The sequence below is a fragment of the Roseateles sp. P2_H4 genome (assembly GCF_056403315.1).
The window spans coordinates 1-111,936 of record NZ_JBFUFR010000010.1 but is presented as its reverse complement, the minus strand read 5'-3'; the positions used below and the strand labels follow the sequence as shown (position 1 = coordinate 111,936).

The following is a 111,936-nucleotide window of genomic DNA, read 5'->3' as shown; positions in this document are numbered from 1 at the left end:
GGGCGGCCAGCGGTTCGATGTCCTTGAGGTCGCTGGTGGCCAGCACCTGCAGCGTAGAGCTGGCCTGCGCTGTCGGGGCAGGTGCGGCGGGGGCATCAGGCTCCGGCTTCTTGCCGCAGGCGGCCAGCAGCGTGAAGCTCAACAGCAGTAGGGCACGGCGCATCACTGGTTCATCTCCCGGCTGACGATGTCGATCATTTCAAACATCAGGTCGAAGCCCGGCGGGTCGATGACCTGGTTCATCTTCACGTCCACGGCCAGGCCGGCCTTTTGCGTGGCGGCGGCAAACGCGGCCGTGTCGCCGGTGCGGAAACCCTGCTCCAGCGCCACGGCCTGCAGCGTCTTGTTCGTCGCCAGCAGTTCGGCCAGTTGCTTGCCGCGCTCGTTCAGCGCCACCAGCACCCATTTGTTGACGATGGTGGGCTGCGGGTACATCAGCACCATCTCGGGCCGCACGCCGCCCTTTTGCGCCTGGGCCACCATCTGGGCCTCGTAGATGAAGGTCAGCGGCGTCTTGCCCATGCCAATGGACAGATAGTCGTCGAAGGCGCCGTTGACGTAGTTCTCCTGGAAGCCCTGGCGCTTGAAGAGCTCGGCCAGCTGCGTCGCGTACTTCTGCGCTGCCGTGCGGTCGGCCACCACGTCGCCGTTCAGCGCCGCCGAAGTCAGCGCCAGATACATGGCGGCCGAGTTGCTGCGGCGGATGTCGGTCGTGCTCACCAGCACGCTGCGCGACACCGCGTAGTCGCCGCTGCCCTTCAGGTCGCGCCAGCGCTGCTTGGCCAGCATGGCCTGGGTCAGCTTCTCCATGTCCAGGCTGTAGACCTTGGGTGCCATGGCCTTGGCCATGCCATTGGTCGCCAGGATCTTGGCGACGGGCTCCCAGGAAGCGACGACCAGCGGCGTGTGGAAGGGTGAGGTCTGCGTGGCCGTCTTGCCGGCCTTGCGGGCGGCGTCGGCAATCATGTTGGCGGCCACCACGCCGCTGGCGATGAAGAAGTCGGGCTGGTCGGCAGCGCCTATCTTGGCCGCCATGTCGCGGCTGCCCACGCGGGCCACCTGCACCGGCAGCTTGCCCTGGTTCAGGACCTTGCTGACCCTCTCATCCTTGAAGAACGCCTCCACGTCGACGGCGATCAGCCCCTTGAGCGGCTCGGCGCTCGCGACGGCCGCCTGCTCCTGTGCGATCTGCTTGGTTTCGTCATTGGCGCGCAGCGCAAAAAACAGCGCGCCGCCAAACAGGGCCAACAGGACCAGGGTGCCGGCCAGTCGTTTCGGGGTGTTCATGGGGGGAAGCAAGCTCCTTGCAATGGCGAGATGCGCAGTGTGCCTGCACCGCGGCGCGGCGCGGCGACGACAATGCGGTTTTATGACCCAAGCTCCCATACAGCTCACCCTCACCCGGCCTGACGACTGGCACTTGCATCTGCGCGACGAGGTGGCGCTCGCCAGCGTGCTGCCCTACACGGCACGCCAGTTCGCCCGCGCCATCGTCATGCCCAATCTGCGCCCGCCGGTCACGACGGCCGCCCAGGCGGTGGCCTACCGCGAGCGCATCCTGGCCGCCCTGCCGGAAGGCTCGGCCTTCCAGCCGCTGATGACGATGTACCTGACGGACAACACGCCGCCGGACGAGATCAAGCGCGCCAAGGACGCCGGCGTCGTCGCGCTCAAGCTCTACCCGGCCGGCGCCACCACCAACAGCGATGCCGGCGTGACCGACATCCGCAAGACCTACAAGACGCTGGAAGCCATGCAGCGCGAGGGCCTGCTGTTCCTCGTGCACGGCGAGGTGACCGACGCCGACATCGACGTCTTCGACCGCGAGGCCGTCTTCGTCGACCGCGTCATGATGCCGCTGCGTGCCGCCATGCCCGAGCTCAAGGTGGTGTTCGAGCACATCACGACCAAGGAAGCCGCCGAGTACGTGACCGCGTCCGACCGCTTCACGGCTGCGACCATCACGCCTCAGCATCTGCTCTACAACCGCAACGCCATCTTCACCGGCGGCCTGCGCCCGCACTACTACTGCCTGCCGGTGCTCAAGCGCGAGGAGCATCGCCAGGCGCTGTTGAAGGCCGCGGCCTCGGGCCTGCCCAAATTCTTCCTCGGCACCGACAGCGCCCCGCATGCCGCCCAGCTGAAGGAGAGCTCGGTCTGCGGTGCGGGCTGCTTCACGGCCATCTCGGCGCTGGAGCTGTATGCCGAAGCCTTCGAGGGCATTGGCGCGCTGGACAAGCTCGACGCCTTCGCCGGCCACCACGGCCCCGATTTCTACGGCCTGCCGCGCAACACCGGCACCGTCACGCTGAAGCGCGAACCCTGGACTCTGCCCAGCGCCGTGCCCTTCGGCGAAGCCCAGCTGAAGCCCCTGCGCGGCGGCGAAACCCTGAACTGGAAATTGATCTGATGAAGAAAGTTGCCTTCCTCGTCGACTTCGACAACGTCGCTACCGACGTCATCGAGCAGGCCCTGCAGATGTGCTTCAAGGACTACGACGCCGTCCACATTCGCCGCGCCTACTGCAATGCCGAGCAGGCCCACCACCAGCAGGCCTTCATGAAACGCCTGGGCCTGCGTGCCATCGTCAACCTGGCCATCGGCAAGAACTCCACCGACATCGCACTGGCGGTCGACGCGATGGACATCGCCATCACGGAGAAGCCCGACGTCATCGTGCTGGTGTCGTCCGACAGCGACTTCGCGCCGCTGGTGCTGAGGCTGCGTGAGAAGGGCGCCTGGCTGCGCGGCTTCGGCCAGTACGGTAAGACGGGCGACGGCGTGATCCAGATCTACGACCAGTTCAACGAGCTGGCCCACGACAGCGGCCGGTCCGCTCCGAAGCCCTCGGCCAAGCGTGAACGGCCGGCTCGCAAGGCCGCCACGCCCAAGCCGGCCGCAAAGAAGGCGGCTGAGCCCAAGGCTGCTGCGCCCACGCCCAAGCCGACGCCCGCGCCGGCCCTCACCGCGGCCGCGAAGCCCGCGCCCGCGCCGACCGCCGCGGCCAAGCCCGCGCCTAAGGCCGAGCCCAAGCCGGTGGACGCCAACGTCGCTGCCGCCAAGGAGATCAACGCCGTGCTGGCCCTGCTGCCCAGRCTGGCCGACGGCCAGTGGCATGACCTCGGGGCCGCCGCCAAGGCGCTGAAGGACGCCGGCCTGCTGGCCAAGTCCGCACCGGCCACCAAGCTGTTCCGCAAGCACCCGCAGGCCTTCCAGCTGCAACCGGCCAAACAGCCCAACCAGGTCCGCTTCGGCCACGGATGATCCTGAAAGCTTCACGGGCCTTGCACCCTGACGAGAGGCCGCCGCGCTCAAAGCGGCTAGCATCGGCGGCCTCCACCGGAGGTCTTGTTTGCTGAAGTCCTGTCTGAAGTCCCTGCTGGGCGCGGCGCTTGCCGGCCTGGCCCTCGTCGCCGGCGCGCAATCGCCGCCGCCCGCGCCTGTCGCAGCCCCCAACCCGCAGCAGCCGCAAGCCCAGCAGCCGCCCACGGTGTCGGCCAGTGCGCGGCGCCTGTACGAGCGCAGCAAGGGCCAGCTGCTGCAGATCCGCACGCTGCTGAAGACCCAGGACAGCCAGGCCTCGGTCGGTTCGGGCTTTCTCGTCAGCAACGACGGCCACATCGTCACCAACTATCACGTCATCAGCCAGTTCGCGCTGGAGCCCGACAGCTACCGGCTGCGCTATGCCACGACCGACGGCCAGGGCGGGGCGCTGGAACTGCTGGATTTCGATGCCCGCCGCGACCTGGCGCTGCTGCGTGCCGTCGATGACGGCAAGGGCGGAGGGCTGAAGGGCCGTGGCGCTTTGGGCTTCAGGCCGCAGAGCCAGCCGCTGGCCAAGGGCGAGCGCATCTACTCCATGGGCAACCCGCACGACGTCGCCTTTGCCGTCGTCGAGGGCAACTACAACGGCCTGGTCGAGCGCAGCTTCGACCCGCTGATCTATTACGCCGGCGGCATCAACCCCGGCATGAGCGGCGGCCCGGTGCTGGACGAGGACGGCCTCGTCGTCGGCGTCAATGTGTCGACGCTGCTGTTCGCCCAGCAGGTCAGCTTCCTGGTGCCGGGCGAGTTCGCCGAGGGGCTGGTCAAGCGCAGCCTGGCCGCCAAGCCCATCCGCAGTGCGGCCTGGGGCCGGTTGCGCGACCAACTGACGCGCTACCAGGACGAACTTGTCACCCGCTTCCTCGCCGCCCCCTGGGAGAGCGCCAACCACGACCGCTACCGCCTGCCGGTGCCCAAGCAGGACTTCATGCGCTGCTGGGGGCGCGGCACCTCGGCCGACACCAAGGGCCTGGACTTCGAGCGCTCGCAATGCCGCATGGACCATGCCCTCTTCGTCAGCGGCAATCTGCAGACCGGCTGGCTGGACATGTCCCACGAGGCCTATGACGGGACCAAGCTCGGCGCGCTGCGCTTTGCGCGCCAGTACTCGGGGAGCTTTCGCAACGAGCGCCTGGGCGCGGCGGACAAGTCCCGCACCGCGCCCTATTGCAAAGAACAATTCGTAGGGATGCCGCCCCCAGATGCGGGCGAGCCCGCATCACCCCCCGGGGGGGCTCCGGTAGCCCGGCAGAGCCGGAGCGGCCCGGGCGACGTCCTGCCGCTGCGCGCCGTCGTCTGCCTGCGCGCCTACCGCAAGCTGGACGGCCTGCACGACCTCAGCGTCCTCGTGACGACGGTGGACTCGCCCACCGAAGGCGCCCTGGGCCGCTTCGACGCCCGTGGCGTCAGCTTCGACAACGCGCTCAAGCTGGCTGCGCATTACCTGGAGGGCTTCGCGTGGACCAAGAGCAGCAAGACCAAGTGACGCCGGCCGCCGTGGCGCTCGCCACGCCTGCTGCTGCCGTCGTCGAGCTGCTGGGCCGCGACGGCCGCGCCGCCCTGGTGCAGCGCGTGACGCACTGGCCGGTGCGCATCGGCCGCTCGCCGGCCTGCGACATCGTGCTGGACGACGGCCATCTGGCCGCCGAGCATGCCGAGCTGCAACTCGCGCCCGGCGGTGGCGTCAGCCTCAGGTTGCTGGACAGCCGCAACGGCGGCAGCGTCGCCGGAAAGCGCCTGGCCGCGGGCGAGCAGGCCACCCTGCCCGAGGGCGGCGCCTTCCAGCTCGCCGGCTGCTCGCTGCGCCTGCGCACCAGTGCCGACGTGCTGGCCCCGGAGCAGGCGATGGTCATCCATCCGGTACGCCATTGGACCCTGCTGCCGCTGCTGCTGCTGTCCATGGTGTTCTTCCAGTGGCTGGACCGTTGGAGCGCCGTCGATCCCGACGCGCGCTGGATCGACTACGCCTCGCCGCTGCTGGGCCCGCTGGCCTTCGTGCTTGGCTGGGCCGGCCTGTGGTCGCTGGCCAGCCAGCTCTTCCATCACCGCTTCCCGTTCACGACGCATCTGCGCCGCGCCCTCGTCGTCATCGTCGCGCTGCAGCTGCTGGAGTGGCTGCTGCCGGCGCTGGCCTATGCCTTCTCCTGGCCGCGGTTGATGGTGCTGGAGTCATTGGCGACACCGGTGGCCGTCGCGACGCTGATCGCCTGGCATGCCGGCCTCGTCTGGCCTGGCGCACGGCGCATCCTGAACGGCGGCATCGCGGTCCTGCTGCTGCTGGGCCTGGGCCTGCAGGTTGGCGGCCGCCAGGAGCAGCAGTACGTCTTCGGCCCGCCCTATCTGGCCAGCCTGCCGCCGCCGGCGCTGCGTCTGGTGTCGCCGCAGTCGCCGGAGACGCTGATCGAGTCCCTGAAGCCGCTGAAGGCCGAACTGGCCAAGCAGGCGCGCAAGGACAACGAAGGTGCCGTCGACGACGACAGCGGCAGCGAGTGATGCCGCGGCGCGCTCAGGTCTGCGGCAGGAAGCCGTCGACCGACAGATAGCGCTCGCCGGTGTCGTAGTTGAAGCCCAGCACTCGCGCATTCGCGGGCAGCTCGGGCAGCTTCTGCGCGATGGCGGCCAGCGTGGCGCCGCTGGAGATGCCGACGAGCAGGCCCTCCTCGCGGGCACAGCGCCGCGCATATTCGCGCGCCGCCTCGGCCTCGACCTGGATGACGCCGTCCAGCAGGGCGGTGTCCAGCACCGCCGGGATGAAGCCCGCGCCTATGCCCTGGATGGGATGCGGGCTGGGCTGGCCACCGCTGATGACCGGTGAGGCGCTGGGCTCCACCGCGTAGACCTTGAGTTGCGGCCAGGCGGCCTTCAACACCTGGGCGCAGCCGGTGATGTGGCCGCCGGTGCCGACGCCGGTGATCAGTGCGTCCAGGCCTTCGGGAAAGTCCTTCAGGATTTCCTGCGCCGTCGCCTTCACGTGGATGGCCGGGTTGGCCGCGTTCTCGAACTGCTGCGGCATCCAGGAGCCCGGATGCTGCTCGAGCAGCTCGCGGGCGCGCGCGATGGCGCCCTTCATGCCCTTCTCGCGCGGCGTCAGGTCGAAGCTCGCGCCATAGGCCAGCATCAGCCGGCGGCGCTCGACGCTCATGCTGTCGGGCATGACGAGGATGAGCTGGTAGCCTTTCACCGCGGCCACCATGGCCAGGCCGACGCCGGTGTTGCCCGAGGTCGGCTCGATGATGGTGCCGCCGGGCTTCAGCCGGCCCTGCGCCTCGGCGTCCTCGATCATGGACAGCGCGATGCGGTCCTTGATGGAGCCGCCCGGGTTGGCGCGCTCGGACTTGACCCAGACCTCGGCGCCGCTGAACAGGCGCTGCAGGCGGATGTGGGGCGTGTTGCCGATGGTGTCGAGGATGCTGGCGGCTTTCATCGGTGGGCTCCGGTTCTGCGAATCGGAACAGTGTGCCAGCAGTCGTTTCCTACTTCGTGCGGGGCTTGGGCAGGCCCTCATCGCCGTGCTGCATGCGGCGCTCGCGCATCAGGCCGACGCTGAGGGCCACCGCGCGGGCGGCGCGCTTCACTTCCTCCTGCACATCGGTGTCCTTGTCCAGCGCGTCATGGCTGGTCGCATAGGGTCCGTAGTAGCCGATGTAGCGGTCCAGCCGCGCGCCGAAGCCGGCGTCCAGCAGCCCCATCCAGTCCAGCCAGTCCGACAGCGCCCGCCGCGTGCCCTCGATGCCGGCCACGTCGCCGTGCACGACCAGGCCGTAGACGCGGCCGGCGAGGTGCTTGGGATAGTCCCACCCCTTCAACTCCATCTCGCGCGCCAGCTCGGCCTTCTTGCCCTGGGTGGACGTCGGGTCGGGGTTGCCGCCGTCGGCGCAGACGAGCCTGTCCATCATCAGCTTCAGGGGGCTGGGGGCCTGGTACCAATGCACCGGCGTCAGCAGCAGCACGCCGTGGGCGCGCACCCATTGCTCGTAGATCTCGGTCATCCAGTCGTTGGTCTGGCCCGACGCGTGGTTGGGATAGCAGCTGCAGGGCCAGTGGCACAGCGGCATCGCCGTGGACACGCAGCCCTTGCAGGGGTGGATGTGGCGGTCGTAGTCGGAGGTCAGGCGGCTCAGGTCGAGTACGTCCACGGCCATGCCCTCGGCCTCGCAGGCGCTGCGGGCCAGCTGCGTGAGCCGCCAGGTCTTGGACATCTCGCCGGGGCAGCTGCCGTCGTTGCGCGGTGAGGCGTTGATGACGAGGACGCGTGAGGGCGAGGAGACCCAGGCGTCCTGAGCCGCCTTCAGCCGCTGCTGCAGGTCGCGCCACTCGCGCGACAGGTCGTAGTCGGGGTCGGCGAAGCCCGCGCCCGCCTTGACCGTGATCGGCGCCTTGCGGCCTTCGTCGAAAGCTTCCCAGGCGATCTGTTCCAGCCGGGCCAGCGCCTCGCGCTCGGCATCAAACGCCGGGTCGACGAAGCGCCGGCGGAATTGCTCGCCGAATTCCTGGCGGCCCATGATCTGCGCCTGACCGGTTCTCACGGGTGAAGTCATCTGGGCGTCTCCTTGGAGCCGTCACCCGGCAACCCACATGCCTGCGGCGATAATCGCGCCGTGAAGCAAGCCAGACCGCCGCTGGGGCGACCATGGAAACATGGCCCTGGAGGAAGGTCCGGACTGCATAGAGCGGCGTAGCAGCTAACGGCTGCCCGGCGAAAGCCGAGGATCAGAGCAACAGAGACGAGTTCTGCTGGGACACCCCGATGGGTGGTCTATGCGGCGCCAGCGCAAGCTGGCGTGGGGTGGGGCGAAAGCCCCGCACCATGGCGCGAGAGCGCCAACCGAATAGCACCTCTGTCGGGCTCTGCCCGACAGAGGTGAAACGGGCAATCTCTACGCGCAGCAACACCAAGTAGGCCAGCGTTGATGCGGCTCGCAGAGCTGGCGGGTAGGTGGCACCGAGCCGGGCAGTGATGCCCGGCCCAGAGGAATGGCGGTCACGCCGTCCGAACCGCAAGGGGAGGGCGGTGCACAGAATCCGGCCTATCGGCTTGCTTCACTCTTTCTTTCTCATACCTTTCTCCCGTGGAAAAGTGCCGCGGCGATAGCTAGATTTCACGTTGTCACGGCGTTAGGTTTGGCGCAGCATCGCCATGTCGGGCGAAAGCCCCGGCAGGGGAGAAAAACGATGATCCCGGACCACCGAGGATCGAGTCTCGAGTCAGGCCAGAACGGGCGCCAACGGCGGTGCCGGGCCGATTCATGCTTGGCCGGGCGGATCGCGTGCCGGTCAGTTCTTTCTCCTCCCCTTCAGAAATCGCCGGAAGTTCCGGATTGAAGTCGCGGCATCCGATCTGGCCGCAACGGATGCCGACCCCATGACGGGCCATGCCAAAGGGAGTGCTGTGATGAAGCTGAACAACCTGCGCCTGCGTTCCAAGCTGATGCTGGGATTCGCCCTGCTCGCGGCCGTCGTGCTGCTGGTGTCGGGCCTGTCCCTGAACTCCTTGAGCCGCTCGAATGGGCGCTTCACCGGTTACCTGGAGGGCGTGGGCGAGCGCGAGCGCCTGGTCAACGATGTGCGTGACGCCGCGGCGCGGCGGGCCATCGCGGCGCGCAATCTGGTGCTGGTGACGACGCCAGCCGATCGCGACGTCGAGAAGATCGCCGTCACCAAGGCGCATGAGGACATGCAGCAATCCATGGCCAAGCTCAAGCAGGCCTTGGCCAAGGCCGGCGATCTGGGTGATCGCGACAACGCGCTGCTCGGCGAAATGCAGCGCGTTGAAACCTTGTACGGGCCGGTGGCGCTGGCCATCGTCGGCATGGCGCTGGACGGCAAGCGCGATGAGGCCATCGCCAAGATGAACGCCGAATGCCGGCCGTTGCTGGCCGCCCTGTTGAAGGCGACCGATGACTACCTGACCTACGAGAGCCAGCAAGCCGTCCTGCGCGTGCAGCAGGCGGAGGGCGCCTATGGCAACGACCGCATCCTGATGGTGGGCGTCAGCCTGGCCGCCGTGGCCGCCGCCGTGCTGTTGGGCTGGGCGCTGAGCAATGCCATCACGCGGCCGCTGCAGCGCGCCGTGCACCTGGCCGAAGCGGTGGCGTCGGGCGACCTGAGCTCGCACATCGTCATCGACAGCAACGACGAGACCGGCCAGCTGCTGGCGGCCCTCAAGCGCATGAATGACGGCCTGGTCGAGATGGTCGGCCGCGTGCGCCAGTCGGCCGACAGCATCTCGACGGCGTCGCAGGAGATCGCCAGCGGCAACCACGACCTGTCCAGCCGCACCGAGCAGCAGGCCAGCGCCTTGCAGCAGACGGCGGCGTCCATGCAGCAGATGACCTCCACCGTGCAGCAGACGGCCGAGAGTTCGCGCCAGGCCACGCAGCTGGCCAGCGCCGCCACCGAGGTGGCCGGTCGCGGTGGCGATGTCGTGCAGCGCGTCGTCACGACCATGGGTGAGATCAGCGCGTCCAGCCGCAAGATTGCCGACATCATCGGCACCATCGATGGCATCGCCTTCCAGACCAATATCCTGGCGCTGAATGCCGCCGTGGAGGCGGCGCGCGCCGGCGAGCAGGGCCGCGGCTTCGCCGTCGTGGCGGGCGAGGTGCGCTTGCTGGCTCAGCGCAGCGCCCAGGCCGCGCGCGAAATCAAGGGCCTGATCGGCGCCAGCGTAGAGAAGGTCGAGGCGGGCAGCCAGCTCGTCGGCGAGGCCGGCGCCACGATGGGCGACATCGTCGGCCAGGTGCGCCGCATGACCGACCTGATGGCCGAGATCAACGCCTCGGCCAACGAGCAGAGCAGCGGCATCGGCCAGGTCAACCAGTCCGTCGCCTCCATCGACCAGGGCACGCAGCAGAACGCGGCCCTCGTCGAGCAGAGTGCGGCCGCCGCCGAGAGTCTGCAGCACCAGGCGGCCGGCCTGCTGGATGTGATCTCGCAATTCAAGACGGCGCGGCCGGGACGCGGCTTCGCCTGAGCCAGCGTCAACCCCGCGACGCCGAGAGCGGGGATCGGTCGATACACTCGCTGGCAGCCGCAACCCGCGGCTGCCAGCACGTCCACCCGACCGCCCCGATGAATCCTGAAGCCAGCCGCCTCTGGCGCGCGCCTCGCTGGGCCCTGTCCGTGCTGTTGGCCTGTTTGGCCATGGTCGGGCCCTTCTCCATCGACACCTATCTGCCGGCCTTTGCCGGCATCGCCGCGGCGCTGGATGCGACGCCGGTGCAGATGCAGCAGACGCTGTCGGCCTATCTGCTCGGCTTCGCCTTCATGAACCTCTTCCACGGCGCGCTGTCGGACTGCTTCGGCCGCCGGCCGGTCGTGCTGATCGGCCTGGCGGTGTTCACGGGCGCCAGCATCGGCTGCGCGGTGGCCGGCTCGATCGGCCAGCTGGTGTTCTGGCGCACGGTGCAGGGCATGTCGGCCGGCGCCGGCATCGTCGTGTCGCGGGCCATCATTCGCGACATGTTCCCGCCGGCGGACGCGCAGCGCGTGATGTCCCAGGTGACCCTCTTCTTCGGCGTGGCGCCGGCGATCGCGCCCATGGTGGGCGGTTTCCTGTTCGTGCACGCCGACTGGCACTCGATCTTCTGGTTCCTGACCTTTGTCGGTGCGGCGCTGCTGATGTCCAACTGGCGGCTGCTGCCCGAGACGCTGCACCCCGGCCTGGTCCAGCCCTTCCACGTCGGCGCGCTGATGCGCGAGTACTGGCGGCTGTGCAGCAGCCGCAAGTTCATGATGCTGGTGCTGGCCAGCGGCATTCCCTTCAACGGCATGTTCCTCTACGTGCTGGCGACGCCGGTCTTCCTCGGTGAGCACCTGCACTTCGCGCCGCAGCAGTTCTTCTGGTTCTTCCTGTGCTCCATCGGCGGCATCATGGCCGGCGCGGCGGTCAGCGGCCGGCTGGCCGGCAAGATGAGCGCGAAGCGCCAGATCATGCGCGGCTTTCGCATCATGGTGGCTGTGTCGATCACCAATGTGCTGCTCAACCTGTTCGCGCCGCTGAGCGCCTTCTGGGCCTTGCCCATGGTCGGCCTGTTCGCCTTCGGCTGGGCGCTGATGGTGCCCGTCGTCACGCTGCTGGTGCTGGACCAGGTGCCCGAGCGCCGCGGCATGGCCTCGTCGCTGCAGGCCTGCATCGGCTCGGCCGCCAACGGCCTCGTCGCCGGCGTGCTGGTGCCCCTGGTCATGCATTCGACGGTGGCCCTGGCCCTCACATCCGCCGGCTTGATGATGGTGGGCCTGGTGGCCTGGTACGGCGTCAGGCGCTCCGTCGTGACTTAAGCCTGGCGATCACTTGCCGAAATCACCGACATGATGAAAAAGCGCTGGCTGATCACCGCGCTGCTGGCCGCCTGCGCGGCTGCGCAGGCAGATGAACCCAAGGAACCGGTGGAGGTGCTGCGCCAGCGCCTGGCGGAGCGCCTGTCCACCAAGGGCGAGGGCGCGGCCACCGCCAAATCGCCCGCCAAGGCCGGCAAGCCCGCCAAGACCGAGGCGGCCAAGCCTGTGCACTGGGGCTATGCCGGCGACGTCGGCCCCGATCATTGGGCCGAGCTGGCGCCGGACAACAAGCTCTGCGCCGTCGGCACGCGCCAGAGCCCCATCGACATCCGCGAGGGCATTGCGGTCGAGCTGGAGAAGATCAGCTTCGACTACCGCGCCAGCAGCTTCTCGGTGCAGGACAACGGCCACACCATCCAGGTCAACGTCGGCGCCGGCAACGGCCTGACGGTGATGGGTCGGCGCTACGAGCTGGTGCAGTTCCACTTCCACCGGCCCAGCGAAGAGCGCGTTAACGGCAAGCAGTCCGACATGGTGGCCCACCTTGTGCACAAGGATGCGCAGGGCAAGCTCGCCGTCGTCGCCGTGCTGCTGGAGCGCGGGCCCGACAACAAGCCCCAGCCGCTGATCCAGACCGTCTGGGCCAATCTGCCGCTGGAAAAGGGCGAGGCCTTGGCGGCCCAGGTACAGATCGACCTGAACCAGCTGCTGCCCGTCGAGCGCGGCTACTACACCTATATGGGATCGCTGACGACGCCGCCCTGCAGCGAGGGCGTGCTGTGGATGGTGCTGCGCCAGCCCGTCGCCATGACGGCCCAGCAGCTGGGCATCTTCGCCAAGCTCTATCCGATGAATGCGCGGCCGTTGCAGGCCGGCTCGGGGCGCCTCATCAAGGAATCGCTGGGGACGCCTTAGCCTCGGCGGGTTTTGCGGACCCCGGACAGCCAGTCGTGCAGCGTGGCGAACAGCTGCTCGGCGACGACGGGCTTGGCGACGTGGTCGTCCATGCCGGCGTCCAGGCAGCGTTGGCGTTCGTCGTCGAAGGCATTGGCCGTCATGGCCAGGATGGGCAGGTCGGCGCCTTCAGGCAGGCGCCGGATGGCGCGTGTCGCGTCCAGGCCGTCCATGATGGGCATTTGCACGTCCATCAACACCAGGGCGTAGTCGCCGGCCTTGACCATGTCGACGGCCTGCTGGCCGTCCGCGGCGACGTCCACCGTCAGGCCGGCGCTGCCGATGAGGGCGACGGCCACTTCCTGGTTGACCGGGTTGTCCTCGGCCAGCAGCAGGCGGCGGGGCTGGGCGCGCGCCAGCTCGGCCAGACGCTCGCGCGCCGAATGCGGCCGCGGGGCCGCCACCGGCGCCACCGGGGCATGGGCTGCGGCTTGGACGGGCAGCGTGAACCAGAAGGTGCTGCCGCGGCCCAGCGTGCTGTCGACGCCGACGTGGCCGCCCATCAGCTCGGCCAGGCGCCGGCAGATCGCCAGGCCGAGGCCGGTGCCGCCGTAGCGCCGCGTCGTCGAGCTGTCGGCCTGTTCGAAGTCGCGGAACAGCCGCGCCTGCGCGTCTGACGCAATGCCGATGCCGCTGTCCTGCACCTCGAAGCGCAGCGTCAGTGCGGCGCCAGGCCGGGTCTCGTCCAGGCGCGCACCCAGGCGCACGAAGCCGCTGTCGGTGAACTTGACGGCATTGCCGGCGAAGTTCAGCAACACCTCGGAGATGCGCTGCGGGTCGCCGATCAGCGGGCGGCCGCGCAGGGTCGGTGCGACGTCGCTCTCGACGCGCAGCCGCTTGGCTGCGGCCGTCTGGGTCGTCATGTTGGCGATGTTGTCCAGCACCTCGCCGACGGTGAACTCGCGCTGCTCCAGCCCGACCTTGCCGGCCTCGATCTTGGAGAAGTCCAGCACGTTGTTGATGACGCTGAGCAGATGCTCGGCCGCGTTGGCCACCTTCTGCAGGCGTTTTTGCTGCTCGGGCTCGATGGTGTCGCTCTGGGCCAGATAGGTCAGGCCGATGATGGCGTTCATCGGCGTGCGGATCTCGTGGCTCATATTGGCCAGGAAGGCGCTCTTGGCCAGGCTCGCCGCCTGGGCGGCCTGGGTGGCCTCGGCCAGCTCGGCGGTGCGCGCTTCGACCAGCTCCTCGAGGTGGTGGCGGTAGCGCTCCAGCTCCAACGCGTCGCGGCGCTGGCGCGAGATGTCGGTCAGGAAGCCATGCCAGAGCACGCTGCCATCGGCCTCGCGCTGGGCGATGGCATTGCCGTAGATCCAGCGTTCGCTGCCGTCGGCCAGCGGGGTGCGGAACTCCTGCTGCCAGGGGCTGAGGTTGCGTGCGGAGGCCAGCAGGCTCTCGCGCACGGCGGCGCGGTCGTCGGGGTGCACGCGCTCGAACCAGGGCGCCGCGCTGCGGCCGAGTTCGGCACTGCCGAGCAGGAAGTACTCGCGCACCGCTTCGCTGACATAGGCGAAGGAGAACTCGCCGTTGACGGCCAGCCGCAGCTGGTAGACGACGCCGGGCACTGTCTCGGCCATGCCGCGCAGGCGCTCGATGAGGTTGCGCTGGGCATCGAACTGCTGCTGCAGCGCGTCGCGCATGTGTTCGAGGTGGCCGCCGAGCAGGCCGATCTCGTCCTGGCGGGTGTGCTCCAGCTTGGCGTTGAAGCGGCCTTCGGCGAGGTCGTTGGCGAAATCGCCGAGTTCGCGCAGCGGGCGGAACAGGCGCGAGTTCAGCAGCCACAGCACCAGGGCCAGCGAGGCCAGCAACTGGCCGCCGACGGTGGCGCCATAGAGCCAGCGCTGGCGCAGCACGGCCGTCGTGCTGAGATGGTCGTCGATCTCGATCTGGATGTGGCCGATGCGCGTCGCGCCGCGCAGGATGTCGCGCTCGCCGGTCAGCGTCTGGCCCAGGCGGCGCTCGGGCAGGTGGTTCTCGATGAAGGGCAGGCCCTGGGACGCGTCGCTGACGCTGACGCGCACGACCTCGGGCGACTTGACGATGGCCGACACGACCTCGCGCGCGGCGACGGCGTCCAGATTCCACAGCAGCTCGGGCAGGCTGCTGGCCAGCACGTCGAGCTTGGCGTCGAGGTCGCGCTGCAGCGCCTGCTCGGCGACCTTGGATTCGCGCAGGCCGATGAAGAGGCCGCCGACGATCAGCGCCGGAAGCAACAGGCCGATGCTGGCGCCGAGGGCCAGGGCGGCAAAGAGCGAGGACGAGGGCTTGCGGCTCAAGATGCGGTCATGCTGCCATGAGTTGGGCTGCCAGAAAGCGAAACACGCCACGACGCGGTGGCGGCGTGGCGTGTTTCGTGGTGCATGAGCGTCAGCCCTTGCCCAGCAGTTGGGGCTTCAGCGAAGAGTCGACGGGCTTGTCGCCCAGCCAGATCTTCAGCACCGCGTTGTAGAAGGCGATGTCCTTCATCGGCTCGCCGATGGGCTTGCCGTTGAGGAACATCACGGTGCCGGTGTCGGGCACCCAGTCCACCGTGATGACGTCGCCCTTCTTGCCTTGAGGAATGTTGACGAAGGTCTCGCCGAACTGGGCGAGCTGGTTGACGAACTTGGAGCGTTCGGCCTTGTCGGTGTTGGCCGTGATGCCGGCCATGAAGGCCTGGCCCAGCTCGTCACCGGTCACCTCGCGCAGCAAACCGAGGCTGAAGCGGCGCGGGCCGGTGGTTTCCAGCACGCCGGCCGTGGTGTCCTTCTTTTCGGGCAGATAGAGCACCAGGGAATAGACCTTGACGACGATGCGCACGCGCACACCGGCGCCGTTGACCTTCAGTTCCTTGCCGCCGACCTTGACCGTGTCATCGAACTTGAGGCCGCCCACTTCGATGGCCTGGGCGGCACCGCCCAGACCCAGGGCGAGGACCAGGCCGGTCATCCAGCGGGTCGCTTTCTGCATCTTCATGAAGTCTCCTGATCTTGGGGGGATAGGGATGGCCGCGGCTCAGTGCGCGGCTTCGAGCTTGAACAGACTGACGACCTCTTCGAGGCCATGGGCCTGGGCGCGCAGCGAGTCGGCGGCCGCGGCGGCTTCTTCCACCAGGGCGGCGTTCTGTTGCGTGCTCTTGTCCATGTCGTGGATGGTATGCGTGACGCGCTCGATGCCGGAGCTCTGTTCCGCGCTGGCGTGGGTGATCTCGCCCATGATGTCGGTCATCCGTTGCACGCTCGCCACCACGCCCTGCATGGTGCTGCCGGCCTGGGCCACGAGCTGGCTGCCCTGGGCGACCTTCTCGACCGAGTCGCTGATGAGGCGCTTGATCTCCTTGGCGGCGTCGGCGCTGCGGCCGGCCAGCGAGCGCACCTCGCCGGCGACGACCGCGAAGCCGCGGCCCTGTTCGCCGGCGCGCGCGGCTTCCACCGCGGCGTTCAGCGCCAGGATGTTGGTCTGGAAGGCGATGCCGTCGATGACGCTGATGATGTCGACGATCTTCTTGCTCGAGGCGTCGATGCTGCCCATGGTCGTCACGACCTTGGCCACCACGGCGCCGCCTTCGCCGGCGACCTGGGAGGCCGCCTTGGCCAGTTGGTTGGCCTGCTGGGCGTTCTGCGCGTTCTGCTGCACGGCGTCGGTCAGCGTCTTCATGGCCGACAGCGTCTGCTCCAGCGATGCCGCCTGGGCCTCGGTGCGCACCGACAGATCCATATTGCCGCTGGCGATCTCGCTGGAAGCCGACGAGATCGATTCCGTGCCCTCGCGCACGCGGCCGACGATGCCCTTGAGGCTTTCGTTCATGTCATGCAGGGCCTGCAGCAGCTCACCGGTCTCGTCGCGGCTGCGCACCTCGATCTCGCTGGTCAGGTTGCCCGAGGCCACCTTGCGTGCCACGGCCACCGCGCCGCGCAGCGGGTTGACGATGCCGCGCGTGATCAGCACGCCGGTCAGCGCGCTGGCGATGATGGCGGCGATGGCCAGGCCCAGCAGCAGCAGGGCGGTCTTCTGAGCCACCTGGTTGGATTTCTGGCCGGCCGCGTCCATGCCGGCGTTGCGGGTCTCGACCAGCTTGTCCAGCGCGGCCATGTATTTGCCCTGGGCGGCGCGCACCGAGAACTGGTACTTCAGCGGCGCGCCCTCGGTGTCGCCGGAGGCCACGGTCTTCACGAAGGCCGCCTGGCCGGTCATGAACTTGGCGCGCGCTTCTTCCACCGCCTTGAGCTGCTCCTGGCTGGCCTCGTCGGTCAGCAGGGGCTTGAGCTCGGCCATCGTCTTTTCGTGGGCGGCCATCAGGCTGGCGACGGTGTCCAGCTCCTTCTTGATCTGCTCCTCGCCCGTCATGATCAGCGTCGTCATCATGCTGCGCGAGGCATCACCCAGCTCCGCCTTGGCGCGGTTGGCCAGGGCCACCGTCTTGTAGTCGGTGCTGATCAGCTGGCTGATTTCGCTGTTCAGGGTCTGGATGCCGAAGTAGCCCAGCAGCGTGATGGCGACCAGGGCGACGATCACGACCGTGAAGCCGGCGGTGAGGCGTTGTCCGATGCGCATATGGGACAAGAAATTCATGGGGGGCTGCCTCGGTTTTGATATTTGGTGGGAGCCCCGGTTTGAGTTCTTGGCTGAAGGGGCTGAAACAGCACGAAATTTCAGCAGAAATCACTGGGCCGCATGCATTCTGGGCGGCCAGCCGGCGAGGCTTGCCGTGATTTGTGCGGCAAAACCCTGTCAGACCTGGCGTCGCCTTGGCGACACCGGGCCGCTGAACCGCTTCAAGCATGGGGGCAAACGCGATCCCGTTGCGTGCGCCACTTCAAGCACCACTTCGCAATATCTTGGCAAGTCCTTATTTATTAAAGAGATTTTTTGCCATATCTGTATAAATTTACAGCTGTGGCTAAGTGCTTGATTTCATTGAAAAAACTTGTGCCGAACCTTGACCCGGTGGGGTGCGGGCCTTAAAGTGGGAGGAAGTGTCGTTCAGTGGTGAAAAGTGTCGGAATTCGTCTTTCAGGGTGCCTCCAACTTGGCCTTAGATGCCAAGGGCCGCCTGAGTGTGCCCAGTCGACACCGTGAAGTGCTGCAGTTGCTCTGCCAGGGGCGCCTGACCGTCACCAAGCATCCGGATGGTTGTCTGATGCTGTTTCCGCGGCCCACCTGGGAGGCTTTCCGCGACAAGGTTGCCGGCCTGCCGATGTCCGCCGCCGGCTGGAAGCGTGTTTTCCTTGGTAACGCGATGGACGTCGAGGTCGACTCGGCGGCCCGCGTGCTGATCTCGCCCGAGCTGCGCAAGAGCGCCGGGCTGAAGAACGACGTGATGCTGCTGGGCATGGGGAGCCACTTCGAGCTCTGGGACGTTGATGCCCATGCCGCCCACGAGGCCGAAGTGATGGCCGGCGAACTGCCCGACGCGCTCAAGGACTTCAGCTTCTGATGGGCGCCGAGATGAGCGAAAGCGCCGAGTTCCGCCACACCACCGTGCTGCTGAACGAGGCGGTCGACGGTGTGCTCGCGCGCCCGGACGGCGTCTATGTGGATGGCACCTTCGGCCGCGGCGGCCATTCGCGCCTGCTGCTCAGCAAGCTGGCGCCCGAGGGTCGCCTGATCGCCATCGACCGCGACCCCGAGGCGATTGCCGCGGCCGCCGCCATCACCGACCCGCGCTTCTCCATCGTCCACAGCGCCTTTGCCGACATGGCCGATCGATTGGCAGCGCTGGGTGTTCATCAGGTGGATGGTGTGCTGCTGGACCTGGGTGTGTCCAGTCCTCAGATCGACAACCCTGAGCGGGGTTTCAGCTTTCGCTTCAACGGCCCGCTGGACATGCGCATGGACACGACGCGCGGCCAGAGCGCGGCGGACTTCCTGGCCGGCGCCGACGAGCGCGAGATTGCACGGGTGATTCGAGACTATGGCGAAGAACGGTTTGCTGCACAGATTGCAAAGGCGGTTGTTGCTGGCCGGGAAGCCGGCACGCCGCTCACGCGCACCGACGAGCTGCGCGAACTCGTGGCTCGCACGGTCAAGACCCGCGAGCCCGGCCAAGACCCGGCCACACGCACCTTTCAAGCCCTTCGGATTCATGTCAATGGCGAGCTTGAGGAGCTTGAGCAAGGCCTGAACGCCGCGCTGCGCCTGTTGGCGCCGGGCGGGCGGCTGTCCGTCATCAGCTTCCATTCGCTGGAAGACCGCCGCGTCAAGACCTTCATCGCCGAGCGCAGCAAGGCCGTGTTCGACCGCCGCGCGCCGTTCGCCGAAGCCGCGCCGCTGATCCTGAATGCGCTGGGCCGCATCAAGCCGAGCGACGCCGAGGTGGCCGCCAACCCGCGCTCACGCTCCGCCGTGTTGCGTGTGGCGGAGCGCACCGACGCGCCGCTGCCACCGGTCACGTCCAGGCGCTGACATGAAGCCCCCACGCTCTCTTCGTTCACTGCCCCCCGAGGGGGTGCGTCCGCGCCTTCGGGCGGCTGGGCGGCGCTGACGTGGCGAAAGTCAACTTCATCCTCATCCTGGCCGTGCTGGCCAGCGGTGTCGTCCTCGTGCACAGCGCCTACGAGTCGCGCCGCCTGTTCGCCGAGCGCGACAAGGCCAAGGCCGAGGGCCAGCGCCTGGCCGCCGACGCCGAGCGCCTGGCCGCCGAGCGCCATGCGCAGGCGACCAATCTGCGCGTCGAGCAGGTCGCGCGTGAGCGCCTGGGCATGCGCGTCATCAGCCCTGCCGTCGTGGCATCGGGAGTTGGCCAATGAACAAGGCCAACAAGTCCGTCAGCTATTCGACCAGCCCGCTGCTCGCGTCCAAGACGCCGCCCTGGCGCTCGCGCTTCCTGGTCGCCCTCGTCGGCCTGGCCTTCCTCGGCCTGCTGGCGCGCGCCGTCTATGTGCAGGTGCTGAACACCGACTTCTTCCAGAAGCAGGGCGAAGCCCGCTACGCCCACACGCTGGAGCTGCCGGCCAGCCGTGGCCGCATCAACGACCGAACCGGCCAGGTGCTGGCCGCCAGCGTCGCCGTGCCGTCGATCTGGGCCATCCCCAAGGAAGTCGACGCCGACGCCGACAAGCGCCGCGCCCTGGCCAAGGCGCTGGGCCTGTCCAACAAGGAACTGGAAGCCAAGCTCAACCCCGAGACGCGCTTCGTCTGGCTCAAGCGCCTGGCCGATGACGAGACCGCCGCGCGCGTGAAGGCCATCGGCCTGAAGGGCATCTTCCAGGACCGCGAATACCGCCGCAAATATCCCGAGGGCGAGGCGGCGGCCCATGTCGTCGGCTTCACCAATGTGGAAGACCGCGGCCAGGAAGGCATCGAGCTGGCTTTCCAGAAGGAGCTGCAGGGCCGTGACGGCTCGCGCTCCGTCGTGCGCGACCGCCTGGGACGCGTCGTCGAGGACATCGGCGACATCGTGCCCGCGGCCAACGGTCACGACATCGACCTGGCGGTGGATTCCAAGGTGCAGTTCTTCGCCTACCAGCGCATCCGCGACGCGGTGGCCGAGAACAAGGCCAAGGCCGGTTCCGTCGTCGTGCTGGACGCACAGACCGGCGAGGTGCTGGCGCTGGCCAACTTCCCGAGCTACGACCCCGGCAATCGCCAGAACCTGTCGGGCGAGCAACTGCGCAACCGCGCGCTGACCGACGTCTTCGAGCCCGGCTCGACGATGAAACCCTTCATCGCCGGCCTGTCGATGGAGACCGGCCGCACGACACCCGACAGCATGGTCGACACCGGCAACGGCAAATACGCCTTCCAGGGTGCCGTCATCAGCGACACCAAGCCGCATGGCGTGATCCCCGTGCGCGAGGTCATCAAGTTCTCTAGCAACATCGGCGCCACCAAGCTCGCCATGCAGATGCAGCCGCGCGAGATGCACGAGATGTTCACGGCCATCGGCCTGGGCCAGCGGCCGCAGATCAGCTTTCCCGGCGCGGTGACCGGCAAGCTGCGCCCCTACAAGACCTGGCGCCCCATCGAGCAGGCGACGATGAGCTATGGCTACGGCCTGTCGGCGTCGCTGTTCCAGCTGGCGCGGGCCTACACGGTGTTCGCGCGCGACGGCGAGATCATCCCCGTCAGCATGCTGCGCCAGCCGCATGACCACCCGGTGCCCGGCATCCGTGTGTTCTCGCCCAAGGTCACGCAGGACCTGCGCCTGATGCTGCAGGCCGCGGCCGGCCCCGGCGGCACGGCGCCCGACGCCCAGGTGCCGGGCTACAGCATCGGCGGCAAGAGCGGCACGGCCCACAAGCAGGAAGGCCGCGGCTACGCCAGCCACAAATACCGCTCATGGTTTGTTGGCATCGCGCCCATCAGCAAGCCGCGCATCGTCGTTGCCGTCATGGTCGACGACCCGACTGCCGGCGTGTACTACGGCGGCAAGGTCGCCGGCCCGGTGTTCAGCCAGGTCACCGCGCAGACGCTGCGCCTGCTCGGCGTGCCGCCCGACCTGGACGTGAAGAGCCAGATCGTCGCCAACCAGAAGGCCACGGCCGTGGAAGAAAGCTTCTGATGCTCACCCGCCTCAAATCCCCCGATGCCGCCGCGCGCTGGCTGTCCGAATGGTGCACCGGCACGCTGCGCACCGACAGCCGCCAGGTGCGCCCCGGCGATGCCTTCATCGCCTGGCCCGGCTATGCGCGCGACGGGCGCGAGTTCGTCGCTGCGGCGCTGGAGGCCGGCGCGTCCACCTGTCTCGTCGAAGAGGCTGATGTGGAGCGCTTCGGCTTCGTCGATGCGCGCGTGGCCTCGCTGCCCGGCCTGAAGGCCCGCACCGGCGAGATCGCCGCCACCTTCTTCGGCAAGCCCACCGACACGCTGGACGTCATCGCCGTCACCGGCACCAATGGCAAGACCTCGTCGGCCTGGTGGATTGCCCAGGCCTCGGCCCAGCTCGGCAAGCGCTGCGGCGTGGTGGGCACGCTCGGCATCGGCGAGCCGCCCAAGCTGGACTACAACGGCCTGACGACGCCCGACCCCGTGCTACTGCAGGCCGCCTTCGCCCGCATGCGCGACGACGGTTTCTCGGCCTGCGCCATCGAGGCCAGCAGCATCGGCATCGTCGAAGGTCGCCTGGCCGGCAGCGCGGTGCGTGTCGCGGTGTTCACCAACTTCACGCAAGACCACCTCGACTACCACCGCACGATGGACGCCTATTGGGCAGCCAAGCGTGCGCTGTTCAGCTTCCCCGGCCTGCGTGCCGCCGTGATCAACCTCGACGATCCCAAGGGCGCGGAGCTCGCGGCTGAACTGGCCTCGCTGGACGTCTGGACCACCGGTATCGAGCGTAGCGATGCGCGCCTCTCGGCCCGAGGTCTGCACTACACCGGCGAAGGCCTGGCCTTCATGCTGCATGAGGGCGGCGAAGCCCTGGCCGTGCAGACCAGCCTGATCGGCGACTACAACGCCGCAAACCTGCTCGGCGTGGCCGGTGCGCTGCGCGCGCAAGGCCATGCGCTGGCCGACGTGGCGCGTGTGCTGGGCCGCGTGACGCCGGTGCCGGGCCGCATGCAGCGCGTTGGCAATGGCCGCGAACTGCCGCAGGTCGTCGTCGACTACGCCCACACGCCGGACGCCCTCGACAAGGCGCTCTCGGCACTGCAGGGCCTGGCGCAGGCGCGCGGCGGCGAGCTGGTCTGCGTGTTCGGCTGCGGCGGCGACCGCGACCGCGGCAAGCGCCCGCAGATGGGTGCCATCGCTGCACGCCTGGCGGGCCGCGTCGTCGTCACGACCGACAACCCGCGCAGCGAAGCGCCGGCCCAGATCATGGGCGACATCGCCGTGGCTGCGCCGGCGGCAAGTGTCATCGAGGCCCGCGAGGAAGCCATCCGCATGGCCATCACCCAGGCCGGCTCGCGCGACATCGTGCTGATCGCCGGCAAGGGCCATGAGGACTACCAGGAAGTGAACGGCGTGCGCCGGCCTTTCTCCGACGTCGGCGAGGCGCGTGCGGCGCTGCTGGAAAGGGCGGGTCTGTGAGCCTGTTCATGACGCTCGCTGAAGCACAGGCGCTGTTGCCAGGCTCGACGCTGGTCGGTGACGGTGCGACCGGCTTTGCCCGCGTGCACAGCGACACGCGGAGCTTGCGCATCGGCGACCTCTTCGTCGCGCTGCGTGGCGAGCGCTTCGATGCCAACGACTTTCTCGGCCAGGCCAAGGCGTCGGGCGCCGTCGCGGCACTGGCCGAGCGTGGCCTGGCGGAGGCGGGTCTGCCCGGTCTGCTCGTGCCCGATGCGAAGCTCGCCCTCGGCCAGCTCGCCGCCGCCTGGCGCCGCCAGCAGCAGCTGCCCGTCATCGCCGTCACCGGCAGCAACGGCAAGACGACGACGACGCAGATGATCGCCAGCATCCTGCGCACCTGGGTGGGTGATGCGGCCCTGGCCACCGAAGGCAACTACAACAACGACATCGGCGTGCCGCTGACGCTGCTGCGCCTGCGCCATGACGACGAGACCAGCCACCGCGCCGCCGTCGTCGAACTGGGCATGAATCACCCCGGCGAGATCGCGCCGCTGGCCGCGATGACGCAGCCGACCGTGGCCCTCGTGAACAACGCGCAGCGCGAGCACCAGGAATTCATGGCGACGGTCGAGGCGGTTGCGCGCGAGAACGGCGCCGTCATCGAAGCCCTGGCCGGCAGCGGCTGCGCCGTCTTCCCCGCCGAGGATGCCTGTGCGCCGATCTGGCTGGAACTGGCGGGCTCGCGCCCCCACCTGAGCTTTGCCTTGCGCGGCGAGGCCGACGTGACCGGCGACGCCGCCTGGATGGGCACGCACTGGGCGCTGGAACTGCACACGCCGGCCGGCACCGCGCCGGTGGCTCTGCACATGGCCGGCGAACACAACGTGCGCAATGCACTGGCGGCCGCTGCCTGTGCGCTGGCTGCCGGCGCGCCGCTGGCCTCGATTGCCCAGGGCCTGGAGGCCTTCCGCGCCGTCAAGGGTCGCTCGGAACTCAAGCTCGATGCGCGTGGCCGCACCTTGATCGACGACAGCTACAACGCCAACCCCGACAGCGTGCGCGCCGCCATCGACGTGCTGGCCGGCATGCCGGGCGAAGGCTGGCTCATCCTCGGCGACATGGGCGAGGTGGGCAACGAAGGCCCGGCCTTCCACCGCGAAGTCGGTGCCTATGCGGCCGAACGCGGCATCGCTCATTTCTGGACCGCTGGCGCCGCCGCCCGCGACGCGGCGGCGGCTTACGGGTCGAGAGCCCGTGCCTTCGACAACACGGCTGCCCTCATCGCGGCCCTCGAGGAACAACCCGGCGTGGCCCAGACCCTGGTCAAGGGCTCGCGCTTCATGAAGATGGAACAAGTGGTCGCCGCACTGCAAACCGCCTCGACGCCAGGAGACCCGCATGCTGCTTAGCCTCGCCCAGTGGCTGCAGGGCCTCTACCCCGACCTCGGCTTTCTGCGCCTCTTCCAGTACATCACCTTCCGCGCCGTGATGGCCGCGATGACGGCGCTGCTGATCGGCCTGGCCTTCGGGCCTTGGGTCATCCGTCGGCTGACCGCGATGAAGATCGGCCAGCCCGTGCGTGCCTATGGCGTGCAGGCCCATCTGGCCAAGACCGGCACCCCGACGATGGGCGGCGTCCTCGTCCTCATCGGCATCGGCGTGTCGACGCTGCTGTGGTTCGACTGGAGCAATCGCTTCGTCTGGGTCGTCATGCTGGTCACCATGGGCTTTGGTGCCGTGGGCTGGGTGGACGACTGGCGCAAGGTCGTCGACAAGAACCCCGAGGGCATGAAGAGCCGCGAGAAGTTCTTCTGGCAGTCGCTGATCGGCCTGGTCGCCGCGCTCTACCTCGCCTTCAGCGTGTCCGAGACGAGCTTTCTTGGCGTCGTGCAGCTGTTCTTCCGCTGGGTGAGCAGCGGTTTTTCGACCGAACTGCCGCCCAAGGCCGACCTGCTGATCCCCTTCTTCAAGACCATCAGCATGCCGCTGGGTGTGTGGGGTTTCGTGGCGCTGGCCTACTTCGTCATCGTCGGCACCAGCAACGCGGTCAACTTCACCGATGGCCTGGACGGCCTGGCCATCATGCCGGTCGTCATGGTCGGCTCGGCGCTGGGCTTGTTCGCCTACCTGACCGGCTCGTCGGTGTTCTCCAAATACCTGCTGCTGCCCTATATCCCCGGGGCCGGCGAGTTGCTGATCTTCTGCGCGGCGATGGCCGGCGCCGGCCTGGCCTTCCTGTGGTTCAACGCCCACCCGGCCCAGGTCTTCATGGGCGACGTGGGCGCGCTGGCCCTCGGCGGTGGCCTGGGGACGCTGGCCGTCATCACGCGCCAGGAAATCCTGCTCGGCATCATGGGCGGCATCTTCGTGGCCGAAGTGCTGAGCGTGATGCTGCAGGTCAGCTGGTTCAAGTTCACGAAGAAGAAGTTCGGCGAGGGCCGGCGCATCTTCAAGATGGCGCCGCTGCACCACCATTTCGAGAAAAGCGGCTGGAACGAGACCCAGGTCGTCATCCGCTTCTGGATCATCACCATGCTGCTGTGCCTCGTCGGCCTGGCCAGCCTGAAGCTGCGGTAAGCCGATGAAGCTGGACCTGCCGCAACTGCTCGAACAGCGCGTGCTCGTGCTGGGCCTCGGAGACTCCGGTCTCGCGATGGCCCGCTGGTGCGCGCGCTTCGGTGCGCAGGTCACCGTGTGGGACTCGCGCGCGCAGCCCCCGCAACTGGGAGCGCTCGGTGAAACAGCGGCTTTCATTACCGGCGAGCTGACAGCCGAGATCGTTGCTGGCTTCAATTCAGTGCTGAAGAGCCCGGGCCTGTCGCCACTGGATGCGCGCCTCACCGCTGTCTACGCCCACGGCCCCGCCGTGCGCGGCGAGCTGGACTTGTTTGCCGATGCACTGGCCGCGCTGAAGGCCCAGCATGGCTATGCGCCGGCGGTGCTGGCCATTACCGGCACCAATGGCAAGACGACGACGACCTGCATGACTGGCCTGCTGGTCGAGCGCGCCGGCAGGCGTGTGGCGATTGCCGGCAATATCGGCCCGACCTTGCTGGACACGCTGACCGAGGCGCTGGCCAAGGAGCCCGATCCGGCACCGGTCGAAACGCCGGCCGAAGCCATCGCCGAGGCGATCGAGGATGCGCCCGTCGAGGAGGCTGCTGAGGAAGAAGCCGCGGTGCTGCCCGATGAGGACACGCCGCTGCCCATTGACCCGCCGCCGCCGCGCGGCCCGGTCTTCGAGACCCTGCCCGAGGTCTGGGTGCTCGAACTCTCCAGCTTCCAGCTCGACAACGTCGCCGGCTTCGAGCCCACCGCCGGTGCGGTGTTGAACCTGACCCAGGACCATCTCGACTGGCATGGCGACATGGCCGCCTATGGCCTTGCCAAGGCGCGAATCTTTGGCCGCGAGTCCGTCATCGTCGTCAACCGTGACGACGCCGAGGTCGAGGGCCTGGTGCCCGCACCGGTCTTCGTCAAGGGCAGCCGCGGCAAGGCCGGCCGCACGGTGTCGCGCCACGTCGTGCGTTTCGGCCTGAACCCGCCCAAGGTTGCGGGGGACTTCGGCTTGACGGAAGAGGGCGGCCTGACCTGGCTGGTGCGAGCGCTTGAGCTGGACCCGACGATCAAGCGCAAGAAGAGCGACGCGGAAGAGCCCCTCATCATCCAGCGCCTGATGCCCGCCGATGCGCTGCGCGTGCGCGGCCGCCACAACGCCGCCAATGCGCTGGCCGCCCTCGCATTGGCAACCGCCGCCGGCTGCGAGCTGGCGCCCATGCTGCACGGCCTGCGCGAATACCGCGGCGAGCCGCATCGCGTCGAGCCGGTGGGCAGCATCGACGGCATCGAGTTCTTCGACGATAGCAAGGGCACCAATGTCGGCGCCACCGTGGCCGCCATCTCGGGCCTGGGTGCCGACCGCGCGCCGGCCAAGCTCGTGCTCATCCTCGGGGGCGACGGCAAGGGCCAGGACTTCGCGCCGCTGGCCGACGGCGTCGCCCGCCATGCGCGCGCCGTCGCACTGATCGGCCGCGATGCGCCGCAGATCGAAGCGGCGCTAGCGAACGCGGGCGTGCCGATGCAGCACCACGCGACGCTGGAAGCTGCGACGGCCTGGTGCCTGCAGCAAGCCCAGAGCGGTGACAGCGTGCTGCTGTCGCCGGCCTGCGCCAGCCTGGACATGTTCAAGAACTACGCCCACCGCGCCGAGGTTTTCGTCGCGACGGTGCAGCAGCTCGCCGACGAACGCGGGGTGGCGCTATGAGCGCCGCGCCGGGCCGTCCCAAGCAAGCTCGCTTCCGCTCGGCGGGACAGCGCGCAGCGCGAAGGGTGCACCAATGACTGCGGTGCTGAGCGGTTTCACCACCAGGCTGCAGTCGTTCTGGAAAAAGGGCGACGCCGAGGACGCCAGCGTGCCCGTGCGTGACTGGGTGTCGACCTCGGCCGGCCGCCCCACGCAGTTGCAGGGCTTCGACATCACCATGGTCTGGGTCGTGCTCGCGCTGATGGCCTTTGGCCTCTTGATGGTCTATTCGGCTTCCATTGCGCTGCCCGACAACCCGCGCTTCGCGAAATACCTGCCGACGCATTTCCTGACGCGCCACATGATCGCCATCGGCTTTGCGCTGGTGGCGGGCCTGGTCACCGTGCAGATCCCCGTCGCCATCTGGGAGCGCTGGGCGCCCTGGGTCTTTGTCGTGGCGCTGGTGCTGCTCGTCGCGGTGCTGATTCCCGGCATCGGCAAGGTCGTCTACGGCGCGCGTCGCTGGATCCCGCTGGGCGTCATGAACTTCCAGCCCAGCGAACTCGCCAAGTTCGGCATCGCGCTGTATGCGGCCAACTACATGATGCGCAAGATGGACGCCCGGGAGAACTTCTTCCAGGCCGTCACGCCGGTGGCGATCTCGCTGGCCTTCGTCGGCCTGCTGCTGCTGGCCGAGCCCGACATGGGCGCCTTCATGGTCATCGCGGCGATCGCGATGGGCATCCTCTTCCTGGGTGGCGTCAACGGCCGCATGTTCCTGCTGATCACGCTGGTGCTGGTGGGCGCCTTCACGCTGATGATCACCTTCAGCGAGTTCCGCCGCGAGCGCATCTTTGCCTACCTGAATCCCTGGGACGAGAAATACGCCCAGGGCAAGGCCTACCAGCTGACGCACAGCCTGATCGCCTTCGGTCGCGGCGAGTGGCTGGGCCAGGGCCTGGGCAGCAGCGTCGAGAAGCTGCACTACCTGCCCGAGGCCCACACCGATTTCCTGCTCGCCGTCATCGGCGAGGAGCTGGGCTTTGCAGGAGTTGCCGTGGTGATCCTGGCCTTCTTCTGGCTGACGCGCCGCTGCTTCCTGATCGGCCGCCAGGCCATCGCGCTGGACCGCGTCTTTGCCGGCCTCTATGCCCAGGGCATCGGCATCTGGATGGGCGGCCAGGCCTTCATCAACATGGGCGTGAACCTGGGCGCGCTGCCGACCAAAGGCCTGACGCTGCCGCTGTTGAGCTTTGGGGGGTCGGCGATCTTGATGAACTGCGTGGCGTTGGCAGTCGTGTTGAGGATTGACCTCGAGAACAGGCAAATGATGCGGGGAGGGCGCTCGTGAGCGATCGCCATCTCGTCGTGATGGYCGCCGGTACCGGCGGCCACATCATTCCGGGCCTCGCGGTCGCGGAAGAAATGCAGCGCCGCGGCTGGACCGTGTCGTGGATAGGCACGCCGACCGGCATGGAGAACCGCCTCGTGCCGGCGCGTGGCATCGAGCTGGACGCGCTGCCCTTCGCCGGTCTGCGCGGCAAGGGGCTCAAGCACGCGCTGCGCGGCATCGTCGGCTTCTTCAAGTCGCTGGGCCTGGCGCGCCGTGTCTACGCCGAGCGCCGCGCGACGGCCGTGCTGGGCATGGGGGGCTATGTCTGCCTGCCCGGCGGGCTGACGGCCGCCTTCACCGGTCGGCCGCTGATGCTGGTCAATGCCGACGCGGCGATGCTGAAGAGCAACCTCGCGYTGAAGCCTTTCGCGCGCCGGATTGCATTCGGCTTCGACGGTGCGGCGGCGGCTTCGACGTCGGGCGCCATCGTCAGCGGCAACCCCGTGCGTGCCGAGATCGAAGAACTGCCACTGCCGGCCGAGCGCATGGCCGAGCGCGCCGGCCCCTTGCACGTGCTGGTGCTGGGCGGCTCGCTGGGCGCACGCGCGCTGAACCAGGCGGTGCCGCAGGCGCTGGCGCTGTGGCCGCAGGAGCAGCGGCCGCTGGTGCTGCACCAGTCGGGTCAGGACCATCTCGGCGCTGTCTGGCAGGCCTATGCCGATGCAGGCTTGTCGGCCGAAGTGCGCCCCTTCATCGACGACATGGCCGCGGCCCTGGCCTGGGCCGACGTCGTCGTCTGCCGGGCCGGCGCCATCACCGTCAGCGAACTCTGCGCGGCAGGCTGCGCGGCGGTGCTGGTGCCGCTGGTCGTCAGCACGACCTCGCACCAGCGCGACAACGCCGTCTTCATGGCCCAGCACGGCGCGGCCATCCACCTGCCGCAGGGCGAATTGACGCCGGCCAAGCTGCATGAATTGTTGAGCGGCCTGGACCGTGGCGCGCTGCTCGCCATGGGCGAGAAAGCTCGTGGCCTGGCACGGCCCCGTGCCGCCGCCCGTGTAGCCGATGAAATCGAAGGAATGCTGAAATGAGCCGCGAAGGCCGTAGTGCATGGCGGGCCGAGCGCTGGGCCGCTCCCGAGCCGGCCCGTATCCCCTCGGGGGATCGGCCAACGTACTCGTTGGACGAGGGGCTGACATGAAGCACGCGGTTCAACGACTGCATTTCGTGGGCATCGGTGGCGCCGGCATGAGCGGCATCGCCGAGATCCTGCACAACCTGGGCTTCACGGTCAGCGGGTCGGATGCCGTCGAGAGCACGACGACCGAGCGCCTGCGGGCCTTGGGCCTGCGCGTCGAGATCGGCCATGCCGCGCCCAATATCGGCGAAGCGCAGGCCCTGGTCACCAGCACGGCCGTTGCGGCCGACAACCCCGAGGTGCAGGCGGCTCGCGGTCGCCAGGTGCCGGTCGTGCCGCGCGCCGTCATGCTGGCCGAGTTGATGCGGCTGCGCCGCGGCATCGCCATCGCCGGCACGCATGGCAAGACGACGACGACCTCCCTCGTCACGGCCATCCTCGTCGAGGCGGGCCTGGACCCGACCTTCGTCATCGGCGGCAAGCTCAACGCCGCCGGCGCCAACTCGCGCCTGGGCAAGGGCGAGTTCATCGTCGTCGAGGCCGACGAGAGCGATGCCTCCTTCCTGAAGCTCAGCCCGGTGCTGTCCGTCGTCACGAACATCGACGAGGACCACATGGACACCTACGGCCACTCGGTCGAGCGTCTGCACGAGGCCTTCATCGAGTTCCTGCACCGCATGCCCTTCTACGGCGCGGCGGTGGTCTGCGCCGACGACCCCGGCGTGCAGGCCATCCTCGGCCGCATCGAGCGGCCGGTCGTCAGCTACGGCCTGTCCGCGGGTGTCGGCGTGCGCGCGGTCGATGTGCAGGCGCTGGCCGGCGCGCAGATGCGCTTCAGCTGCCAGCGCGAAGGTGCCGAAGACCTGAACGTGCTGCTCAACCTGGCCGGCGAGCATAACGTGCGCAATGCGCTCGCGGCCATTGCCATCGCGATGGAGCTGGACTGCCCGGACGAGGCCATCCAGCGCGCGCTGAAGAATTTCTCCGGCGTCGGTCGCCGCTTCGAGAAGCATGGCGAATGGCCGGCGGGCGATGGCGGCCGCTTCGAACTGGTCGACGACTACGGCCACCACCCGGTCGAGATGGCCGCCGTGCTGGCCGCCGCACGCGGTGCCTACCCGGGCCGTCGCCTGGTGCTGGCCTTCCAGCCGCACCGCTACACGCGCACGCGGGACTGCTTCGCCGACTTCGTGCGGGTCATGAAGGGTGCGGACGTCGTGCTGCTGACCGAGGTCTATTCGGCCGGCGAAGCACGCATCGAAGGTGCGACCGGTACGGCGCTCGCGCAGGCCGTGGGCACGTCGAACTTCGTGGCCGGCGTGGCGGACATGCCGGCGGCACTGGCCAGCTTGACCCGCGATGGCGATGTCGTCATCGGCATGGGCGCGGGCTCGATGAGCAGCCTGCCGGGCCGCGTCGCGGCGCATTTCCAAGGAGCTTCGGCATGAACACGCCGATCGATCTGAACATCGATGCCAAGGGTCTTGGCAAGGTTGCCGTGCTCTTCGGTGGTCACAGTGCCGAGAGGCCGGTGTCGCTGATGAGCGGCAATGGGGTGCTCGCGGCGCTGCAATCCATCGGCGTCGACGCCCATGCCTTCGACCCTGCCGAGCGCCCGTTGCAAGCGCTCAAGGACGAAGGCTTTGATCGCGCCTTCATCGCGTTGCATGGTCGCGGCGGTGAGGACGGCACCATCCAGGGCGCCCTTGAATGGCTGGGCGTTCCCTACACCGGCTCCGGCGTGACGGCCTCCGGTGTCGCGATGGACAAGACCATGACCAAGCGGCTGTGGGCCAACGAGGGCCTGCCGACGCCGCAGTACCTGGCCCTGTCGCGCGCCGAGCTGACGCGCGAACGCATCCGCACGATTCCCGACACGCTCGGCCTGCCCGTCGTCGTCAAGCCGCCGCACGAGGGCAGCAGCATCGGCATCACCAAGGCGGCCGGCTACTCGGACATGCAGGGGGCGGTCGAGCTGGCGCTGGGTTTTGACGACGAGCTGCTGTTCGAGCAATGCATCGAAGGCCCCGAACTGACCTGCGCCGTGCTCGGTGAAGGCGACAGCGCCGTCGCGCTGCCGGTCATCGAGATCCGCGCCGAGGCCGGCAACTACGACTTCGCCAACAAGTACGAGACCGACACGACGCAGTACGTCTTCGGTTCGCTGCCCGCTGCGCTCGAAGCCGAAATCCGCCGCCTCGTGCTGCACGCTTACCGCCTGCTCGGCTGCCGCGGCTGGGGCCGCGCCGACCTGATGCTGCGCAAGTCCGACATGAAGCCCTTCCTGCTGGAGATGAACACCAGCCCGGGCATGACCTCGCATTCGCTGGTCCCCAAGGCCGCGCAGGCCGTGGGCGTGGACTACCCGCATCTGTGCCTGTGGCTGCTGGCCCAGGCCCGCCTCGACCGCGCATGAATTCAGCCGCCGCCACCGCCGCGCTGCCGTCCGACGTCCGCCTGATGAATGCGGTGTCGGCGCTGCTCGTGGCTGCGCTGGTGGCAACGGCTGCGTGGGCGGCTCTGCGCTGGGTGGTTCGGCTGCCGACGTTCAATTTCCGCGCCATCCAGGTCGAGGGTGATGTCAACCGCAACAGCGTCGCCTCGCTGCGCGCCAATGCCTTGCCTCGGCTGCACGGCTCCTTCCTCAGCATGAGCCTGAGGGACGGCCGCGCCGCCTTCGAGGCCGTGCCCTGGGTGCGCCATGYACAGCTGACGCGCATCTGGCCGATGCGGCTCAAGGTCAATCTCGAGGAGCACCGCCCCGCCGCCTACTGGGAGGCGCGCACCGACGGCGCCGATTCCGCCACCGAGGCCGCGGCCGAGCGCGCGCTGGTGAACAGCTTCGGCGAGGTCTTCCAGGCCAACCTCGGCGACGTCGAGGACGAGACCCTGCCCGTGCTCGCGGGCCCGGCCCAGAGCGCCGGCGCGATGCTGCAGATGTGGCGGGCCTTGTCGCCGGCCGCCGAAAAACTCGGTGAAGGCATCGACCGCCTGGACCTGTCCGGCCGCGGCTCCTGGCGCGCGACGCTGGGCAGCGGCGCCGTCATCGAACTGGGCCGCGGCAGCGAGACGGATGTCGTCGAGCGCTTCGGCCGCTTTGCCCAATCCATCACGCAGGTCACGGCGACCTACCGCAGCCCGCTGCTGTCCGCCGACCTGCGCCACGCCGACGGCTACGCGGTCAAGCTGCGCGGCGTGACGACGAACACCCCGGGTAAACCCGTAAATAGAAAACGCTGAGGACGGACATGGCCAAGGAATACAAGGATTTGGTCGTCGGGCTGGATATCGGGACGGCCAAGATCATGGCCGTCGTGGCCGAGGTTTTGCCCGGGGGTGATTTGCGCATCGCCGGTTTGGGCGTGGCGCCGTCGCATGGCCTGAAGCGCGGCGTCGTCGTCAATATCGACGCGACCGTCCAGTCCATCCAGCAGGCCTTGAAAGAGGCCGAAATGATGGCCGACTGCAAAATATCCCGGGTTTACACGGGGATCACCGGCAGCCATATCCGCGGCCAGAACTCCACCGGCATGGTGATCGTGCGCGACAAGGAGGTCACGCCCGTCGATGTGACCCGGGTGGTCGAAACCGCCAAGGCCATCAATATCCCCAACGACCAGCGCCTGTTGCTGGTCGAACCCCAGGAATTCGTCATCGACGGCCATGAGGTGAAGGAACCCATCGGCATGAGCGGCGGCCGCCTGGAGGTCAAGGTCCATATCGTGACCGGCGCCCAGAGCGCGGCGGAAAACATCGTCAAATGCGTGCGCCGCTGTGGTTTGGAAGTGGATCAGCTGGTTTTGAACCCAAGCGCTTCCAGCCATGCCGCCCTGACCGCCGATGAACGCGATCTGGGGGTGGCGCTGGTCGATATTGGCGCCGGCACCACCGATGTGGCGATATTCACTGGCGGCTCCATCCGCCATACCGCGGTCATCCCGATTGCCGGCGACCTGATCACCAGCGATATCGCGATGGCCCTGCGCACCCCGACCAAGGATGCCGAGGAAATCAAGGTCGAATATGGCGTCGCCAAGCAGCTGCTGGCCGACCCGTCCGACCAGGTGGAAGTGCCCGGCCTGGGGGACCGCAGCCCCAGGATGCTGTCCAAGCAGGCGCTGGCCGGCGTCATCGAACCGCGCGTCGAGGAAATATTTTCCCTGGTGCACCAGGTCATTCGCGAGAGCGGGTATGAGGAATTGCTGTCCAGCGGCATCGTGCTGACCGGCGGATCGGCCGTCATGCCGGGCATGGTGGAACTCGCCGAGGACATTTTCCTGAAACCCGTCCGGCGTGGCCTACCCACCTATTCAGGGGCCCTTTACGACATGGTCGCCAACCCCCGCTCGGCGACCGTCATGGGGCTGCTGGAGGAGGCGCGGCTGTCGCGCAGCCGGGGTTTCAAGGCCGCACAGCAGGCCGGTTCGGTGCAAACCCTGCTTGGCCGGGTCAAGGATTGGTTCATGGGGAATTTTTGACCCCCCAAAACCAACAGTGGCCACGAAAAATTTGTTTCAGCAACTAGTCATCCATTGAGTGCCACGGCACAATTGCAGCAGTTAGGAGATCGATATGCCCATCGAGATGATCGAAGAGTTTGACCAAGGCACCCAAATCAAGGTGATCGGGGTCGGTGGTGGTGGCGGCAACGCCGTCGACCACATGATCGCCCAGGGCGTTCAGGGCGTGGAATTCATCTGCGCGAATACCGACGCGCAGGCACTGAATCGGTCCAAGGCCGACCAGCTGCTGCAACTCGGCACCTCCGGCCTCGGCGCTGGCGCGAAACCCGAAATGGGCAGGGCGGCCGCTGAAGAAGCCGAAAACCGCATTCGCGAATCCATCGCCGGCGCCAATATGCTGTTCATCACCGCCGGTATGGGCGGTGGTACCGGTACGGGCGCCGCGCCGGTAATTGCCCGCGTCGCCAAGGAAATGGGCATCCTGACGGTGGGCGTCGTCACCAAACCCTTCGATTTCGAAGGCGGCCGGCGCGCCAAGGCGGCCGACGCCGGCCTGGCCGAACTCGAAGCCAATGTCGACTCGCTGATCGTCGTGCTGAACGACAAGCTGCTCGATGTGCTGGGCGACGACGTCACGCAGGATCAGGCCTTCGCGCATGCCAATGACGTGCTGAAGAACGCCGTTGGCGGCATTTCGGACATCATCCACATCCCCGGCCTCGTCAACGTCGACTTCGAAGACGTCAAGACGGTGATGAGCGAGCCCGGCAAGGCCATGATGGGCACGGCGCAAGCCACCGGCCCGGACCGCGCCGCCAAGGCCGCCGAAGCCGCCGTGGCCTGCCCGCTGCTGGAAGGCATCGACCTGTCCGGCGCGCGTGGCGTGCTGGTGCTGATTGCCGCGGGCCGCAGCAACTTCAAGCTCAGCGAGTCGCGCAACGCGATGAATGCGATCAAGCGCTACGCGTCGGAGGAAGCCCATGTCATCTTCGGCACGGCCTACGACGAGAGCCTGGGTGACGCGCTGCGCGTGACCGTCATCGCCACCGGCCTGACGGCCGGCCGTGCCCGCCAGCAAGCGCCGCTGCAGGTCGTGCAGACCCAGCAGGTGGTGCGCAACGGCACCGACGGTATGCCCGTGCTGACGCAGGCGGTGGCCATGGCCACGCCGACGGCGCAGCAGGCCAATGTCGGCCTGGGCCTGGGTGATTTCGCCAACGCCAATGTGCCCAGCGTCTGGCGCCATGGCCGTTCGGGCAGCGCCGCGGCCAAGGTCGAGGCCTTGTCGTCCAACGGCATGGACGAGATCGAGATCCCAGCCTTCCTGCGCAAGCAAGCCGACTGAGAACAGGTCACTCTGTTGAGAAAGGGCGAGCCGCAAGGCTCGCCCTTTTGCTTTGTCAGGACGCGCGAGCCACCGCTGCGGCCGGTCTTGCAGCGCCTGAGATCAGCGCCAGTACGCCGCCACCGGCCAGCACCAGCGCCAACGCGCCCACGCGCGCGCCCGGCAGGCTTGCGGCCGCCGTCGTCAGGCATGCCGCAGCGGCCATCTGCAGAAAGCCCAGCAGCGCGGACGCCTGGCCGGCCTGTGACGCAAACGGCGTCAGCGCCAGCGCCGTGCCGGTGGGCGAGACCAGACCCATGCCGAACAGGAAGATGGCCACCGCGACGGCAAAGCCCGCGAGACCGGCGCCTCCTGCGACGAGCATCGTCAGGCCGCCGAGTGTTGCCAGCACCGCGCCAATGCGCAGCACGGTGGGGCCACCCCAACGCGCGGCCCAGCGCGGCGCGGTCTGCCCCGCCGCGAAGACGACGAACACGGACGTGGCGAAGAACAGCCCGACCTGCAGCGCGCTGAAGCCGAAGTCGCGCGCCAGCACCAGTGGCGCGGTACCGAAGAAGGCGAACAGCGCGCCGAGGATGGCGGCGGTCGCCAGCGCCGGGCGCATGAAGCGCGCATCACCGAGCAGCACGACATAGCCGCGCGCCAGCGCACCCACCGGCTGGTGGCGTCGCCTCTCGACGGGCAGGGTCTCGCCAACGATGCCCACATAGGCCGCCGCCAGCGCCAGCCCCGCCAGCACCAGCGCGACGAACAGCGCCCGCCAACCCCAGGCAGCCTGCAGCAGGCCGCCGAGCAGCGGCGAGAAACCCGGCGCCGCGGCCATGACAACCATGATGCGCCCGAGCAGCGCCGCGAGCTGCGGCCCTTCGAAGCGGTCGCGTGCTGCGGCGCGCGCCAGCACGGAGGCGGCGGCCACACCGACGGCCTGCAGCGCGCGGCCGACCAGCAGCCACGGCAGATCGTTCGCCAACGCGCCCACCATGCTGCCGACGATGAAGACGGCCAGGCCGCCCAGCACGACGGGCCGGCGACCCATGCGATCCGACAGCGGGCCGACGATGAGCTGGGCCAGCGCGAACACGGCGAGGAAGAGGCTGAGCACGGCCGTCATCGCCGCCTCGCTCGACCCGAGGGCCAACGCCATCACGGGCAGGGAGGGCAGCAGGATGTTGGTGGACAGCGTCGCCAGCGCCGACAGGGCAGCCAGCGTCAGCAGCCAACGCAGGGGCACGGCACTCATGAGGCCCTCCCTTCGGCGATGAAGGCGACGCTGCGCGCGATGACGTCGGCATCGGCCAGCAGGCGGCGATGGCCCAGGCCGCGCACGGGCTCGAAGCGCGAGCCGGCCCAGGCCGCATGCAGGGCCTCTGAGGCGGCGAAGGGCACGGTGCGGTCCTCGGGGTCGTGAAAGATCAGGCCGGGGTGGTGCAGGCCATGCTGCAGGCGTTCGAGATCCACATAGGTGATGCGCGTGCCGATGAAGCGCTCCACCCAGCCCGCGAAAGCAGCGGCATCCGCGGGGCCCAGGCCTTGGGCGGCGGCCAGGCCCTTGATCATGGGCGTCAGCGAGGACGGACCGGCCAGATGCACGCTGCGCCGGACTCGCCAGCCGTGCGCGAAGGCGAGCAGCGCCGCGGCCGAGCCCATCGAATGGCCGATGACGCCATGCACCGGTTCGGCGATGTCGGACACCACGGCGCGCAGCGCGCGGCCCGCATGGACGACGCTGGCGGCATGGCCGGTCGAGTCGCCATGGGCGGGCAGGTCGAAGAGCGTCACCGAGAAGCCGGCATCGACCAGCGCGCGGGCAAAGCCCAGCAGGTGGGCGCCGCGGCTGTTCCAGCCATGCACGAGCACGATGCGCGGGCCGGCGCCCAGCGTCCAGCGCGCGAGCTTGTGGCCTTCGTGGCGCAAGGGCGGCTCGGCATGGCCGGCCAGCGCGCCGCGCTCCTCGGCCGTCAGCGGCACACGCTCGGGTGCCGAGAAGGCGTGGCGGGCTGCGGCGAGATGGCCGTCGTCATGCGCTGCAAACGGCGCAGCCAGGGCGGGGGAGGCGAGCATGGCGGTCTCCTCGGGGCTTCAGCCGGCGTAGGCCGGTGTGGCGGTGGACAGGCTCTGCTTGACCTGGCGGCTGATGTCGTCGGCCAGCACCTCGAAGGCGCCGGCTTCCAGTTCGGCCAGGGCCAGGCGGGCGACGTCGGCGGGTGAGGACTTGGGGCCTTCCACGCCGCGCGTCATGTCGGTGTCCATATAGCCGACGTGCAGGCTGGTCAGCTGCGTACCCTGGGCCTTGAGCTCGCTGCGCAGGCCGTTGCTCAGGGCCCAGGCGGCGGCCTTGCTGGCGCTGTAGGGCGTCAGGCCGGGCAGGGTCACCCAGCTCAGCACGGACAGCACATTCAGCACCGCACCGCCGCCATTGGCTTGCAGCACCGGGGCGAAGGCCTGGGTCAGGGCCCAGACGCCGAAGAAGTTGGTGTCCAGATGCCGGCGCGCGGTGGCGATGGCGTCATCGGCGAGCACGCCGGCGCCCTGTGAGATGCCAGCGTTGTTGATCAGCAGCGTCACGTCGGTGCATTGCGCGGCCGCGGCGGCCACCTGGGCTGGGTCGGTCACATCCAGTGCAATCGGCACGACGCCGGGCAGGGCCATCGAGGCCGGGTCACGCGCGGCGGCATAGACCTTGGCGGCGCCGGCGGCCAGCGCGGCTTCGGCAAAGGCGCGACCCAGGCCGCGGTTGGCGCCGGTGATGAAGACGACGGCGTTCTTGAGCTGCATGGCGATTCCTTCTCGATGCGTTTATTCATGTCGACCGACATGATTGGTATAAATGTCGGTCAACATGTAAACTTCGTCAAGCCCGTTCACCGAATGCCCCCAGGAGAGAGCGATGAAGGTCACCCGCGCCCAGGCCGAAGAGAACCGTGAACGCATCCTCGACAACGCCGCGCAGCTGTTCCGCGAGCGAGGCTTCGACGGCATCGGCCTGAACGACCTGATGCAGTCCGCCGGCCTCACGCGCGGCGGCTTCTACGGCCACTTCGAATCCAAGGACGACCTGGCCGCCCAGGCCACGCGGCGCGCGCTGCAGGCCAACCGTGAGCAGTGGAAGAAGCAGGCCGACCGCAGCCTGCAGGCCTGGGTCAAGACCTATCTGTCGGACGCCCACCGCGACCACATCGGCGCGGGCTGCGGCCTGGTGGCGCTGGCTGGAGACGCGGCGCGCGGCGGGCCGGCCGTTCAGCAGGTGTTTGCCGAAGGCGTCGCCAACCTGGTGGCCACGCTGCAGACGCAGATGCCCGCCGACCAGGCTCCCGAGAAGCGCGAGCAGGCGCTGGCCATGCTGTCCACGCTGGTGGGGGCGTTGCTGTTGTCGCGCGCCGTGGGGGATGCAGCGTTGTCACGCGAGCTGCGCGAGGCCGCGCGCAAGAGTCTGCCCGCCGGCGGCTGAACGGTTGCCGAGCGCCGCCAGGCGGCGCCGCGACATTGAGCCGGCGCCGACCCCTGTGGCATGCTCGCGCCCCATGTCAACGCCTAGAAGAAATCGGGATGCTTGAGCTGGGCCCGATGCTGCGCCGTGGCCTGCTGCTGCTGGCCCTGCTGGCCTRCCTGCCTCTGCAGGCGCAGCGCTTACCCCAGCCCAGCGCGCGCGTGGCCGACGACGGTGCCGCCCCGACCGAGCTCGCCACCACCGCCTGGACGCGTGAGCAGCTCGACGCCTGGTGGGCGGCGCTGCGCCGCCACACGGTGGCGGGCGGTGATCGCCTCGAGCTGCCGCCCGAGTTGCTGCCGCCGGAAGATGGCGCGGCCTGGAAGCCCGTGGCCATGCCCGATGTGCTGTCCCGCCCCGGCGCGACGATGGTCAGCGATACGCGCGGCTATGAGATGCGCTGGTACCGGCTGCATGTGCCGGCCGACCGCGACGAGGCCATGGCCCTGTACATGCCGCGACTGGTGACGCTGTCCGCCGCCGTGCTGGCCCGTACCGACAAGGGTTGGCAGGTGCTGCTGGACAACCAGCATGCCGAGCGCGAGCAATGGGTGCAGCCCCTGTGGCTGCCCCTGCCGGGCATTGGCGCCCAGGGGCTGGACCTGGTGGTTGCGCTGCCGGTGCCTGCGGGCAGCTATCACGCGGTGTCGCGCATCTGGATCGCCCCGCGCGAGCAGCTGGAGAAGCGCTGGCTGTGGCGGGTGCGCGCCCAGACCGGCCTGCCCCAGGCCGTCAGCCTGACGCTGGCGGTCCTCGGTCTGTTCGCGTTGACGCTGTGGCTGCGCCGTCCCGAGGCGATCTACGGCCTCTTCGCCCTCGGCGCGGCGGCCTGGATGGTGCGCAATCTGCACTACTACGTCAGCCTGCCGGCCTCACCGGCAGGGCAGGACTGGTTCTGGTGGGCCACGCACGCGTCCATGGGCTGGGTGATGCTGACGGCCTTGCTGTTTGCGCTGCGCTTCGCGAGCCGGCGCACGCCCTGGCTGGAGTGGGCCCTGACCGCCAGCGTGGCGCTGGTCAGCCTGCTCAGCATGCCGCTGTGGCTGCGCCAGCTCGACATGGTCGTCATGCAGTACACGGTGACGGCCGGCGTCGCTGCCATCGGCACGGCCTGGGTGGCCTTCCTCGCCTGGCGCGAGCGCCGCGCCGAGCTGCGCATCATGGCGGTGGCGCTGGTCGTCGGCGTCGTCATCGGTGGCCACGACCTCGCCGTGCTGGCCGGCTGGGCCTGGCCCGAGCACTTCTTCCTGATGCCGTTCGCGACGCTGGCCGTCATGCTCAGCTTCCTGCATGCGGTGCAGCGCCGCTATGTGGGCGCCGTCGAGCAGGTGCAGGCCGAGAACAGCCAGCTGCAGGAAGACCTGGACGAGCAGGTCTCGGTGCTGCAGGCGCAGAACGTCCAGTTGCGCGAGGCCGAGCGTCAGCAGGCCCTGCTGCTGGAGCGCCAGCGCATCATGGCCGACATGCACGACGGTCTCGGCTCGTCGCTGCTGTCGGCCCTGGTGGCCATGGAGCAGGGCAGCATGTCGCACGAGCAGTGCGTGGAGGTGCTGCGCGAGTGCGTGGACGACCTGCGCCTCGTCATCGACTCGCTGGAACCCGTCGGCCACGACCTCGTCTCGCTGCTGGCCACCATGCGCTACCGCCTGGGCAAGCGGCTGCAGATCGGCGGCCTCAAGCTGGACTGGGACGTGCAGGACCTGCCGCCGCTGGCCTGGCTGGAGCCGCCCGATGCGCTGCATGTGCTGCGCCTGATGCAGGAGGCGCTGAACAATGTGCTCAAGCACGCCCAGGCCAGCCGCGTGCGCATGGTCACGCGCCACCATGGCAGCTATGTCGAGATCCGCGTCGAGGACGATGGCGCCGGCTTCGACCTGCAGAGCATCCAGCACGGCCGCGGCCTGAAGAGCCAGATCAAGCGCGCCCAGCGCCTGGGCGGCAAGCTGCGCATCGACTCGCAACCTGGCATGGGCACGCGGCTGTCGCTCAGATTGCCCGTGGAGCGCAAGGGCGAGCCCTGATCCGGGACAATCCAGGGATGGTCAAGCAACGCACCCTGAAGTCGATCACACGCGCCGTCGGCGTCGGCATCCACAGCGGCCAGAAGGTCGAGCTGACATTGCGTCCCGCGCCGGTCGACACCGGCATCGTCTTCCGCCGCGTCGATCTCTGCCCGCCGGTCGACATCCCGGTCGGCGTCATGTCGGTCAGCGACACGCGCATGGCCACCACCATCAGCCCCGGCGGCGACCCGGGCGGCCCCAAGGTGCAGACCATCGAGCACCTGCTGTCGGCCTGCGCCGGCCTGGGGCTGGACAACCTCATCATCGACATCAATGCCGACGAGGTGCCCGTGCTCGACGGTTCGGCCGCCGCCTTCGTCTTCCTGCTGCAGTCGGCCGGCATCGTCATGCAGGACGCGCCCAAGCGCTTCCTGCGCGTGAAGAAGTCCGTCGAGGTGCGCCAGGGCGAGGGCAAGAAGCTGATGTGGGCCCGGCTCGAGCCCCACCACGGCTACACGCTGAGCTTCGAGATCGAGTTCGACAACCCGGCCGTGGCGGCCACCGGCAGCAGCTTCGTCTTCGACATGGGCTCCGGCACCTACAAGAAGGAAATTGCCCGCGCCCGCACCTTCGGCATGACGGCCGACATCGACCTGATGCGCTCGCGCGGCCTGACGCTGGGCGGCTCGATGGACAACGCCATCGTCGTCGACGACTACAAGGTGCTGAACGCCGACGGGCTCCGCTATGACGACGAGTTCGTCAAGCACAAGATCCTCGACGCCATCGGCGACATGCAGGTGGCCGGCATGCCGCTGCTGGCGGCATATACCTCCTTCAAGGGCGGCCACGCGCTGAACAACAAGCTGCTGCGCGCGCTGCTGGCCGACGAGTCCGCCTACGAAGTCGTCAGCTTCGACGACGAGCGTGCCGCGCCCAAGGGCTTCGCCGAACTCGCCCCGGCTTGGTGAGCGCTCGCTCATGCTGATCGCCCGCCTCGTCGTCGGCTTGCTGCTGTTCGCGGCGGTCGTCTGCTTCGCCTGGTCCATCGCGACGGGCCAGGCACGCTGGCGGCGCCTGGGCCTGGTCATCATCAAATGGACGCTGGTGGCCGGCCTGGCCTTCTTCGGCGTGCTGATCCTGGAGCGATTGGCCCTGCTGCTGTGACGCGCATCACGGCTCGGCGCTGGCACCCCTGGGCTTGCGGGGATGCCAGCCCGGCGCCATGTGCTCAGAATGCAATCAAGGTCGCTGTTCGAGTTGCGGCGGCCCAGTCCGGGAGGTCATTAACCCGGGCGCCACGCGTGGAGATGGCCGGGGGGCCGGGGAAACGCAGTGGATTGAAAGAGAGAAATCGTTGTTGAAACATTGGGCCGCTCCTACCGGGGTGGCCCTTTTTTTGTTTGCACGCCACAGCTCAAGCTGTCGGCAAGCTGTCGATCAGGCGCCCAGATAGCGACCGCGCAGATGGGCTTCAAAGTGAGCCGGGTTCAGCGTCTCGCCGCTGGCGCGGCGCACCAGTTCGGGCGTCTCGAAGCGGCTGGCGGCCTGCCAGACATGGGTGGACAGCCAGTCGAACACCGGGCCCAGCTCGCCGCGGGCAATCTGCGCGTCGAGGTCGGGCCGCAGCGCCCGCATTGCCGCGAACCATTGCGCCGAATACATCGCGCCCAGCGTGTAGCAGGGGAAGTAGCCGAACAGGCCGGCGGGCCAGTGCACGTCCTGCATCGGCCCGTCCTTGAAGTTGCCGCGGGTATCCAGGCCGAGCAGCTCGGCCATCCTGGCGTCCCACAGGGCCGGGATGTCGTCGACCTCGGCCTGGCCCTCGATGAGGGCGCGCTCGATGTCGAAGCGCAGCAGGATGTGGGCGGGGTAGGTCACCTCGTCGGCATCGACGCGGATGTAGCCGGGCTTCACGCGCGTCAGCAGCTTGTGCAGATTGCCGGCCTCGAAAGCGGGCTGGTCGCCGAAATGCTTGACCAGCAGCGGCGCCAGCAGGCCCGCGAAGGCCGGGTGGCTGCCCAGCTGCATCTCGAAGGACAGGCTCTGGCTCTCGTGGATGCCCATGGAGCGCGCCCGGCCGACCGGCTGGCCCAGCAGGTCGCGCGGCAGGTTCTGCTCGTAGCGGCCGTGGCCGGTCTCGTGGATGGTGCCCATCAGGCTGGGCAGGAAGTCGTCCTCGCGGTAGCGCGTCGTCATGCGCACGTCCTCGGGCACGCCGCCGCAGAAGGGGTGGGTGCTTTCGTCCAGGCGGCCGGCCGCGAAGTCAAAGCCCATCAGCTTCATCGCGTCCAGCCCCAGCGCCTTCTGGGCTGCCGTGGGGAAGGGGCCGACGGGCGAGATGACGGCCTCACTCGCCTGCCTGGCGGTCACGTCGCGGATCAGCCCCGGCAGCCAGCCGCGCAGCGGGGCGAAGGCGGCCTCCACGTCGGCGCTGCGCATGCCCGGCTCGTAGTTGTCCAGCAGTGCGTCGTACTTGGACAGCCCCGCGCTCTGCGACAGCAGCTCCGCCTCCTGGCGCGCGATCTTCAGCACCTCGCGCAGATTGGGCACAAAGCCGGCCCAGTCGTTGGCCGGGCGCTGGCTGCGCCAGGCGTGCTCGCAGCGGTTGTTGGCCAGGCTCTTGGCCTCCACCAGGGCCTGCGGCAACGCGTTGGCGGCGCGCCAGACGCGGCGGATCTCGCGCAGATTGGCGCGCTGGCCCTCGTCCAGCGGCTCGGCGCCGGCGGCCTCCAGCAGGCCGGGAAGGGCCGGGTCGGTGGCCAACTGGTGCAGCAGTCCGTCCATCTCGGCCAGGGCCAGGCTGCGCGCCTCGTTGCCCTTGGCCGGCATATTGGCCGCCTGGTCCCATTGGGCGATGGCCTGCAAATGGCCGAGGTGGTGCAGGCGCTGCTGGCGCGCGGCGAGGTCTTGGTAGGCAGAGGTCATGTCAGTCTCGATGTGTTGAGTTTGAGTTTGCGGGCCGAGCGCCGGGCCGCTCCCTAGCCGGACCGCGCTGGCGATGTGCTCGGGGCTCGATGCCACGAGCATCGCCGTCCCCGCGGGGGACCGACCGGGCCCGCCCGCGTTCAGCGGTACGGGACTGGGCGAGGGGCGTCGTCACGACAGCCAGGATTCCGGAACGAGCCACAACAAGGCGGCGGTATAGAAGAGGAAGCGCAGGAACTTGCCCAGCGCCATCCAGCCCAGGCAGGGCCAGAACGGCAGCTTGAGCCAACCCGCGACGGCGCAGAGCGGGTCGCCCACGACGGGCAGCCAGCTCAGCAGGCAGGCCTTGGGGCCGAAATGCTGCAGCCAACGCATCGCGCGCGAATGCGAAGGCTCGTGGTGCTTGACGGCCTCGACCGCCTTCTCGACGCCATAACCCATCCACCACGACACCGCGCCGCCCAGCGTGTTGCCGATGGTGGCGACGGCGATGACGGGCCAGAACATGCTGGGATCGGCTTTGACGACGAGGAAGACGGCCGGCTCCGAGCCTAGGGGCAGCAGGGTCGCCGAGACGAAAGCAATGACGAAGACCGCCACCAGCCCGATCTGGGGCAGGGCGAGGGCGGCGAGCAGTTCGCTGATGAAATGACCGAGCCAGGCTTCCATGGTGGTCATTGTCGGTGCGGCCGGATGGCTACAATCTCGCCTCTTTTTTAAGCAGACCTCTCGTGCAAATCGGCCCCCACCTTCTCCCCAACCGGCTCTTCGTGGCGCCGATGGCAGGGGTGACGGACCGGCCCTTCCGCCAGCTCTGCCGGCGCCTGGGCGCGGGCTACGCGGTCAGCGAGATGGTGACGTCGCGCAAGGAGCTGTGGAACAGCCTCAAGACTTCGCGCCGCGCCGACCACAGCGGCGAGCCCGGGCCGATCGCCGTGCAGATCGCCGGCACCGACGCGGCCATGCTGGCCGAGGCGGCCCTGCACAACATCGACCGCGGCGCGCAGATCATCGACATCAACATGGGCTGCCCGGCCAAGAAGGTCTGCAACAAATGGGCCGGCTCGGCGCTGATGCGCAACGAGGCGCTGGCGCTGGAGATTGTCGAGGCCGTCGTTGCCGTGTGTTCACCACGCGGCGTGCCCGTCACGCTGAAGATGCGCACCGGCTGGAGCGAGGACGAGCGCAATGCGCTGCACCTGGCGCGGTTGTTCGAATCCGCGGGTATCGCGATGCTGACCATCCACGGCCGCACGCGCGAGCAGGGCTACAAGGGCCTGGCCGAATACGACACGATTGCGGCGGTGAAGACAGCGTTGACCATCCCCGTCGTCGCCAACGGCGACATCGACTCGCCCGAGAAGGCGCGCGACGTGCTGGCCTACACGGGCGCCGACGCCTTGATGATCGGCCGCGCCGCCCAGGGTCGCCCGTGGATCTTTCGCGAGGTGGCCCATTTTCTGGCGACGGGCGAACACCTAGAGGCGCCGACCGTCGGCGAGGCGCGCGACTGGTTCACCGAGCATCTGCACGACCACTATGCCCTGTACGGCGAACTGAGCGGCATGCGCAGCGCGCGCAAGCACATCGGCTGGGCCGTACGCGGCCTGCCCGGCGGTGAAGCCTTCCGCCAGCACATGAACACACTTCAGAGCTGCGACCTGCAGTTGCAGGCTCTGCGGGACTGGTTCGATGAACTCGGCCAGACCCACGACCGGCTGCCGCCTGCTGCGGCCGCCAACGACGACGATGCCGAGGCCCAAGAAGCCTGCGCCGCCTGACGAAACCCATTCGCTCCCCTGTCATGAGTGCCCAGAAGAACACCCCGCCCAACCCCATCGACGCCTGCGTGCGCGACAACCTCGAAGCCTTCTTCCGTGACCTCGACGGCCAGGAGCCGCACTCGATGCACGAGATGCTGATCAAGCTGGTGGAGAAACCGCTGTTCGAGATCGTCATGCGCGAAGCCGGCGGCAACCAGAGCAAGGCTGCGCAATGGCTGGGCATCAACCGCAATACCTTGCGCCGCAAGCTGACTGATCACAATCTATAAGGCCTTGCGGGTTGGACCTTTGAGCGCAGCGAGAAGCTCCGACCCCAACTGATCAAGAACATGACCCAACTCACTGCACTCCTTTCCGTCTCCGACAAGACCGGCATCCTCGATTTCGCCAAGGAGCTGCACGCCCTGGGCGCCAAGCTGCTGTCCACCGGTGGCACCGCCAAGCTGCTGGCCGAGGCCGGCCTGCCGGTGACGGAAGTGGCCGAGCACACCGGCTTCCCCGAGATGATGGATGGCCGCGTGAAGACGCTGCACCCCAAGATCCACGGCGGCCTGCTGGCCCGTAGTGACACGCCCGAGCATGTGGCGGCAATGGACAAGCACGGCATCACGCGCATCGACATCCTGGCCGTCAACCTCTACCCGTTCGAGGCGACCGTGGCCAAGCCCGGCTGCACGCTGGAAGACGCCATCGAGAACATCGACATCGGCGGCCCGGCCATGGTGCGCAGCGCGGCCAAGAACTGGAAGGACGTGACGGTGCTGACCGATGCGGCCCAGTACGCCGGCGTGCTCGCTGAACTGAAGGCCCACGGCAAGACCAGCGACAAGACGCGCTTCGCGGCATCGGTGGCCGCCTTCAACCGCATCGCCCAGTACGACGCGGCCATCAGCAACTACCTGTCCGCGCTGCAGGAAGACGGCAGCAAGGCCGAGTACCCCGCGCAGATGAACGCCACCTTCGTCAAGGTGCAGGACCTGCGCTACGGCGAGAACTCGCACCAGAGCGCGGCCCTCTACCGCGACCTGTTCCCGGCCCCCGGTTCCCTCGTCACCGGCAAGCAGCTGCAGGGCAAGGAGCTCTCGTACAACAACATCGCCGACGCCGACGCGGCCTGGGAATGCGTGAAGAGCTTCGACACGCCAGCCTGCGTCATCGTCAAGCACGCCAACCCCTGCGGCGTGGCCGTGGCGGCCAGCGCGGCCGAGGCCTACAGCAAGGCCTTCAAGACCGACCCGACCAGCGCCTTCGGCGGCATCATCGCCTTCAACCGCGAAGTGGACGGTGCTGCGGCCCAGCTCGTTGCCAAGCAGTTCGTCGAGGTGCTGATGGCGCCGAGCTTCAGCGCCGAGGCACTGGAGATCTTCAAGGCCAAGGCCAATGTGCGCCTCATGCAGATCGCGCTGCCGCCGGGCGGCTCGCGCCCCTGGGACCAGGGTCGCAACGCCGGTGACAGCAAGCGTGTCGGCTCCGGCCTGCTGCTGCAGACCTCCGACAACCACTTCCTGAAGAAGGAAGACCTGAAGGTTGTCACGACGCTGCAGCCCACGGCCCAGCAGCTCGATGACCTGATGTTCGCCTGGACGGTGGCGCAGTACGTGAAGAGCAATGCCATCGTCTTCTGCGGCGGCGGCATGACGCTGGGCGTCGGTGCCGGCCAGATGAGCCGCCTGGACTCGGCCCGCATCGCCTCTATCAAGTCCCAGCATGCCGGCCTCAGCCTGGTGGGTTCTGCCGTCGCCAGCGACGCCTTCTTCCCCTTCCGCGATGGCCTGGACGTGCTGGCCGATGCGGGTGCGAGCTGCGTCATCCAGCCAGGCGGGTCCATGCGCGACGACGAAGTGATTGCCGCCGCCAATGAACGAGGCATCGCCATGGTGGTCACCGGCGTCCGTCACTTCCGACACTGAGTGTCACCAACGCGACTAGACGCAGTCCTCTAGTCCAGGGCCTCTCCCGATGGTGGGGGCCCGTCTTGCGGTTAGCCTCGATGCATTAGATCGAGAACCGGAGACATGCCCATGGACACCGCCCTGCAGGAGCGCCTGCATCTGGCGCTGACGGCGCAGCGCCGCGCCTACGAGGCCGAGCGCATGCCCTCCTACGAGGTGCGCCGCGACCGCCTGCAGAGGCTGATCGCGATGACGCGCAAGCATGGCGAGGCCCTCGCCGCGGCCATGGCCCAGGACTTCGGTCACCGCGCCCGCCAGGAGTCGCTGCTGGCCGACATCTTCACCGTCGAGTCCGGCGCCAGCCACGCGCTCAAGCGCCTGCGCCGCTGGATGAAGCCCAGGCGCGTCGAGACACCGCTGCATTTCCTGCCCGGCCGCAATGTGTTGATGCGCCAGCCGCTGGGCGTCGTCGGCATCGTGTCGCCCTGGAACTACCCCTACTACCTGGCCATGGAGCCGGCCGTCGCGGCCCTGGCCGCGGGCAACCGCGTGCTCATCAAGCCGTCGGAGCTGACGCCGGCCACCAGCGAGCTGATGGCGCGCATCGTGGCCGAACACTTCCAGCCCGAGGAGATGCAGGTCATCACCGGCGACGCCGAGGTCGGCAAGGCCTTCACCGAGCTGCCCTTCGACCACCTCTTCTTCACCGGCTCCACCGCCGTGGGCCGCCACGTGGCGCAGGCCGCGGCGAAGAACCTGACGCCGGTGACGCTGGAGCTGGGCGGCAAGTCGCCCGTCATCGTCGACCGCAGCTGCAACCTCGAGCTGACCGCCTCGCGCCTGGCCTTCGGCAAGCTCTTCAATGCCGGCCAGACCTGCGTCGCACCCGACTATCTGCTGGTGCCCAGGGAGATGGTCGAGCCGCTGAGCCAGAAGATCCTGGCCGAGATGCGCCGCATGTATCCGCGCATCGCCGGCAATGCCGACTACACCAGCATTGCCACGCCGCGCCATCACGCGCGCTTGCAAGGCCTGATCGCCGATGCCGCCGAGCGCGGTGCGCGCGTGCTGCGCAGCCATGACGAGCAACCCGACGACAGACGCCTCGTGCCGGCCCTGCTGCTGGGCGTGCCGCCCGAAGCGACCGTCATGCAGGAAGAGATCTTCGGCCCGCTGCTGCCCATCGTCGGCTACGACAAGGTGGACGAGGCGCTGGACCACATCAACCGCGGCGAGCGCCCGCTGGCCCTGTACTGGTTCGGCCAGGACGGTGCGGCGCGCGACCATGTGATGGCCCAGACCCACGCCGGCGGCGTGACGGTCAACGACTGCATCTGGCATCTGGGCCAGGAGGAGCAGCCTTTCGGTGGCGTCGGCGCCAGCGGCATGGGCTCCTACCACGGTGAGTGGGGCTTCCGCACCTTCAGCAAGGAGAAGCCGCTGTTCATCCAGTCGCGCTTCGCCGGCACCAAGCTGTTCCAGCCCCCCTATGGCGCGACCTTCGAGCGCCTGCTGTCCCTGTTGAAGAAAGTGGTGTGATGAAGCGCCGTGGATTCCTGAAGTTGGGCATTGGCGCCGCCGTCGTCATCGGTGTGGCTGGCGCCGGTGTCGCCCTCATCAAGCCTGGGCTGGTCGACGGCAAGCTCAGCCCGGGTGCGCGCGAGCTGATGGCCGCAGCTGCGCATGCCGTATTGGGTGACCTGCTTGCTGCCGATGGCGTGGAAGCCCAGCTCGCCCGCCTGGATGTCAGCGTGGCCGCCCTGCCCGCGGCCACCCGCAAGGAGCTGTCCGATGCCCTGGGCCTGCTTGGCACGGCGGCCGGCCGTTACGCCCTCGTCGGCCTGTCCAAACCCTGGGCCGAAGCCAGCACTCAGGACATCCAGCAGGCCTTCGACGCCATGCGCCTGTCCACCTCCAACACCCGCCAGCAGATCTATCACGCGCTGCGGGACCTGAACGCGATCGCCTTCTTCACCGAACCGGCGAATTGGAAGACGGCAGGCTACGCCGGCCCGAAAGAGATTTCATGAGTGGATTGCCCGATCCCATCCTTGAAGGCCTGCAACGCGGCTGGAAGGTCCACGGCGGCCCGCATGCCGCGCTGCCCGCCACGCTGGACTGCGACGTCGCCATCATCGGCAGCGGCGCCGGTGCCGGCATCACGGCTGAGATGCTGGCCCGCGCCGGCCTGAAGATCGTCATCGTTGAAGAAGGCCCGCTGCGCTCCAGCAGCCAGTTCAAGCAGCGCGAGGCCGATGCCTACCCGCAGCTCTACCAGGAAGCCGGCGGCCGCAAGACGGTCGACCAGGCCATGAACATCCTGCAGGGCCGCTGCGTCGGTGGTTCGACGACGATCAACTGGACCGGGTCGTTTCGCACGCCGCCCGATGCGCTGGCCTACTGGGGCGACAAGTTCGGCCTGACCGACTTCAATGAGGCCGCGATGGCGCCCTGGTTCGAGCAGGCCGAGAAGCGCCTGAACATCGGCGACTGGCTGACCGAGCCCAACGAGAACAACGACGTGCTGCGTCGTGGCGCCGAGAAGCTCGGCATCCCGACCAAGGTCGTGCGCCGCAACGTCAAGGGCTGCTGGAACCTCGGCTCCTGCGGCATGGGCTGCCCGACGAATGCCAAGCAGTCCATGCTGGTCAGCACGCTGCCGGCGGCGCTGGACCTGGGTGCGACCATGCTGGTGCAGACACGCGCGGCCAAGCTGGAGTTGCAGGGCGACAAGGTCACTGCCTTGGTCGCCGAGCCGGTGGCGCTCGATGGTGCCGTCACGGGTGCGACCGTGCGCATCACCGCCAAGCATTACGTCGTTGCCGGCGGCGCCATCAACTCGCCGGCCCTGCTGCTGCGCTCCAACGCCCCCGACCCCAACGGCCTGCTCGGCAAGCGCACCTTCCTGCACCCGACGGCCGGTGGCGTGGCGCTGTTCGATCACGAGGTGGCCGGCTGGGCGGGCGCGCCGCTGTCGGTGTTCTGCGACCACTATCTGCACACCGGCCCCATCGATGGCCCGGTGGGCTACAAGCTCGAGGTCGCGCCCGTGCACCCGGCCTTCGCGCTGACCAACGGCGGCGGCATCGGCGCCGAACTGGCCCAGCGTGCCAAGGACATGCCCCGCACCCAGCTGATGATCGCCCTGCTGCGCGACGGCTTCCATGCCGACGCGGCCGGCGGCGCCGTCAAGCTGCGCGGCGATGGCTCGCCGGTGCTGGACTACGCGCTGACCGACTATCTGCTCGAAGGCGCCCGCCGCGCCTATCTGACCATGGCCGAGATCCAGTTCGCCGCCGGCGCCAAGACCGTGCGGCCGGTGCACGAGCAGGCACCGGGCTATGCCAGCTTGGCCGAGGCCAAGGCCGGTATCGCCGCGTTGACGATGAAGCCCTTCCTCGCCACCGTTGGCAGTGCCCACGTGATGGGCGGCTGCACGATGGCGGCCGACGCCGGCCGCGGCGTCGTGCGGCCCGACGGCCAGCACTGGCAAGTCGGCAATCTGTCGGTACACGACGGCTCGTTGTTCCCGACGAGCCTGGGCGCCAACCCGCAGCTGACCGTCTACGGCCTGGCGACACGGCTGACGAGCGGCCTGATCCAGCGCCTGGGTGCCAAGGCGGTGACGCTGGCCTGACGGCGAGAATCGTCGGCATGCCGACGATCCGCCACGCCACACCCGGGGACGCCACGTTGCTGGCGTCCTTTGCCGCCCAGGCCTTTGCCGACACCTACCGCGAGCTCAGCGACGCGCAGGAGATCGCCGACTATGTCGGCGAGCACTTCCAGCCCGAAGTCATGGCCGGCGTCATCGCCGACCCGGCCTGCACGACGCTGCTGGCCTGGGTGGGTGAGGAGTTGGCCGGTTATGCCATCCTGAGCGCCGCGCCGGCGCCCGACTGCGTGACGGGCCCGGCGCCGCTGAAGCTGTGGCGCATCTATCTGGGCGCGGGCTTCATCGGCCAGGGCCTGGGCGCCCGGTTGATGCAGGCGGTGCATGCCGAGGCCCGCCAGCGCGGTGCTCGCACGCTCTGGCTCGGCGTCTACGATCGCAATGTGCGCGCCGTCGAGTTCTATGAGCGTTTCGGTTTTGCCAAGGTCGGCGGCCAGGAATTCGAGTTCGGCGGCCAGATCTACATCGACCCCGTTTACGCGGTCGCCGTCCCTCAAGAGGTCTCACCATGATCGAAGGTTCCTGCCTGTGTGGCAGCGTGCGCTGGCGCTTCGACGGCCAGCCCGACGGTGCCACCGCCTGCAACTGCACGGCCTGCCGCCGCTACGGCACGCTGTGGGCCTATGACTATGTGGACGAGGGCATCCACGTCACCGGCCCGACGCAGGCCTATGTGCGCGGCAAGGCGCTGGAATTCCACTTCTGCCCCACCTGCGGCTGCGTGACGCATTGGCGCGGCCTGCGCCTTGACGAAGCGGGGCGGCGGCGCATTGCCGTCAATCTGCGCCTGGCCGAACCCGAGGCCGTGGCGGACATCCCCATCGATCACTTCGACGGCTTCGACAAATTCGACGATCTGCCGCGTGACGGGCGCTGTGTCAGGGATTATTGGTTCTAGTCCTACGCGTAAGGTCTTGAAACCGGACACCTCACCGCAAGATCAGGGGCGCAAACTGCCGCATGGCTTGAGGAGTGTTGCGATGAAGTTCCCCCGATTCCTGCTCTTGTGCATGGCCCTGCTGTCCGGCCTTTGGCTGGGTACGGCCCAGGCCCTGCCTCAACTCGACGAGGTGCAGTCGGCCGTGCAACGCGGCGACTACCCCGGCGCCGAGAAGATGATGCGCGAGGTGGTCGCGGCCAAGCCCGACAGCCCGCGTGCCCGCTATGTGCTGGCCGAGATCCTGGCCCACCAGCGCCAGTTCAACGAGGCCGCCGAGCAGGTGCGCCGCGCTCGCGCGCTGGACCCGGCCATCAAGTTCGCCGACCAGGCCAAGTTCAATGCCTTCGAGCAGTTGCTGCAGCGTGAGCAGGCCGGCGTGGCCAAGTCATCGGTGACGACGCCGGCCGTCGTCAACGCGGCGCCACCGGCGCGCGCCGCGCCCGTGGAGCGCAGCGAGAGCGGCGGTGGCGTGCCGATCTGGCTGCTGATCGGTGGCGTCGTCGTCTTCATCTGGCTGGCCATGCGCTGGATGCGCAACCGCACTGCCGCGCAGGCGGCGCAACCCGCCATGGCGGGCGGTTATGGCCCGGGTGGCTACGGTGGTGCTGGCTACGGGCCTGGCGGCATGCAGGCCCCGGGCTCGGGCGGCCCGGGCATGCTGGGCGTCGGCCTGGGTGTGGCGGGCGGTGTCGCGGCCGGCATGCTGGCCGAGAAGCTGCTGCATGGCGGCCATGACGAGCGCAGCATCCCGCGCGACAACGGCGGGGGCAGTGGCTATCTGCCTGGCAGCTTCGATTCCGGCGGCTCCGGTGGCGCCGGCGACGAACTGGCCCGCCGTGATGTCGACTTCGGCAGCGGCGATGGCTGGGGCGGCGGTGATGCCGGCGGTGGCGACCTCGGCGGAGGCGGCGGCGGCGACGACTGGTGAGAGTGAGGCCCCTCGCCCAAGGAGTACCTTGGTCGATCCCCCGAGGGGATGGCGATGTTTGCCGGATTGACCGGCAAGCACATCGCCATAGGCGGGCCGGCTAGGGAGCGGCCCGGCGCTCGGCCCGCGGTGAAACTAAACGGTGCGTGATGGGCCGTGATAATCCGCGCCATGACGCCAGCCGCTTTCACCGGCCAGTTGCTCTCCTTCATCGCCCGTCTCATCACGGGTGCACAGGGCCACTGGAAGGGCTGCCCGCCGACGGCGGAGCAGCGCATCTACATTGCCAACCACCAGAGCCATTTCGATCTCGTCCTGATCTGGGCGGCCTTCCCGCATGATCTGCGCGCCAGCACGCGCGCCATCGCCGCACGCGACTACTGGACCACCAGCGCCTTCAAGCGTTGGCTGACCACCTCGGTCTTCAACGCCATCTACGTCAGCCGCGCGCGCAGCAACCCCGACGAAGACCCGCTGGAACCTCTCGCCGAAGCGCTGGCCAATGGCGACTCCCTCGTCATCTTTCCCGAGGGCACGCGCTCCAACAAGGGCAATCCGCAGCCCTTCAAGTCCGGCATCTACCACCTGGCCGAGCAGTTCCCGCATGTGCAGCTGATCCCGACCTGGATAGACAACGTGCAGCGCGTGATGCCCAAGGGCGAGGTCGTGCCCGTGCCCATCCTGTGCACGGTGACCTTCGGCGCCCCCATCCAGTTGCGCCCTGACGAAACCAAGGCCGACTTCCTGTGCCGCGCCCGCGAGGCCGTCATGGAGCAACGGCCCGACCCCTACTGGGTCGGCCGCGAGGCGGAGGGCGGCTGATGCGCTGGCTCAAGGCCTTGACCTCCAGCGAGCAGGTGGCGCTTCTCTTCGTCGTGCTGTTCGGCTTCCTGATGCTGCTGACGGTGGGCTTGTTCCTGAACTCGCTGCGCGAGCGCGAGAACGAGGACGAGCGCGTCAAGTCCCAGCTCGCCTGGGAACGCGTGCGCCGTGACCTGCGCGCCGCCTGGATCGGCGGCTGCATGTTCTGGGTCGCGTGGATCTCCGGGCCGCTCGGCGCGACGCTGCTGTTCGCGCTGTTCTCCTTCCTGGCGCTGCGCGAGTTCATCACCCTCGTGCACACCGAGCGCAGCGACCACCGCACCCTCATCGTCGCGTTCTTCGTGCTGCTGCCCATCCAGTACATGATCTGCGGCACGCGCTTCTTCGATCTGTTCACCGTCTTCCTGCCGGTCTATGGCTTCCTGGTGCTGCCCATCGTCAGCGCGCTGGCGGGCGACCCGCGCCGCTTCCTCGAGCGCAATGCCAAGATCCAATGGGGCGTGATGGTCTGCGTCTACGGCCTGTCGCATGCGCCGGCGCTGCTGCTGCTGGACATCCCGGGCAACACCGGGCGAGGCGCCTTCCTGCTGTTCTTCCTGGTCATGGTGGTGGCCGCCTCGCAGATCGCGCAGGAGATCGCCACCCGCGCGCTGCGCCGCCGCCCGGTGGCCCGGCAGATCAGCCGCAGCTACTCGATGCGGGCCTGGTGGATAGGCACGCTGACCGGCGCGCTGGCCGGCCTGCTGCTGTACTGGATCACGCCGTTCAAGGCCGGCCAGGCCCTGGCCATGGCCTTCCTGACCGCCGGTGCCGCGGGCTTTGGCGGCCTGGTCATGAAGGCCCTGAAGAAGGACGCCGGCGTGCTGTACTGGGGCAACCGCAGCTCCATCACCGGCGCCGTCGGCCTGCTCGACCGCATCGCGGTGCTGTGCTTTGCCGCACCGGTGCTGTTTCATTCCGCACGCTGGTACTACCGATGAGGATTCTGGGCATCGACCCGGGTCTGCAAACCACAGGCTTCGGAGTGATTGAAGCCGACGGTCCGCGCCTCGCCTATGTCGCCAGCGGCACGATCAAGACCAGTGCGGTCGACATCGGCGACCTGCCGGCACGGCTGAAGATCCTGTTCGACGGCATCCGCGAGGTCACGGCGCGCTACCAGCCGCAGTGCGCGGCCGTCGAGATCGTCTTCGTCAACGTGAACCCGCAGTCCACGCTGCTGCTGGGCCAGGCCCGCGGTGCGGCGCTGGCGGCGCTGGTGTCGGCTGATCTGCTCGTCAGCGAGTACACGGCCACGCAGATGAAGAAGGCCATCGTCGGCCACGGCCAGGCCAAGAAGGAGCAGGTCCAGGCCATGGTGCAGCGGCTGCTCAACCTGCCCGGCATCCCGGGCAAGGACGCCGCCGATGCTCTCGGGTTGGCCATCATGCATGCGCATGCGCGCATCAGCTTCGAGGCGATGAGCCGGCACACGACGCTGGCACGCCGGCAGCACGCGGCATTCAAGGGCGGCCGGACGTACTAGGAAGTCGGTTTGTTGGGACGAGYCGGTCTGCCAGTGCGCGCCGCACAAGTCTGACGGAGGGCACTCGGGGCATGCCTTCTTCCGGACGAAGAACGGCCCGCGCTATTCGCCCGCCATCTCAAACTCGGGCGCCCCTGCGGAGCGGTAATCCGAGGTCAACCGACGTGTGTTCCTCGCAACGAGCGCAGGGTAGGTAACCCCTCGGATGCGGGGAGTCAATTGCCATAGGCGTGTTCGGGCTGGTTGTGAAAAATCACGGTTTTCCTAGGAAAAACAAGCATTTGCGTTGGTTCGACGGCTCTGTGACGGCTCTGTGACGGCTTCGGTGGGGGGATACCCCCGGGAATGTCTTCCTACTCCGTAAAAAAAAGCATCACTACTCTCCCTCGGTCCGCTGGGCCTAAAGGCGTTTCACGGCGGTCAATTCAGCCTCAACCCTTTACCTCCGCTTCGCCATGAAATACCGCTTTCTTGCCCTCGCCGCGCTGACCATCGCCAGTCTCAACGTCCAAGCCGACACCGTCGCGCTTTGGGACTACAGCGCCGTACCCACTACTACCAAGCACACGCAAACCGCGAACGGCGCCTCCTTCGCAACCGTGGGTGCGATCACGACCAGCTTCGCTGGTGGCGTGACGAACCAAGCGCTGAACACTGCCTCCTACGCCGCACAAGGGACAGGCAACCTGACGCGTGGCGTTCAATTCCTGATCGACACCACCGGCTACACCGACCTCGTGCTGACGTTCGCCCAGCGCAACAGCGCCACGGCCTCGGCCTGGACGACGCTTCAGTACACCCTCGACGGCAGCAGCTGGCTCAACGCCACGAGCTTCCAGATGCCGGCCGCGCAGTCCACCCAGTTTGTTTCCGGCTTGACGTTCGATTTCAGTGCTATCCCTGCAGTCGACAACAACGACCACTTCGGCATCCGCTTCCTGGCCAGCTTCGCCCCTGGCACCAGCACCTACCTGGCCACGGGCCTCAGCTCCACCTACGGCACCGCCGGCACCATCCGCTATGACAACGTGCTGCTCAGCGGCACCGCCATCCCCGACCCGCTGCCTGTGCCCGAACCTCAGACTTATGCGCTGATGCTGGGCGGCCTCGCCGTCGTGGGCATGCTGGCCCGCCGTCGTCGCGCGATCTGAGCGTTGCTGCCCGCCCTTCCAAGCCCCAGATTCACTCTCTCGTCGAGGATGTTGTGAAAGTTCAATCCTTCCCCCTGCGCCCGCTTGCCGCGTGCATGCTGCCGCTGCTCTTGGCAGCATGCGGCGGCGCCAACTCGCCCACCGCTTCGGTCACGCCCGCCGCTACGGACGGCATGGCGCAAGCCGCTGCTGTGCACCCGAGCGTCAAGTACCCGGACCATCACGAGTTCGAGGCTGAGCTGAATGCTCCATTTGTTAGCGAGCAAGCCAGCGGCGCTCGCCGCTTCAGCGTGACGATGCACTACCTGGGAGCCCCGGAGGGCGAGCAGTTCGCTTACAAGCTTGAGCTGGTGTCTCCGGCCGGCAAGGTCGTGCAGACCTATGCCGGCGTGGAGCGCTTCAGCGGCAAGCCTGTGGCGCTGAACTTTGATTGGGCCGGTCGCACCGACAAGGCCAACCTCGCCGATGGTGTTTATGAGGCTCGCTTGACCGCCTTTGCGGTCGATGCTGGCATCGCCTCCAAGGGCGATACCGCCGAGGCGCGCGTGCAATCCCTGGCTCCGGCGGACGGTCACGCCCATACCGAGTCCTTCCAGTTCGTCATGGGCGCTGCGCCAGTTGCCAAGATGCCGGCCTACCGTGCCATGGCTCTGGGCAGCCAATTGAGTGGCGGCGAAGTGCCTCGTGCGAAAGCTCAGTCTGCCGGCGCGATCGCCAGTTGGCCCTACACCGTCTTCTATGGTTCCCTGCACGGGCAGACCAATGACTCAGACGGCGGCGGCAACGTGGCGACATGCAACGAGTCGCAGCCTGCGCAGACTGGCCAGTACGGTCCCGATGCGGCCTTCCCCTACGCCAAGAACCGCGGTCTGGACTTCTTCGGCAATACCGATCACAACCATTATTTCGATGGCAGCTCTGGCTTGGGAAATATCCCCGCCGCTACTGCGAAGACCCGCTACACAAACGGCGTGAGCATCGCCGCCAGCTACACCGCCGCCAATCCCGGCTTCCTCGCCATGTACGGCATGGAATGGGGCGTCATCAGCGGCGGTGGCCATCTGAACATCTTTAACAGCGATGAGCTCTACTCTTGGGAGTACGACCCAAGCAATCAGCTTTACGGCCATCGATTCATCGCCAAGAACGACTACGCGTCGCTCTACACCGTGATGCGGGCAGCCGGTCAAGTGGGGCAATTCAATCACCCTGATACGTCCGGCCAGTTCGTTGTGAACGGCACTGACTTTGGCTACACCGCCGACGGCGACGAGGTCATGGTGCTGGCCGAGGTGTCCAATACCAGCGCCTTCTCTAACAAGGAAGACGAAACCCAGCTCCCTGGCGGAGGCTACGAGAGCGCCTACAAGAAGATCCTCGAGCGCGGATTCCACGTCGCACCAGCCACTAATCAGGACAACCACTGCGCTAACTGGGGTGCCTCGTACACGAACCGAACGGCCATCCTCGTCCCAAACGGCACAGCTCTGACCCGTGAGAGCTTCGTCGAGGCGCTGCGCGCCCGCCGTGTGTTCGCCACCCACGACAAGAACTCGCAGCTTGTGTTCAGTGCTAACGGCGCCATCATGGGCTCGCGCATCAACAATCAGGGCGCACTCAACCTGAACATCGGCTTCGCCAACACAACTGGTAAGACCGTGTCGTTGATCGAGATCTGGCAAGGTGTCCCTGGCCGCAACGGCACGATGACGGTGCTCAGCAATAGCGCCACCTACAGCCACACCCCGACCGATGGCTTGCATGTCTACTACGCTCGCGTCACACAGAATGACGGAAAGGTCCTCTGGTCCGCCCCTATTTGGGTGAACCAAGGCGCCGCCAACAACGGCGACACCACGCCGCCCACCGTCAGTGCAAGCGAAACTGGCAACAGCGGCACCATCACGTTGTCGGCCGTGGCCAGTGACAACGTGGGTGTGACTAAGGTTGAGTTCTGGGTTGATAGCGCGCTGAAGGGCACGGTCACGACTCAGCCGTACCAGATGACGCTGAACTCGTCCACACTGCCGAATGGTGCGCACTCGTTGGTCGCCAAGGCTTTCGATGCCGCAGCGAACAGCGCTTCATCCACGGCGGTGAATTTCAATATCACCAACGCCGGAGCCTCGGCCAGTGAGACTGAGTCGAACAACACCATCGCAACCGCCAACGCTTTGGGCACAGCGACAACGGTCACGGGCTTCGTCAGTAGCGCCACCGACAAGGATTACTTCAAGGTCGATCTGCCGGCCAATAAGAAGATCCGCGTTGACATGACCGGCCCTAGCGGTGTTGACTATGACCTCTATCTTGTGAGTTCCTCGGGTGCCGGTCTGGCGTCTTCCGAAGGCACAACGGCCTCCGAGTCACTGACGTACACCAACGGCACCAGCGCTCGCACCGTCTACATCAAGGTGCAGAGCTACAGCGGCTTCAATGCGGCCTCGGGCTATACGCTGACGATCAGCTATCCCTGAGTTAGGGATGCTGCATCACGCGGCGAGATAGCGCCGTCGCGTCAAAACGTAGGGGCCTCCGGGCCCCTATTTCTTTGTTGCGCCGAGGGCTGGTACAACCGCCGCGGCAGCTAGCCGCGGCTCTGCCGGTGCGTGGTTCAGAGGGCGCCGTCAGGCATGATCGCGACCCATGTCGCCCGCACTCCTCCTGACCGGCGTCCTCGCCTATTTCGCGCTGCTGCTGCTGATCGCGCGAAGCGTCGCGCGTGGTTCGGGGGCCGAGGGGTTCTATGTCGGCGGCAGGGAAAGTCCCTGGCCGGTCGTCGCCTTCGGAATGGTCGGCACGTCGCTGTCCGGCGTCACTTTCATCAGCGTGCCGGGCTCGGTCGGGGCCAACGGCTTCACCTATCTGCAGATCGCCCTCGGCCAGGTCGTCGGCTATGTCGTCATCGCCGTGCTGCTGCTGCCGGCCTATCACCGCCTCAAGCTGGCCTCGATCTACGGCCTGCTGGGCGACCGCCTCGGCCCCGCGGCCCAGCGCCTGGGCTCGGCCTTCTTCGTGCTGAGCCGCACGCTGGGCGCGACGGCGCGGCTCTATCTCGTCGTGCAGGTGCTGCACACGCTGATCCTGCAGCCGCTGGGCGTGCCCTTCGCGCTGGGCGCGGCCGTCGTGCTGGTGATGATCCTGCTGTACACGGTCGAGGGCGGCGTGAAGGCGCTGGTGTGGACCGATACGCTGCAGACGGCCGGCATGCTGGCCGGCCTGTTCGTCTGCGTGGCCCTGCTGTGGCAGACCGGTGCGCTGGCCCAGCTCGACGCGGCGGGGCTGAGCCGCGTCTGGGTCGGCGACCCGATGAGCCGCGACTTCTCCGCCAAGGCCCTGCTGGCCGGCATGTTTATCGCCATCGCGATGACGGGGCTGGACCAGGAAATGATGCAGAAGAGCCTGTCGGTGGCAAGGCTGCGCGACGCGCAGAAGAACCTCTTCGTGCTGGCCGTGCTGATGCTCGTCGTCGTCACGGCCTTTCTGCTGCTGGGCGGCTTGCTGACGCTGTTCGCGCGCGAACATGGGCTGGCCGTCAGCGGCGACACCCTCTTCCCCACCGTCGTCATGCAATACCTGCCGGCCTGGGTGCAGGTCGTCTTCGTGCTGGCCCTGGTGTCGGCCCTGCTGCCCAGCGCCGACGGCGCGCTGACGGCGCTGACGGCCAGCACCTGCCTGGACCTGCTGCGCATCCCGCGCGAGGACGTGAGCACGCGGCGGCGCGTGCATCTCGGCTTCGCGGCGCTGTTCCTGGCTCTGGTGCTGGGTTTCAAGGCGCTGGACAGCAGCAGCATGATCTTCCTGATCCTGAAGCTGGCGGGCTATACCTATGGGCCGCTGCTGGGACTGTTCGCGTTTGCGCTGTTCACGCCGAGGGCGGTATCGGGTGGCGCGCTGGTCGGCGTTTGCGTGGCCGCGCCGCTGCTGTGTGCGCTGCTGGATTTCGGGCAGCCTTGGGGCGGCTATCAGATCGGCTTGGAATTGCTCTTGCTGAACGGCGTGCTGACCTGGACAGGTTTGTGGCTGGTGGCGCGGCGGCCGGGGCGAAGGGAGAACATCGCATGAGTCCTGACATGACCTTGAAGCCCTTGCGGCCCTGGAAGGAAGTGCTGCGCGACTGGGTCGCCGAGGTGTCCATGAAGGTGGGGCGACCGGAGGCCGAGTTGCTGGCGCGCGGCCTGAGCGCCTACGACTTCAGCCCGGAGCGCTATGTCGAGATCCGCTACCCCTTTGGTTGCACGCACAAGATCGACTCGGCCTTCGTCGTGGTGAGGCCGCAGGCGCGGCTGGCCGCGGTGTTCTCGGAGCATGCGGGCTATCTGGAGTTCGAGCTGATCGAGGAATGCGCGGTCGTGGAGATCCGCGAAGACATCTACTGGCAGGTCTAGGCATGACATCCGGGCTGCCTGCATCGCCCCTGGCCGGCATTGCTGCCCTCGAACTGACGTCGTCGCACGTCCAGGCACTGGCGCGTTTCTTTGCGGCCAACCCGGCCTACTTCCTCGCCGTGCAGGGCGAGCCGGCGCGGCCCGACGATGCGCGGGAGGAGATCGAGGAGCCGCTGCCGGAAGGCATTCCTCATACGAAGAAATGGGTCATCGGCTATGTCCGACCTGATGGCGAGATTGCCGCTCTCGTCAACCTCGTCTCGGACATCTTTGCGCCGTCGGTCTGGAACGTCAGCACCTTCATCGTCGAGACCGCCCGCCATGGCTCGGGCGATGCGCGACGCCTGTACGACAGCGTCGAAGCCTGGGCGCGCGAATCGGGCGCCTGCTGGCTGCGGTTGGGCGTGGTAATCGGCAACGCGAGGGCCGAACGCTTCTGGGCTTCGCTGGGCTATGCCGAGACGCGCGTGCGCAGCGGCTTTCAGATCGGCGATCAGATCAACGAACTGCGCGTCATGTGCAAGCCCTTGTGCGGTGGCTCGCTGGCCGAATATCTGGCATTGGTGCCGAGAGACCTGCCGGAGCCCGCACCCTAGACCTCCGAGCCGCCCGCCGCATGGCCCGGCGACACTCCCATCCCTGCATGTCCGCTCCCGCCGCCTCCTCGTCCTCCAGCCTGTCCCGCATGCTCGCCGGCTTCGTGCGCGAGCACTGGCGCGCCTACGCCGCGGCCGGCGCGATGCTGAGCTGCATCGCGGCCATGACGGTATGGATTCCGCGCCAGGTCGGCCATGTCGTGGATGCGTTGGTGGCCGGCGGGCTCAAGGGCTCGGCGCTGCTCGAGCAACTGGCGCTGCTGGTCGTTGCCGGCCTCCTCATCTACCTGCTGCGCGCCGGTTGGCGGCTGACGCTGTTCAAGGCGTCCTTCCGCCTCGGCGCGCGTCTGCGCACACGGCTCTACGGTCGCCTTGCGTTGCAAGGCCCGGCCTACTTCCAGCGTCAGCGCACCGGCGACTTGATGGCCCTGGCCACCAACGACATCGACACCGTCGAGCAGGCCGCTGGCGAAGCCATGCTGGCGGGCTTTGACGGCACGCAGACGCTGGTGCTGGTGCTCGCGATGATGACGATAGGCATCGACTGGCGCCTGGGCCTTGCCGCCCTCGTGCCCTTCCCGCTGATGGCCCTGGCTTTCTGGTGGATCTCGGGCCATCTGCACCAGGCCGCCCAGGATTCGCTGGGTGCCTTCAGCGGCCTGAACCAGCAGGTGCAGGAGAGCCTGTCGGGTGTGCGTACCGTGCGCGCCCTCGGCCTCGTCGCGCGCAGCGAGGCGCAGTTCACCGAGCTCGCCGAGAAGGCGGCCGAGGCCAGCTTTCGCTCGCAGCGCTGGGAGGCTGCCTACGAGCCGGCTGTCGGCATGACGCTGGGCGCCGCCACCGCCATCGCGCTGGCCATGGGCGGCTGGCTGGTCTCGCGTGGCGAGCTCAGCATTGGCCAGCTGACGGCCTTCACGATGTACCTCGGCCAGCTGATCTGGCCGATGTTCGCGGCCGGCTGGGTGCTGGCCCTGCTGGAACGCGGCCGGGCGGCCTGGACGCGCTTGGCGCCGGTGCTGGACGCACCGCTGACGCTGGCCGACGAGGGCAGGGCGGCGCTGCCCGTTGACACGACGCTTCGCGCCCAAGGCCTGACCTTCGCCTTTCCCGGCGCGAAGCGCCCGGCGCTGGAGAACGTCGACCTCGCCATCGCACCCGGCAAGACGCTGGGCATCGTCGGCGCCACCGGCGCGGGCAAGTCCACCTTCGTGCGCCTGCTGCTGCGCCAGTCCGAACCCGATGCCGGCCAGCTGACGCTGGGCGGCGTCGCGCTACCCGATCTGCCCCTCGCCAGCTTGCGCGCCCACATCGCCTGGGTGCCCCAGGAGCCCTTCCTGTTCTCGGCCTCGGTGGCCGACAACATTGCCCTGGCCAGGCCCGGCGCGACGCGCGAAGAGATCGAGGCCGCAGCGCGTCTGGCCTCGGTGCATGACGACATCGCGCGGCTTCCCGAAGGCTATGCGACCGAGGTCGGTGAGCGCGGCGTGACACTGTCCGGCGGCCAGCGCCAGCGCGTCGCCATCGCACGGGCGCTCCTGAGTGATGCACCGCTGCTGGTGCTGGACGACGCGCTGTCGGCCGTCGACACCGGTACGGAGACGGACATCCTCGACCACCTGCGCGAGCTGCGCACCGCGCGGCCGGACCGCAGCGTCATCGTCATCGCGCACCGCCTGTCGGCGGTGATGGACGCCGACGAGGTCATCGTGCTCAAGCAGGGCCATGTCATCGAGCGCGGCACGCATCAACAGCTGCTGGAACTGGGCGGCTGGTATGCGGCCCAGTGGCGCTATCAACAGATCGAGGCCAGCCTTGAAGCCGCTTGAGCCCGTGAAGCCCAAAGAGAAACCCTGGAAGAGCGTCGGACTGCTGCTGGACTCGGCGCGTCCTGAGCGCGCACACCTGATCCGCGGCGGCACCTGGCTCATCCTGGCCGCCGGCCTCGAAGTGCTCGCCCCCATCCTCGGCAAGCGCTATATCGACCACCACCTGCTGCCGCGCCAGTTCGACATCTTCGAGATGGCGACGCTGCTGGCGCTGATGCTGCTGACCGGCTGGGCGGCGAGCTGGATACGCTATGCCCAGCTGTCGCGCATGGCCGGCGTCGCGCGGCGCTCGGTGCTGAGGCTGCGCGAGCGGGTCTACGCTCATGTGCTGGCCCTGCCCATGGCCTTCTTCGACAAGGCCATCACCGGCCAGCTCGTCAGCCGCGTCACCAACGACACCGAGGCCGTCAACCAGCTCTATCGCCAGGTGCTCTATGTGATGCTGGACTCGACCATCGTCGTCTTCGGCTCGCTGGTGGCCATGGCCTTCCTGGACTGGCGGCTGATGCTCATCGTCGCGACGCTGGTGCCGGCCATGGTGGTCATCATCCTGGGCTACCAGAAGCTGTCGGCGCCGGCCGTGGCGCGCACCCGCCAGCTGCGCAGCGACATCAATGCGCAGATGGCCGAGAGCATGGCCGGCATGGCGGTGCTGCAGGCCAGCGGCGCGGCGGGCCGCTTCGGTGCGCGCTTCGAGACGACGAATGCCGAGCACCGGCTGTCTCGCATCGCCGAGCTGCGCGCCAACGCCTGGCTGCTGCGGCCGGCGCTGGACCTGATGAACGTGCTGCTGCTGGTCACCGTCATCTACAGCTTCGGCCGGCGTGAGATGTCGGGGCTGGAAGTGGGCCTGCTGTATGCCTTCCTCAGCTATATCGCCCGCGTCGTCGAGCCGCTGATCCAGATCACCATGCAGTTCGGCCAGCTGCAGCAGGCCATGGTGGCCGCTTCACGCGTGCGCACGCTGCTGGAGGAGGATGAGCACCGCGGGCCGGCCCAGGACGGCCGCGACATCGCCCAGGGCGGCATCCGCATCGACGGGCTGACGTTCGGCTACGACCCGGCGCGGCCGGTGCTGCATGGCGTCGACGTCGACATCCCGGCTGGCAGCTTTGTCGGCATCGTCGGCCACACGGGCAGTGGCAAGAGCACGCTGCTGTCGCTGYTGCTGCGCTTCTACACGGCGCAGCAGGGGCGCATCACGGTCGACGGCCAGCCGCTGGCGGCGGTGCCCGATGCCGCCTTCCGCGACGCGGTGGGCCTGGTGCCGCAGGAGCCCTATCTGATGTCGGCCAGCGTGCGCGACAACATCGCGATGGGCCGGCCCGGCATCACGGACGAAGACGTCGAGGACGCCGCCAAGGCCGCCCGCGCGCACGACTTCATCACGGCGCTGCCACAGGGTTACGACACCAAGCTGGGCGAGGGCGGGGCGCGCGTCTCCACCGGCCAGAAGCAGTTGCTGGCGATGGCGCGAGCTTTGGCTGGTGCGCCGCGCATCCTGTTCCTGGACGAAGCGACCAGCAATATCGACAGCGCGACCGAGCAGCGCGTCGGCGAGGCGCTGACGGCCCTGCATGGCCGCGTGACGGTGGTGGCCATCGCGCACCGCCTGTCCACCATCCGTGCGGCCGACCAGATCCTGGTCCTCAACCATGGCCATCTGCAGGAGCGTGGGCCGCACGAGGCGCTGATGGCCATCGAGGGCGGCCTGTACCGCCGCCTCGTGGAGCTGCAGACGCTGGAAGAGGTGGGGGAAGACCTCCAGGACGGGATCGCGCAGTAGGGGGGCTTCCCTCTTTTGAAGGCCCCTGATCCAGGGACAGGCCAACCCCGGTTGTTGCCTGCGCGGCGCGGCCCGAGCATGCACGCGCTCGTTGCTGCCATGCCGTCGCGAGCACGCGTTCGGGACCGCTTTCCATGCGCCTGGCGGCCATGAGCTGGCCGGGCCGTGATCCCGAGTTCATCCACCCCGATCAGGGAACCCCATGATGCGTTTTCAAACCAAGCCGCTGGCCCTTGCCGGCCTCCTGGCGCTGTGCTCCTTCGCCCATGCCGGCGACAAAGTCTGGATCAGCCTCGGCGATGCGGCCCTCGCCCAATTGCAGAAACACACGACCGTGACCTTGAGCGCCAGTGCGACGCCCACCGCGCAGCTGGCCGGCGTTGAAAGCACGGCCGCCGCCAGCCGTCGTGCCGAAGCCATCCACCTCGTGCAGGTGGACGAAGATGACCTGCTGCACCTGTCGGGCGCAGTGCACCGCGAGCTGCACCGCTGCGGCGGCTTCATGTTCCACCCCAGCCAGGCGGAAGGCCTGGCCACGCTGCAGCGCCATTCGGGCGCCGCCAAGCTGGCCGCGGCGGCCGCCCTCACGCGGCCGAGCTACGTCATCGACCAGCAGGCCGTCGTCACGCCCATGCTCAACCAGATGCAGGCGAGCAACATCGGCCAGACCATCATCGACCTGTCCGCCAATGTCAACCGCTACTACCAGACCAGCGGCGGCGTCGCCGCGTCGGACTGGCTGAAGCAGCGCTGGACCACGCTGGCCGCCGGCCGCAGCGACATCACGGTGGCGCAGTTCACCCACGCGAGCTGGAAGCAGAAGTCGGTGATTGCCACCATCCAGGGCAGCGACAACGCGAACGAAGTGGTGGTGCTGGGCGGCCACCTCGATTCGATCAACCAGTCGAACACCAGCGAAACCGGCCGTGCGCCGGGCGCCGATGACGATGCGTCCGGCGTGGCCAGCCTCACCGAGGTGTTCCGCACCATGGTCGCCACCGGCTACAAGCCGCGCCGCACGCTGAAGTTCATGGCCTACGCGGCTGAGGAAGTGGGCCTGCGCGGCTCGCAGGAGATCGCCACCAGCTTCGCCAATGCCGGCACCAACGTGGTGGGCGTGATGCAGCTGGACATGACCAACTACAAGGGGTCGGTGAATGACATCTACATCTACACCGACTACACCGACAGCGCGCAGAACACCTTCGTCACCAACCTCATCAAGACGTATCTGCCGACGCTGAAGATAGGCACCGACCGCTGCGGCTATGCCTGCTCCGACCATGCCTCATGGACGGCCAAGGGTTACTACGCCACCATGCCCTTCGAAGCGGCCATGGGCGAGGACGACCCCTATATCCACACCGCCAACGACACCTACGCCAACACCGGCAGCCAGGCCGACAACTCACTGAAGTTCGCCCGCATGGCGCTGGCCTATATGGTGGAGCTGGGCAGCGACGGCAGCAGCGGCATCCCCGACAAGACCGAGACCTTCAGCGGCAGCCTGACGAAGAACCAGACGCGCAACTTCGGTCCGTTCAAGGCCGGCGTTGGGGCATTCAAGGCCAGCACCACCGGTACCGGCGACATCGACCTGTATGCCAGGCGCACCACCGTCCCGACCACCAGCAGCTACGACTGCAAGTCCGACGGCAGCACCGCCACCGAGAGCTGCAGCATCAACGTCACCGCCAACGGCGATGTCTATGTGCTGCTCAAAGGCTATAGCGCCGGCAACTACAACCTCACGGTGACCTACAAGCCGCAGTGAGGGCAAGGGCCTGTTGACGCTACGGCGATGGGCCCTAACGCGCCCGGGCTTCGAGCACGGTCAGGCTGCCGCGCAACTCGCGCAGCGCCTGTTCGATGCGCGTCTCTTGTGGCGCCGCCAGCAGGCGCGCCTCGCGGCTGGCCAGCACGTCTTCGCGCAGTGTCAGGCCGGCGCGCGCGAACTGCGGCTTCAACACCGCCGCACGCTCGCGCAGCAGTTCGCGCGTAGCCTGGTAGGCGTGCTCGGCGAGGTGGCGGCGCTGGCTGTAGCTGAAGGTGTTGGCCATGAAGAGCTCGGCATCGCGCGGGTCGGGCTCGAACAGCACGATGTCGGTCTGCGGATGCGTCAGCTCATAGCCCTTCAGGCCGAGGGCCAGGCGCGAATGGATCAGCGAGCGGAAGGTCTGCGACAGCACCAGCGGCAGGCCGCCGTCCACCAGGCGGTGGATGCGCGGTTGCAGCGCCTTCACGGCCGGGCGGCCGAGCTTGCTGGCCAGCTTTTTGGCCCGGCGCGAGCGCGCGTCGCGGGGCGACAGGCGGTTGCTTTCGTAGGGCACCAGCGGGTTCAGGCAGATCAGCAGGTCCAGGCCGCGGTCCAGCAGCACGGAGGCGTGCAGCGTCTTCTTCAAGGCGCCGTCCACATAGTGCCGGCCGTCGATTTCGACCGGCGGGAACAGGCCCGGCAAGGCCGCGCTGGCCTGCACGGCCTGGGAGATGGGCACATGGTCCCAGCCCTCGGTGCCGAAGGGGATGGCGTCGCCGCTGTCCAGGTCGGTCGCCACCAGCACCAGGCGGTGACGCAGCTCGCGGAAGTCGTTCGTGCGGCCGGGCAGGGCGAAGACCTGGGTCAAGGCCTCGCCAAAGCGCTCGCTGGACAGCAGGCCAGTGGGCAGCACGCGGCCCAGGCGCTCGATGGCGCCCAGCACGGAGCGGCCTTCCAGCAGCACCTCGCGTGCCGCATCGGCCAGCAGGCCGGGCAGCAGGCGCAGGCGCTCGCCGAACTCGGCCCAGGCCGGCTGCAGCAGCTCGGCGGGGTCGAAGCGGTCGGGCGCTTCGGCGGTGTTCTCGATGAAGGCGGCGCAGAGCTGGCGCGGCGTCATGCCGTTGGCCAGGCCGGCGGCGATGAAGCCGCCCGCGCTGACGCCGATATAGCCGTCGCAGGCGGTGAAGTCGAGGCCACCCACGGCCTCCTCCAAAGCACAAAGGGCGCCAACTTCATAGATGGCGCCCAGTGGGCCTCCGCCCGCCAAGGCCAAACCGATCTTCGGTTGGCTCATGGTCGGAGAGAGTTAACTTGCTTAGGCTTGCGCTGCAGGCGTGGCGGCCGGAGCGGCAGCCTTCTTGGCAGCCGGAGCACGCTTGGCCGGAGCGGCCTTCTTGGCGGCCGGAGCCTTGGGAGCAGCAGCCTTCTTGGCCACAGCCTTGACGGCGGCCTTCACGGGCGCAGCCTTCTTGGCGACGGCCTTGACGGCAGCCTTCTTGGCGGGCGCAGCCTTGGCGACGACGGCCTTCTTCACGGCGGCGGCCTTCTTGACGACGGTCTTCTTGGCCTTGGCAGCGGGCGAAGCCTTCTTCAGGCCAGCCGACACGGCCAGGTCGTCGATGCGCTTGATCAGGCTCTGCACGTCGCCGGCGGAGGGCACGTTCAGGGTCTTGAGGGCCTTGGCAACGCGTTGCTCGAAGATGGTTTCGAGCTTGTCCCAGTGCTGGCCGGCCTTGGCGCCGACATCACCGGCCATGCCGCTGACCTTGGTGGCCACGGCGCTGAGCTTTTCCTCAGCGGCGGATTGGGTCTTCTTTTGCAATTTCAGTCCTTCCGAGACCAGGGCCTCGAAAACCTTGCCGCCTTCGCCCTGGGCCTTGGCGAAAGAGGCCAGGCCGGCGGCCCAGATCTGCTGTGCGCTGTCCTTGACGTTCTTGGCCATGTCGCCATCGAGCAGGCCAGCCGGGAAGCCGGTGGCGGCCGAGGCCTTCTTCTTGTCAGCCATCTTCTGGAGCTTCTTGACCATGGTGGTTCCTTGCGAGTTAGCGAATTGCAGCGGGACTGTAGCGGCGCGACCCCGCGTCAGCGCGGCCATTCCTAGTGAGTGCGCTCTACGATGGAGCAGGCCGTTTCCTGGGGAAAGTGCCCAGCGGGCCACCGCAAACCCTGGTCAAGAATCAGCGCGACACGTCCAAATCCACAAGCAGGAGACCCCCCATGCAGTATTTCGTCACTGGCGCCACAGGCTTCATCGGCAAGCGGCTCGTCAAGAAGCTGCTGGCGCGCCGCGGCAGCACGGTCCACTTCCTGATGCGCGAGGAGAGCGCAGCCAAGCTGCCCGACCTGCTCGCCTACTGGGGCGTCAGCAAGACCCGCGCGATTCCCGTCTTCGGCGACCTGACGGGCAAGAAGCTCGGCGTCGCCAGCGACGTCATCAAGAGCCTGAAGGGCCAGATCGATCATCTGTATCACCTGGCTGCGGTCTATGACCTGGGCGCCGACGAGGAGTCGCAGGTCGCCGTCAACATCGAGGGCACCCGCAGCATGGTGGAGTTCGCGCAGGCCATCGATGCCGGCCATGTGCACCACGTCAGCTCGATTGCGGCGGCAGGCCTGTACGAAGGCGTGTTCCGCGAGGACATGTTCGAGGAAGCCGAGAACCTCGATCACCCCTACTTCATGACCAAGCACGAGAGCGAGAAGATCGTGCGCAAGGAGTGCAAGCGTCCCTGGACGGTCTACCGCCCGGCGCTGGTGGTGGGCGACTCCAAGTCCGGCGAGATGGACAAGATCGACGGGCCCTACTACTTCTTCAAGCTGATCCAGCGCATGCGCCAGATCCTGCCGCCGTGGATGCCCAGCGTCGGCCTCGAAGGCGGTCGCATCAACATCGTGCCGGTGGACTTCGTCGTCGAAGCGCTCGACCACATCTCGCACAAGGTCAGCAAGGGCCACGGCTGCTACCACCTCGTCGACCCCAAGGGCTACCGCGTCGGTGACGTGCTGGACATCTTCAGCAAGGCCGCGCATGCGCCCAAGATGAATCTGTTCATCAATGCCGCGTTGATGGGCTTCATTCCCAAGAGCGTCAAGAAGGGCCTGATGGCGCTGGCGCCGGTGCGTCGCATCCGCAACGCCGTCATGAAGGACCTCGGCATTCCCGAGGACATGTTCACCTTCATCAACTACCCGACCCGCTTCGACTGCCGTGACACCGAGGCCGCGCTGAAGGGTTCGGGCATTGCCTGCCCCGACCTCAACGACTACGCCTGGCGACTGTGGGACTACTGGGAGCGTCATCTCGACCCGGCCCTCTTCATCGACCGGTCCTTGCGCGGCGCGACCGGCGGCAAGGTGGTGCTGGTGACGGGCGGTTCCTCGGGCATCGGCCTGGCCGCCGCCATCAAGTTCGCCGAGGCCGGCGCCATCACGCTGATCTGCGCGCGTGACCAGGTCAAGCTCGACGAAGCGGTGGCCGAGATCAAGGAGAAGGCCGGCAAGCAGGCCCAGATCCACGCCTTCGCCTGCGACATCGCCGATGAGGCGGGCTGCGCCGGGCTGATCGAGTGGTGCAACGACAACTTCGGCGGCGTCGACTTCCTCATCAACAACGCCGGCCGCTCCATCCGCCGCGCCATCGAGAGCAGCTACGACCGCTTCCACGACTTCCAGCGCACGATGGACCTGAACTACTTCGGCTGCCTGCGCGTGACCATGGGCCTGCTGCCCGGCATGGTGGCCAAGAAGAAGGGCCATGTCGTCAACATCAGCTCCATCGGCGTGCTGACGAACGCGCCGCGCTTCAGTGCCTACGTGGCCAGCAAGGCCGCGCTGGACGCCTGGACGCGCTGCGCCTCCAGCGAGTTCGCCGACACCGGCGTGACCTTCACGACGATCAACATGCCGCTGGTGCGCACGCCGATGATCGCGCCCACGGCGATCTACAAGAACGTGCCGACGCTGGCGCCCGAGGAGGCCGGCGACATGATTGCCCAGGCCTGCATCAACAAGCCGGTGCGCATCGCCACGCGTCTGGGCATCTCGGGCGAGATGCTGCACGCCGCCGCGCCGCGCATCGCGCAGATCGTCATGAACACGACCTTCCGCATGTTCCCCGACAGCTCGGCCGCCAAGGGCGACAAGTCGGGCAAGTCGGGGCTGTCGCCGGAAGCGATTGCCATGCAGCAGATGATGCGAGGCATCCACTTCTAAGCCATCGATGAGCGCCCAGGGGCCACAGAGCCCCGGCGCGTGAAGGGAGGATCTCTTGCAACACTCACACCCTGTCGGGCCGCTGCCGTCCGTCAAGCCGGCGCCCACGCCGCGCAGCTACAAGTTGCGCGCCTGGGGTGCCGTCGCCTCGCTGATCGCCTTCCTGGGCGTCTATTTCGGCCTCGCTGGCTGGTTCGCCTGGACGGCCTGGCGCCTGGGCCAGAGTGTCTTTGCCGGCCGCAGCGATGCCTTCTGGGCCTTTCTGGTGGCCCTGTGCGCGGCGCTGCTGGCCGTCTTCATGCTGAAGGCGCTGTTCTTCCGCCAGCGCCGCGGTGAAGACCACAGCGTGGAGATCCAGTCGAGCGACCAGCCCGCGCTGTTCGTCGAGCTGAACGCGATTGCCGATGCCGTGGGCGCCCCGCGCCCGCACCGCGTGCTGGTGTCGGCGCGCGTCAATGCGGCGGTGTTCTACGACCTGTCGCCGCTGAACCTGCTGTGGCCGACGAAGAAGAACCTCGAGATCGGACTGGGCCTCGTCAATGTGCTGAACCGCAGCGAGTTGCGTGCGGTGCTGGCCCATGAGTTCGGCCACTTCGCGCAGCGCGCCATGGCCGTTGGCCGCTGGGTCTATGTGGCCCAGCAGATTGCGGCGCGGCTGGTGGCCCAGCGCGACATGCTGGACAACTTCCTGCAGGCCCTGAGCCGCTTCGACTTCCGCATCGCCTGGGTCGGCTGGGTGCTGAGCGTCATCGTCTGGGCCATCCGCAGCCTCGTCGACAGCGTCTTCACCGGTGTGCAGTTGCTGCAGCGCAGCCTCGGCCGCGAAATGGAATACGGCGCCGACGCCGTCGCCGTCGCGCTGACCGGCAGCGACGCCCTCGTGCATGCCCTCTACAAGCTGCAGACGGCCGATATCGACTGGGACCGTGCCGCCGGCGTGGCGAGTGAACTGCGCGCCAAGGAACATTGGGTGGGCGACCTGTTCGCGCTGCAGGCTGCCATCTCCGAGCGCACCGGCCGCATGCTGGACGACGGCGACTACGGCCGGGTGCCCACGCAGCCCGGCGGCCCCAACCGCCTGTTCGACACCGCCGACAGCGCCGTGCCGCAGATGTGGCGCACCCACCCCCTCAACCACGAGCGCGAGGCGCGCGCCAAGGCCGACTACCGGCCCAGCGAAGTCGACGGGCGCAGCGCCTGGTCGCTGTTCGAGAACGCCGTCGCGCTGCGCGAGCAGGTCACGCGCCGGCTGATCGAGGCGCCCGACGGTGCCAAGCCCATGGATGAGGCAGGCTTGCAGACCGAACTGGACGAGCGCTTCGGCGGCGAGCTGCTGCAGCCGCGCTATCGCGGCGCCTACCTCGGCCGCGCGCTGACCCGCCATGTGGCCGAGCCCGGTCAGCTCGTCGGCGCCTTGCCCGAAGCGGCCGACGGCATCCAGCGCCTGGCGGCCCTCTACCCGGCCAGCCTGGGCGAAGCCGTGCGCCGCTGGCGCCGGGTGGACGCCGACAAGGAGCCCGCCGAGCACGCCGAGCTGCTGGCGGAGCTGCGCCGCCACGACGAGGTCGCCCGTGCCACCCACCTCGCGCTGGCGCGCGCCCTGGGCGATGGCAGCGAAGCAAGGCTGCGCGGCCTGCTGGCGCAATTGCATTACGCCGAACACACCGCTGCCAACCTGCGCGACCTGCGCGGCGTGCTGGCCCACACGGTGCGCGTCGAGAGCACCGGCCGCGTCAGCGAGGCCGGCCGCATGCGCGTGCGGGATGCCGGCGGCCTGCTGCAGCACGCGCTGAGCCAGCTGTATGCCGACGCCCCGGATGTCGTGCTGGACGAAGGCACGCGCAAGCGGCTGGAAGTGGACAGCTGGGCTGCCGGTCTGGGCGAACTCAAGCTGGGCCCGCCCGACATCAGCCACCTGGGCGACTGGCTCGGCGTCGTCGACAGCTGGATGGATCTGGCCGAGCGGGCCCTCAATGGCCTGCGCGGCGCGGTGCTGGCCGAACTGCTTGCCGTTGAAAGCCGCGTGGCCAGCCAGCAACCCGATGCCGGCGCGATCCAGCCGGCGGTGCCGCGCAGCTATGCCACGCTGCTGGACGGCGCCGAGCGCCCACGCAACCTCACCCCCAGCCTGTGGGCGCGCTTCCTGGCCGCCGAGGGGCGCGGCGCGGCAGCGGCACGCGTCGCCGTGGCCGGCGGCATCGTCGTCGGCGTGCTCGGCTTTGGCGGCGGCTATGGCGACATCAGCGTGCAGGTGCTCAACGGCCTGGACCGCCCGGTGCGCGTGCGCGTCGGCGGCGCCGGCGCCATCACGCTGCCCGCCTTCGGCTCGGCCAGCGTCGGCCAGGCGCCGGACGCGCACCTGCCCATCGTCGCGGAGACCGAGCAGGGTGAACTCATCGAGCGTTTCGAGGTGGCGCTGGAGCACGGCCCCGGCCTGCCGGTCTACAACATCGCAGGCGCCGCGCCGCTGGTCGAGCTGACCTACACCTATGGCCAGGACGCCGGTTCCGTGCCGCTCAAGGTGGTGGGCGCCACGCGCTGGTCGTCGAGCCCTGCCGATGTCTTTTTCGGCGACCCGCCGCACAGCGTCTCGGTCAAGCGCGGCCAGACCGAGGTGCGGCGCGTGCTCTACAGCGCCGCCGATGCGATGCCCGGCCTGCAACTCAATCTGTTGCAGGGCGATGCGGCCGCCGCCGAGCGGCTGGGCGCGCTGCATCTGCAGTGGGACCGCCGCGACGCGCCGACGCGCTTCCTCTGGCTGGGCCAGCTGCGCGGCCAGCCGGCACACGCCAGGCTGATGGCTGCCGCCCTGGCGCGCGAGCCGGCCAGCATCGAACTGCAGCGCGAGCGCTTCGACACCCTGCCCGCCGACGAGTTGAAGCCCTTGTGTGACGAGCTCGGCCGCCGGGCGGCCGCGGCGGATGCCGATGGCAACGCGGTCTATCTGGCCGCGCGCTGCCTGCCTGACGGCCCGCTGCGTGACGCCGCGCTGCTGGCCGGCCTGGCGCGCTTCCCTCAGCACGCCTGGCTGGCCTATGGCGCCGCCTGGGTCGAAGCCGGCAACGCCGACTGGCGCGTCGCGCTGCGCGACTACGAGCGGGCCCGCGCCGAGCCCACGCTGGCGCCGTTTGCCACCATCGAGGCCAACCGCCTGAGGCGCCTGCTGGGCGAGCAGCTGCTGGATGCCGAGGCCGAGCGCATCGGCCCGCCCAGCCGCTTGCAGACTGCGCTGGGCCTGCAGGCCACCGCCGGCACGCTGATCACGGAGCCCGAGGCCTACGCCAAGCTGGGCGCCGGCCAACCCAACCAGGTGGCCGCGCTTGCTCCCAGCCCGCACCTGCTGCGCCTGGCTGCAGCTTCCGACGGGGCTTCCGTCGAACTGCGCGGGCGCGCCTCGGCCCTGCCGGCCGGCCAGGGCCTGGACAGGGACACCTATTGGACGGCGCTGGCGCTGGCCGAGCGTGAGCACTGGGCAGCGCCAGCCTTGCCGCAGGCCGGATTGCCAGGGGTGGATGCCCAGGAGCTGCGCAAGCTCGAAGCCTTCCATGCGGCGCTGCGCAGCCCCGCCACGCTGGCCGGCGCCGAGAAGCATCTGCAGGGCCTGTCGCTCGAATTGCGCGGCCAGGCCTACAGCATGGCCACCGTGCTGCTGGGCAACCGCACGCCTCCCGCCTGGCGCGAAGCCGCCAAACGCCTGCTGCTCAGCCACGAGCGCCCTTACTTCAACTGAAAGAGACTGCCGATGAGCTTTGAGATCCATGGCACCGAGGGCATGAGCCCGGCACAGATCCGCCACGAGTTGCAGAACGGCGCACGCTGCGTCGCCTACGGCTTCTGCATCTCCATCCTCGTGATGTCCTTCAAGCGCAGCTCGGGCCTGCGCCTGCTGCGCGCCGGCGAGGCCGATTGGGGGCGGCGCATCGGCTTCTCGGTGCTGTCCCTCGTGGCCGGGCCCTGGGGCATCCCCTGGGGGCCGATCTGGACGATCAGCACCATCTTCAGCAACCTGGGCGGCGGGCGCAATGTCAGCGCCGAGCTGTTGTCGGCACTTTCCGCGCCGGAGGCCATGCCCACGGCTGCCGAGGCCGGCGCGGCACTCTGACCCACAATCCTCGCAGCCCGAGCCCGGCCTTGGCCGGGCTTCTTCATTGAAGGAACTCCATCCATGTTGAGAGGACAACGTGTCGGCCTGCGTTACCTGACCGAGGACGATCTGCCCTGGTTCAAGCGCACGCGCGGCGACCCGCAGATCTACGGCGACTTTCTGGGCACGCGGATGATGACGCCGCATGCCGTGGACCAGCGCTGGAAGGACAACGGCTTCGCCAACGAGGACGCCGAGCGCCTGCTGATCTGTCACCTGCACGACGGCAGCGTCATTGGCGACGTGGTGCACTTCGCCGCGGCCCGCTACACGACGGCGCGCGAGATTGGCTGGACGCTGGCCGACGTCGCGATGCGCGGCCAGGGGCTGGCTTCAGAGGCGGCCGCGCTGCTGGTGGACTATCTGTTCGAGAACTGGCCGGTGAACCGGCTGTCCTGCGGCATGTCGGTGCACAACCACGCGTCGCGGCGCGTGGCCGAGAAGTGCGGCTTCACGCACGAGGGCATCCAGCGCGGCGTCGTCTTCGTGGCGGGTGAGTATGTGGACTGCCATTCGCTGTCGCTGCTGCGCGGCGAGTGGGTGGCAATGAAGGGCAAGAGCGAGTGAAAGATTCCAGGGAATTCGATCTGATCGTCTTCGGCGCGACCGGCTTCACGGGCCGTCTCGTGGCGGAATACCTGCACCTCAGCGGCGCCGGCGGCGCGCGCTGGGCGATCGCGGGGCGCAGCCTCGACAAGCTCGGCAAGGTGCGGGATGAATTGCATCTGCCGGCGTCCGTCGCGCTGCTGAAGGCCGATGCGCAGGACGCCGCTTCGTTGAAGTCCCTGGTCGCACGGACCCGCTGTGTCATCACGACGGTCGGTCCCTACCAGCTCTACGGCGAGCCGCTGGCCACCGCCTGCGCTTCAGGGGGCACCGATTACGTCGACCTCTGCGGCGAGCCGCTGTGGATGGCCCGCATGATCGACAAGCTGACCCCTGCGGCGCAGAAGAGCGGTGCGCGCATCGTCTTCTCCTGCGGTTTCGATTCCATCCCCTTCGATCTCGGCGTCGTCTACCTGCAGGCCGAGGCGCAGAAGCGCTTCGGCGCGCCCCTGCCCGAGGTGCGCGGCCGCGTCGCCCGCGTCAAGGGCACGGCCTCGGGCGGCACCCTGGCCAGCATGATGGAGACCATCGAGGCCGTGCGCCGTGAGCCCGGCCTCATCAAGGTGATGACCAACCCCTTTGCGCTGACGCCGGGCTTCAAGGGCCCGCGCCAGCCCGGTGGCCAGGACGCCGACTACGACGACTGGGCCGATCGCTGGAGTGGCCCCTTCTTCATGGCCACCATCAACACCAAGAACGTGCACCGCAGCAATGCCTTGCGCGGCCACCCCTGGGGCACCGATTTCATCTACAGCGAGAAGCTGCTGACCGGCAAGCCGGGCCAGGCCGACAAGGGCCGCAAGAAGGCCGTCGCGCTGGCCCGCTTCAACAAGCTGCAGAACCTGGCCCTGGGCTTCACGCCGACGCGTGCGCTGCTGCGCCGCTTCGTGCTGGCCAAGCCCGGTGAGGGCCCGGACAAGGCGGCCCGCGAGGCGGGCCACTACGAGTGCTGGTTCACCGGCAAGTCGGCCGGCGGCGAGTTGCTGCGCGCCGTCGTCAAGGGCGACCGCGACCCCGGCTATGGCTCGACCTGCAAGCTCATCAGCGAGACGGCCTTGTGCCTCGTGCAGGACGTGAACCGCGACGCGACGGCGGGTGGCGTCTGGACGCCCGGTGCGGCCATGGGCCTGGCCCTGGTGCGCCGCCTGCAGGAGCGCGCCGGCCTGAGCTTCGAGATCGCGGCTTGACGGACGCGCCGCGCTGGGCCGTCAGCCAGCCGCGCATGCACTGGACGCTGGCGGCCAATCTGGCGCAGACGCTGGCGGCGCTGGAGGCGGCCGCGGCGGCCGGTGCCGAGGGCTGCCTCTGCACGGAGCTGGCGCTGACGGGCTTTCACCGTCGCTTGCCCGAACTGCTGGACCCGGCGACCTTGGCCGATGCCGAGGCGCAGTTGCGCGCGGCCTGCGCGCGGTTGGGCATCGCGGCCGTTGTCGGCGTGCCGAGCCTGGGTGAGGGTGGGGCGGTGTTCAACAGCCACCTCTACATCGACGCGGCGGGCCGGGACCTGGGTCGCGTGCACAAGCGTGGCCTGACCGACAGCGAGGCGACCTTTTTCGCGCGCGGCGGTGCGCGGGGCTGGACGGCCATAGCCGGCGTGCTCGCCACCTCGGTGCTGTGCCGCGAGATGCTGGACGTCGAGGCGCTGCTGCCCGAACTGCGCGCGCCAGCCGCGGACGAGCGGCCGCGTGTCATCTTCTGGCCCAGCTATATCGCCGAATCCGACCCCGAGCAGACGGCGCTCTGCCAGGCCTATCGGGCCGGCGCCGAAGTCCTCGCCCGCGAACTGGACACCTGGGTGCTGCAGAGCAACTGGCCCGAGTCGCTGAACGCGCCCGGGCAGCGCGGCTTCGGTGCGGGCGTCGTCATCGCGCCCGGCGGAAGCCGCGTCCAGACACTGCCGCGTGACGCGGCCGCGCTGGTCGTCGTGGACCTGGCTTAGCGGCGGCGCTTGGCCAGCCAGGCCAGGGCGCCCAGGCCACCCAGCAGCAGGGCGCCGCTGGCCGGTTCGGGCACGGGGGCCAGGTTGCCGCTCACGGTCACGGCGTTCAGGCCCCAGCCTTCGTCGCCAAGGCCCTGGAAGCCGGCGCGCGCCGTGCCTTCGAAGTTGAGAGGGCTTTCATAGCTGAACACCAGCTGGTTGCTGCCGCTGGCCAGCGTGACGGGCAGGCTGATCTGCAATTCGTGGGTGGCGTTGTTGACGATACCGACGGTGGCGCCATGGGGGTCGACCAGCACGCGGCTGTTGCCGCCGCCACCGATGTCCCAGGTCCCGCTGAGCACCTCGCTGCCGTTCAGCGTCACGTGCAGGATGTCGATCCAGAAGTTGTCGCCGTCCAGCGTGGTGTAGCCGGCCAGCGTGAAGGCGAGTTGGCCGGCCCCCGCGCCGGCGGCGAAGTTCAGCGCCACCGAGCTGTTGGTTTCCAGCGCGGCCGTGGGGGCCGGCAGGGTGTAGAGCGTGGCGGCCCAAGTGGGAGCGGCGGCCAGCAGGGTGGTGGCGGCCAACAGCGTCAGGCGGGGCTTGGCAATCATTTCTGGGCTCTTTCGGTGGTCGATCGGCGAAATCTAGCCTTTGTCGCGCGGCGCCGTGTCCCACGAACTTGGGAGATGCCCCCAAGCTGCGGGGGCTCAGGCGCGCCGGATCAGCGCCGCATAGCAGCCCCGGCGCGCGAAATGGGCGTGGATGTAGTCGACCTCGGGCTGGGCCAGCAGGCGCTCGATGAGCGCTTCGATGGCCGTGCCGTCGGTGATGTCGGCGTCGACCATCAGGCCGGCCGCATCGAAGGCGCGCAGCGACAGCAGCCGGCGGCGCAGCGCATCGGGCACGGTGTCAACGGCGTCGAAGGCTTGGCCCGCCTGCTCGCGCACGAAGATGGCATGACGCGAGCGGTAGGGCGTGTCGGCCGGCTGGTGCTCGTGGTTGATGAGCAGCACGGACTCGTCTGCCGTGGTGTCGCGCAGCTCGACGCGGTCGGGCAGGCCTTCGCCTTGGTACCGAAGCGCGCCGTGGGCGGCCAGTTCGGCGTCGCTGAGGCCGAAGAGATGGGCAAAGGGTTGGGCGGACAGCCCGGTGATGCGAAAGGACATGGCGTGCTCCGTTGAGGGGATGGACGCCATTCTTCAGACGCGACCGGGCCGCGTCTGGCCGCTATCGGACCTTCAATCGCGACCGGCGGGGCGTTCGAAGCCGTTGTCCACCCAAGCTTCGGCGGACGCCTGGCTGAGCTTGAAGCCGGCAGCGACCTTGACCTGGGCCAGGCGTTCGCCGGCGGCATCGAAGGCCGCCAGCCAGGCATAGGGGTCGTCCTCGGCGGGCACGATCTCCAGCGTGATCTTCAGCCAGTTGCCATCGCGCGCCACATAGAGCGCCTTGTTCAGCTGGGCGTGCAACTGCTGCTCGTGGCGGCGGAGCACCTCGGAGGCCGTCTTCACCAGCGTGTTGAAGGCGTTGACGTCCAGCGGCTTGGGGTTCTTCTTGTCGCGGCCCATCGTCCACGGGCCGACCAGGGCCGGTTCGCTCTCGCCGGCCTTGAACATGGCGACGGCCCAGCCCTCGTCGTCTTCGTTCTTGATGACCTGGGCCGTCCAGCCGTTGTCGCGCCAAAGGCGGGCTTCGAAGACGGGTTCGTCCAGATCAGTCATGCCTTCAATCCCTTGGCCAGCAGCTCGGCGACGAGTGCATTGATGCCGCCTTCATGGCTGGTGGCGCGCTCGCGCAGCTGCTCGGTCAACTCGGACGGCAGCTTGCAGGCAAAGGGAACGAGGCCGGCAGCGGCATCCAGCTTGCGCTGGGCCTTGCGGTCGGGCAGCGCAGCGGCTGCGGCGCCGAAGCGGCCGGGGGCCGCCTTGCCGCGCATCGCGCTGTCCAGCTTCAGGCCGGCCAGACGTTCGAGATCGGTTTTCTTCATGCTCATGGAGCGGATTGTCCCCCTTGGAGACAACCCGGCCCGTGAGCATCAACCGTTGGCGGCTGGCGCAGCCGGCACGACGGCCGGGGCGCGCTGCACGCGGGTCTTGCCGCCGGTCGTCACGAGGACGACGGGGTCGCCGCTGTTGAAGGCTTCGGCGCCCTTGGCCTGGACGATGGCGCGGCGTTCGCCGTTGCGCAGCTGGACGATGATTTCCAGCGCGTCTTCCTTGGTGGCGGAACGCTCGATGGCGTTGCCGATGACGGCACCGGCGACGGCGCCGATGACGCCGACGACCGCGCCTTCACGGCGGCCGCCGACCGAGCTGCCGGCAATGGCGCCGGTCACGCCACCGGCCACGCCGCCGACGCCGCTCTGCGAGCCGTCCACGGTGACGGGGCGGGAGGACAGCACGGTGGCGTCCTGGACCTGCGACAGGCGCTGCGCGTCACCGCGCTGGACGACATCGGGGCTGGTCGTCGAGCAGGCCGACAGCGCAACAGCCGCGGCCAGGGTGAGGGAAGTCATGAGCTTGGACATTCGAATACTCCTTGGGCAAAACGGCAGCCCAACGCTGGCAATTGTCCTGCCGTTGACGGCTCGACGCTCTCGACTACAACTCTTTACCGTTGAAGGTCAACGGGAATGACCCTGTCACCCGTGCAGGCGCGAGTTGCGCGGCACGCTGGCGAGCAGGAATTCCATCTGGTCGGCCAGGATGCGGCGGCCGCGCAGGATCATGTCCTCGTGCAGGCTGGGCACATAGGGCAGGTAGAGCAGGCTCATGTGCGCCTCTTCCGGCATCCGGTTGCCCTTGCGGCCGTTGCAGGGTCGGCAGGCGGTGATGCAGTTCATCCAGGTGTCGTAGCCGCCGCGCGACGTCGGGTGGATGTGTTCGCGCGTCAGGTCTTCCGGCAGGCAGTGGTGGCCGCAGTAGGCGCAGACGAAGCGGTCGCGCACGAAGAGCTTGCTGTTGGTCAGGGCCGGCGCCTGGCGCCAGGCCCGGCTGGGCACGGCACCGCGCACGGCAATGATGGGATGCACTTCGATGCGCGACTGGCGGCCGGTGATGCGCTGCCAGCCCCCGCGCAGCACCTGGCAGGGGTCGCCCAGCGTCCAGGCGACGCCATCGCAGGCGTAGATCACGGCCGCTTCGCGGGTCGTGATCCAGGCCTGGGGGCGGCCGGAGACATCGAGTTGGAGCACATCCACAGAAGTCAACCTCCTGCCGGAGACTACTTCAGAAGCGACCTGGCGCTCAAGCACTGGTCCATGACACGTGGCGGTGGTGTCTGTATTTGGGGCCGAGCGCCGGGCCGCCCCTAGCCGGCCCGTCGGGCGAAGTGCATGCGGCTCGATGCCGCATGCGTCGCCATCCCCTCGGGGGATCGGCCGGACACGCCCCGCGTTCAGCGGTGCGAGGCCGGACGAGGGGCTAGGGTTTGCGCTAGGTTGGTGGCAGTATTAGACACATCACCCTAGGATTTAGGGGCACGAGGCTGGCGCTGTCGCGGGAGCGACCTGCAAAATAGAACGATCGTTCGTTTTATTCCTGCCTGGTCTGTCCGTGAGCACGCTGCCCGTCCCCGCCAAGAAAACCGCCCCGCTGCGCGTTGCGAAGCCGGCCCGCGTTGCGCGCTCGCTGCAAAAAGGCCAGCAGACCCGCGCTGCCATCCTCGAGGCCGCCCTCGGCCTGGCCTCGCACATGGGCCTGGAAGGCCTGTCCATCGGCGCGCTGGCCGATGTGACGGCCATGAGCAAGTCGGGCGTCTTTGCCCACTTCGGCTCGCGTGAGGAACTGCAGATCGCGGTCGTCACGGAGTATCACGCCAAGTTCGAGGAAGAAGTCTTCTTCACCGCCATCCGCGAGACCCGTGGCCTGCCGCGGCTGCGCGCGATGTTCGAGCGCTGGGTGCGCCGCGTGTCGGTGGAAGTGGATTCCGGCTGCATCTACATCAGCGGCGCCGTCGAGTTCGACGATCGCCCCGGCCCGGTGCGCGACGCGCTGGTGGCCATGGTCAAGGCCTGGCATGCGGCCCTGCAGAAGGCCATCCAGCTGTCCATCAGCGAGGGCCATCTGAAGGCCGATGCCGACGTCGAGCAGATCTGCTTCGAACTGCACGGCCTCATCCTGTCCCTGCACCACGATGCGCGCTTCATGCGCATCCCCGGGGCGCTGGCGCGCGCCGGTATCGGTTTCGACCGAACCATCCAGTTCTATGCCACGCCGCTGGGCCTCGACATCGAGGGCAGCCGCAAGCTTCCAAAGACCGGCGCCACCAAGCGCTGACCTGTTTCTTGACCCACTGACCGTTCCAGGAGTACCCGATGCCCCAGTACACCCCGCCCATGCGTGACATGCAGTTCGTCATGCACGAGCTGTTGAACGTCGTCGACGAGCTGAAGATGTTGCCGGCTCATGCCGACATCGACGCCGACACGATCAACGCGGTGCTCGAGGAAGGTGGCAAGTTCGCCGCCGAAGTCATCGCCCCGATCAACCTCAGCGGCGACTCCGAAGGTTGCACCCTCGACAAGGCCACCCACGAGGTGCGCACGCCCAAGGGCTTCAAGGACGCCTACCAGCAGTACGTCGAAGGCGGCTGGGCAGCCCTCTCCTGCGACACGCAGTTCGGCGGCCAGGGCCTGCCGTATCTGGTGAACCAGTTCTTCTACGAGATGCTGAACTCGGCCAACCAGGCCTGGACGATGTATCCCGGCCTGAGCCATGGCGCCTACGAGGCCCTGCATGCCCACGGCACGCCCGAGCAGCAGGCCACCTATCTGCCCAAGCTGACCAGCGGCGAATGGACCGGCACCATGTGCCTGACCGAGCCGCACTGCGGCACCGACCTCGGCATGCTGCGCACCAAGGCCGAACCGCAGGCGGACGGCACGTACAAGATCACCGGCGCCAAGATCTTCATCTCGGCCGGTGAGCACGACATGGCCGCCAACATCATCCACCTGGTGCTCGCGCGCCTGCCGGATGCGCCGCAGGGCTCCAAGGGCATCTCGCTGTTCGTCGTGCCCAAGTTCAACATCAACGCCGACGGCTCGCTGGGTTCGCGCAACGGCATCTTCTGCTCCGGCCTCGAGCACAAGATGGGCATCCACGGCAACTCCACCGCGCAGATCGTGCTGGAAGGCGCCGTCGGCACCATGGTGGGCCAGCCCAACAAGGGCCTGGCCGCGATGTTCGTCATGATGAACGCGGCCCGCCTGGGCGTGGGCAACCAGTCCCTCGGCCTGACCGAGGTGGCCTACCAGAACGCCGTGGCCTATGCGAAGGATCGCCTGCAGATGCGCGCGCTCTCCGGCCCCAAGGCGCCGGACAAGCCCGCCGACCCCATCATCGTCCACCCCGATGTGCGCAAGATGCTGCTGACCGCTCGCGCCTTCGCCGAAGGCGGCCGCATGCTGCAGGGCTACACCGTGCTGCAGCTCGACAAGGCCATCAAAAGCGATGACGAGGACGAGCGCAAGGAAGCCGACGCCGAAGTCGCGCTGCTGACGCCCATCATCAAGGCCTTCATCACCGACAACGGCTGGCTGGCCACGTCGCACTGCATGCAGGTGTTCGGCGGCCACGGCTTCATCCATGAGTCGGGCATGGAGCAGTTCGTGCGCGATGCGCGCATCAACATGATCTATGAGGGCACCAACACCATCCAGTCGTTGGACCTGCTGGGCCGCAAGGTGCTGGGCAACAACGGCGCCACGCTGAAGAAGTTCGGCAGGAAGATCGCCGCCTTCATCGAGGAAGAGGGCACCAACGAAGCCATGCAGGAGTTCGTCAACCCGCTCGCCGACCTCGGCGACAAGGTCAACAAGCTCACGCAGGAAATCGGCATGAAGGCCTTCGGCAACCCCGACGAAGTCGGCGCCGCGGCGGTGGACTATCTGCGCGTGGTCGGCCACATGACCTTTGCCTTCTTCTTCGCCCAGGCCGCCAAGATCGCGCTGGCCAAGAAGGACAGCGGCGACCCGTTCTACACCGCCAAGCTGGCCACGGCGCGCTTCTACTTCGCCAAGCTGCTGCCCGAGACGGCGACGCTGATCCGCACCTGCCGTGCGGGCCTGGCGCCGCTGATGGAAATGGAAGAAGCCCTGTTCTGAGACAAGGTCGAGCCCGCTCGACGACAAGGATGCCCCCGATGAAACTCCTGTTCGCTGCCGCCCTGCTGTTGCCCGCGTTTGCCTTCGCGCAGACTTCACCCGTGGGCCTGTGGAAGACCATCGACGACGACGGCAAAACCGCGAAGTCGCTGGTCCGCATCAGCGAACAGGGGGGCACCCTCGTGGGCAGCATCGACAAGCTGCTGGACCCGAAAGACCCTGTCGACGGCAAGTGCGACAAGTGCAGCGACGATCGCAAGGACAAGCCCGTCGTCGGCCTGCAGATCATCCGCGGCGTGAAGGCCGAGGGTGAGGGCATCTGGGGCGGCGGCGAGATCCTCGACCCCAACAACGGCAAGACCTACCGCACCCGCTTGAAGCCGGTGGACGGTGGCAAGAAACTGGAGATGCGCGGCTATATCGGCCCCTTCTACCGCACGCAGACCTGGCTCCGCGTGGAATGACAGACATCAACGATTGAGACAGGAGAAGTACATGAGTCGATTCCAAGTCCGCAAGGTCGCCGTGCTCGGCGCCGGCGTGATGGGCGCACAGATCGCCGCCCACCTGGTCAACTGCAAGGTGCCGGTCGTGCTGTTCGATCTGCCCGCCAAGGAAGGTGCCAAGAACGGCATCGTCACCAAGGCCGTCGACGGCCTGAAGAAGCTCAAGCCCGCACCGCTGGGCGACAGCGCTGAAGCGACGCTGATCCAGCAGGCCAACTACGAAGAGCACCTGGAAGTGCTCAAGGGCTGCGACCTCATCATCGAGGCCATCGCCGAGCGCATGGACTGGAAGCTCGACCTGTACACCAAGATCGCGCCCTTCGTGGCGCCGCACGCCATCGTCGCGTCCAACACCTCGGGCCTGAGCATCACCAAGCTCTCCGAAGTGCTGCCCGAAGAAATCAAGCCGCGCTTCTGCGGCATCCATTTCTTCAACCCGCCGCGCTATATGGCCCTGGTCGAGCTGATCAACACGCCGACCACCCAGCCCGAGATCCTCGACCAGCTCGAAGCCTTCGTGACCACGTCGCTGGGCAAGAGCGTCGTGCGCGCCCACGACACGCCCAACTTTGTCGCCAACCGGGTCGGCATCGCCGGCATGATGGCCACGATGATCGAGGCCGAGAAGTTCGGCCTCTCCGTGGACGTCGTCGACGACCTGACCGGCAAGAAGCTGGGCCGCGCCTCCAGCGGCACCTTCCGCACCGCGGACGTGGTCGGCCTGGACACCATGGCCCACGTCGTCAAGACCATGCAGGACAACCTGAAGGACGACCCCTTCTACTCGACCTACGCCACGCCCAAGGTGCTGGCGGGTCTGATCGAAAAGGGCGCCCTGGGCCAGAAGACTGGCGCCGGCTTCTACAAGAAGGTCGGCAAGGACATCCAGCGCCTGGACTTCGCGACCGGTGACTACGTCGCCGGCGGCAAGAAGGCCGACGAGATCGTCGCCCGCATGCTGAAGAAGGCGCCGGCCGACCGCCTCAAGCTGCTGCGCGAGAGCACCAACCCGCAAGCCCAGTTCCTGTGGGCCATCCTGCGCGACAGCTTCCACTACGCGGCCGTGCACCTGAACATGGTGGCCGACACGGCCCGCGAGATCGACTTCGCGATGCGTTGGGGTTTCGGCACCACCCAAGGCCCCTTCGAGCTTTGGCAGGCCGCCGGCTGGAAGCAAGTGGCTGAATGGATTTCCGCCGACATCGCCGACGGCAAGACGCTGGCGAGCGCGCCGCTGCCCGCCTGGGTGACGGAAGGCCCGGTGGCCGAAGCCGGTGGCGTGCACACGCCGGCCGGTTCGTGGAGCGCCGCTGAAGGCAAGTTCAAGCCGCGCAGCGAGCTGCCGGTCTACAAGCGCCAGGCCTTCCCGGAGAGCCTGCTGGGCTCCGGCGCCGCCGACCCGCTGAAGAGCGGCACCGAGCTGTTCAAGAACGAGGAAGTGCGCGTCTGGACGTTGGACGGCAACGTCGTCATCGCTTCCATCACCGCCAAGCTGCACCTGATCAGCCCGGCCGTCACCGAAGGCCTGCTGAAGGCCGTCGAGATCGCCGAAGCCGACTACAAGGGCCTGGTGATCTGGTCGCCGGACGATGTGTTCTCCGCTGGCGCCAATCTCGAAAGCCTGATGCCTGTCTTCATGAAGATGGGCAGCAAGGGCATCGCGCCGGAAGAGAAGAAGCTGCAGGACATGATGCTGCGCCTGCGCTACGCCAGCGTGCCGGTCGTCGCCGCGATGCGCGGCTTGGCCCTGGGCGGTGGTGCCGAGCTGGCCGTGCACTGCGCACGCCGTGTCGCCCACGTCGAGAGCTATGTGGGCCTGGTCGAAGTCGGCGTGGGCCTGGTGCCCGGCGGTGGCGGCTTGACCTATATCGCCCGTCGCGCCGCCGAGATGGCCGCCGCTGGCAATGCCGGTGCCGACATCCTGGCCTTCCTGAAGGACGGCTTCCTGACCGCAGCCACGGCCAAGGTCGCGACCTCGGCGCACGAAGCCAAGAAGAACGGCTTCCTGCTGGACAGCGACATCATCGTCCCGCACAAGGACGAGCTGCTGCACGTGGCCACGGCCACCGCCATCGGCATGTCCGAAGCCGGTTACCGCCCGCCGCACAAGGCGCTGTTCCCGGTCGCCGGCCGCAGCGGCATCGCGACGATCAAGGGCCAGGTCGCCAATATGCGCGACGGCGGCTTCGTCAGCGCCCACGACTACCACCTGGCCGCGGCGATTGCCGACGTGGTCTGCGGTGGTGAGGTCGAGGCCGGTTCCCTCGTCACCGAGGAATACCTGATGGCGTTGGAGCGCAAGCACTTCTGCAGCTTGCTCGACAACCCGAAGACTCAAGAGCGAATCATGGGCATGTTGCAAACCGGCAAGCCTGTCCGCAACTGAGATCAATCGTGAACCGGCTTCAACGCACCCTCGCCAAGCTGGACGGCCTGCCTGGCCCGCTGCGGGGCGCCGCGCGCAACTTCGCGTTGCGCCGCGCAGTGCCCTTCACGGGCACGGCATCGCTCGATTTCATTGCCCTCACGCCCGAGAGCAGCGAGATCCGCGTCGCCAACAAACGCCCGGTGCAGAACCACATCAAGGGCGTGCATGCGGCTGCGATGTCGCTGCTCGCCGAGACCGCCACCGGCATGGTGGTGGGCATGAATGTGCGTGACGACTGCCTGCCGCTGTGCAAGTCGCTGCAGGTGAACTTCAGGAAGCGTGCGACCGGTGGCCTGACCGCCAAAGCGCACCTGACGGAAGCCCAACGCGCCAGCATGGCCAGCGACACCAAGGGTGAAGTGCGGGTCGCCGTGACCGTGACCGACGAAGCCGGCATCGAGCCGATCGAGTGTGAATTTGTCTGGGCCTGGGTGCCCAAAGAAAAGCCCCAGGCTTAAGTAAAGGAAAGACCATGAGCAAGCAAGTCCAAGACGCCTACATCGTCTCCGCCACCCGTCTGCCCATTGGCAAGAGCGGCCGCGGCTTCTACAAGAACACCCGCCCCGACGAAATGCTCGTCAAGGTCATGCAGGCCGTGCTGGCGCAGGCCCCGGGCCTGGACCCGGCCGCGATTGAAGACGCCATCGTCGGCTGCTCCTTCCCCGAAGGCGAGCAGGGCATGAACATCGCCCGCGTCGCCTCGGTGCTGGCGGGCCTGGGCCCGACCATCGGTGGCGTGACGATCAACCGCTACTGCGCCTCCGGCATCACCGCCGTGCAGATGGCCGCGGACCGCATCCGCGTCGGCGAAGCCGACGTGATGTTCGCCGGCGGCGTCGAGTCCATGTCGATGATCCCGATGGGCGGCAACAAGCCGTCCCTGAGCCCGCTGATCTTCGAGAAAGACGAGAACATCGGCATCGCCTACGGCATGGGCCTGACGGCCGAGAAGGTCGCCGCGCAGTGGAAGATCAGCCGCGAAGCGCAGGACGAGTTCTCGGTGGAATCGCACCGCCGCGCCGTGGCCGCCATGGCGGCCGGCCACTTCGACGCCGAGATGACGCCCTTCGACGTCATCGAGCGCACGCCCAACTTGGCTGACGGCACCGTCAACACCAAGACCCGCACCGTCAAGCTCGACGAAGGCGCCCGCCCCGACACGTCGCTCGAAGGCCTGGCCAAGCTCAAGCCGGTGTTCGCCGCCAAGGGCAGCGTCACCGCCGGCAACAGCTCGCAGACCTCCGACGGCTCGGGCGGCCTGCTGATCGTCAGCGAAGCGGCCCTCAAGCGCTACAACCTGACGCCGCTGGCCCGCTTCGTGTCCTTCGCCGTGCGCGGCGTGCCGCCGGAAATCATGGGCATCGGCCCCATCGCCGCCATCCCCGTCGCGCTGAAGGCCGCCGGCATCAGCGCCGCCGACCTGGACTGGATCGAGCTGAACGAAGCCTTCGCCGCGCAGTCGCTGGCCGTGCTGAACGACCTCGACAGCAAGGGCATCGTGCTGGACCGCAGCAAGGTCAACCCGAACGGCGGCGCGATTGCGCTGGGCCACCCGCTGGGCGCCACCGGCGCCATCCGTGCGGCCTCGGTCATCCACAACCTGCGCCGCACCGGTGGCAAGTACGGCATGGTCACAATGTGCGTCGGCGCCGGCCAGGGCGCTGCTGGCATCTTCGAAAGGCTGTAAACCATGGACCGTCGCCGCGCGCTCAAGACCACCACGGTGTTGCTCGCGGCGACCCCGCTCGCCGCTTGCACCGGCAGGCTGACGACCTTCACGAGCTGGAAGCAGGCCCAGGAGGCCGTGCTGGAGCTGCTGTTCAGCCCCAAGGTCGTGCAGGACAACCCCTGGAACCTCAGCCAGGTCATGCAGCATCTGGCCCAGAGCATCGAGTTCTCGATGCAGGGCTTCCCGGCGCTCAAGGGCGCCTGGTTCCGCTCCTCCATCGGCTCGGCCGCGTTTGCCGTCTTCAACGCACGTGGCGCGATGAGCCACAGCCTGGACGAGCCCATCCCCGGTGCGCCGGCGCTGGACGCCTCGCAGGCGCTCAAGACCTCGGTGAACCGGCTGCTCGAGGCCATGGATGCCTTCGCCCAATTCAACGGCACACTGCGGCCTCATTTCGCCTACGGTGAGCTGACCAAGCCGCAGTACGAGCGAGCCCATCTGATGCACCTGGCCAATCACTGGACCCAGTTCCAGGCAAAAACGGCCACTGCTTGAAGGAAGCCCCATGACCATCAAGAACTACACCGTCAACGGCGTCGCGACCATCGAGATCGCCCGCCCCGAGAAGAAGAACGCGATCACCCAGGCCATGTACCAGGCCATGGCCGATGCGCTGCGCGCGGCGGACGCCGACCCGGCCGTGCGTGCCGTGCTGATCACCGGCCAGCCCGGCATCTTCACGTCGGGCAACGACCTGGAAGACTTCATGGCCGGCCCGACGCGCGGCGAAGACGCGCCGACCTTCCAGTTCATGCACGCGCTGGTGGACAGCACCAAGCCGGTGGTCGCCGCCGTGACCGGTGCCGCCATCGGCATCGGCACCACCATGCTGCTGCACTGCGACTTCGTCTTTGTCTCCGACGAAGCCCGCTTGGCCATGCCCTTCGTGGCCCTGGGCCTGGTGCCGGAGTTCGCCTCCAGCGTCGTGCTGCCCCAGCTGATCGGCAACCGCCGTGCGGCCGAGAAGTTGCTGCTGGGCGACCCCTTCACGGGTGAGCAGGCCGTCGAGTGCGGCATCGCCAACCGCGTGCTGCCGGGCAGCGAGGTGCTGAACCACGCCCGCCGCATCGCCGAGCGCTTCAACACGCTGGCCCCTGGTGCCGTGCGCGACAGCAAGAAGCTGATCCGCGACGCCCAGCGCGACGCCGTCAAGGCCGCCATCACGCGCGAGGCCGAGATCTTCGGTGCCCGCCTGCGCAGCCCGGAAGCGATGGAGGCTTTTCAAGCCTTCTTCCAGAAACGCGCGCCGGACTTCTCCAAATTCTCCTGACCGTCACGAAAGTCGCGCTCGGCCCGCTGCTGATCTGGCAGGGCCGCCGGGTGCGGGCGACCGCGTTGCGCCTGCCTGAAGCCGCCGGCCCGCGAACGGCCGAAGGCTCGGCGCTCAGGCTGTTGATCGTCGGCGACTCCTCGGCCGCCGGCGTCGGCGCCTCGCGTCAGGACGAAGCCCTGGCCGGCCGTCTCGCGCAGGCGTTGGCCACACGCCTGGGCCAGCCAGTTGGCTGGCAGCTCGTCGCGACCAGTGGCCACTGCAGCGAACAGGCCCTGGCCGCGCTGCAGGCCGCCGATGTCGCACCGGCCGATGTGCTGATCACCACGCTGGGTGTCAACGACGTTGTCGACCAGGTGGCGCCGCGCCAGGCGCTCGCGGCTCTGGACGGCATCCATGCACTGGCCGTCTCGCGCGCCGGCGTGCGCCTGGCGCTGCATTGCGGTGCGCCGCCCATGCAGCGGTTCCCGCTGCTGCCCCAGCCGCTGCGCTGGTTCTTCGGCCGCCAGGCGGCACGCTTCAACGCGGCGCTGGCCCGCACCGTCGCTGGCCAGCCGGGCCGCCAGGTTGTGCTGCTCCCTGAGTCCATGCAACGCAATGCCGTCGAATTGATGGCCGAGGACGGCTTCCACCCGGGCCCACGTGGCTATGCGCTGTGGGCCGAGGCGCTGGCCGACCAGATCGTGGCGTCGTTACCTCGGCTATCGATCCACTCATCAAGTTGAGCGTTGTGGGCCACGGGCCCTTCCTAGACTGCCCCCGCCGCAGCAACGCGGCAGCACCGGCCGCGCGAACCTGCAGACGGCGGGCTCAATAGGAGACAAAACATGCGGATCGATTTCCTCCGCCGGTGCTTGCGCCGGCTGGGCGCGGCAGCGTGCCTGCTCTTGGCGATGGTCACGGCGACGCCGGCGTTAGCGGCCCTGAGCCTCACCACCCTCTACGACGGCGGCAGCTCCGCGAAAGTGCAATACCAGGTGGACACCGGCGGCGGGCTGGTCTTCAAGGTGATGGCCTATGACAACGGCGTCAGCACCCAGTCCAAGGGTGACCTGTCCAGCATCCTCTACAACGGCGTGCAGTACGCCGATGCCAGCCGCGGCTCGCAGCTGAACTCGGGCTTCGATTACCTCTACAGCAATGTCTCGGCCGTCGACGTGCAGGCCCAGATGATCAGCAACACCGGCGTGGCCACGTCGGCCTCCACTGCGGACGGCGGCGTGGTCAGCGGCGGGGCCTATGTGAAGCTCACGGTGACGGTCTACAGCGCCAACGGTGGTGTGCTCAAGCACTACTACCTGGCCAAGAGCGGCGAGCCGCGCATCTACATGGGCACCTATTTCACCGAGGAGCCCGACACGCTGAACCTGGTGCGCTTCATCCTGCGCGTGCCCATCGCAGCGCTCTCCAAGGGCGGGCCGGCGGGCCTGCCCGGCGGCCTGGCCAGCAATGGCAGTTGGCCTCAGGACCTGCGCGGCACCGACGCGACGGTCGAAGCAAGCGACGTGTTCGGCTTCTCCAGCAGCACCACCAGTGCGGGGCAGACGCGCTCCAAGCACTACTCCAACATGCGCTTGAAGGACTGGCAGTATTTCGGCGGCCTGAACAGTGGCAGCACCGTGGGGCTGTGGTTCTACCGGGACAACAACGAAGGCAACTCCGGCGGGCCCTTCTATCGCAGCCTGCTCAACCAGATCACGTCCACCAACAACGAGCTGACCTATATCGTCAACTACGGTGAGGGGCAGACCGAGGCTTTCCGCATGGGCGTGCTCAACAGCTACACGTTGATGTTCACCGGCGGCAGCGCGCCCACTGCGCCCGACACGAGCTGGTTCGCGGTGATGGGGCTGGACGGCTACGTCGCCGCATCCGGCCGGGGCACCGTGGCCGGCGTCGGCCTGTCGGGCACCGATGCCAACTACGCCTACACGGTGGGCTTCTCCAGCGCCAATGCACAGTACTGGGCCACGGCCAACCTGGCCAACAACGGCTTCTTCAAGAGCACCGGCATGCGGCCCGGGACCTACACGCTGACGGTCTACAAGAACGAGCTGGCGGTCTACACCGGCAGCGTGACCGTCACGGCCGGCAACACGACGACGCTGAACACGCTGACGATCAACGCCGACCCATCCAGCACGACAGCGCTGTGGCGCATCGGCAATTGGGACGGTTCACCGGCCGAGTTCCTGAACGGTGCCAGGCTGACGACCATGCATCCGACGGACGTGCGCATGAGCAGTTGGTTGCCGGCCACCTTCGTGGTTGGCACGTCGAGCGCGGTCAGCGGCTTCCCGGCTTACCAGTGGAAGGACGTCAACAACGCGCGCGTCATCCAGTTCACGCTGACCAGCACCCAGGTGCAGAACCTGACGCTGCGCCTCGGCACGACGGCCGACTTCAACGGCGCCCGCCCGCAGATCACCGTCAACAACAGCTGGACGTCGGCCATCCCGACCGCGCCGCCCAAGGGCTCGCGCAACCTGACGGTGGGCACCTACCGCGGCGTGAACCGGCTGTACAGCTTCGACATTCCTTCGACCGCGCTGGTTGCCGGCAGCAACACGGTGACGATCAACGTCGTCAGCGGCACCTCCGGCACGGCCTATCTGAGCCCGGCGCTGTCCTACGATGCGGTCGATCTGATCGTCACCCCTTGACGCCTGGGCAGGCCCGACCAGTCAGGTCGTGATCGGCCTGGGCTTGCCTTCGCGATCGATGGAGACATAGGTCAGGTTGGCCTCGGTCACCTTGACCACGTGCAGGTTCTCCGGGTCACGCTCGGCCATCACCTCCACGTGCACGCTGATGGACGTGCGACCGACGCGCGTCACCGTCGCGTAGAAGCTCAGCAGGTCCCCGATGGACACCGGCTGCTTGAAGATGAATTCGTTCACCGCGACGGTGGCCACGCGCCCGCGCGAGATGCGAGCGGGCATGATGGAGCCGGCAATGTCCACCTGGGCCATGATCCAGCCGCCGAAGATGTCGCCGTTGGCATTCGAGTCGGCGGGCATGGGCATCACGCGCAGCACCAGCTCACGGGCATGGGTCTGGGGTTTTGCGGGGCTTGAATCCTGGGTCATCGCGTTCACTTGCAACAATTCATCGACGAACATTCTCGGTCCTGCGCTTGAGATCCCTCACATCAGCATCCTCCGTGCCAGCCACGGGCACCTCAGCTCCCGCCACGTCGGGCGACTGGGGCACGGTCGGCCGCTTGCTGCCCTATCTGTGGCGCTACCGCTGGCGCGTCGGCCTGGCGCTGGCCTTCATGGTGGGCGCCAAGGTCAGCAATGTGGGCGTGCCCCTGCTGCTCAAGCACCTCATCGATGCACTGGACCTCAAGCCTGGCGCGCCTCAGACCCTGCTCGTCGTGCCCCTGGGCGTGCTGCTGGCCTATGGTGCGCTGCGGCTGTCGACCTCGCTGTTCACCGAACTGCGCGAGCTGATCTTCGCCAAGGCCACCGAAGGCACGGCGCGCAGCATCTCGCTGCAGGTGTTCCGGCATCTGCACGACCTCTCCCTGCGCTTTCACCTGGAGCGCCAGACCGGTGGCATGACGCGCGATATCGAGCGCGGCACGCGGGCCGTGCATTCGCTGATCAGCTATTCGCTGTACAGCATCGTGCCGACGCTGATCGAGGTGGTCCTGGTGCTGACGCTGCTGGGCGTCAAGTTCGACGTCTGGTTCGCCGGCATCACCATCGCGGCCCTGGTCGTCTACATCGGCTTCACCGTCGTCGTGACCGAGTGGCGCACCAAGTTCCGCAAGGTGCTCAACGAACTGGATTCGGTCGCCCACAGCAAGGCCATCGACTCGCTGCTGAACTACGAGACGGTCAAGTACTTCAACAACGAGGATTTCGAGTCCCGCCGCTACGACGAGAGCCTGGAGAAGCTGCGCCTGGCCCAGCTCAAGTCGCAGCGCACGCTGTCCATGCTGAACACCGGCCAGCAGCTCATCATCGCCGCGGCGCTCGTGCTGATGCTGTGGCGCGCCACGCAGGGCGTCGTGGATGGGCGCATGAGCCTGGGCGACCTCGTCATGGTCAACGCCTTCATGATCCAGCTCTACATCCCGCTGAACTTCCTCGGCGTGATCTACCGCGAGATCAAGCAGGCCCTGACCGACATCGAGAAGCTGTTCCGCCTGCTGGACCGTGACCGCGAGGTGGCCGACACGCCCGGCGCGACCGAACTGGCCGTGCGCGGCGGCAGTGTCGTCTTCGAGGACGTCCGCTTTGCCTACGACCCGGTGCGGCCCATCCTGCACGGCGTCAGCTTCGAGATTCCGGCCGGCAAGAAGGTCGCCGTCGTCGGCCCCAGCGGCTCGGGCAAGAGCACGCTGGCGCGGCTGCTCTACCGCTTCTACGACATCGACTCGGGTTCTATCCGTATCGACGGCCAGGACATCCGGTCCGTGACGCAGTCCAGCCTGCGCAAGGCCATCGGCATCGTGCCCCAGGACACCGTGCTCTTCAACGACACGGTGGCCTACAACATCGCCTATGGCCGGCCGGGTGCCAGCCAGGACGAGGTCGAGGGCGCCGCGCGTGCCGCCCATATCCACGCCTTCATCGCGGCCACGCCGCTCGGCTACGACACCATGGTCGGCGAGCGCGGCCTGAAGCTGTCCGGCGGCGAGAAGCAGCGCGTGGCCATTGCGCGCACGCTGCTGAAGAACCCGCCCTTCCTCATCTTTGATGAAGCCACGTCGGCGCTGGACTCGACCAACGAGCGCGCCATCCAGGCGGAGCTGGAGGCTGTGGGCCAGAACAAGACCGTGCTGGTCATCGCCCACCGCCTGTCCACCGTCGTCGACGCGCACGAGATCCTCGTGCTGGAGCAGGGCCGCATCATCGAGCGCGGCCGGCACGATCAGTTGCTGGCGCAAGGGGGCCGCTACGCCGAAATGTGGCGGCTGCAGCAGTCAAACGACTAGTGGGGCTTCTTGGGCTTTTCGAAGCTCTTGGGCCGGTAGACGTTGCCGTCCCACTCGCCATCCGTGCGGCTGTCGCGGGCGTCATGCAGGGCCGACTCGCGGGCGCGGCGGATGACGCGCTCGGCTTCCAGCGCTGCCGCCCGGGTCTGGCGCTGGCGGCGGCGCCAGCCGGTGAGCCGGGCCATCTGCAACTGCACCCAGGACACCAGCGCAGCCACGCCGGCATCCACCCGCGCCTGCAGCCGGTAGGGCAGGGCCATGTGCACCGCCAGCGCGATACAGACGGCAAGGCCGGTGGCAGCGAGCAGGGTCTGGAACATGGCCTGAACTTAACCTAAACCGACGCCTGCGACCACCTGCAACCACCCGCGTTAGGGGGGATGGTTACGCTTTCTGTTCGAGGGACCACAACGCCAGCATGGCGTCAGGAATCTTCCGGCTGGCTGCGTCGCGCTCGGCGGCCGACCCCTCGGACAGCCCGCCTTCCTCGCCGCCCAGGGCCGCGATGGGCGCCAGCAGGTCGGCTGTTTCGGCGCTGTCGAACAACGGCCCCCAGGCCTCGGGCGCCAGGTCGACGGCCATCAGGAAGCCCGTGGCCCAGTCCTCGGCGTCGGCGTATTCGGTGTTTTCGTCCTCGCCGTCCGCAAAACTGAAGATCGGCTCCCAGGCCTTGGGGGCGTGCGCCCAGGCCATGGCGATGGATTGCACATGGCGCAGCACCGCCATGACGACCTTCTTGCGCTGCTTGCCGCTGGCGAAAGGCTTGGGGTCGGGCTCCTGGTCGCCGCCCCAGACGACCGGAATCCAGGTTTCACCGGGCAGCTCGGCCAGCTTCTGCGGTGACAGCAGCAGGCCGGTCAGATAGCCGTCCAGCGCCTCGATGTTCATCGCGCCGTCGCTGGGCAGGACCGAAAGCAACTCGTCCAGATCGTCGAGTTCCTCGTCGCTCAGCGGGCGGTTGTCGGAGGCAGGGTTGTAGTGGGGATACTGCATGGGGGCGTCCTATGGCTCGCGGGTTCAACCGTGGCGGCCGTGGCGGCTCTTGGGTTTCTTGCTGTCCAGATCGGTGAGCTGGGCCTTCAGCAAGGCCATCAGCACCCGGGCGTTCTGCTCCGTCATCAGGATGATGGTGCTGGGTTCGATGCCCTCGATGGGCGTCTTGGGGGCGACCGTGGCGTCCACCTTGAACAGGATCTGGCCGTGCTGGTTGGCGGACGCGGCCTTGAACTTCTGGATTTCGATTTGGTGCGTTTTCATGGGGCGTGCCGGACGAATGAGGGGTGCGGCAAACCGCCATCTTGCCATTCCGGGCGGCGAGACTTAAGGTGGCGCATGGCAAGGCCCGCTCGACTCGAGATTGCCGGCGCCGTTTATCTGGTCGGCGCCCACTGCCCGTTCGAGAGCGGGCAGCAGGCTTTCGTCGATGACACCGACCGTGCCGAGATGCGTTCGCTGCTGGCCCAGGCCCTGCACCGCTTCGACGCCCAGGCCCTGGCCTACGCCCTGCTGCCCGACCACTACCACCTGCTGCTGTTCACCCGCCGCGCCAATCTGTCGCAGCTGATGCGGCATGTCAACGGCGTCTACACCCAGCACAGCCAGCTGCGCCATGGTTTTCGCGGGCCGCTGTTCCAGGGGCGCTTCCATGCCGTGCTCGTCGACCGCGAGCGCTATCTGCTGGATGCCTGCCGCTACATCGACCTCAACCCGGTCCGCATGGGGCTGGCCCGCGGCGCGGCAGGCTGGACGGGCTCCAGCTTTCGCGCCCTGGCGGGCATGGAGGACGCGCCCGAATGGCTGGATGTGGATGGCCTGCACAGCCATCTGCTGGGCCGGCCCGCCACGACGCCGGCCCAGCACCGCCTGGCCGGCGAGCGCTATGCCCGCCTGGTCGCGTCCGACCCCGGCCTGCAGCTCTGGCCAGGGCGGCTGCGTGAGCAGATCTTCCTGGGCGATGCCGCCTTCGCCGCCCGCATGCGGGCGGCGGCCATCGCGCCGCGCCGCGTCGCGCGCACGGGCTTCGGCGAGTGGTTGAAGCGTGCCGGCGGCATCCGCGAACAGGCGCTGTGGCTGGCGCATGCCGAGGGTGGTGTGGCGATGACGGACCTTGCCGGCCAACTGGGCCTTTCCGTTTCGCGCATCAGCCGGCTGATCGCCGCCGCCGAAAGAGCGGTTTGAGGCGCCGCGCGCTGCTGCTGGCCGGCCTGCCGATCACGGCGCGGGCAGCGGACTACGCCGGCCCGCTCTTCGACGCGCATCTGCACTACAACGACGACGCCCAGGCGCCCCATCCACCGGCTGATGTGCTCGCGCGCATGAGCCGCGCCGGCGTGCGCGGCGCGCTGGTCAACAGCCGGCCCAACGACGGCACGCTGCGCCTGGTGGCCGAGGCCGGGCCGCAATGGATGCCCTTCATCCGCCTTTACCGCAACCGCGCCGACTACACCGGCTGGTTCGCCGACGACAGCATCCGCTTGATGGTGCTCGAGCTGCTCAAGCGCGGCAGCCCGGCCGGGCCTTTCCGCGGCCTGGGCGAATTCCACCTCTACGACAGCGCCAATGCCGATGGCCCGACGGCCGTCGCGTTGATGAAGCTGGCCCGCGAGCGTGGCCTGACGGTGCTGGCCCATGTGGACGACGTCGCCGTCGACAAGCTGCTCGGCCATGCGCCGGGCGCATCGCTGATCTGGGCGCATTCCGGCATCTCCGGCGAACCGCTGCCGCGCGTGAGGGAGCTGCTGGCCAAGCATCCGGGCTTGCGCGGCGAGCTGTCCTACCGGCCTGGAATCACCTTCGACGGCCGTCTCAGCGACGACTGGCGCGCCTTGTTCGTCCAACACCCGAGCCGCTTCCTGATCGGTTCCGACACGTGGGTCGTCCAGCGCCTGCAGCACTACGAGGCACTGTTCGCCGACTACCGCGCGTGGCTGGGCCAGTTGCCGATCGAGGTCGCTCAGCGCATCGCCTGGGGCAACGCCGCCGAGCTTTTCAAACTTAGAGTTGCTTGAAACGATGGGCGTAGGCCGGGCTGACCTCCAGCGTCTCCGGCCTGTCCTTCAGCGCGATGCTGAGCTTGCCGCTCAGCGATCGGCTCACCGACTTGATGGCCCGCGCGTTGACGATGGTGGAGCGGTGGACCTGCCAGAAGTGCTCGCCGTCCAGGCGAGCGACGAGGTCCTTCAGCGGCACCGAGATCAGCGCCTCGCTGTCGGCCGTGACGACGGCGACGTATTTGTGGTCGGCGCGGAAATAGGCGACGTCCTCCACCGTGATGAGCTGCAGCTCGCGGCCGCGCTGCACGGTGATCCAGCGCAGCGGCTCCACGGCGGCCACCGTCGCGGTGCGGGCAGCCAGGCCGCCGAGGTCGGCAGGTGGCAGCGTCAGCCTCTCCTTGAGCCGCAGCAGGGTCTTGGCCATGCGCACCGGGTCCAGGGGCTTGAGCAGGTAGCCGACGGCACCTTCGTCGAAGGCCTGCACCGCATAGCGCTCGTGCGCCGTGATGAAGACGACATGGGCGCGGCGGCCGATCAGCTGGGCCACTTCGAGGCCGGACAGCCCCGGCATCTGCACATCCAGGAAGCAGGCCTCGGGCGCCAGCTGCTCGACCAGGCGCAGCGCCTCGTGGCCATCGCGCGCCATGCCGACGACCTGGGCCTCGGGCCACTGGCGCAGCAGCTCCTCGCGGATCTCGGCGGCGAGCAGGGCCTCGTCTTCGGCAATCAGAATGCGGGTCATGTCAGTGGCGCCCGGCCGCCCGAAGGCACTGACGCGCCCCCTCGGGGGGCAGTGAGCGGAGCGAGCGTGGGGGCTTCTTCATGTCGGGGTGGGCCAGCGCAGTCGGAACAGCGGCAATTCTTCTTCAATCAATTCCAATGCGGCGCCGTCGCCATGCACGGCGCGCAGCCGCTGGGCCAGCTCGGCCACCGGCACCGCTTCGGCCGCGCCCCGCGTGCGTTCGGCGTCCGGCCCCAGCGCCTGCAGCCGCAGCTCGGCCATGCCGGCACCGGCATGCAGGGACACGCTCCACAGCGTCGTGCCTTCGTCCAGCAGCGGGCGCACCAGCGGCAGCAGCACCATGGGTGCCAGCGGCCAGTCTGGGGGCTCGGCGAGGCCGGCCAGGTGCAGCCTCTCGGTGTGCTGGGCATCGGTGGCCACCAGCCGCGCATAGGCGCGCAGGGCGACGATCTCACGGGCCAGCGTCGACACCTCCGCTTCGACGTGGGGCTGCAGCGCGCGCAGCAGCTCGATCAGGGCGGCGAGCCGAGCCTGGGCACGCAAGGGTTGGCTCAGCAGTTCCTCGTCGATGGCGGCCAGGCGCTCCGACAGCAGGGCCGGGTCGACGCGCGCCTGCAGGGCCAGCAGCTGCGTGGCGGCGAGCTGGCGTTCGCGCCGGGCCGCCGCATCCTGCAGCGACGCCAGCCGGGCCTGGGCACGCTGCGAGAAGCGCAGCTGCACATAGACGGCCACGCCCAGGCCATGCCAGATCAGCGTCGTGCTGGCCAGCGCGAAATCGTTCTCCCAGGTCCACCAGTCGGCCTTGCCCAGCAGCGGATACAGCCGCGGCGCGATGAGCCAGACGCCGCCGAAGACGGTCAGCCCGACGACGCCCATATAGGCCGGCCAGGCCGGCAGGCGGCCCGCATCGACGAGGGCGTCGGCCAGGCGCAGCAGCAGCACGGCGGGGATGCCGAACTGGATGACGTTGTAGGCCAGCGCGCTCAGCGCGTCGCTGCCCGACATGCCGTTGTCCAGCGGCGTGCCATTGGCCACCAGCGTGGCGGCGCCGACCAGCAGCATCCAGCCGGCGTCGCTGGGGCGCAGCAGCAACTTGCTCATCATGGCAAGGGCAGTTGCACGCGGGCGATGAGGCCGCGCGGTTGGTTGAGGTGCAAGCTCAGCCTGGCCTCGGCACCATGGGCGGCGGCCAGCCGCGCGCGCAAGGTGGCCAGGCCCGTGCCGCTGCCACTGCTGCTGCTCATGCCGGCGCCGGTGTCGGCCACTTCCAGCCGCAGCGTGCCCGGTTCGTCGGGATCGGGCCCGGCGCGCACGCAGATCTCGCCGCCGCCCACTTGCGGGGCGATGCCGTGCTTGATGGCGTTCTCGGCCAGCGTCAGCAGGCAGGTGGAGGGCACGATGACGTCGTCCAGCCCCGGCGCGATCTCGTAGCGCAGCACCAGGCGGTCCGGTCCGATGCGGCGCTGGTGCAGGGCCAGGAAGGCGGCCACCAGTTCCAGCTCGCGCGCCAGCGGGGCCTCGGCCTGGCGCAGCTCGGGCAGGGCGGCGGCCAGGTAGCGGCGCAGGTCGGCCAGCATGGCGTGGGCGGCCTGGGCATCGGTGCGTGCCAGGCGGCGCAGATGGGCGAGGGTGTTGAACAGGAAATGCGGTTCGACCTGGGCCTGCAAGAGGGTGGCCCGGGCTTCGTCGAGCTGGCGGGCCAGGGTCTGTTCGTCGCGTTGCAGGCGTTCGGCATCGGCCTGGCCGCGCGAGCCGCGCTGGCGGTATTCCAGGCCCAGGCAGACGCAGGCGGCAAAGGTGATGAGGATCTGCAGCGTGTAGGCGTTGAGGCGGCCATCCGGCGCGCCGACGGTGTGGAGGACACCGTTCAGCGTCGCGAACAGCAGCGTCAGCCCGCCGATCTGCACGGCCAGCCCCCAGCGCCGTGCCCGGCCGGCGCGCGGCAGCAGGGGCTGGGTCAACGCGGCCGCCAGCCACAGCCCCCACAGCAGCACGGCCAGGCCCAGGCCGCCCTTCAGCCCCACGCCGCCGCCGCAGCCGTGCTCGCGCCACAGCGCGCAGCGCACGGCAGTTGGCAGCAGCAGGGCCATGGCCAGCGCAGCGCTCAGCGCGGCAGCGGCGAGCACGGCGCGCCAGCGCAGCAGGGCGACGCGATCAGGGGCAGAAGCAGGGGCCATCAACGCGGAGTGTCACCGGGCTTGGCCTGGGCCAGGCTGGAAGACGCGGCGGCCGCGACGGCCCGGGGTGCGGCGTCGGCAAAGCGGATGTTCATGACGTAGCGCTGCGGCGTACCGCGCTGGCATTCCAGCGTGGTCATCGCGATGCGCACCGGGCTGCGATACAGGCGCGAGCCGTCCAGCGCGATCACCTGCGCGCGGCCTTCGGCATCCACCTCGAACTCGACGTGCACCTCGCCGTCGTGGCCGATGCGCTGCTTGGCGCTGGCCAGGTATTCGGCCAACTGCTCGCCGGCCTCGGGGCAGGTTGCCGGATTGGCGGGCGCGGCCCAGGCCGGCGCAGCGGTGACGGCGGCGAGCAGCAGCAGGGGCAGGATGGCTTTCATGGGAACTCCTCGGGGGTTGGCAATGACGCAAAGTTAGAGATCGCCGCGGCCCGGGTCAGCAGCCGCCGGACCAAGTTCGGGAATCAGCCGACGAAGCCCGCGCCGCGCCCGACGGCGCAAGGCCCCCATGACTTCCGTCAGGCCTGTCAGTGCAGACGCGCGACCAGCCCGGCGGGGCGGCGGAGGGCGCTAAGCTGGCGGCCTTGCCTTGCCTGGAGACGCCCGATGCGCCGCTTCGTCCTGACCGCCCTGCTGCTGACCGCTTCCGCCTGGGCCGCCGACATGAGCCCGCCGCCGGAGATCAAGCCCGCCGCGGCCGACCCGCTGGCCACGCCGCGCCGCCTCATCGCGGGCAAGGACTGGGTCGGCGCCCTCGCCGCCTTGCGCGCCCAGCCCCAGGCCGGCAATGCCGACTGGCACAACCTGATGGGCTACACGCTGCGCAAGCAGGCCACGCCGCAGCTGGCCGAGTCCGAGGTCGAATACCTGCAGGCCCTGCGCATCGACCCCAACCACCGCGGCGCCAACGAATACCTCGGCGAGCTCTATGTGATGAAGGGCGACCTGCCCAAGGCGCGCGAGCGCTTGGCGGTGCTGGAGAAGGTCTGCCCGAGCGGCTGCGAGCAGCGCGAGGACCTGCAAAAGGCCATCGCCGCGGCGACCAAATAACAGCTCGCGGCCTACACAGCCGGCAGGCGCGCTGCGCCTACCATGCGCGCCATGCTGAAGTACCTGCTCCAACGCCCCTGGCTCGCCGCCCTGGTCGGCGCGCCGCTGGCCCTCCTGCTGGTGGGCGCCATCGTCGCGGCCCTGATCTGGGCCCAATTGCCGGCGCTGGATGCCCTGACCGACTACCAGCCCCACCAACCCCTGCGCGTGCTCAGCGAGGAAGGCCAGCTGCTGGGCGAGTTCGGCGCCGAACGGCGCCGCTTCGTGCCGCTGAAGGACATCCCCAAGCCCTTGCAGGACGCGCTGCTGGCCGTCGAGGACAGCGACTTCTATGTGCACTCCGGCATCGACTACAGCGGCATCGGCCGGGCCATGCTGCACAACATCCTGCACCCGACCCGGCTGCAGGGCGCGTCCACCATCACCCAGCAGCTGGCCCGCAACATCTTCCTGAGCAACCGCCAGACCTTTGCGCGCAAGGCCCAGGAGGGTTTGCTGGCCATCAAGATCGAGAAGAATCTGACCAAGGAGCAGATCCTCGAGATCTACATGAACCAGATCTCGCTGGGCAACAAGGCCTATGGCTTTGGCGCCGCGGCGGAGCGCTATTTCGGCAAGTCGCTGGACAAGCTCAACACCGGCGAGATCGCCGTGCTCGTCGGCTTGCCCAAGGACCCGAATCGCCTCAACCCCGCCCTCTACCCGGAGCGTGCCAAGCGCCGCCAGGCCGTCGTGCTGGGCCGCCTCGTCGCGGTGGGCCAGATCACCGCCGAGCAGGCCCAGGCGGCGCGCGAGAAGCCGCTGGACGTGCGCCGGCCCAAGCGCCTCTCCGGCGTGGCCGACCATGCCGCCGAACAGGTGCGCGCCGAGATGGTCACGCGCTACGGCGAGGAGGCCTACACGCGCGGCCTGACCGTCTACACGACGCTGCGCTATGCCGAGCAGTCGGCGGCCCAGGAGGCGCTGCGCCATGCGCTGTTCGAGCTGGAACGCCGCCAGCCCTTCCGCGGCCCCGAGGCGACGCTGGAGCTGCCTGACGACAAAGGTGACGAGCTCGACGAGGCACTGGAGGCCGGCTTCGACGCCCACCCCGATCTAGGCGAACTGCGCACCGCCATCCTGCTCAAGGTCGACAAGGGCGCGGCCGAGCTGGTGATGGCCGACGGCGAGAAGATCACGCTGAAAGGCCAGGCGCTGCGCTCCCTGGCCAACGTCAAGCGTGGCGCCGTGCTGCGGGTGCTGGAGTCCGGCAAGCAGTGGCAGCTCAGCCAGACGCCGCAGGCTGAAGGTGCCGTCGTCACGCTGGACCCGGGCACCGGTGCGATCCGCGCGCTGGTGGGCGGTTTCGACTTCGCGCGCAACCAGTTCAACTCCGCCACCCAGGCCTGGCGCCAGCCGGGTTCGGCCTTCAAGCCCTTCATCTACTCCGCCGTCATCGAGCAGGGCGCCTGGGCCGGCACGCTGGTCAGCGACCAACAGGTGGAAGTGGGCGACTGGTCGCCGCGCAACTACGACGGCCAGTACGAGGAGGCGCTGACGCTGCGCCAGGGCCTGGCCCGCTCCAAGAACATGGTCACCATCCACCTGGTGCAGGCCCTTGGCCCGCAGCGCGCCCGCGCTTGGGCCGCGCGTTTCGGCCTGGACGAGGACAAGCAGCCGCTGAACCTGACCATCGCGCTGGGCACCGGCTCCGTCACGCCGCTGCAGATGGCGCAAGGCTATGCGGCGTTTGCCAACGCCGGCCAGATGCCGGTGGCCTGGCTGATCGATCGCGTGCAGGACGCGCAGGGCGCGGTGCTGTGGAAGGCCGAGGCGCCGCGGTTCAGGACGGCCGTCAGCCCGCGCAATGCCTTCATGACCTCGCAGCTGCTGGCCGCCGTTGCGCGCGAAGGCACCGGCGCGCGAGCGAGTTCATTGCTCGGCCGCTGGGACCTCTACGGCAAGACGGGCACGACCAACGACGCCATCGACGCCTGGTTCTGCGGCTTCCAGGCCACGCGGGCCGGGGCGGTGTGGATAGGCTATCCGCAGCCCAAGTCCCTGGGCGAGCGCGAGAGCGGCGGCGGCCTGGCCCTGCCGGTCTGGGCCGCGACGATGGCGGTGGCCTTGAAGGGCCAGCCCAACACCCAGCTGGCGCCGCCGGCCGAGGGCTTGGTGCAGCAAGACGGCAACTGGTTCTATTCCGAGTTCGCCGGCGACCTGGCGATCACGCGCATCGGCCTGCCACCTCCGCCACCGCGGGTTGAGGAGGCGGCGTCGGAGCCGGCGCCTTCAGCGCCGCCGATCAACCAGTAGCGGTCGTCGGGCTCATTGCCCGGCCGGCGGCTCCCACAGCTCGAGCTTGTTGCCATCCGGGTCCATGACCCAGCCGAACTTGCCGTACTCCGAGTCCTGCGGTTCGCCGACGACATTGCAGCCTTCTTCGCGCAGGACCGCGAGCAGGCCGTGCAGGTCGGCGACGCGCAGATTCAGCATGAAGGCGGCCGTGCTCGGCGCGAAATAGCCGGTGTCGGCCTTGAAGGGGCACCAGTTGGTGCCGCCCGCGCCACCCGGGTTGTCGGGCGTGGCCCAGGGGAAGGTGACGCCGCCCCAGGCCTCGACGGGAAAGCCGAGGTGCTTGGCGTACCACTCGGCCAGGGCCTTGGGGTCGGGTGATTTGAAGAAGATGCCGCCGATGCCGGTCACGCGTTTCATGGGTTCTCCTTGAAGTCGCGCGATTTCAGCACGCCTCAGCCCTGCCAAGGCCCCCTGACCTCGCCCCAGCCCCACTTGGGCATGGGCGCATCGACATCCACCGTCACGCCGGGCTGGGAGTTGATGACGGCCAGGCGCGAGCCCCATTCGAGATAGCCCACCAGCGCGGAGCGGAACTCCGGGTCATCGGGCATGCCGAGCTCGTCGGCAGTGTCCAGCAGCAGCGCGACCCAGGCGCGGCGCTGGGCCTGGCTGAGGTGGCGGTCCAGGTGCTGGCGCACCATGTGCGGGTGACCGCCATGCTCGGCAGAGTAATGGGCCGGGCCGCCCAGCACCTCGGCCAGGAAGGCGGCCACATGGGCCGGGTGCTCGCCGTTCATGTGGGCGAAGACGGGTGCCAGCAGGGCGTCGTCCTTGACGCGCTGGTAGAAGCGCTCGGTCAGCCGCAGCAGGGCGGGCAGGCCGCCCAGCCAGTCGTAGAGGGTCGGGACTTGGGGCTCGTTCATGAAAGGCCTCGGTCTTGGAGATGGGCGCGACTTGGGGACGGCGCTGGCGATGACAAGCGGGTGTTTGCCCGCAATCAGACGGCCGCGAATGCGAGCTGCGCCAGGCGCAGGGCTTGGACGGGATCGGCTGCGGCCGTGATGCCGCGGCCGATGACGACATGGGTGGCTCCCGCGCGTGCCGCGGCGTCCGGCGTCGCGGTGCGCACCTGGTCGCTGGTCGTGGATGCGGGCATCTGGATGCCGGGGCAGACGATGAGCATGCCCACGGGCAGGGCCTCGCGCAGCCAGGCCGCCTCGCGGGCCGACGCGACGACGCCGTGGCAGCCGGCTTGCGCCGCCAGCCGGGCCAGGCGCAGCACCTGGTCCTGCACCGAAGGCGCGAGGCCGAGCTCCGGCAGATCGGTGTCCGACAGGCTGGTGATGACCGTCAGGGCCAGCACACGCAACTGCGGATAGGGCTGGGCCGCGGCCACCGCCGCCCGCAGTGCGGCCGAGCCGGCCGAGGCATGGACCGTCACCAGCGTGGCGCCTACGCGGTCGGCGGCCTTCACGGCGCCGGCGACCGAGTTGGGAATCTCGTGCAGCTTGAGGTCGAGAAAAACCTGCTTGCCGGCCGCCGCCAGCTCGCGGGCGAGCTCGGGCCCCGCCTCGGTCAGCAGCTGCAGGCCGATCTTGTAATGATCAGCCGCGGGGCCGAGCCGCCGCACCATGTCGCGTGCCTCGGCGGCGGATTCGAAGTCGAGGGCAACGATGACGGAATTGGACATGCGGCGCAACTATGCCAAACGCGGTTGCCCCTTCAGCGCCAGCCAAAGCGCGAACGCCAGCTCGCCCACGAGGGCCGGCAGCAGGATGGCCGGAAACAGCAACTGGGCAAAGGCAGGCGACAGCAGCAGCGCGAAGCTGTTGACCAGATAGCAGACGCCGGCCACGCCGATCAGCACACCGAGCACGCGCGGCAGCACGCCGCTGCGGGCGATCAGCCAGCCACGCAGCACGCAGGCAAAGCCGAAGAAGATCAGGCCGATGCCAAAGCCCTGGCTGTGCAGGTTCACGGCAAACAGAGAAAGGGCATCGCGCTGGCCCGGCAGAAAGGCCGCGGCCATGGACGGGCTGGTCAGCATCTCAAGCGCGGCCAGCGCCTGCACGCGGTTGGCCACCAGCACGCAGGTCTGCACGAGGTTGAGGCCGGTGGCCGTCAGCGCCAGCGGTTCGTTCACCGGCTTCAGCAGCCGCCACATCATGACGATGATGGGCAGGTCCAGCGCCTGCATCAGCAGGTCGGCGACCAGACCGCTGCGCCACAGCAGCGGGTTGGCCGCGATGCGCTGGGCCGTCGCGGCGGCGTCGCCGGCCACGACGAGGCTGCCGCGTACCCAGGCTTCGCTGTACAGGCCCAGCGCAATGATGGCGAGATAGCACAGCCCGGAGATGCGCAGTTCGCGCGCGCTGACGTTGTTGCTCATGCGGGCCTCGCTGCATGCCAGGCGCGGCGGGCGACACCGCGCACCAGCCACGACAGGCCGGCGATGACGCCGCCGATCACGGTGGGCAGCACGGCGCCGAAGGTCCAGCTCATGCCGAGCACGAAGCCGAACAGGCTCTCGGCTCGATGGGCGGGAAGCAGCAGGGCCAGCAGCGGCAGCAGGCCCATGAAGATGATGCCGGTCAGGTCCTGCAGATGCAGCGCGAAGCTCAGGGCCAGCGAGGCGCCCAGCAGCAAGGGCAGGGCGAAGCCGATGACGACGGGCCCCCATTCGCGTCGAGTGGCGCCGGCACGGGGCAGGCGGCCGGCCGCCCAGGCGGCGAGGGCGGGCAGCAACAGCAGGCCCCAGGCGTTGGACAGGCCGGGCAGGTCGGGGCGCTGCAGCAGATGGTGGGTGACGATGCCGCCGTGCAGGGCCTCCCAGCTGAGGTGAACAGTCTCGGCCAGCAAGGCCAGGGCGGCGAGGGTCAGGCGCGGTGGGGCAGCGGTCGATGCTTGCATGGTGGTGGAGTGTGACGAAGCAGCGGCGCAGCTTGCCGGTGCCGGCGCCGGGTCACGACGCCGCTGCGACGGGCGGTTGCGGCGTGGTGACCAGCCGCAGCGAGGGCCGACAGCCGGTGTGGCGTTTAACGGAAGCAACGCCGGGTAACAGCTGTCCGGCGGGCGCGGCCCTAGAGTCGGGGCATTCGCCACGACCCTGGTCCTCGCCCATGCGCCATCGCCTCTTGATCGTTGCCGTCCCGACCCTGCTGGCCCTGCTGCTTGCCGGTTGCGCCACGGTGCGGGAGGGGCGTGAGACGCGTGGGCGGGAAGGGCGCGACGCCCACATGGCCCAGGCGGCGTCGGTGGCAGGCGTGGCGGTGGAGAGCTTTGGCAAGCCGGGCTGGGCGCGCAAGGGCGACTTCTCGCTGAGCGGCCAGCGCGTGCGCTACGAGCGGGGCGCCGACCGGCTGGCCTTGTTCGAACCCCTGCCGGGCAATCTGCGTGCGCCGCTGAACTTCAGCTGGCAGGGCCCGGCGGGCGACAGCGCGGCCGTCTGCGAGGCCTGGACGCCCGAGGCCAGCGCCAACGGCCGCCTGACCGACAGCAAGCCCTGGGTGCTGAGCTGCCGCTGGGGCAGCGCCCCGGCCGCCATGCTGCAGATCGGCGAGGGCGAGATGCGCCGCGGCAAGCTCAGCCGCGAAGGCGCCTACCGCCGCGGCGAGCTGACGGTGGGGCTGCGCTCGGTCCATCTGCTCGATGGCAATGTGCAGCCGCAGACAGCCGCCACGGGCTACGAGATGCTTTATCAGGGCACCGTCGTCGGCAGCCTGGACCTGAGCGGCAGCCAGCCGCGACTGCGCCGTCCCGACCCGGCCACGCCGCTGGGACGGGCCGTCACCGAGGCCGCCCTGGCGCTGGCGCTGGCCTGGGAGCCGAGCTGACGGGCCTCAGCGCCTGGCGCGGCGCGCCATCGACAGCGCGAGGAAACCGGCCAGCACCAGCGGCAGGCTGCCCGGCAGGGGCAGCCTCTGCTGGACGAAGACGCCGTTGAACCACATCTGGCTGATGGAGTCGGTCAGCACGAAGTTGATGGCGGCGCTGAGGGTCTGGCCGGGCGCAAACGAGCCGAGGGCGAAGGCCGCGAGGCTGTCACCGGCGCCGACACCGAACACCGGGTTCAGCGCTGCGAAGCTGATGTCGGTGTCGCTGAGCTTGATGAAGCGGTCCTCGTTGTCGGCCTCGGCCGTCAGATTGCCCTGGCGGAACAGGCCGGCGGCGTTGTCCCATTGCATGGCGTTGGCATTGACCGGCGAGCCGTTGACCCATTGCGAGGTCACGATGAAGAACAGCGGCCCGGTCGCGAAGGCGTTGTTGTTGGTCCAGTCGAGCGGCGTGACCCAGCGCGACGTGCCATTGCCGAGGTTGGTGATGAAGGGGCCGCCGGTCTGATTGGTACCGATGGAGCCGATCACCTCATAGGGCGCGGCCAGCAGCAGCGTGGGGGCGAACAGCAGCGCAGCGAGCCAGAGGCGTGCGCGGAGGACGAGGGACGTCATGGCAATCCTTTCCGGGAGGCGGGAACGAGCCATCGGACGTTGCGCCGCTGCCGGCTCAGGGTCAATCGGGGCAGCGCCAGCTTCCACCGCTTTCAGGGGGGAGGGTGGCTGCCAATTGAGGATCGGGCTGGCGTCAGCCGGCCAGTTTCAGCGTCGGCACGCGGCGGCGCAGGGGCTGGGCCTTGACGATGCTGGAACTGGTCTGGGCGCAGTCGGCCAGGCGGTCCAGGGCCTGGTCGAGATGCTCGATGGAGCGCAGGGCCAGGCGCAGCACGAAGCAGTCGTCGCCGGTCACCTTGTCGCACTCCAAGGCCTCGGGCATGTCCTCGATGCGCTGCTGCACCTGGGCCAGTGCACCGGGCATGGGCCGCACGCGCACGATGGCCTGCAGCGTGAAGCCCAGGGCCAGCGGGTCGATGTCGATGGTGAAGGCGCGGATCACGCCGCGCTCCTTGAGCCGCGTCAGCCGCTCCGACGTGGCGGGCGGTGACAGGCCAATCGCCTCGGCCAGGTCCTTCAGCGGCGCGCGGGCGTCGGCGGCCAGGGCGGCCAGCAGCAGGCGGTCGGTGTCGTCGATCATTATTCGGTGGTGATAAAAAAATGCCGTTGTCGATTCTGCCAAGTCATCAATCTGCCGTCTCGAATGCATGTATCGATCGGGTTGACCTTGAAACAATGACCACCTCGTCATTGCAAGGAAGCATCTTGTCCCCCACCACCCGTGGCGCCCTCGAGATGGGCGGTGCGATGAGCCTGCTGGGCTCCATCGGCTATTTCGTGCTGTTGTCCGGCCTGGCGCCACTGGACGTGGTGTTCTGGCGTTGCGGCTTCGGCCTGCTGACGCTGGCGCTGCTCTGCACGGTGCTGGGCCTGTGGCGCCGGCCGAGCGCGCGGGAATTGGGGCTGGCCGTGCTGGGCGGCGTGGCCATCGTGCTGAACTGGGTGCTGCTGTTCGGCGCCTATGGCCGGGCCTCGGTGGCCGTGGCCACGGCGGTCTACAACCTGCAGCCCTTCCTGTTGATGGGCCTGGGCGTGGTGTTCTTCGGCGAGCGGCTGAGCGCGGCGCGGCTGGCCTGGGTGGCCCTGGCCTTTGCGGGCATGGTGCTGATCGTGCAGGCCAAGCCCAACGCCGGTTATGTCGGCGGCGACTTCGGGCTGGGCGTGGCGATGGCCCTGGGTGCGGCGGCGCTGTGGGCCGTGGCCGCCGTGGTTGCCAAGCGCCTGAGCGGCATGCCGGCACCGTTGATCGCGCTGATCCAGGTGGCGGTGGGCCTGCTGATGCTGGCGCCGTTTGCCGACTTCGGCCAGCTGCCGCAGACGGCGCGGGGCTGGATGCCGCTGGTCGTGCTGGGTGTCGTGCACACCGGCCTGATGTATGCGCTGATGTATGCCGGCGTGCAGCGCCTGCCGACGGCCCTGCAGGGCGGGCTGTCCTTCCTCTACCCGGTGGTGGCCATCCTCGTCGACTGGCTGGCCCTGGGGCATGAACTGGCGCCGCTGCAATGGCTGGGTGCGGCGGCCATCCTGCTCGGTGCTGCGGGCCTCTTCAGGGTTTCTCGGCCAGCGCCTTCAGGTTTGCCAGCCCCGCGTCGAAGTCCGGCCCGACCATCTTGTCCATGAACAGGCCCATCCAGCGGTACATCGGGTTGCTGCCCATGTCGCCGTCCATGGACCAGGTCACCTGCGTGGCGCCGCCGTTGGTGTCGAGGCGGAAGTCGCCGGTCGAGGTGGTGTTGAAGTCGGGGAAGTAGAGCTCGTAGCCCAGGCGCTTGGGCGCCTCGGCCGTCGTGAAGGTCATGCGGCCGTCGCCCTGGCTCTTGCTCTTCCAGGCCCAGACGGCGCCGGCGCCCGACGCCGGGCCGCTGTATTCGATGGCCATGGCCGGGTCGCGCTGGTTCCAGGCGCTCCACTGCTTCCAGCCGCGCGGGTCGGCGATGAGGGCGTAGATCTTGTCCGGCGCGGCGTTGATCTTCACCGTGCGCGAGAGCGTGTATTTGGGCGACAGCAGCAGGCCGCCCACGCCCAGCAGCAGGCACAGCGCGACCACCGCGATCAGCAGGACCTTGAGCGCTTTCATTGGGAGTCTCCCGGGAATTGAGATGGGCGGACTGTGGGGGGCCTGCGCCGGCCACACAATCCGCACAACTTCGGACGCTTCCTCATGACTGTTGACGCCAACCTCGCCGCCACCTACGCCGAACAGGGCTATCTCGTCATCCCTGGCTTCAAGAACGCCGCCGACATCGCCGCGCTGCGCCAGCGCGCGCTGGACCTCGTCGACGCCTTCGACCCGGGCGAGCAGCGCCCCGTCTTCACGACCGAGGAGCAGCAGCGCCATGTCGACGACTACTTCCTCGACAGCGGCGACCAGATGCGCTGCTTCTTCGAAGAGGAGGCCTTCGACGCGCAGGGCCGGCTGCGCGTGCCCAAGGAGCTGGCCATCAACAAGATCGGCCATGCCATGCACGACCTCGACCCGGTCTTCAGCGCCTTCTCCAAAGGCGAGGCGCTGCGCGGCGTGGCGGCCGAGCTGGGCCTGGCCGGGCCGCAGGTCTGGCAGAGCATGTTCATCTTCAAGCAGCCCGGCATCGGCGGCGAGGTGCGCTGGCACCAGGACGCCAGCTTCTTCGAGAGCGACCCCGTCACGGTGACGACCTTCTGGTTCGCGCTGGAAGACGCGACGCTGCAGAACGGCTGCCTGTGGACCGAGCCCGGCGGCCACAAGGGCCAGCGTGGCGTGCTGCGCGAGCGCTTTGTGCGCGAGGGTCGCAAGGCCTGGATGGAGCAGATTGACGCCACGCCCTGGCCGGCGGCGGACTCGAAGCAGGCCATCCCGCTGGAAGTCGAGGCCGGTTCGCTTGTCGTCTTCCACGGCCTGCTGCCGCATTACTCCGCGGCCAACCGCTCCGCCAAGTCGCGCCACGCCTACACCCTGCACGTGACGGACGCCGCCAGCCGCTACTCGCCGCGCAACTGGTTGCAGCGTGACGAGAGGTTGCCGGTGCGGGGTTTCTAGCCCCTCTGCTCACAACGCTCACAAGCGCATACATCCCGGGCCCTTTGTCCTACAAGGCGAAGGTGCCTGCACCGGCAGGGCGCGCCGTCGGGTCACCTCAAAGTTGTCTCCACCGCAAACGTCGACCACGACGATCTGGAGGCAGATATGAAATTCCCGAAATCGATGCACGCCGAGGGTTGGGCCAGCCACCTGGAAGAGACCAAGCCCGAGCATCTGCCCGATGCCCTGAAGACCGGCCAAGCCAGGCCCGCCGTGGGCCCGGCGCGATTCAAGCCGACAGGGGCGGGCGCCAAGATTTCCATCCACGCGCCGCTGCAGGCAACGGCAGCGACCGACACGCCGCGCGTCGACCCCGTCTTCGCCCGGCCCCAGCCGAGCGTCGCGTCGGCGGCTGCCATCCAGCGTGATCGCCAGATGAGCTGGATGATCCCCGCCGGTGCCGGCGCCGCCATCATCGCGGCCGTGGCCATCTGGGCCATGAACCGGCCGAGCAGCGCACCCGTCACGCCGCCTGCCATGGTGGTGGGCAGTGCCGAGCCGCAGACCGAAGTGGCCGCGGCCACGCCGGCGGTCGAGACGCCTGCAGCTTCGCAAGCCCCGGAAAGCGCGACGACCACGGTCGCTGCCGCGCCGGCGCCCGTCGAGCCTGCGACGCCGAGCGTTGGCCTGCCTGTGACGACGAGCCGCCCGGCCGTCGAACCGCGCCCGGTGGTGGCCCAGGCCCCGGTGCCAGCCGCGCGACCCGACATGGTGCTGCGCGCCGCGCCGGCGACCCCGGTCGCCACGCTGCCGCCGCCGACCACCGTCGCCGCCGCGCCGGTCGACGCCCAGCCGCTCAGCGTGCCGCCCGGCTCGGCGCCCAT

The 111,936-nt window shown here is 68.4% G+C and carries 107 protein-coding genes, 1 other RNA gene and 1 pseudogene (1 of these 109 only partly in view); 73 read left to right on the top strand and 36 right to left on the bottom strand.

The genetic code is table 11. The features are described from left to right. Both AC1DW3_RS10105 and AC1DW3_RS10100 read right to left on the bottom strand, forming a co-directional pair. Positions 1-163: the 5' end (the start) of a substrate-binding and vWA domain-containing protein gene (locus AC1DW3_RS10105; RefSeq protein ID WP_477931014.1), read on the bottom strand. Its footprint begins 1,496 nt before the window's first position; the window shows 163 of its 1,659 coding nt (coding positions 1-163); its start codon is at positions 161-163; the stop codon falls past the left edge of the window. Continuing rightward, positions 163-1,287 carry a hypothetical protein gene (locus tag AC1DW3_RS10100; protein ID WP_477931013.1) on the bottom strand — a complete coding sequence of 375 codons (1,125 nt, stop codon included), beginning with the start codon at positions 1,285-1,287 and terminating at the stop codon, positions 163-165. Before AC1DW3_RS10100 ends, AC1DW3_RS10105 begins: the two co-directional genes overlap by 1 nt. A gap of 82 nt (positions 1,288-1,369) precedes the next feature. Here AC1DW3_RS10100 and pyrC point away from each other — a divergent pair, with 82 nt between their 5' ends. From pyrC to AC1DW3_RS10080, 4 genes are all read left to right on the top strand, one after another. After that, positions 1,370-2,410: a dihydroorotase gene (gene pyrC, locus AC1DW3_RS10095; RefSeq protein ID WP_477931011.1), complete on the top strand. Its 1,041-nt coding sequence runs from the start codon at positions 1,370-1,372 to the stop codon at positions 2,408-2,410. Beyond that, positions 2,410-3,264, top strand: a complete 855-nt coding sequence (locus AC1DW3_RS10090; protein WP_477931009.1) for an NYN domain-containing protein — start codon at positions 2,410-2,412, stop codon at positions 3,262-3,264. The genes pyrC and AC1DW3_RS10090 overlap by 1 nt, the downstream gene beginning before the upstream one ends. Positions 3,265-3,352: 88 nt before the next feature. After that, complete coding sequence (locus AC1DW3_RS10085) at positions 3,353-4,810, top strand: S1 family peptidase (protein ID WP_477931007.1); 1,458 nt, start codon at positions 3,353-3,355, stop codon at positions 4,808-4,810. Then, positions 4,783-5,817: an FHA domain-containing protein gene (locus AC1DW3_RS10080; protein WP_477931005.1), complete on the top strand. Its 1,035-nt coding sequence runs from the start codon at positions 4,783-4,785 to the stop codon at positions 5,815-5,817. Before AC1DW3_RS10085 ends, AC1DW3_RS10080 begins: the two co-directional genes overlap by 28 nt. 13 nt (positions 5,818-5,830) lie before the next feature. Here the strand turns inward: AC1DW3_RS10080 and cysK are convergent, their stop codons facing one another. Both cysK and AC1DW3_RS10070 read right to left on the bottom strand, forming a co-directional pair. Next, positions 5,831-6,748: a cysteine synthase A gene (gene cysK, locus AC1DW3_RS10075; RefSeq protein ID WP_477931004.1), complete on the bottom strand. Its 918-nt coding sequence runs from the start codon at positions 6,746-6,748 to the stop codon at positions 5,831-5,833. A gap of 49 nt (positions 6,749-6,797) precedes the next feature. Beyond that, on the bottom strand, positions 6,798-7,862 hold the full coding sequence (locus AC1DW3_RS10070) for a flavodoxin family protein (protein WP_477931002.1): 1,065 nt from the start codon (positions 7,860-7,862) through the stop codon (positions 6,798-6,800). 62 nt (positions 7,863-7,924) lie between these two features. Between AC1DW3_RS10070 and rnpB the strand changes: the two genes are divergently transcribed. The 4 genes from rnpB (at position 7,925) to AC1DW3_RS10050 (ending at position 12,519) form a co-directional block, all read left to right on the top strand. After that, positions 7,925-8,370, top strand: an RNA gene (gene rnpB / locus AC1DW3_RS10065) — RNase P RNA component class A. A gap of 346 nt (positions 8,371-8,716) precedes the next feature. After that, complete coding sequence (locus AC1DW3_RS10060) at positions 8,717-10,297, top strand: methyl-accepting chemotaxis protein (RefSeq protein WP_477931000.1); 1,581 nt, start codon at positions 8,717-8,719, stop codon at positions 10,295-10,297. A 98-nt stretch (positions 10,298-10,395) separates the two neighbouring features. Beyond that, positions 10,396-11,604, top strand: a complete 1,209-nt coding sequence (locus tag AC1DW3_RS10055; protein ID WP_477930997.1) for a multidrug effflux MFS transporter — start codon at positions 10,396-10,398, stop codon at positions 11,602-11,604. Between the two features lie 30 nt (positions 11,605-11,634). Further along, complete coding sequence (locus AC1DW3_RS10050; protein ID WP_477930995.1) at positions 11,635-12,519, top strand: carbonic anhydrase; 885 nt, start codon at positions 11,635-11,637, stop codon at positions 12,517-12,519. Here the strand turns inward: AC1DW3_RS10050 and AC1DW3_RS10045 are convergent. The 3 genes from AC1DW3_RS10045 to AC1DW3_RS10035 all read right to left on the bottom strand — a co-directional run bounded on the left by AC1DW3_RS10045 (position 12,516) and on the right by AC1DW3_RS10035 (position 17,109). Then, complete coding sequence (locus AC1DW3_RS10045) at positions 12,516-14,834, bottom strand: ATP-binding protein (RefSeq protein ID WP_477930993.1); 2,319 nt, start codon at positions 14,832-14,834, stop codon at positions 12,516-12,518. The two genes, AC1DW3_RS10050 and AC1DW3_RS10045, sit on opposite strands and share 4 nt — an antisense overlap. A 91-nt stretch (positions 14,835-14,925) precedes the next feature. Further along, positions 14,926-15,513 (bottom strand): chalcone isomerase family protein, encoded by a 588-nt coding sequence (locus AC1DW3_RS10040; RefSeq protein WP_477930991.1) that lies wholly within the window; start codon positions 15,511-15,513, stop codon positions 14,926-14,928. A gap of 39 nt (positions 15,514-15,552) precedes the next feature. After that, positions 15,553-17,109: a methyl-accepting chemotaxis protein gene (locus AC1DW3_RS10035; protein ID WP_477930989.1), complete on the bottom strand. Its 1,557-nt coding sequence runs from the start codon at positions 17,107-17,109 to the stop codon at positions 15,553-15,555. Between AC1DW3_RS10035 and AC1DW3_RS10030 the strand changes: the two genes are divergently transcribed. The 16 genes from AC1DW3_RS10030 to ftsZ all read left to right on the top strand — a co-directional run bounded on the left by AC1DW3_RS10030 (position 17,084) and on the right by ftsZ (position 35,010). After that, a complete protein-coding gene (locus AC1DW3_RS10030) occupies positions 17,084-17,449 on the top strand; it encodes a hypothetical protein (protein WP_477930987.1) in 366 nt (121 codons plus the stop codon). The two genes, AC1DW3_RS10035 and AC1DW3_RS10030, sit on opposite strands and share 26 nt — an antisense overlap. An 84-nt stretch (positions 17,450-17,533) precedes the next feature. Then, on the top strand, positions 17,534-17,974 hold the full coding sequence (locus AC1DW3_RS10025) for a division/cell wall cluster transcriptional repressor MraZ (protein WP_477930985.1): 441 nt from the start codon (positions 17,534-17,536) through the stop codon (positions 17,972-17,974). A gap of 11 nt (positions 17,975-17,985) precedes the next feature. After that, positions 17,986-18,942 carry a 16S rRNA (cytosine(1402)-N(4))-methyltransferase RsmH gene (rsmH, locus tag AC1DW3_RS10020; protein WP_477930983.1) on the top strand — a complete coding sequence of 319 codons (957 nt, stop codon included), beginning with the start codon at positions 17,986-17,988 and terminating at the stop codon, positions 18,940-18,942. 80 nt (positions 18,943-19,022) lie between these two features. Then, on the top strand, positions 19,023-19,286 hold the full coding sequence (gene ftsL, locus AC1DW3_RS10015; RefSeq protein WP_477930981.1) for a cell division protein FtsL: 264 nt from the start codon (positions 19,023-19,025) through the stop codon (positions 19,284-19,286). Beyond that, positions 19,283-21,040, top strand: coding sequence for a peptidoglycan D,D-transpeptidase FtsI family protein (locus tag AC1DW3_RS10010; RefSeq protein WP_477930980.1), 1,758 nt, complete (start codon positions 19,283-19,285; stop codon positions 21,038-21,040). Before ftsL ends, AC1DW3_RS10010 begins: the two co-directional genes overlap by 4 nt. Beyond that, complete coding sequence (locus tag AC1DW3_RS10005) at positions 21,040-22,506, top strand: UDP-N-acetylmuramoyl-L-alanyl-D-glutamate--2,6-diaminopimelate ligase (protein ID WP_477930979.1); 1,467 nt, start codon at positions 21,040-21,042, stop codon at positions 22,504-22,506. The genes AC1DW3_RS10010 and AC1DW3_RS10005 overlap by 1 nt, the downstream gene beginning before the upstream one ends. An 8-nt stretch (positions 22,507-22,514) precedes the next feature. Further along, complete coding sequence (locus tag AC1DW3_RS10000) at positions 22,515-23,897, top strand: UDP-N-acetylmuramoyl-tripeptide--D-alanyl-D-alanine ligase (protein WP_477930977.1); 1,383 nt, start codon at positions 22,515-22,517, stop codon at positions 23,895-23,897. Then, positions 23,887-25,065 (top strand): phospho-N-acetylmuramoyl-pentapeptide-transferase, encoded by a 1,179-nt coding sequence (mraY, locus tag AC1DW3_RS09995; RefSeq protein ID WP_477930975.1) that lies wholly within the window; start codon positions 23,887-23,889, stop codon positions 25,063-25,065. Before AC1DW3_RS10000 ends, mraY begins: the two co-directional genes overlap by 11 nt. A gap of 4 nt (positions 25,066-25,069) precedes the next feature. Next, positions 25,070-26,752 (top strand): UDP-N-acetylmuramoyl-L-alanine--D-glutamate ligase, encoded by a 1,683-nt coding sequence (gene murD, locus AC1DW3_RS09990; RefSeq protein WP_477930973.1) that lies wholly within the window; start codon positions 25,070-25,072, stop codon positions 26,750-26,752. Between the two features lie 73 nt (positions 26,753-26,825). Continuing rightward, on the top strand, positions 26,826-28,082 hold the full coding sequence (ftsW, locus tag AC1DW3_RS09985; RefSeq protein ID WP_477930971.1) for a putative lipid II flippase FtsW: 1,257 nt from the start codon (positions 26,826-26,828) through the stop codon (positions 28,080-28,082). After that, on the top strand, positions 28,079-29,155 hold the full coding sequence (gene murG, locus AC1DW3_RS09980) for an undecaprenyldiphospho-muramoylpentapeptide beta-N-acetylglucosaminyltransferase (protein WP_477930969.1): 1,077 nt from the start codon (positions 28,079-28,081) through the stop codon (positions 29,153-29,155). The genes ftsW and murG overlap by 4 nt, the downstream gene beginning before the upstream one ends. A gap of 106 nt (positions 29,156-29,261) precedes the next feature. After that, a complete protein-coding gene (murC, locus tag AC1DW3_RS09975; protein ID WP_477930967.1) occupies positions 29,262-30,650 on the top strand; it encodes a UDP-N-acetylmuramate--L-alanine ligase in 1,389 nt (462 codons plus the stop codon). Beyond that, on the top strand, positions 30,647-31,618 hold the full coding sequence (locus tag AC1DW3_RS09970) for a D-alanine--D-alanine ligase (protein WP_477930965.1): 972 nt from the start codon (positions 30,647-30,649) through the stop codon (positions 31,616-31,618). Before murC ends, AC1DW3_RS09970 begins: the two co-directional genes overlap by 4 nt. After that, a complete protein-coding gene (locus AC1DW3_RS09965; protein ID WP_477930963.1) occupies positions 31,615-32,442 on the top strand; it encodes a cell division protein FtsQ/DivIB in 828 nt (275 codons plus the stop codon). Before AC1DW3_RS09970 ends, AC1DW3_RS09965 begins: the two co-directional genes overlap by 4 nt. 8 nt (positions 32,443-32,450) lie before the next feature. Then, a complete protein-coding gene (gene ftsA, locus AC1DW3_RS09960; protein ID WP_057296799.1) occupies positions 32,451-33,680 on the top strand; it encodes a cell division protein FtsA in 1,230 nt (409 codons plus the stop codon). 94 nt (positions 33,681-33,774) lie between these two features. Next, entirely contained in the window at positions 33,775-35,010 is a 1,236-nt protein-coding gene (gene ftsZ / locus AC1DW3_RS09955) for a cell division protein FtsZ (RefSeq protein ID WP_477930961.1), read from the top strand. Between the two features lie 55 nt (positions 35,011-35,065). On the opposite strand, the gene AC1DW3_RS09950 is transcribed toward ftsZ, so the two are convergent. The 3 genes from AC1DW3_RS09950 to AC1DW3_RS09940 are packed head-to-tail and all read right to left on the bottom strand — an operon-like array spanning position 35,066 to position 37,785. Next, positions 35,066-36,250, bottom strand: coding sequence for a Bcr/CflA family efflux MFS transporter (locus tag AC1DW3_RS09950; protein WP_477930959.1), 1,185 nt, complete (start codon positions 36,248-36,250; stop codon positions 35,066-35,068). Then, positions 36,247-37,071 (bottom strand): alpha/beta hydrolase, encoded by an 825-nt coding sequence (locus AC1DW3_RS09945; RefSeq protein WP_477930957.1) that lies wholly within the window; start codon positions 37,069-37,071, stop codon positions 36,247-36,249. The genes AC1DW3_RS09950 and AC1DW3_RS09945 overlap by 4 nt, the downstream gene beginning before the upstream one ends. 18 nt (positions 37,072-37,089) lie before the next feature. Then, positions 37,090-37,785, bottom strand: coding sequence for an SDR family oxidoreductase (locus AC1DW3_RS09940; protein ID WP_477930955.1), 696 nt, complete (start codon positions 37,783-37,785; stop codon positions 37,090-37,092). A gap of 112 nt (positions 37,786-37,897) precedes the next feature. Between AC1DW3_RS09940 and AC1DW3_RS09935 the strand changes: the two genes are divergently transcribed. From AC1DW3_RS09935 to AC1DW3_RS09920, 4 genes are all read left to right on the top strand, one after another. Next, positions 37,898-38,458 (top strand): TetR/AcrR family transcriptional regulator, encoded by a 561-nt coding sequence (locus AC1DW3_RS09935; RefSeq protein ID WP_477930953.1) that lies wholly within the window; start codon positions 37,898-37,900, stop codon positions 38,456-38,458. 98 nt (positions 38,459-38,556) lie between these two features. Then, complete coding sequence (locus AC1DW3_RS09930) at positions 38,557-40,518, top strand: sensor histidine kinase (protein ID WP_477930952.1); 1,962 nt, start codon at positions 38,557-38,559, stop codon at positions 40,516-40,518. 17 nt (positions 40,519-40,535) lie between these two features. Then, positions 40,536-41,471, top strand: a complete 936-nt coding sequence (gene lpxC / locus AC1DW3_RS09925; RefSeq protein WP_477930951.1) for a UDP-3-O-acyl-N-acetylglucosamine deacetylase — start codon at positions 40,536-40,538, stop codon at positions 41,469-41,471. A 10-nt stretch (positions 41,472-41,481) separates the two neighbouring features. After that, positions 41,482-41,667 (top strand): hypothetical protein, encoded by a 186-nt coding sequence (locus AC1DW3_RS09920; RefSeq protein ID WP_477930949.1) that lies wholly within the window; start codon positions 41,482-41,484, stop codon positions 41,665-41,667. Positions 41,668-41,940: 273 nt separating this feature from the next. On the opposite strand, the gene AC1DW3_RS09915 is transcribed toward AC1DW3_RS09920, so the two are convergent. Beyond that, on the bottom strand, positions 41,941-43,428 hold the full coding sequence (locus AC1DW3_RS09915) for a carboxypeptidase M32 (RefSeq protein ID WP_477930947.1): 1,488 nt from the start codon (positions 43,426-43,428) through the stop codon (positions 41,941-41,943). A gap of 171 nt (positions 43,429-43,599) precedes the next feature. Further along, on the bottom strand, positions 43,600-44,097 hold the full coding sequence (locus tag AC1DW3_RS09910) for a YqaA family protein (RefSeq protein WP_477930946.1): 498 nt from the start codon (positions 44,095-44,097) through the stop codon (positions 43,600-43,602). Between the two features lie 62 nt (positions 44,098-44,159). Here AC1DW3_RS09910 and dusB point away from each other — a divergent pair, with 62 nt between their 5' ends. The 20 genes from dusB to AC1DW3_RS09810 all read left to right on the top strand — a co-directional run bounded on the left by dusB (position 44,160) and on the right by AC1DW3_RS09810 (position 66,513). Beyond that, positions 44,160-45,209: a tRNA dihydrouridine synthase DusB gene (dusB, locus tag AC1DW3_RS09905; RefSeq protein WP_477930944.1), complete on the top strand. Its 1,050-nt coding sequence runs from the start codon at positions 44,160-44,162 to the stop codon at positions 45,207-45,209. Between the two features lie 23 nt (positions 45,210-45,232). Further along, positions 45,233-45,481 (top strand): helix-turn-helix domain-containing protein, encoded by a 249-nt coding sequence (locus AC1DW3_RS09900; RefSeq protein WP_477895373.1) that lies wholly within the window; start codon positions 45,233-45,235, stop codon positions 45,479-45,481. A 60-nt stretch (positions 45,482-45,541) separates the two neighbouring features. Beyond that, the gene (purH, locus tag AC1DW3_RS09895; protein ID WP_477930942.1) at positions 45,542-47,122 is read left to right on the top strand and encodes a bifunctional phosphoribosylaminoimidazolecarboxamide formyltransferase/IMP cyclohydrolase; all 1,581 of its coding nucleotides are present in this window, start codon (positions 45,542-45,544) and stop codon (positions 47,120-47,122) included. 111 nt (positions 47,123-47,233) lie between these two features. Further along, positions 47,234-48,643 (top strand): coniferyl aldehyde dehydrogenase, encoded by a 1,410-nt coding sequence (locus AC1DW3_RS09890; protein ID WP_477930940.1) that lies wholly within the window; start codon positions 47,234-47,236, stop codon positions 48,641-48,643. After that, positions 48,643-49,134 (top strand): hypothetical protein, encoded by a 492-nt coding sequence (locus AC1DW3_RS09885; protein ID WP_477930939.1) that lies wholly within the window; start codon positions 48,643-48,645, stop codon positions 49,132-49,134. The genes AC1DW3_RS09890 and AC1DW3_RS09885 overlap by 1 nt, the downstream gene beginning before the upstream one ends. Beyond that, a complete protein-coding gene (locus AC1DW3_RS09880) occupies positions 49,131-50,741 on the top strand; it encodes a GMC family oxidoreductase N-terminal domain-containing protein (protein WP_477930937.1) in 1,611 nt (536 codons plus the stop codon). The genes AC1DW3_RS09885 and AC1DW3_RS09880 overlap by 4 nt, the downstream gene beginning before the upstream one ends. Before the next feature lie 17 nt (positions 50,742-50,758). After that, on the top strand, positions 50,759-51,289 hold the full coding sequence (locus tag AC1DW3_RS09875; RefSeq protein ID WP_477930935.1) for an N-acetyltransferase family protein: 531 nt from the start codon (positions 50,759-50,761) through the stop codon (positions 51,287-51,289). Then, entirely contained in the window at positions 51,286-51,675 is a 390-nt protein-coding gene (locus AC1DW3_RS09870) for a GFA family protein (RefSeq protein ID WP_477930933.1), read from the top strand. Before AC1DW3_RS09875 ends, AC1DW3_RS09870 begins: the two co-directional genes overlap by 4 nt. An 82-nt stretch (positions 51,676-51,757) precedes the next feature. Further along, a complete protein-coding gene (locus AC1DW3_RS09865) occupies positions 51,758-52,645 on the top strand; it encodes a tetratricopeptide repeat protein (RefSeq protein WP_477930931.1) in 888 nt (295 codons plus the stop codon). A gap of 171 nt (positions 52,646-52,816) precedes the next feature. Further along, a complete protein-coding gene (locus AC1DW3_RS09860) occupies positions 52,817-53,467 on the top strand; it encodes a lysophospholipid acyltransferase family protein (protein ID WP_477930929.1) in 651 nt (216 codons plus the stop codon). After that, positions 53,467-54,447: a phosphatidate cytidylyltransferase gene (locus AC1DW3_RS09855; RefSeq protein ID WP_477930928.1), complete on the top strand. Its 981-nt coding sequence runs from the start codon at positions 53,467-53,469 to the stop codon at positions 54,445-54,447. Before AC1DW3_RS09860 ends, AC1DW3_RS09855 begins: the two co-directional genes overlap by 1 nt. Continuing rightward, positions 54,444-54,992: a crossover junction endodeoxyribonuclease RuvC gene (gene ruvC / locus AC1DW3_RS09850; RefSeq protein ID WP_477930926.1), complete on the top strand. Its 549-nt coding sequence runs from the start codon at positions 54,444-54,446 to the stop codon at positions 54,990-54,992. The genes AC1DW3_RS09855 and ruvC overlap by 4 nt, the downstream gene beginning before the upstream one ends. A 455-nt stretch (positions 54,993-55,447) precedes the next feature. Further along, positions 55,448-56,143, top strand: a complete 696-nt coding sequence (locus AC1DW3_RS09845) for a PEP-CTERM sorting domain-containing protein (protein WP_477930925.1) — start codon at positions 55,448-55,450, stop codon at positions 56,141-56,143. Positions 56,144-56,238: 95 nt separating this feature from the next. Continuing rightward, positions 56,239-58,620 (top strand): CehA/McbA family metallohydrolase, encoded by a 2,382-nt coding sequence (locus tag AC1DW3_RS09840; RefSeq protein ID WP_477930923.1) that lies wholly within the window; start codon positions 56,239-56,241, stop codon positions 58,618-58,620. Between the two features lie 169 nt (positions 58,621-58,789). Then, positions 58,790-60,208, top strand: coding sequence for a sodium:solute symporter (locus AC1DW3_RS09835; protein ID WP_477930922.1), 1,419 nt, complete (start codon positions 58,790-58,792; stop codon positions 60,206-60,208). A gap of 8 nt (positions 60,209-60,216) precedes the next feature. Further along, positions 60,217-60,531: a hypothetical protein gene (locus AC1DW3_RS09830; RefSeq protein ID WP_477930920.1), complete on the top strand. Its 315-nt coding sequence runs from the start codon at positions 60,217-60,219 to the stop codon at positions 60,529-60,531. 2 nt (positions 60,532-60,533) lie between these two features. Beyond that, the gene (locus AC1DW3_RS09825) at positions 60,534-61,127 is read left to right on the top strand and encodes a GNAT family N-acetyltransferase (protein WP_477930918.1); all 594 of its coding nucleotides are present in this window, start codon (positions 60,534-60,536) and stop codon (positions 61,125-61,127) included. Between the two features lie 47 nt (positions 61,128-61,174). Then, entirely contained in the window at positions 61,175-62,953 is a 1,779-nt protein-coding gene (locus AC1DW3_RS09820; RefSeq protein ID WP_477930916.1) for an ABC transporter ATP-binding protein, read from the top strand. Beyond that, positions 62,901-64,739 (top strand): ABC transporter ATP-binding protein, encoded by a 1,839-nt coding sequence (locus tag AC1DW3_RS09815; protein ID WP_477930914.1) that lies wholly within the window; start codon positions 62,901-62,903, stop codon positions 64,737-64,739. The genes AC1DW3_RS09820 and AC1DW3_RS09815 overlap by 53 nt, the downstream gene beginning before the upstream one ends. Positions 64,740-64,941: 202 nt before the next feature. After that, positions 64,942-66,513, top strand: coding sequence for a M20/M25/M40 family metallo-hydrolase (locus AC1DW3_RS09810; RefSeq protein ID WP_477930912.1), 1,572 nt, complete (start codon positions 64,942-64,944; stop codon positions 66,511-66,513). A 34-nt stretch (positions 66,514-66,547) separates the two neighbouring features. On the opposite strand, the gene AC1DW3_RS09805 is transcribed toward AC1DW3_RS09810, so the two are convergent. Both AC1DW3_RS09805 and AC1DW3_RS09800 read right to left on the bottom strand, forming a co-directional pair. Next, positions 66,548-67,789 carry a patatin-like phospholipase family protein gene (locus tag AC1DW3_RS09805; RefSeq protein ID WP_477930910.1) on the bottom strand — a complete coding sequence of 414 codons (1,242 nt, stop codon included), beginning with the start codon at positions 67,787-67,789 and terminating at the stop codon, positions 66,548-66,550. 21 nt (positions 67,790-67,810) lie between these two features. Beyond that, the gene (locus tag AC1DW3_RS09800; protein WP_477930909.1) at positions 67,811-68,521 is read right to left on the bottom strand and encodes a phasin family protein; all 711 of its coding nucleotides are present in this window, start codon (positions 68,519-68,521) and stop codon (positions 67,811-67,813) included. A gap of 191 nt (positions 68,522-68,712) precedes the next feature. Between AC1DW3_RS09800 and AC1DW3_RS09795 the strand changes: the two genes are divergently transcribed. The 6 genes from AC1DW3_RS09795 to AC1DW3_RS09770 all read left to right on the top strand — a co-directional run bounded on the left by AC1DW3_RS09795 (position 68,713) and on the right by AC1DW3_RS09770 (position 77,396). Beyond that, positions 68,713-70,707: an SDR family oxidoreductase gene (locus AC1DW3_RS09795; protein ID WP_477930907.1), complete on the top strand. Its 1,995-nt coding sequence runs from the start codon at positions 68,713-68,715 to the stop codon at positions 70,705-70,707. A gap of 55 nt (positions 70,708-70,762) precedes the next feature. After that, entirely contained in the window at positions 70,763-74,437 is a 3,675-nt protein-coding gene (locus AC1DW3_RS09790; protein WP_477930905.1) for a M48 family metalloprotease, read from the top strand. Between the two features lie 12 nt (positions 74,438-74,449). Beyond that, entirely contained in the window at positions 74,450-74,809 is a 360-nt protein-coding gene (locus AC1DW3_RS09785; RefSeq protein WP_477930904.1) for a hypothetical protein, read from the top strand. Positions 74,810-74,872: 63 nt separating this feature from the next. After that, positions 74,873-75,418, top strand: a complete 546-nt coding sequence (locus tag AC1DW3_RS09780; RefSeq protein ID WP_477930902.1) for a GNAT family N-acetyltransferase — start codon at positions 74,873-74,875, stop codon at positions 75,416-75,418. Beyond that, positions 75,415-76,644: a saccharopine dehydrogenase family protein gene (locus AC1DW3_RS09775; RefSeq protein WP_477930900.1), complete on the top strand. Its 1,230-nt coding sequence runs from the start codon at positions 75,415-75,417 to the stop codon at positions 76,642-76,644. Before AC1DW3_RS09780 ends, AC1DW3_RS09775 begins: the two co-directional genes overlap by 4 nt. After that, positions 76,641-77,396, top strand: coding sequence for a nitrilase-related carbon-nitrogen hydrolase (locus AC1DW3_RS09770; RefSeq protein ID WP_477930898.1), 756 nt, complete (start codon positions 76,641-76,643; stop codon positions 77,394-77,396). The genes AC1DW3_RS09775 and AC1DW3_RS09770 overlap by 4 nt, the downstream gene beginning before the upstream one ends. Here the strand turns inward: AC1DW3_RS09770 and AC1DW3_RS09765 are convergent. The 6 genes from AC1DW3_RS09765 to AC1DW3_RS09740 form a co-directional block, all read right to left on the bottom strand. Beyond that, positions 77,393-77,986, bottom strand: coding sequence for a PEP-CTERM sorting domain-containing protein (locus AC1DW3_RS09765; RefSeq protein WP_477930897.1), 594 nt, complete (start codon positions 77,984-77,986; stop codon positions 77,393-77,395). The two genes, AC1DW3_RS09770 and AC1DW3_RS09765, sit on opposite strands and share 4 nt — an antisense overlap. A gap of 96 nt (positions 77,987-78,082) precedes the next feature. Further along, positions 78,083-78,541, bottom strand: a complete 459-nt coding sequence (locus AC1DW3_RS09760; protein WP_477930895.1) for a DUF1203 domain-containing protein — start codon at positions 78,539-78,541, stop codon at positions 78,083-78,085. 72 nt (positions 78,542-78,613) lie between these two features. After that, the gene (locus AC1DW3_RS09755) at positions 78,614-79,096 is read right to left on the bottom strand and encodes a hypothetical protein (RefSeq protein WP_477930893.1); all 483 of its coding nucleotides are present in this window, start codon (positions 79,094-79,096) and stop codon (positions 78,614-78,616) included. Continuing rightward, positions 79,093-79,368 (bottom strand): hypothetical protein, encoded by a 276-nt coding sequence (locus AC1DW3_RS09750; RefSeq protein WP_477930891.1) that lies wholly within the window; start codon positions 79,366-79,368, stop codon positions 79,093-79,095. The genes AC1DW3_RS09755 and AC1DW3_RS09750 overlap by 4 nt, the downstream gene beginning before the upstream one ends. Positions 79,369-79,410: 42 nt before the next feature. Continuing rightward, a complete protein-coding gene (locus AC1DW3_RS09745) occupies positions 79,411-79,890 on the bottom strand; it encodes an outer membrane lipoprotein (RefSeq protein ID WP_477930889.1) in 480 nt (159 codons plus the stop codon). A 126-nt stretch (positions 79,891-80,016) separates the two neighbouring features. After that, complete coding sequence (locus AC1DW3_RS09740) at positions 80,017-80,574, bottom strand: HNH endonuclease (RefSeq protein ID WP_477930887.1); 558 nt, start codon at positions 80,572-80,574, stop codon at positions 80,017-80,019. 364 nt (positions 80,575-80,938) lie between these two features. Between AC1DW3_RS09740 and AC1DW3_RS09735 the strand changes: the two genes are divergently transcribed. From AC1DW3_RS09735 to AC1DW3_RS09690, 10 genes are all read left to right on the top strand, one after another. Continuing rightward, on the top strand, positions 80,939-81,652 hold the full coding sequence (locus tag AC1DW3_RS09735) for a TetR/AcrR family transcriptional regulator (RefSeq protein ID WP_477931078.1): 714 nt from the start codon (positions 80,939-80,941) through the stop codon (positions 81,650-81,652). 38 nt (positions 81,653-81,690) lie between these two features. Continuing rightward, positions 81,691-83,481, top strand: a complete 1,791-nt coding sequence (locus AC1DW3_RS09730) for an acyl-CoA dehydrogenase C-terminal domain-containing protein (protein ID WP_477930886.1) — start codon at positions 81,691-81,693, stop codon at positions 83,479-83,481. A 38-nt stretch (positions 83,482-83,519) separates the two neighbouring features. Then, complete coding sequence (locus AC1DW3_RS09725; protein ID WP_477930884.1) at positions 83,520-83,945, top strand: DUF2147 domain-containing protein; 426 nt, start codon at positions 83,520-83,522, stop codon at positions 83,943-83,945. A gap of 31 nt (positions 83,946-83,976) precedes the next feature. Further along, positions 83,977-86,373 carry a 3-hydroxyacyl-CoA dehydrogenase/enoyl-CoA hydratase family protein gene (locus tag AC1DW3_RS09720; RefSeq protein ID WP_477930882.1) on the top strand — a complete coding sequence of 799 codons (2,397 nt, stop codon included), beginning with the start codon at positions 83,977-83,979 and terminating at the stop codon, positions 86,371-86,373. 8 nt (positions 86,374-86,381) lie between these two features. Next, a complete protein-coding gene (locus AC1DW3_RS09715) occupies positions 86,382-86,873 on the top strand; it encodes a DUF4442 domain-containing protein (RefSeq protein ID WP_477930880.1) in 492 nt (163 codons plus the stop codon). Between the two features lie 14 nt (positions 86,874-86,887). Then, positions 86,888-88,102, top strand: coding sequence for an acetyl-CoA C-acyltransferase (locus tag AC1DW3_RS09710; RefSeq protein WP_477930879.1), 1,215 nt, complete (start codon positions 86,888-86,890; stop codon positions 88,100-88,102). Between the two features lie 3 nt (positions 88,103-88,105). Continuing rightward, positions 88,106-88,639 (top strand): DUF1569 domain-containing protein, encoded by a 534-nt coding sequence (locus AC1DW3_RS09705; protein ID WP_477930878.1) that lies wholly within the window; start codon positions 88,106-88,108, stop codon positions 88,637-88,639. Between the two features lie 10 nt (positions 88,640-88,649). Next, positions 88,650-89,414 carry an enoyl-CoA hydratase gene (locus tag AC1DW3_RS09700; RefSeq protein WP_477930876.1) on the top strand — a complete coding sequence of 255 codons (765 nt, stop codon included), beginning with the start codon at positions 88,650-88,652 and terminating at the stop codon, positions 89,412-89,414. A 65-nt stretch (positions 89,415-89,479) separates the two neighbouring features. Next, the gene (locus AC1DW3_RS09695) at positions 89,480-90,139 is read left to right on the top strand and encodes an SGNH/GDSL hydrolase family protein (protein ID WP_477930874.1); all 660 of its coding nucleotides are present in this window, start codon (positions 89,480-89,482) and stop codon (positions 90,137-90,139) included. A 102-nt stretch (positions 90,140-90,241) separates the two neighbouring features. After that, positions 90,242-92,077: a rhamnogalacturonan lyase B N-terminal domain-containing protein gene (locus AC1DW3_RS09690; RefSeq protein WP_477930872.1), complete on the top strand. Its 1,836-nt coding sequence runs from the start codon at positions 90,242-90,244 to the stop codon at positions 92,075-92,077. A gap of 21 nt (positions 92,078-92,098) precedes the next feature. Here the strand turns inward: AC1DW3_RS09690 and AC1DW3_RS09685 are convergent, their stop codons facing one another. Next, positions 92,099-92,503: an acyl-CoA thioesterase gene (locus AC1DW3_RS09685; RefSeq protein WP_477930870.1), complete on the bottom strand. Its 405-nt coding sequence runs from the start codon at positions 92,501-92,503 to the stop codon at positions 92,099-92,101. A gap of 74 nt (positions 92,504-92,577) precedes the next feature. On the opposite strand from AC1DW3_RS09685, the gene AC1DW3_RS09680 reads away from it, so the two are divergent. Continuing rightward, positions 92,578-94,362, top strand: a complete 1,785-nt coding sequence (locus AC1DW3_RS09680; protein WP_477930869.1) for an ABCB family ABC transporter ATP-binding protein/permease — start codon at positions 92,578-92,580, stop codon at positions 94,360-94,362. Here the strand turns inward: AC1DW3_RS09680 and AC1DW3_RS09675 are convergent. From AC1DW3_RS09675 to AC1DW3_RS09665, 3 genes are all read right to left on the bottom strand, one after another. After that, positions 94,359-94,682 (bottom strand): hypothetical protein, encoded by a 324-nt coding sequence (locus AC1DW3_RS09675; protein ID WP_477930867.1) that lies wholly within the window; start codon positions 94,680-94,682, stop codon positions 94,359-94,361. The genes AC1DW3_RS09680 and AC1DW3_RS09675 overlap by 4 nt on opposite strands. A gap of 64 nt (positions 94,683-94,746) precedes the next feature. Then, entirely contained in the window at positions 94,747-95,355 is a 609-nt protein-coding gene (locus AC1DW3_RS09670) for a UPF0149 family protein (RefSeq protein WP_477930865.1), read from the bottom strand. Between the two features lie 24 nt (positions 95,356-95,379). Then, positions 95,380-95,619, bottom strand: a complete 240-nt coding sequence (locus AC1DW3_RS09665) for a hypothetical protein (protein ID WP_477930863.1) — start codon at positions 95,617-95,619, stop codon at positions 95,380-95,382. Between the two features lie 75 nt (positions 95,620-95,694). On the opposite strand from AC1DW3_RS09665, the gene AC1DW3_RS09660 reads away from it, so the two are divergent. Next, positions 95,695-96,540, top strand: a complete 846-nt coding sequence (locus AC1DW3_RS09660) for a transposase (protein ID WP_477930861.1) — start codon at positions 95,695-95,697, stop codon at positions 96,538-96,540. Next, on the top strand, positions 96,537-97,370 hold the full coding sequence (locus AC1DW3_RS09655; protein ID WP_477930859.1) for an amidohydrolase family protein: 834 nt from the start codon (positions 96,537-96,539) through the stop codon (positions 97,368-97,370). The genes AC1DW3_RS09660 and AC1DW3_RS09655 overlap by 4 nt, the downstream gene beginning before the upstream one ends. Here the strand turns inward: AC1DW3_RS09655 and AC1DW3_RS09650 are convergent. The 4 genes from AC1DW3_RS09650 to AC1DW3_RS09635 form a co-directional block, all read right to left on the bottom strand. Further along, positions 97,357-98,097: a LytR/AlgR family response regulator transcription factor gene (locus AC1DW3_RS09650; RefSeq protein ID WP_477930858.1), complete on the bottom strand. Its 741-nt coding sequence runs from the start codon at positions 98,095-98,097 to the stop codon at positions 97,357-97,359. The two genes, AC1DW3_RS09655 and AC1DW3_RS09650, sit on opposite strands and share 14 nt — an antisense overlap. 78 nt (positions 98,098-98,175) lie before the next feature. After that, positions 98,176-99,198, bottom strand: a complete 1,023-nt coding sequence (locus tag AC1DW3_RS09645) for a LytS family sensor histidine kinase (RefSeq protein WP_477930856.1) — start codon at positions 99,196-99,198, stop codon at positions 98,176-98,178. Further along, positions 99,198-100,274, bottom strand: a complete 1,077-nt coding sequence (locus tag AC1DW3_RS09640; RefSeq protein WP_477930854.1) for a sensor histidine kinase — start codon at positions 100,272-100,274, stop codon at positions 99,198-99,200. The genes AC1DW3_RS09645 and AC1DW3_RS09640 overlap by 1 nt, the downstream gene beginning before the upstream one ends. Continuing rightward, complete coding sequence (locus AC1DW3_RS09635) at positions 100,274-100,660, bottom strand: hypothetical protein (protein ID WP_477930852.1); 387 nt, start codon at positions 100,658-100,660, stop codon at positions 100,274-100,276. The genes AC1DW3_RS09640 and AC1DW3_RS09635 overlap by 1 nt, the downstream gene beginning before the upstream one ends. A gap of 225 nt (positions 100,661-100,885) precedes the next feature. Here AC1DW3_RS09635 and AC1DW3_RS09630 point away from each other — a divergent pair, with 225 nt between their 5' ends. Both AC1DW3_RS09630 and AC1DW3_RS09625 read left to right on the top strand, forming a co-directional pair. Further along, positions 100,886-101,329, top strand: coding sequence for a tetratricopeptide repeat protein (locus AC1DW3_RS09630; protein ID WP_477930850.1), 444 nt, complete (start codon positions 100,886-100,888; stop codon positions 101,327-101,329). Between the two features lie 51 nt (positions 101,330-101,380). After that, positions 101,381-103,624 (top strand): penicillin-binding protein 1A, encoded by a 2,244-nt coding sequence (locus tag AC1DW3_RS09625; RefSeq protein WP_477930848.1) that lies wholly within the window; start codon positions 101,381-101,383, stop codon positions 103,622-103,624. 12 nt (positions 103,625-103,636) lie between these two features. Here AC1DW3_RS09625 and AC1DW3_RS09620 read toward each other — a convergent pair whose 3' ends face one another. From AC1DW3_RS09620 to AC1DW3_RS09600, 5 genes are all read right to left on the bottom strand, one after another. Beyond that, positions 103,637-104,023: a VOC family protein gene (locus AC1DW3_RS09620; protein ID WP_477930847.1), complete on the bottom strand. Its 387-nt coding sequence runs from the start codon at positions 104,021-104,023 to the stop codon at positions 103,637-103,639. Between the two features lie 35 nt (positions 104,024-104,058). Next, the gene (locus AC1DW3_RS09615; RefSeq protein WP_477930846.1) at positions 104,059-104,529 is read right to left on the bottom strand and encodes a group II truncated hemoglobin; all 471 of its coding nucleotides are present in this window, start codon (positions 104,527-104,529) and stop codon (positions 104,059-104,061) included. Between the two features lie 74 nt (positions 104,530-104,603). After that, positions 104,604-105,296 (bottom strand): orotidine-5'-phosphate decarboxylase, encoded by a 693-nt coding sequence (gene pyrF, locus AC1DW3_RS09610; protein ID WP_477930844.1) that lies wholly within the window; start codon positions 105,294-105,296, stop codon positions 104,604-104,606. A 9-nt stretch (positions 105,297-105,305) separates the two neighbouring features. After that, positions 105,306-105,995, bottom strand: coding sequence for a DUF4386 domain-containing protein (locus AC1DW3_RS09605; RefSeq protein ID WP_477930843.1), 690 nt, complete (start codon positions 105,993-105,995; stop codon positions 105,306-105,308). Further along, positions 105,992-106,516, bottom strand: a complete 525-nt coding sequence (locus AC1DW3_RS09600) for a hypothetical protein (protein WP_477930842.1) — start codon at positions 106,514-106,516, stop codon at positions 105,992-105,994. The genes AC1DW3_RS09605 and AC1DW3_RS09600 overlap by 4 nt, the downstream gene beginning before the upstream one ends. 209 nt (positions 106,517-106,725) lie before the next feature. On the opposite strand from AC1DW3_RS09600, the gene AC1DW3_RS09595 reads away from it, so the two are divergent. After that, the gene (locus AC1DW3_RS09595) at positions 106,726-107,439 is read left to right on the top strand and encodes a hypothetical protein (protein ID WP_477930840.1); all 714 of its coding nucleotides are present in this window, start codon (positions 106,726-106,728) and stop codon (positions 107,437-107,439) included. 6 nt (positions 107,440-107,445) lie between these two features. Here the strand turns inward: AC1DW3_RS09595 and AC1DW3_RS09590 are convergent, their stop codons facing one another. Further along, positions 107,446-108,054: a hypothetical protein gene (locus AC1DW3_RS09590; protein ID WP_477930838.1), complete on the bottom strand. Its 609-nt coding sequence runs from the start codon at positions 108,052-108,054 to the stop codon at positions 107,446-107,448. Positions 108,055-108,187: 133 nt separating this feature from the next. Then, positions 108,188-108,634, bottom strand: a complete 447-nt coding sequence (locus AC1DW3_RS09585) for an Lrp/AsnC family transcriptional regulator (protein ID WP_477930836.1) — start codon at positions 108,632-108,634, stop codon at positions 108,188-108,190. A 95-nt stretch (positions 108,635-108,729) separates the two neighbouring features. Between AC1DW3_RS09585 and AC1DW3_RS09580 the strand changes: the two genes are divergently transcribed. Further along, positions 108,730-109,674 carry a DMT family transporter gene (locus AC1DW3_RS09580; RefSeq protein ID WP_477930835.1) on the top strand — a complete coding sequence of 315 codons (945 nt, stop codon included), beginning with the start codon at positions 108,730-108,732 and terminating at the stop codon, positions 109,672-109,674. On the opposite strand, the gene AC1DW3_RS09575 is transcribed toward AC1DW3_RS09580, so the two are convergent. Next, the gene (locus AC1DW3_RS09575; RefSeq protein WP_477930833.1) at positions 109,601-110,131 is read right to left on the bottom strand and encodes an SRPBCC family protein; all 531 of its coding nucleotides are present in this window, start codon (positions 110,129-110,131) and stop codon (positions 109,601-109,603) included. The genes AC1DW3_RS09580 and AC1DW3_RS09575 overlap by 74 nt on opposite strands. 84 nt (positions 110,132-110,215) lie before the next feature. Here AC1DW3_RS09575 and AC1DW3_RS09570 point away from each other — a divergent pair, with 84 nt between their 5' ends. Together AC1DW3_RS09570 and AC1DW3_RS09565 are read left to right on the top strand one after the other, a co-directional pair. Beyond that, a complete protein-coding gene (locus tag AC1DW3_RS09570) occupies positions 110,216-111,070 on the top strand; it encodes a phytanoyl-CoA dioxygenase family protein (RefSeq protein WP_477930831.1) in 855 nt (284 codons plus the stop codon). 147 nt (positions 111,071-111,217) lie between these two features. Further along, positions 111,218-111,936: pseudogene (locus AC1DW3_RS09565) on the top strand (hypothetical protein); the annotation flags it as partial.

Bases quoted from the DNA above. Each gene is read 5' to 3' on its own strand.
- AC1DW3_RS10100 (WP_477931013.1), bottom strand. From the start codon at position 1,287: ATGAACACCCCGAAACGACTGGCCGGCACCCTGGTCCTGTTGGCCCTG.
- pyrC (WP_477931011.1), top strand. From the start codon at position 1,370: ATGACCCAAGCTCCCATACAGCTCACCCTCACCCGGCCTGACGACTGG.
- cysK (WP_477931004.1), bottom strand. From the start codon at position 6,748: ATGAAAGCCGCCAGCATCCTCGACACCATCGGCAACACGCCCCACATC.
- AC1DW3_RS10070 (WP_477931002.1), bottom strand. From the start codon at position 7,862: ATGACTTCACCCGTGAGAACCGGTCAGGCGCAGATCATGGGCCGCCAG.
- AC1DW3_RS10060 (WP_477931000.1), top strand. From the start codon at position 8,717: ATGAAGCTGAACAACCTGCGCCTGCGTTCCAAGCTGATGCTGGGATTC.
- AC1DW3_RS10055 (WP_477930997.1), top strand. From the start codon at position 10,396: ATGAATCCTGAAGCCAGCCGCCTCTGGCGCGCGCCTCGCTGGGCCCTG.
- AC1DW3_RS10050 (WP_477930995.1), top strand. From the start codon at position 11,635: ATGATGAAAAAGCGCTGGCTGATCACCGCGCTGCTGGCCGCCTGCGCG.
- AC1DW3_RS10040 (WP_477930991.1), bottom strand. From the start codon at position 15,513: ATGAAGATGCAGAAAGCGACCCGCTGGATGACCGGCCTGGTCCTCGCC.
- AC1DW3_RS10030 (WP_477930987.1), top strand. From the start codon at position 17,084: ATGCGCATATGGGACAAGAAATTCATGGGGGGCTGCCTCGGTTTTGAT.
- AC1DW3_RS10035 (WP_477930989.1), bottom strand. From the start codon at position 17,109: ATGAATTTCTTGTCCCATATGCGCATCGGACAACGCCTCACCGCCGGC.
- rsmH (WP_477930983.1), top strand. From the start codon at position 17,986: ATGAGCGAAAGCGCCGAGTTCCGCCACACCACCGTGCTGCTGAACGAG.
- AC1DW3_RS10010 (WP_477930980.1), top strand. From the start codon at position 19,283: ATGAACAAGGCCAACAAGTCCGTCAGCTATTCGACCAGCCCGCTGCTC.
- AC1DW3_RS10005 (WP_477930979.1), top strand. From the start codon at position 21,040: ATGCTCACCCGCCTCAAATCCCCCGATGCCGCCGCGCGCTGGCTGTCC.
- AC1DW3_RS10000 (WP_477930977.1), top strand. From the start codon at position 22,515: ATGACGCTCGCTGAAGCACAGGCGCTGTTGCCAGGCTCGACGCTGGTC.
- mraY (WP_477930975.1), top strand. From the start codon at position 23,887: ATGCTGCTTAGCCTCGCCCAGTGGCTGCAGGGCCTCTACCCCGACCTC.
- murD (WP_477930973.1), top strand. From the start codon at position 25,070: ATGAAGCTGGACCTGCCGCAACTGCTCGAACAGCGCGTGCTCGTGCTG.
- ftsW (WP_477930971.1), top strand. From the start codon at position 26,826: ATGACTGCGGTGCTGAGCGGTTTCACCACCAGGCTGCAGTCGTTCTGG.
- murC (WP_477930967.1), top strand. From the start codon at position 29,262: ATGAAGCACGCGGTTCAACGACTGCATTTCGTGGGCATCGGTGGCGCC.
- AC1DW3_RS09970 (WP_477930965.1), top strand. From the start codon at position 30,647: ATGAACACGCCGATCGATCTGAACATCGATGCCAAGGGTCTTGGCAAG.
- ftsA (WP_057296799.1), top strand. From the start codon at position 32,451: ATGGCCAAGGAATACAAGGATTTGGTCGTCGGGCTGGATATCGGGACG.
- ftsZ (WP_477930961.1), top strand. From the start codon at position 33,775: ATGCCCATCGAGATGATCGAAGAGTTTGACCAAGGCACCCAAATCAAG.
- AC1DW3_RS09950 (WP_477930959.1), bottom strand. From the start codon at position 36,250: ATGAGTGCCGTGCCCCTGCGTTGGCTGCTGACGCTGGCTGCCCTGTCG.
- AC1DW3_RS09945 (WP_477930957.1), bottom strand. From the start codon at position 37,071: ATGCTCGCCTCCCCCGCCCTGGCTGCGCCGTTTGCAGCGCATGACGAC.
- AC1DW3_RS09940 (WP_477930955.1), bottom strand. From the start codon at position 37,785: ATGCAGCTCAAGAACGCCGTCGTCTTCATCACCGGCGCCAACCGCGGC.
- AC1DW3_RS09935 (WP_477930953.1), top strand. From the start codon at position 37,898: ATGAAGGTCACCCGCGCCCAGGCCGAAGAGAACCGTGAACGCATCCTC.
- lpxC (WP_477930951.1), top strand. From the start codon at position 40,536: ATGGTCAAGCAACGCACCCTGAAGTCGATCACACGCGCCGTCGGCGTC.
- AC1DW3_RS09920 (WP_477930949.1), top strand. From the start codon at position 41,482: ATGCTGATCGCCCGCCTCGTCGTCGGCTTGCTGCTGTTCGCGGCGGTC.
- AC1DW3_RS09915 (WP_477930947.1), bottom strand. From the start codon at position 43,428: ATGACCTCTGCCTACCAAGACCTCGCCGCGCGCCAGCAGCGCCTGCAC.
- AC1DW3_RS09910 (WP_477930946.1), bottom strand. From the start codon at position 44,097: ATGGAAGCCTGGCTCGGTCATTTCATCAGCGAACTGCTCGCCGCCCTC.
- AC1DW3_RS09900 (WP_477895373.1), top strand. From the start codon at position 45,233: ATGAGTGCCCAGAAGAACACCCCGCCCAACCCCATCGACGCCTGCGTG.
- purH (WP_477930942.1), top strand. From the start codon at position 45,542: ATGACCCAACTCACTGCACTCCTTTCCGTCTCCGACAAGACCGGCATC.
- AC1DW3_RS09890 (WP_477930940.1), top strand. From the start codon at position 47,234: ATGGACACCGCCCTGCAGGAGCGCCTGCATCTGGCGCTGACGGCGCAG.
- AC1DW3_RS09885 (WP_477930939.1), top strand. From the start codon at position 48,643: ATGAAGCGCCGTGGATTCCTGAAGTTGGGCATTGGCGCCGCCGTCGTC.
- AC1DW3_RS09880 (WP_477930937.1), top strand. From the start codon at position 49,131: ATGAGTGGATTGCCCGATCCCATCCTTGAAGGCCTGCAACGCGGCTGG.
- AC1DW3_RS09875 (WP_477930935.1), top strand. From the start codon at position 50,759: ATGCCGACGATCCGCCACGCCACACCCGGGGACGCCACGTTGCTGGCG.
- AC1DW3_RS09870 (WP_477930933.1), top strand. From the start codon at position 51,286: ATGATCGAAGGTTCCTGCCTGTGTGGCAGCGTGCGCTGGCGCTTCGAC.
- AC1DW3_RS09865 (WP_477930931.1), top strand. From the start codon at position 51,758: ATGAAGTTCCCCCGATTCCTGCTCTTGTGCATGGCCCTGCTGTCCGGC.
- AC1DW3_RS09860 (WP_477930929.1), top strand. From the start codon at position 52,817: ATGACGCCAGCCGCTTTCACCGGCCAGTTGCTCTCCTTCATCGCCCGT.
- AC1DW3_RS09855 (WP_477930928.1), top strand. From the start codon at position 53,467: ATGCGCTGGCTCAAGGCCTTGACCTCCAGCGAGCAGGTGGCGCTTCTC.
- ruvC (WP_477930926.1), top strand. From the start codon at position 54,444: ATGAGGATTCTGGGCATCGACCCGGGTCTGCAAACCACAGGCTTCGGA.
- AC1DW3_RS09845 (WP_477930925.1), top strand. From the start codon at position 55,448: ATGAAATACCGCTTTCTTGCCCTCGCCGCGCTGACCATCGCCAGTCTC.
- AC1DW3_RS09840 (WP_477930923.1), top strand. From the start codon at position 56,239: ATGCTGCCGCTGCTCTTGGCAGCATGCGGCGGCGCCAACTCGCCCACC.
- AC1DW3_RS09835 (WP_477930922.1), top strand. From the start codon at position 58,790: ATGTCGCCCGCACTCCTCCTGACCGGCGTCCTCGCCTATTTCGCGCTG.
- AC1DW3_RS09830 (WP_477930920.1), top strand. From the start codon at position 60,217: ATGACCTTGAAGCCCTTGCGGCCCTGGAAGGAAGTGCTGCGCGACTGG.
- AC1DW3_RS09825 (WP_477930918.1), top strand. From the start codon at position 60,534: ATGACATCCGGGCTGCCTGCATCGCCCCTGGCCGGCATTGCTGCCCTC.
- AC1DW3_RS09820 (WP_477930916.1), top strand. From the start codon at position 61,175: ATGTCCGCTCCCGCCGCCTCCTCGTCCTCCAGCCTGTCCCGCATGCTC.
- AC1DW3_RS09810 (WP_477930912.1), top strand. From the start codon at position 64,942: ATGATGCGTTTTCAAACCAAGCCGCTGGCCCTTGCCGGCCTCCTGGCG.
- AC1DW3_RS09805 (WP_477930910.1), bottom strand. From the start codon at position 67,789: ATGAGCCAACCGAAGATCGGTTTGGCCTTGGCGGGCGGAGGCCCACTG.
- AC1DW3_RS09800 (WP_477930909.1), bottom strand. From the start codon at position 68,521: ATGGTCAAGAAGCTCCAGAAGATGGCTGACAAGAAGAAGGCCTCGGCC.
- AC1DW3_RS09795 (WP_477930907.1), top strand. From the start codon at position 68,713: ATGCAGTATTTCGTCACTGGCGCCACAGGCTTCATCGGCAAGCGGCTC.
- AC1DW3_RS09785 (WP_477930904.1), top strand. From the start codon at position 74,450: ATGAGCTTTGAGATCCATGGCACCGAGGGCATGAGCCCGGCACAGATC.
- AC1DW3_RS09780 (WP_477930902.1), top strand. From the start codon at position 74,873: ATGTTGAGAGGACAACGTGTCGGCCTGCGTTACCTGACCGAGGACGAT.
- AC1DW3_RS09765 (WP_477930897.1), bottom strand. From the start codon at position 77,986: ATGATTGCCAAGCCCCGCCTGACGCTGTTGGCCGCCACCACCCTGCTG.
- AC1DW3_RS09760 (WP_477930895.1), bottom strand. From the start codon at position 78,541: ATGTCCTTTCGCATCACCGGGCTGTCCGCCCAACCCTTTGCCCATCTC.
- AC1DW3_RS09755 (WP_477930893.1), bottom strand. From the start codon at position 79,096: ATGACTGATCTGGACGAACCCGTCTTCGAAGCCCGCCTTTGGCGCGAC.
- AC1DW3_RS09750 (WP_477930891.1), bottom strand. From the start codon at position 79,368: ATGAGCATGAAGAAAACCGATCTCGAACGTCTGGCCGGCCTGAAGCTG.
- AC1DW3_RS09745 (WP_477930889.1), bottom strand. From the start codon at position 79,890: ATGACTTCCCTCACCCTGGCCGCGGCTGTTGCGCTGTCGGCCTGCTCG.
- AC1DW3_RS09730 (WP_477930886.1), top strand. From the start codon at position 81,691: ATGCCCCAGTACACCCCGCCCATGCGTGACATGCAGTTCGTCATGCAC.
- AC1DW3_RS09725 (WP_477930884.1), top strand. From the start codon at position 83,520: ATGAAACTCCTGTTCGCTGCCGCCCTGCTGTTGCCCGCGTTTGCCTTC.
- AC1DW3_RS09720 (WP_477930882.1), top strand. From the start codon at position 83,977: ATGAGTCGATTCCAAGTCCGCAAGGTCGCCGTGCTCGGCGCCGGCGTG.
- AC1DW3_RS09710 (WP_477930879.1), top strand. From the start codon at position 86,888: ATGAGCAAGCAAGTCCAAGACGCCTACATCGTCTCCGCCACCCGTCTG.
- AC1DW3_RS09705 (WP_477930878.1), top strand. From the start codon at position 88,106: ATGGACCGTCGCCGCGCGCTCAAGACCACCACGGTGTTGCTCGCGGCG.
- AC1DW3_RS09700 (WP_477930876.1), top strand. From the start codon at position 88,650: ATGACCATCAAGAACTACACCGTCAACGGCGTCGCGACCATCGAGATC.
- AC1DW3_RS09690 (WP_477930872.1), top strand. From the start codon at position 90,242: ATGCGGATCGATTTCCTCCGCCGGTGCTTGCGCCGGCTGGGCGCGGCA.
- AC1DW3_RS09685 (WP_477930870.1), bottom strand. From the start codon at position 92,503: ATGACCCAGGATTCAAGCCCCGCAAAACCCCAGACCCATGCCCGTGAG.
- AC1DW3_RS09675 (WP_477930867.1), bottom strand. From the start codon at position 94,682: ATGTTCCAGACCCTGCTCGCTGCCACCGGCCTTGCCGTCTGTATCGCG.
- AC1DW3_RS09670 (WP_477930865.1), bottom strand. From the start codon at position 95,355: ATGCAGTATCCCCACTACAACCCTGCCTCCGACAACCGCCCGCTGAGC.
- AC1DW3_RS09665 (WP_477930863.1), bottom strand. From the start codon at position 95,619: ATGAAAACGCACCAAATCGAAATCCAGAAGTTCAAGGCCGCGTCCGCC.
- AC1DW3_RS09660 (WP_477930861.1), top strand. From the start codon at position 95,695: ATGGCAAGGCCCGCTCGACTCGAGATTGCCGGCGCCGTTTATCTGGTC.
- AC1DW3_RS09650 (WP_477930858.1), bottom strand. From the start codon at position 98,097: ATGACCCGCATTCTGATTGCCGAAGACGAGGCCCTGCTCGCCGCCGAG.
- AC1DW3_RS09645 (WP_477930856.1), bottom strand. From the start codon at position 99,198: ATGAGCAAGTTGCTGCTGCGCCCCAGCGACGCCGGCTGGATGCTGCTG.
- AC1DW3_RS09640 (WP_477930854.1), bottom strand. From the start codon at position 100,274: ATGGCCCCTGCTTCTGCCCCTGATCGCGTCGCCCTGCTGCGCTGGCGC.
- AC1DW3_RS09635 (WP_477930852.1), bottom strand. From the start codon at position 100,660: ATGAAAGCCATCCTGCCCCTGCTGCTGCTCGCCGCCGTCACCGCTGCG.
- AC1DW3_RS09630 (WP_477930850.1), top strand. From the start codon at position 100,886: ATGCGCCGCTTCGTCCTGACCGCCCTGCTGCTGACCGCTTCCGCCTGG.
- AC1DW3_RS09625 (WP_477930848.1), top strand. From the start codon at position 101,381: ATGCTGAAGTACCTGCTCCAACGCCCCTGGCTCGCCGCCCTGGTCGGC.
- AC1DW3_RS09620 (WP_477930847.1), bottom strand. From the start codon at position 104,023: ATGAAACGCGTGACCGGCATCGGCGGCATCTTCTTCAAATCACCCGAC.
- AC1DW3_RS09615 (WP_477930846.1), bottom strand. From the start codon at position 104,529: ATGAACGAGCCCCAAGTCCCGACCCTCTACGACTGGCTGGGCGGCCTG.
- pyrF (WP_477930844.1), bottom strand. From the start codon at position 105,296: ATGTCCAATTCCGTCATCGTTGCCCTCGACTTCGAATCCGCCGCCGAG.
- AC1DW3_RS09605 (WP_477930843.1), bottom strand. From the start codon at position 105,995: ATGAGCAACAACGTCAGCGCGCGCGAACTGCGCATCTCCGGGCTGTGC.
- AC1DW3_RS09600 (WP_477930842.1), bottom strand. From the start codon at position 106,516: ATGCAAGCATCGACCGCTGCCCCACCGCGCCTGACCCTCGCCGCCCTG.
- AC1DW3_RS09595 (WP_477930840.1), top strand. From the start codon at position 106,726: ATGCGCCATCGCCTCTTGATCGTTGCCGTCCCGACCCTGCTGGCCCTG.
- AC1DW3_RS09590 (WP_477930838.1), bottom strand. From the start codon at position 108,054: ATGACGTCCCTCGTCCTCCGCGCACGCCTCTGGCTCGCTGCGCTGCTG.
- AC1DW3_RS09585 (WP_477930836.1), bottom strand. From the start codon at position 108,634: ATGATCGACGACACCGACCGCCTGCTGCTGGCCGCCCTGGCCGCCGAC.
- AC1DW3_RS09580 (WP_477930835.1), top strand. From the start codon at position 108,730: ATGACCACCTCGTCATTGCAAGGAAGCATCTTGTCCCCCACCACCCGT.
- AC1DW3_RS09575 (WP_477930833.1), bottom strand. From the start codon at position 110,131: ATGAAAGCGCTCAAGGTCCTGCTGATCGCGGTGGTCGCGCTGTGCCTG.
- AC1DW3_RS09570 (WP_477930831.1), top strand. From the start codon at position 110,216: ATGACTGTTGACGCCAACCTCGCCGCCACCTACGCCGAACAGGGCTAT.